The sequence below is a fragment of the Gemmobacter lanyuensis genome (assembly GCF_014652355.1).
GTDB classification, from domain to species: domain Bacteria; phylum Pseudomonadota; class Alphaproteobacteria; order Rhodobacterales; family Rhodobacteraceae; genus Gemmobacter; species Gemmobacter lanyuensis.
This window is the reverse complement of sequence record NZ_BMYQ01000001.1, coordinates 624,636-735,265: the sequence shown is the minus strand read 5'-3', so window position 1 is coordinate 735,265 and position 110,630 is coordinate 624,636. Positions and strand designations below refer to the sequence as shown.

Below are 110,630 nucleotides of genomic sequence, written 5' to 3'. Positions count from 1 at the left end.
TCTCTTGCGCCGCGAGAAGGAAGAGGGCCTGACGCCCGAGCAATCGGGCATGGCGCTGCTGGAACGGTTGCGGGCGCTGGGATGGCGCAACTATGCCTGTTTCGAGGCCGATTGCATCGCCGCTGAATATCAGTCGCGCCGCGCGGGGCTTGGCGAGGGCCCTGATGCCGATATCGAGGATCTGACGGGGGTTCTGAAAAATGCCCGCAGCCTGCGGTCCGAGGTCAGCGACCTGAACGCCCGATTTGCCGGGGCCAATCTGCTTACGATCAACATGCAGGTGATTGCGACCAAGCTGCGCGAAGGGCGTCGCACCATCAGCGAGATCGCCAAGAACTATGGTCTGATGGTCAGCGAAATCCAGACCAGCCTGGCCGCCTTCAATTCCGTGGTGCAGGACGAAGATCCTTTTGCCGCGTCGCCCGAGGCGCGGGCTGTCTTTCGCATGACGACCGCCCGGCTGATGGCCGAGGCCGCAGCGCGGTTCCGGGCGGAACACTGCGACCTGCGGGGCGTCTGCCGTGACACGGAAATGGCGCTGCTGGATTCGCGCGCAACCTGGGCTGCCACGCAATCAAACCGCGCGCTCGACGAGGTGATGCAGACCGTGTCCGACATGCGGCGCAATGTCGATCAGCTGCGCCGCCTGATCATCGGCCTGTCGATCGTCCGGATCGCCTGCCGGGTGGAAAGCGGCATGCTGGCCGTGCGGTCCCAGGGGCTTGAGACCATCGTGGCGCGTCTGGACGGGCTGCAAGAGGAAATCGGCCGTATCCTGGATGAGATCGACGGATCGGGGCAGCACGCGATGGACCATCTCAAGCGCTACCGCCTGCGGTCTGATCCGTTGTCGCATCTCTATTGACTGCGGCCGCGCGACACGGATTGGTGACGGAACGGTGTGTCGTGGAACGTTGAGGGTATGTTGACACTCGTGTGGCAGACCCCCAGATATGGGAGCAGAGGGGGAGGCCGGAGCTGCCGACGGTCGGGGCCAGGGTCTTCCTGCCAGAAAGGAAACGCGCATGAGCGATCTCATTTCACAAAGCCATCCGGTGCTGCCGCTGCGCGACATCGTGGTGTTTCCGCATATGATCGTTCCGCTCTTTGTCGGGCGGGAAAAATCGGTGCGTGCGCTTGAGGAAGTGATGGCCGAGGATCGTCAGATCCTGTTGTCGAGCCAGATTGACCCCACGGTGGATGAGCCCACGGCGGATGGCATCTACCGCACCGGGGTTCTGGCCAATGTGCTGCAACTGCTGAAGCTGCCCGATGGCACCGTGAAGGTGCTGGTGGAAGGCAAATCGCGGGTCAAGATTGCCCGCTTCATCGACAATGACGCCTTCTTCGAGGCCGAAGTCCTGCCGCTGGAGGAAAGCCCCGGTGACCAGTCGGTCGTCGAGGCGTTGCTGCGCGGCGTGGCTGAAGAATTTGAGCGCTACGCGAAGATCAAGAAGAACATCCCCGAAGAGGCGCTGGCCGCCGTGTCGGATACCCGCGATCCGGCCCGTCTGGCCGATCTGGTCGCCGGTCATCTGGGGATTCAGGTCGCCCAGAAGCAAGAACTTCTGGAAACGCTCGACGTGGCCGAACGGCTGGAGAAGGTCTATGGCCACATGCAGGGCGAAATGTCCGTGCTGCAGGTGGAAAAGAAGATCAAATCCCGCGTGAAAAGCCAGATGGAGCGCACGCAGCGCGAGTACTATCTGAATGAGCAGATGAAGGCCATTCAGAAGGAGCTGGGTGACGGCGAGGACGGGCAATCCGAACTGGCCGAGTTGGAAGAGCGCATCAAGAAGACCGCCTTGTCGAAAGAGGCGCGCGAAAAGGCCGAGGGCGAGCTGAAGAAGCTCAAGTCCATGTCACCCATGAGCGCCGAGGCGACCGTGGTCCGCAACTACCTCGACTGGCTGCTCGGCGTGCCGTGGGGCGTGAAAAGCCGCGTGAAGAAGGATCTGGTCGCCGCGCAGAAGGTGCTGGATGCCGATCATCACGGGCTGGAAAAGGTCAAGGAGCGCATCGTCGAATATCTTGCGGTGCAGGCGCGTTCGGCCAAGCTCAAGGGGCCGATCCTCTGCCTCGTCGGTCCTCCGGGGGTCGGCAAGACCTCGCTCGGGCGCAGCGTGGCCAAGGCCACGGGGCGCGAATTCATCCGCATCAGCCTTGGCGGCGTGCGCGACGAATCCGAAATCCGGGGCCACCGCCGCACCTATATCGGGTCGATGCCGGGCAAGATCATCCAGGCGCTGAAGAAGGCCAAGACCAACAATCCGCTCATCCTGCTCGATGAAATCGACAAGATGGGGCAGGATTTCCGGGGCGACCCGGCCAGCGCCATGCTGGAGGTACTGGACCCGGAACAGAATGCGACCTTCGTCGATCACTATCTGGAAGTGGAATATGACCTTTCCAACGTCATGTTCCTGACCACGGCCAACAGCTACAACATGCCGGGGCCGCTGCTTGACCGGATGGAGATCATCAGCCTCGCGGGTTATACCGAGGATGAGAAGCGCGAAATCGCCAAGGGCCACCTGATCCCGAAACAGATCGAAGCCAACGGTCTGAAGAAGGACGAATTCGCGGTGACCGATGCGGCGCTGAACGATGTGATCCGCTACTATACCCGCGAGGCGGGCGTGCGGAACCTGGAGCGCGAGATTGCGAAACTGGCCCGCAAGGCGGTGACGGAAATCCTGCGCGACAAGGCCAAGCGCATCGAGGTGACGCCCGAGAAGGCCGCCGATTATCTGGGCGTGCAGCGCTACCGCTATGGTTTGGCCGAAGAGGCCGATCAGGTGGGCGTGGTCACGGGGCTGGCCTGGACCAGCGTGGGCGGCGATCTGTTGCAGATCGAGGCGCTCAAGCTGCCGGGCAAGGGCCGGATGAAGACGACCGGGAAACTGGGCGATGTGATGAAGGAATCGATCGAGGCTGCGTCGAGCTATGTGCGCTCGATCAGCCCGGAGATCGGGGTGAAACCCCCGAAATTCGAAACGATCGACATTCACGTCCACGTCCCCGAAGGCGCTACGCCGAAGGACGGCCCCTCGGCCGGTCTGGCGATGGTGACCTCGATCGTCTCGGTGCTGACGGGCATTGCGGTCCGCAAGGACGTGGCAATGACGGGCGAGGTGACGCTGCGCGGCAATGCGCTGGCCATCGGTGGGCTGAAGGAAAAGCTGCTGGCCGCGCTGCGCGGGGGGATCAAGACGGTGCTGATTCCGCAGGACAACGCCAAGGATCTGGCCGAGATCCCGGAAAACGTGAAGCAGGGGCTGGAAATCATCCCCGTGACCCACGTGCGCGAGGTCCTGAAACACGCCCTTGTGCGGACGCCCGAGCCGGTCGAATGGGATGAGGCTGCCGAGGAGGCGGCTGCCGCTGCGCGAAAGGCAGCGACTGAGCCTCAGGCCGGGCAATTGGCCCATTGATCAGAAAAAGGGCGCGGGCGACCGCGCCCTTTTTCTTTTGCTGCTTCCGGACCCGCCATTTGTTGCGGATCGGCCAAACTTAGGTATTGTCGTTTCATCATAAGAAACAATGGGGAAGACCATGGCCACCAAAGTGTCGGACGCCAAGACGACCGCGCCGAAAACGACCAAACCGCGCAGCACCTCGGCGACGACGCGCCGCAGCACGACTGCGGCCAAACCTGCCACCGAGCCGTCGGTCGAGGCGGCGCTGCCCGAGGTGACGGTCAAGGCCGCGAGCGAGGTTCTCAAGCTCAAGGCTCTTGTCGAGGAAGTCGCCAAGACCACCGGCGGCAAGAAAAAGCAGATCAAGGAAACGGTCGAGGCCACGCTGGCCGTGATCAGTGCTGCGCTGGCAAAGGGCCATGACCTGAACCTTCCGCCGCTGGGCAAGGCGCGCGTCGGCCGCAAGGCCGGTGGTGCCGAAGGCGGGACCCTGACGCTCAAGCTCAAGCCCGCAAACGCGCGCGACGGCGAAAAGAAATCGCGCAAAAAAGATATGCCGGAGGGGGTTGCAGCCGCCGAAGAGTGAGGGTAAACACCCCTCCATCGGGCGATTAGCTCAGCGGTAGAGCGCTTCGTTCACATCGAAGATGTCAGGGGTTCAAATCCCTTATCGCCCACCATTATTCCAGTAAAAGCCGTGACTTAGCGTCACGGCTTTTGCGTTTCTGCCCGGCCGGGCCTGACCCGCCGCCCGATTTCCCTGCGCAAAATCGTTAACAGGGCCTACCGCACCGTCCGGTCGGGTAGGGCGGTCTTTGCACTTTGCATGCGAGGTCACGATGGACGCGGTGACAGTCAACCTGTCGCCGCCCGATCATGCCCCGCCCCGTGCCGGGCTTCTTCGACATGAAGGAGACGCGAAGTGGAAGACCAGTTTCAGCTCCATGCGCAGGGACTCGAAAGCCCCGCAACGCAGCATTTTGGTATCGTGCCCAGCGATACGGCCTTTCTGGCCACAATCCCGCGGGCGCTTTACGCCAATACCTCGGGCACGGCGACGCTTGAGGACCGAGCCGGGGCGGTCATCACCTATAACCTGATCGCCGGGCAGATCCTGCCGTTCCGTGCCGTGCGCGTGCGCGCCACCGGCACATCGGCGGCGCTGATCGGGTGGGCCTGAGATGCTGTCGCTGGGCCTGTCGCTTGTCCCCCCCAGATCAGCCCCCGATCCGCAGCGGCGCCTGGCCGAACTTGCCACCTGGTTCTGTGCCGGCGAGCGATTCAATGCCGCGGGATCGCATCAAGACGCGATTCTCTTGAACCAGCCCTGGTTTCTGTCCGCCGGGATCTTTGATCCGATCGGCGCGCACAGTGACGCTGCAGCCTGGGTGTAATCATGCCGAAAATCACAACCGATTTTTCCGGAACTGAAACGACGGCGGTGATGGTGTCGCGCCTGCGCGCCATTTCCAGCTATTGGTTCGGATCGACGGCTACCGCCGCTGTCACCACCTGGGGGGCGCTGCGCAGCCTGATGAACGGGGCCAGTACCCCCGCGATGACGGTTGCGGCCACCGAACTGGGCGCCTCGTTTCTGATCAAGCGCAGCTGGCTGAACGACCCCGATCAGGTGATTCCGGCCACGATCTTTGCCGGCCGTCAGGGTATATGGCTTGATCCTTCGGATTTCGGGTCGATGTTTCAGGATGTGGCGGGCGCGGTTCCCGTCACTGCTGTGGGCCAATCCGTCGCGCTGATCCGCGACAAGAGCGGCCGGGGCAATCACGCCACGCAGGCCACCGCCTCCAGACGCCCGGTGCTGACCCGGCGCCCGAAAACGGGTCAGCGAAACATCCTGCCGCGCAATCAATGGGATGCTGTCCCCATTGGCGTCTTGGCCGCGGATTACAGGGACCGTGGACAATACTTGGGCGGACCACTTCCCGCATCGGGGATTGCAGCGGAACTTGTCGGCAAGGGTGTCACCGATGGCATTTCATGGGTCGATATTCGCTACTCAGGCACCAACACTGCCGGATCGCCACAATTCCGCAATATTGGCTCTGACTTGGCGCAGAAAGTTCCGGTGGGTGCCACCAGGGTTTCATATTCGCATTGGGTTCAGGTGGTTGGTGGTAGTCTTTCCAGCGGGGTGAGCACTTACCAATTCTTGAATGGTCGCGATGCTTCTCTGGCCCCTGTTCTCGGAGCAGGTGCACTATTTACACCGACAGCAACATGGCAGCGGTATTCTGCGGCTGATCTTGCCGTGCCTGCCAATATGGCCGAGGCGACTGCCTATGGTATGTATGTTCGCTTCAGTGCGGGCGCCACATTTGATGTGACCCTTCGCATTGGCGGCGGGCAGGTGGAATATGGATCGACGGTTACGGCGCTGCAAAACGCGGCTTCGATCTACGACCTGACCGAACCCGGCGTGCAGGACTGTTATGGCCTGATGTTCGACGGGGTGGATGACGTCCTGCAAACCGGGAATATCGCCTGGGGCACCGATGAAGTAACGGTCACGGCGGGTCTGCGGAAGCTGTCGGACGCGGCACGGGGCATGGTTGCAGAACTTGGGCCCCTTGCGAACCAGCGAAACTTCCAGCTGAATGCTCCTTCTTCGGGCCTGAACGATTACGGCTTCCTCTCGTCCGGATCGGCAACGGCAGTTTCCACAACTGCGGTGGCTGCGCCCAATACCTCGGTCGTGACCGGGCAAGCGAAGATCACCACCGACACCCTGATCTTGCGGCGGAACGCTGCGCAAACCGGGACTTCGGCGGCAGATCAGGGCGCGGGTTCGGCTTATGACACCAACCCGCTCTATATCGGGATGCGGGCAGGCACGTCCTTGCCCTTCAGCGGCATCCTCTTCGGCCTGACTGCGGTGAATGCGCTGCTTGGTGGGCCTCAGCTTGCCATGATGGAACATGCGACAAATGCAAATACGGGGGGATTCTGATGCCACGGGTGACAATCGCCTGTCCTGCTGCCCTGCGCGCTGATGCGAACCAGCTTGCACGCTGTATCGGCCTTGGCCCTGACGATGATCAGACCTATGGCGCTGCCGCCTGGCGCGATGCTGCGGGGAACGCCTATGCCGTTGCCTCGGCCCTTGTCGGGGAAGGGTTCGTATCTGTGGCGACCGCCAGTCTCGGGGCGCCCGCATGGGGTTGCGATCTGGCTGCGGCGCGGCGCGCGCAGGGCTGCATCCGCCTTGGCGGGGCGGCGGATCCGACAGCACTGGTCGCGGTGCTCTCAGATGCGCCAGATGCCGCACTTGCGGAACTGGGGGTCACGCTGCCGCCCGGGGATGCAGACCTCTGACGCCCCGATGTTCAGCCCCGCCGCAAGGCGGGGTTTTTTCTGTCCGGTCTGCACCCATGTGAATCAAGGGCTTGCGTCCCCGGCTGCAAAAATGGCCTGCCCCCCTTGCCGCCTCGATCCTGATGGGGTAGGTGGTTCGCGTGGGGCTGTTAGCTCAGTTGGTAGAGCGTCTCGTTTACACCGAGAATGTCGGCGGTTCGAGTCCGTCACGGCCCACCACCCTTTCCGCGTCAGAATGCCCGATCAGATCAGGCCGCGCGCCCGGCAAAGGGATTCAAGCGCTGCGATCGAGGCCGTATAATTGGTGCCTGACTTGGGAAAATCCAGCGGCTGCTGCCGGTAAAAGGCCAGCCACTTCGCCAGATCCTCGATCGGATAGGTATTGGACCAGGCCCCCCGCTGCAGGGTGAAATGCCGTCCATCTTCGGTTACTGTTGCTTTCATGCAGGTTTTTTCGTGCAGCCCGGCGACAGGGTCAAGCGTTCCCGTCCGCTTTGCACAGGGGTTTCGCGTTTGCGCCAGATGCCGGCGGGGCATTTGCCGCCTATCTTTCCCACCAGAACACCAGTCCCGAGGAGACCGCCATGAGCTGGAACCCCGCACTCGACCCCGACATCCCGCTTGGCGATGCGGTGGATGCCATTGAAACCGTGGTCGTTGCCCGCGCGCGCGATCTGGGCGGGTTCGAGGTGCGCCGCGCCTTGCCCTCGGTCCAGCGCCAGATGGTGGGCCCCTTCATCTTCTTCGATCAGATGGGCCCGGCCGAGTTCCTGACAGGGCAGGGCATCGATGTGCGCCCGCACCCGCATATTGGGCTTTCGACCGTGACCTATCTGCTGAACGGCAAGATGCACCACCGCGACAGTCTGGGGACCGATCGCTGGATCGCGCCAGGCGAAGTGAACCTGATGACGGCCGGCCATGGGATCACCCATTCCGAACGCACCGATGGAGAGGTTCGCCGTGGCCCCCATGCGCTGTTCGGCCTGCAAAGCTGGATGGCGCTGCCCAAGGCCCAAGAGGACGCCCCCGCCGCCTTCCACTACGCCCCCCGGGCAGAGCTGCCGGAGCTCGAGGGCGAGGGCAAACAGCTGCGCCTGATTCTGGGCCACGGCTGGGGCGCCCGTGCGCCGGTGCCGGTGGCGACCGAAACGCTTTATGCCGACGCAGTCCTCGCCCCCGGCGCGGCCCTGCCGCTGCCGGACGACCATGAAGACCGCGGGGTCTATATCCTCTCGGGCTCGGTTTCGCAGGGCGGGCAAAGCTTCAGCGTGGGCCAGATGCTCATCTTCCGCCCCGGCGACAGCATCGCCGTGCGCGCAGGCGCCGAGGGCGCAAGGATCATCATTCTGGGCGGTGCCACCATGGATGGGCCGCGCCATATCTGGTGGAATTTCGTGGCCTCCAGCCAGGAACGCATCGAAGCCGCCAAGGAGGCCTGGCGCGCCGGAGACTGGGCGCACGGCCGTTTCCGCCTTCCGCCAGGCGATGAAGCCGAATTCATTCCCGCCCCTGAAAAGTGACGCCATTCCAAATATTTGCGAGTTTTTCAAAAAAACGTTGCAGGGGCGCTTGACGCCGTCAGCGGGGGGCCGTAATAACCGCCTCACATCCGGGCGCTGACCCGGGCGGCAATGCGGTGGTAGCTCAGTTGGTTAGAGTACCGGCCTGTCACGCCGGGGGTCGCGGGTTCGAGCCCCGTCCACCGCGCCACCGCCCAGCCAGCCTCGGATGATGCAAAATGCGCGGTGGTAGCTCAGTTGGTTAGAGTACCGGCCTGTCACGCCGGGGGTCGCGGGTTCGAGCCCCGTCCACCGCGCCAGTTGCATCAGCAGAAAGCGCCGGGCCTTCGGGCCCGGCGTTTTGCTTTTCCGCACCGCGCTGGCTGATGCTCGCAAGGCAGGGGGCTGTCTGCCCCCTCTGAGCCTGCGGCTCATTCACCCCCGAGGATATTTTCGGACAGAAAATGATCAGGCGCCGCGCTCCCCTTCATTTTCTGTCTTGAAATATCCTCGGGGGAAGGCCCCGCAGGGGCCGTGGGGGCAGACAGCCCCCAGCGACCTTGGGCATCCCGCGACGCTCTTTGAGGATCAGAGTGTCAGGCGATAGCGCACATGCCCGTCATAGGGGGTGTAGCTGTCATAAAGGGCGCGGGCCCGGCTGTTGTCTTCATCCGTGTGCCAGTAGAGCCGGTGCCAGCCTTTGCTGCGGGCGAGGGCGATCAGGTCGTCGATCAGGGCGCGGCCGATTCCCTTGCCGCGGCCGGCCTCTGCCACGAAGAGGTCTTCGAGGTAGCAATCCTCACCTTCCACCCAAGTCGAGCAATGGGCATGGTGCAGGGCGAAACCGACCAGCCTGTCGCCTTCAAGGGCGAAGCGGCCTTGCAGGGGGGCAGTCGGGTCCATCAGGCGTGCCCAGGTTCGGTTTGTGACCTCGGGCGCGAGGGTGACTTCGTAGAAGGCGAGGTAATCGGCCCAGAGGCGGCGCCAGGCCGCTTCATCCCCCGGCTCGGCGCTGCGGATTGTGAGTCCGGTCATGCCAGTTTCCCCAGAAGCCGCGCCCAGGAGCGGATGCCTTTGTGGAAGCATTCCAGGTCATATTTTTCATTGGGGGAGTGGATCTGGTCGTCGTCGCGGCCAAAGCCCAGAAGCATGGCGTCCATGCCGAGGTAGGTCTTGAAATAGCCCGCGATCGGGATCGATCCGCCGCAGCCGACGTAAGAGGCCGCGCGGCCCCATTCTTCGCCCAGGGCGCTGCGGGCGGCCTCGAAGGCCGGATGGGTGATCTGCATCGTCCCTGCGGGCGAGGCGCCGTGATCGGCAAAGCGGACGCGGCAGTCGGCGGGGATCTGGGCCGTGACCCATGCCCGGAACGAGTCGCGCAAGATGTGCGGGTCTTGCGCGCCCACAAGACGGAAGCTCACCTTGGCGCGGGCCTCGGCGGGCAGGACGGTCTTGAACCCGTCACCCGCATAGCCGCCGGTGATTCCGTTCACCTCGGCCGTGGGGCGGGACCAGATCATCTCGAGCGGGGTGCGGTCGGATTCGCCTGCGGGAATCGCAAGCCCGACGTCGCCCAGGAATTTTGCATGATCAAAGGCGAGGTTCTGCCATTGCGCGCGGATTTCTTCGGGAAGCTCGGTCACGCCGTCATAGAAGCCCGGCACCTGCACCCGGCCTTGATCGTCATGCAGATTGGCAAGGATGCGGGTCAGCACATGGATCGGGTTGCGCGCAAGCCCGCCGAACATGCCGGAATGCAGGTCCTTTGTGGCGGCCTCGACGATGATTTCTTCGCCCAGCAAGCCGCGCAGCATGGTCACGATCGCGGGGGCGGTATCCTGAAAGAGACCGGTGTCGCAGATCATTGCGATATCGGCCTTCAGCAGGTCGCCATGCGCCTTGAGAAAGGGGATCAGCGAGGGGGAGCCTGATTCTTCTTCCCCCTCGAGGAAGATCGTCAGGCGGCAGGGCAGCGTGCCGTGGACGGCCTTCCAGGCGCGCAGTGCCTCGAGGAAGGTCATCAGCTGGCCCTTGTCATCGGACGCGCCGCGCGCGCGGATCACCTTGCCCTTGGGCGTGTCCTGCACTTCAGGGTCAAAGGGCGGCCGATCCCAGAGCGCCAGCGGATCGACCGGCTGCACGTCGTAATGGCCGTAGAACAGAAGATGCGGCCCACCTTCGCCGCCCTGCGCCACCACCATCGGGTGACCGGGCGTCGCATGGGCCTGCGCTTCGAACCCCAGCGTCCTCAGATCTTCGACCAGCCAATCGGCGGCGCGGGCGCAATCCTGCTTGTAGGCCGGGTCGGTCGAGATCGAGGGGATGCGCAAGAGATCCATCAGCCGGTCAAGTGCGGCGGGCAGGGTGGCGTCGATCTGGGCCAGAACCGGGTCGATCATCCCGGGGTTCGTGGACATGGCAGTCTCCTTTTCGTGACTTTGATCAAACCCTAGCAGCCCCGTTCCCCCTGTCCAGACCGGGGGAAGGGCGTTAGAAGGGCGCACGAAGGACTCGACGCTGTTCAAGGATGCGCCCCATGTCTGCCCGCACCCCGAAATCTGCCCTTGTGGCGCTGGTTGCCCTGCTGGCACCTGCCGCCGGTTTCGCCCAGTCTGCCCCGGTCAGCGGCGCGGTCGCACAAGAGATGGTCTTTGCGCCCGAGCCGGTGCAGGTCGAGATGGTCGAGGGGCATGGCCTGTCGGAGGCTGACGCCTCGGCGCTGCAGATGGTGGGGTCGGGTCAGCCCTATTACGGCGCCATCGCCATTTCCCCCGATGAGGGGTTGATGGTCGAGGCGACGGTGGCGGCCGTCAACCACCACACTGCCGCCGCGGCAGAAGCTGCGGCCATCGCGGGCTGTGAGGCCAAGCGCAAGGGCAAGGCCGCCTGCATGGTGGTGGCACGCATCCTGCCGGAAGGGTGGACCGCGCGGGATCTGACCCTGTCGCGCGATGCCACGGTCGCTTTGGGAAAGGATTACAAAACGCCCGGCGCGCTGGCCGTTTCGCCCGCGACGGGGAACTTCGCGCTGGCCGGCTCTGCCGAGGCCGCCCTTGCCGCCTGTGCGGAAAAGGCCAAAACCGACGACTGCGTGGTTGCGGTTCAGGACTGAACCGACCAAAGAGGGGGCGTCAAATTGCCCCGTTTGAGATATAGAATTTGACCAATATCAAGGCGCCCATCATATGGGGCGCCTAAGACAGGCCCAGCAAGGCACCTCGCCGCGAGCCAGGAGACGGAAGATGGACTACGACAAGGCACTCGATACCGCCCTTCAGCGCCTTCATGACGAAGGCCGGTATCGCACCTTCATCGACATCGAGCGTCGCAAGGGGCAATTCCCCCATGCCGTCTGGCGCAAGCCCGACGGGTCGGAGAAGGACATCACCGTCTGGTGCGGCAACGACTATCTGGGCATGGGCCAGCATCCGGTGGTGCTGGCTGCCATGCATGAGGCGCTGGATGCCACGGGCGCGGGTTCGGGCGGCACGCGCAACATTTCCGGCACCACGGTCTATCACAAGCGCCTTGAGGCCGAGCTGGCCGATCTGCACGGGAAAGAGGCTGCGCTGGTCTTCAGCAGCGCATATGTCGCCAATGACGCGACGCTGTCGACGCTGCCCAAGCTTTTCCCCGGCCTGATCATCTATTCCGATGAGTTGAACCACGCCTCGATGATCGAGGGCATCCGCCGCAATGGCGGGGCCAAGCGCGTGTTCCGCCACAATGACGTGGCCCATCTACGCGAGCTGATCGCGGCGGATGATCCGGCCGCGCCCAAGCTGATTGCCTTCGAATCGATCTATTCGATGGATGGCGACTTCGGCCCCATCGCAGAGATCTGTGATCTGGCCGAAGAGGTGGGCGCGCTCACCTATCTCGATGAAGTGCATGCCGTGGGGATGTATGGTCCGCGCGGTGCCGGTGTGGCCGAACGCGATGGTCAGATGGCGCGGGTGGACATCATCAACGCCACGCTGGGCAAGGCTTTCGGTGTGTTTGGCGGCTATATTGCTGCAAGTGCGAAGATGGTGGATGCCATCCGGTCCTATGCGCCGGGCTTCATCTTCACCACCTCGCTGCCGCCGACCGTGGCGGCGGGTGCTGCCGCTTCGGTGGCCTTCCTCAAGACCGAGGAGGGACAGAAGCTGCGTGACGCCCAGCAGTTGCATGCCCGCATCCTGAAGATGCGCCTGCGCGGTCTGGGTCTGCCGATCATCGACAATGGCAGCCATATTGTGCCTGTCCACGTCGGGAACCCCGTCCATTGTAAGATGCTGTCCGACATGCTGCTCGAACACTTCGGCATCTATGTGCAGCCGATCAATTTCCCGACCGTGCCGCGCGGCACCGAAAGGCTGCGCTTCACGCCCTCGCCGGTGCATGACTCGCGGCAGATCGACGCGGTGGTCAAGGCGATGGACCAGCTCTGGGGCCATTGTGCGCTGAATCGTGCCGAAGCGTCGGCCTGATCTGTTCTGCGGGTGCAAATGACGCTTGCCCTGTGTTAGCGTTGGCGCAATTAGGAAGGCGATGAGTCGCCGCGCAGGCGACTCGGGGAACGCCAAGCAGCAAAACGGGGCAGGTGGGCATGATCTGGCGGAAGGCGAAGCCGTCGTCGGCAGAGGCCGATAAACCCAAAGGGTTTGATGACTTCGAACTGCGTCTCGGCGACGTGATGCGCGGGGAACGTGCAACGCTGGGCAAGTCCCTGCTGGATGTGCAGCGCGAACTGAAGATCAAGGCCACCTATATCGCCGCGATTGAGAACTGCGATGTTTCGGCCTTCGAGACGCAGGGTTTTGTCGCAGGCTACGTGCGGTCCTATGCACGCTATCTGGGTCTTGACCCCGACTGGGCCTTCAAACGCTTTTGCGCCGAGGCGAATTTCGAGGTTGCCCACGGCATGTCCGCCGCTGCGACCCCGGCGACCATCACGGCGGCCCGTGCGCGCACCTCGGCTGCCGAATATGCCGATCCGCTGGCCAATCCGAACGCCCTGTTCCTGCCGCGCAGCGAAAGCTGGTTCTCGCGGGTAGAGCCCGGCGCCGTCGGGTCGGTTCTGGTGCTGGTCGCCCTGATCGGCGCGCTGGGGTATGGCGGCTGGTCTGTCCTGCGCGAAGTGCAGCGCGTGCAGCTTGCCCCGGTGGACGAGGCGCCGACCGTGGTGGCCGATGTGGACCCGCTGGCCGCCGTTGCGCCCGTGACGCCGGTGGAGCGTGTCGCCCCCGCTGCTGTCGATCCGGGCGAAGAGGCCGTGGCCGATGCTGCCACCACCCCCGAGCTTCTGAACCGTCTGTACCGTCCCGAGGCCCTGGATGTTCCGGTCCTTGTGTCCCGCGATGGCCCGATTGCGGCCATTGACCCCAAGCAAAGCGGCGCGCTTGCCGGTCTTGTCGCAGAAGCCGACGCCGCGACGGCTGTCCAGCCGGGCGTTGCCCCTGTCGCGGATGACGTGCAGGTTGTGGCCGAAGCCAAGCCCGGCGTTGAAGTGCTGGCCGTGCGCCCGTCCTGGGTGCGGGTGTCCGCGGCCGATGGCACGGTGCTGTTTGAAAAGATCCTCGATGCCGGCGAACGCTACGCCGTGCCTGCGCTGGAAGAGCCCGCAACCCTGCGGTCGGGCAATTCCGGGTCGGTCTATTTCGTCGTGAACGGCCAGACCTATGGCCCCGCTGCCCCCGGTCCGCAGGTGGTGAAGAACGTGGCCCTCTCGCAAGAGGCTCTGACCCAGAAATATGCGGTGGCCGATCTGTCGGATGACGCCGATCTTGCGCGGATCGTCAATGTGGCCGAGGTCACGGAAACCGCGCCGAACCCCTGAGCGGATCGGCAAGACGTGATGCAGAACGGCCCCGGCGGCATTGCCCCGGGGCCGTTCCGCTTTTATGTATCGGCCAGCAAATGCGAAAGGCCCTGACATGTCGCACAATCCCGTTCGCCCCTGGCGCAATATCGAACGTCGCAAATCGCGGCAGATCCGTGTGGGCAAGGTGCTGGTGGGGGGGGATGCGCCGATTTCGGTGCAGACCATGACCAATACCATCACCTCGGACGTGAAGGCGACGCTGGAACAGGTGCAGCGCTGCGCCGTGGCCGGGGCCGATATCGTCCGCATCTCGACCCCGGATGAGGAGAGCACGCGCGCCCTGCGTGAAATCGTGGCCGAAAGCCCGGTGCCGATCGTCGCGGATATCCATTTCCACTACAAACGCGCCATAGAGGCGGCCGAGGCGGGCGCCGCCTGCCTGCGGATCAACCCCGGCAATATCGGCGATGCCTCGCGCGTGCGCGAGGTGATCAAGGCGGCCAAGGATCACGGCTGTTCGATCCGCATCGGCGTCAATGCCGGCAGCCTTGAGAAGCACCTGCTCGACAAATATGGCGAACCTTGCCCGGATGCGATGGTGGAAAGCGGGCTCGACCATATCAAGATCCTGCAGGACAACGATTTCCACGAATACAAGATCAGCGTGAAGGCCAGCGACGTGTTTCTTGCCGCCGCCGCCTATCAGCAGCTGGCGGAAGCGACCGATGCCCCCATCCATCTGGGCATTACCGAGGCCGGGGGCCTTGTGTCCGGCACGGTCAAATCGGCCATCGGGCTGGGCAACCTCTTGTGGATGGGCATTGGCGATACGATCCGTGTCTCGCTTTCGGCCGATCCGGTGGAAGAGGTGAAGGTCGGGTTCGAGATCCTGAAATCGCTGGGCCTGCGGCACCGGGGCGTGACGATCATTTCCTGCCCCTCTTGCGCGCGGCAGGGGTTTGACGTGATCAAGACGGTGTCCGCGCTGGAGGAACGTCTGGCGCATGTCACCACCTCGATGAGCCTGTCGATCATCGGCTGCGTGGTGAATGGTCCGGGTGAGGCGCTGATGACCGACATCGGCTTTACCGGCGGCGGGGCAGGGTCGGGGATGGTCTATCTGGCGGGCAAGCAAAGCCACAAGCTGGGCAATGATCAGATGATCGACCACATCGTCGAACTGGTGGAAAAGAAGGCCGCCGCGCTGGAAGCCGCCAAGGAAGACTGACGCGCGGGTCAGCCGGGCGGCTCCATCGCCTGCACCTCGGTGCTGAGAAAGTCGATGAAGCACCGCAGCCGCGCCGTCATCGAATGGGCCGAGGGGTAAACGAAGTAAAGCCCCCGGCGCGGGCTGGTCCATTCCGGCAGCACCGGCACCAGTGTGCCGGACCGGAAAGCCGCCTGCGCCAGCAGCCAAGGCAAAAGTGCAACCCCCGCGCCCGCCGCAGCCGCATCGCGCACCGCAAGGAATGACCCGAGCAAGAGGTCCGCGCGCATTGGCACGCGCACCTCTTCATTGCCGCGCACCAGAGGCCAAGGTCCGGCCCAGCTGGCTGCAATGCCAACCTGGGGCAGGCGGGGCAGGTCTTCGGGGTGGTGCAGATCGGCGAGGCCCGGCAGGTCGGGTGCCGCCGCCAGCACAGCATGGCCATGCACGATCAGCCGCGCGATCTGGGACGAATCCTCCAGCGGGCCGAAACAGATCGCACCATCAAAGCCCTCTTCCAGCAGATCGGGCGTCCGATCGAGGAAATGCGCCTCAAGCGTCACCTCGGGGTGGGCGGCCCGAAAGCGCGCGCCGATGCCGCCCATCATCACATGGCCCATCACCGGCGGCACCGCAATTCTGAGATGCCCCTTCGGCATACCTCCTGCTTCGCCCAAGGCGCGGCGGATGTCGTCGGCCTCGCTCAGCAGGCGTTCGGCGCGGGGCAACAGCATCTCGCCCTCTTGCGTGATCCGCAGATGCCGGGTGCTGCGTTCGATCAGCCGCACGCCAAGCCGCGTCTCCAGATCGGCTACCCGTTTTGACAGGGTGGATTTCGGCACCCGCAACAAAAGCGCCGCCGCCGAGAACGAGCCTTCCCGCACCACCGCCCGAAAGGCCCGCAGGGCCGAGAGATCCAGATCACTGTCCATTTTTGTGGATATTCATTCCCATATTCGCTGACTTGTTCAGATTACTGGTTATGGGGCATTTTGTCGCGTAGAAACCGCGAAAGATGAACTCCCATGACCGACCAGACGCAGCCTGGCCGGTGGCTGACCATTTCGGTCTTGCTGCTGGCTGCCATGACCATCATGGCCAATGCCACGATTGCCCCCTCGCTTCCGGGGCTGAAGGCCCATTTCGCGGATGTGAGCGGCATCGACACGCTGGCGGGGCTGATCGTCACGCTGCCATCGCTGGCGATCATGCTGACGGCGGGGCTGATCGGGGCGATGGCCGACCGGGTGGACCGGCAGAAGCTGCTTCTGGCCTCGGCGCTGGCCTATGCGGTGGGGGGAACCACGGGCCTCTGGGCCGGGGATCTGTCGATGATTCTGGCGGGGCGGGTGCTGCTGGGCCTGGGCGTTGCGGGGACCATGACGCTCAGCATGGCTTGGGCGGCCGATCTTTGGCAGGGTCCGGCGCGCGCGCGCTTTCTGGGCCTGCAGGGTGCCGCCATGTCGGGTGGCGGCATCGTGGTGATGCTGGGCGGCGGGGCGCTGGCCACGCTGCACTGGCGCGGTGCCTTTGCGGTTTATGCGCTGGTGCTGCCGATTGCGATCTTTGCCTATCTGATGCTGGCCCCGCATGCCCGCGCCCGTGCCGCGAAGCAGGCCGCGGGGCGCGGGACCGCCGCCACCCGTGGCCCGACCGAGGCCTTTCCCTGGCGCGCCTATGCACTGGTCGGACCGCTGGCCTTTGTTTTCATGGCAAGCTTTTACGTCATGCCGACCCGCCTGCCTTTCCTGCTGTCCGACCTTGGGGTGCATAATGCGGCGCTGACCGGGGCGATCATGGCGTCCACCACGCTGGCCTCGATGCCGGGGGCGCTGCTTTACGGGCAGGTGCGGCGGTTCCTGTCGCCGATCGCGGTCTTTGCGCTGTCCTATCTGCTGATGGGGGCGGGCTTGATTGCGGTGTCGCAGGCGCAGGGCATCGGGATGGTGATTTTCGGCTCGCTGCTGGCGGGGCTGGGGATGGGGCCGTCGATGCCCAATTACACCACCTATTTCATGGGCTTCGTGCCACCGTCGCAGCGCGGCCGGGCCTCGGGTCTGCTGACCACGGCCTTCTTCGTGGGGCAGTTCATGTCGCCCTTGGTATCGGCGCCGCTGGTGGCGCAGTTCGGTCTGGGGGGCGCATTCGCGGCCATGGGCACCGCCCTGATGGCCCTTGGCGCGCTGATCGCCGGGATCAATGCCTTGCGCGCGGGCGGGATGCTTGCACAGGGTGCGCGCTAAGGGCGCGATGGGCTGGCCTGTGGGGGCCAGCCCGTTTTCGGTTCAGCCGTCGCTCCGGGCGGTGCTGACGATGTCGCGCATGCCGTCAAGCGGCACATAGCCGCGCACCATCGTATCCTGCACCACAAAGGTGGGCGTGCCGCTGATCTGCAGTGCAGTGCCCAGCTGGTGGTTCGCATCGATGATCGCCGCCACCTCGGGCGTCTCCATCTTGGCAAGGATCGCTGCACGGTCGAGGCCCAGCTCATCCGCCAGCGCACCCAGAGTTTCCGCCGTCGCATCGCCGCGCAGGCTGATCAGCGCATCATGGGCGCGCTTGTAGGCCTCATCCCCCGCAACCATGCGCGTTGCGATGGCGAATTTTGAAGAGATGAGCGATTCCTCACCCAGAATCGGAAACTCCTTGACGATAAAGCGGATATTGCCGTCGGTCTTCACCAGTGTCTCGATCTCTTCATAGGCCTTGCGGCAATAGCCGCACCGATAATCGAGGAATTCGACCACGGTCACATCCCCTTCGGGATTGCCGCCGACCCAGGAATTCGCATCGTTGAAGATGGCATCATGGTTGGCTTGCACCTGGGCCACTTCGTCCTTGGCGGCCTGTTCCTGCTGGCGGCTTTCCAGCACCTGCACCGCCTCCATGATCACTTCGGGGTTTTCGAGCAGATAGGCCCGGACCTCATCGCGGAAGGCGGCGCGTTCATCCTCGGTCAGGTTGGACAGATCGAAGGCCTGAGCCGGCAGGGCAAAGCCGAGCGCGAGCGCCGTGGCAGCGAGGAAGGTCTTGGTCATGCGTCTCTCCGGTTGGGCGGGCGGGAAACGCCGAAAAGACCGGGGTCGACGACCGGCCCCCGGCTTGACGCGCGCGCCCCGCCGGGCCAGTGTCGCCGCGACTTTACGGGGGCTTACATGCAGGTTTCAAGACGGGCGCTGGTCGATCCCTTCATTGTGATGGACGTGATGGAAAAAGCCCGCGCGCTTGAGGCGTCGGGGCGCAGCATCATCCATATGGAAGTGGGCCAGCCCGGCACACCCGCCCCGAAGGGCGCGCTTTCGGGGCTGACGGCGGCGATGCAGGCGGGGCCGCTGGGCTATACCGTGGCCCTGGGTCTGCCCGAGCTGCGGGCGGGGATCGCTGCCCTTTACAAGCGCTGGTATGGGGTCGATCTGAACCCCGACCGGGTGGTGGTCACGGCGGGGTCTTCGGCGGCCTTCCTGCTGGCGTTCACCGCGCTTTTCGATGCGGGGGACCGCGTCGCGCTGGGGGAGCCGGGATACCCCTCGTATCGCCAGATCCTGAAGGCGCTGAGCCTGACGGCCGTGGGCATCCCCGCATCAGAGGAAAACCGCCTGCAACCCGTCCCCGCCGATCTGGAGGGGGTGGAGATGCAGGGCCTGATCGTGGCCAGCCCCGGCAACCCGTCGGGGACCATGTTGTCGCATCGGGCGCTGTCGGACCTGATCGCCCATTGCGATCAGCGTGGCATCAAATTCGTCTCGGACGAGATCTATCACGGCCTGCATTATGGCGACCGCGCGGTCAGTGCGCTGGAAATCACCGACAATGCCTATGTGATCAACAGCTTCTCGAAATACTTCAGCATGACCGGCTGGCGCATCGGCTGGATGGTCGTGCCCGAGGATCATATCCGTGTGGTGGAACGGCTGGCGCAGAACATGTTCATCTGCCCGCCCCATGCAAGTCAGGTTGCCGCGCTCCATGCGCTCGATTGCATCGATGAGCTGGAGGCGAACCGCGCCGTCTATGCCGAAAACCGCCGTCTGATGCTGGAGGGCCTGCCCAAGGCAGGGTTCACCCGTCTGGCGCCGCCGGATGGGGCCTTCTACATCTATGCCGATGTATCCGACCTGACGGAAAATTCGCTCGACTTCGCGGCGGAACTGCTGGAACAGGCGGGGGTGGCGGTGACGCCGGGGCTGGATTTCGATCCGGTCCGGGGCGCCCGGCGGCTGCGGTTCTCCTATGCCCGCGCCACGGCCGATATCGAGGAAGGATTGCGCCGCTTGCAGGCCTATATGGCCATGCGCGGCACCAAGGGCTGAGGGGCGGCTATGTGGGCGCGGATCGTTCTGGTTCTGGCACTGATCTGGGGGGGGCTTGCTGCGGTGGCGCAAGACCTGACGGCGCTGGCGCGGCTGGTGCCCGAGGAATCGTCGATCCGGGACAGCCGTGGCGGGATCGAGGTCAGGCTTTCGCTCTCGCAGCCGGTGCCGTGGCGGGTTCGGCTTCTGGCCGATCCGCCGCGCCTTGTGATGGATTTCCGCGAGGTGGACTGGCAGGGTATCGGGCAGGTGCCGCGTGATGGCGTGGTCGATCTGCGCGCAGGCGTCTTCCGTCCCGGCTGGTCGCGGCTGGTAGCCGAACTGCCGGGGCCGATGGTCGTGGAAAGCGCGGGCATGACCACTGGCACCACCCCCCGGGTCGAAGTCACCCTGCGGCAGGCCAGTGCCGAGGAATTCGCCGCCAAGGCCCAGGCGCCCGAGCCGCCGGGCTGGGCGCTGCCCAAACCCGCCGATGTGCCCAAGGCCGAGGCGCGCCATGACGAAACCTTTGTCGTGGTGCTGGACCCCGGTCACGGAGGCATCGATCCGGGTGCCGAACGCGACGGGGTGAAAGAGGCCGATCTGGTGCTGGCCTTTGCGCGCGAGCTGAAAGAGCTGCTGCTGCGCGACGGCAATACCATCGCCGTTCTCACGCGTGAGGAAGACGTCTTTGTCCCGCTGGAAACCCGTATTTCCATCAGCCGCGCGGCGGGGGCGGATGTTTTCCTCTCGCTCCATGCCGATGCGCTGGCGGAAGGCGAGGCCGTGGGCGCCACGGTCTATACCCTGTCCGACGATGCCTCGGATCAGGCGGGCAAGGCGCTCGCCGAACGCCATGACCGCGCGGACCTGCTGGCGGGCGTCGATCTGACGGAACAGGATGACATGGTGGCCAAGGTGCTGATGGATATGGCCCGCACCGAAACCACCCCGCGCGTGGACCGGCTGGCCGATGCCTTGGTGGCCGCCATTCAGGCGCAGAACCTGCGGATGCACCGCCACCCGCGGCAAGAGGCCGGGTTTTCGGTGCTGAAATCGCCTGACATCCCTTCGGCGCTGCTCGAACTCGGGTTTCTGTCGTCGGAAAAAGACCTCGTGCGGCTGCAAGACCCGGCATGGCGCGCGAAAATGGCGGCGGCGGTGCGGGATGGGCTGCAGGCTTGGGCCAAGGACGAGGCCGCGCGCGCGGGCGTGCAGTAGGCGTGCAGTAACTGCAGATCAACTCAGCGGGAAAGCGCCCGGTTGCGGGCGCTTCGGTTTTGACCTGAGGCCGTGTTGCGCCTATATGGGGGCACGGCCGTATCGGGGGTATTCTGCGTGCTACGCTTCATCGGGTCCTTCTTCGGGGCCATCTTCACTTTGGTGACGCTTGGAATCCTGTTCGCCGCGCTGACGGTGGGCGGCGTGTTCTGGATGTATTCCCGGGATCTGCCCAGCCACGAAAGCCTCGCGCAATACAAGCCCCCGACCATCAGCCGCATCTATGACGGCGAAGGTCGCATGATCGACGAATTCGCCGAAGAACGCCGCCTGTTTACCCAGATCGAGGATGTGCCGGATCTGGTGAAACAGGCCTTCATTTCGGCCGAGGACAAGAATTTCTACACCCATCAGGGCTTTGACATCATGGGCATGGCCTCGGCCGCGCTGGATGCGGCGCGGGGTGGGCGGCTGCGGGGGGCATCGACCATTCCGCAGCAGGTGGCCAAGAACATGTTGCTGTCGGGCGACCGCACCGCCGAACGCAAGATCAAGGAACTGATCCTGTCCACCCGGCTGGTGCAGGCGCTGCCCAAGGACAAGATCCTCGAACTTTATCTGAACGAGATATATCTGGGCGCCAATTCCTATGGCGTGGTGGCGGCCGCCCAGACCTATTTCAACAAGTCGCTGGCGCAGCTGACGCCGGGCGAGGCCGCCTATCTGGCCGCCCTGCCCAAGAAACCCGCCGACCTGCACCCCGTCCGCCAATATGACGAGGCGGTGAATCGCCGGAACTATGTGCTGCGCGAGATGTGGCAAAACGGCTATCTCGACGAGGCGACCTATGAGGCGGAAAGCCGGCAAGAGCTGAAAAGTGTGCAGCGTGGTGATTACCCCGCCTTCCGCGCCACTCTGCCGCCGCGCAACTACTTCACCGATGAAATCCGCCGCCAGCTGTCCAACAGCTTTGGTGAAAAGGAATTCTTCTCGGGCGGTCTGGCGATCCGCGCGACCGTCGACCCGGACCTGCAGGCCGCCGCCGCCAAAGCGCTGCGCGCGGGGCTTGAGAAATACGACCGCGGTCAGGGCGTCTGGCGCGGCACCCGCAAGACGATTCCCGCCGACCAACTGGGCACCGAGGCCGACTGGCGCAAGGCGCTGTCCGACGTGGCCGTCCCGCGCGATATCGAAGGCTGGCATCCGGCTGTGGTGTTGGCCATGGGGGAAGAATCGGCGCGCATCGGCATCGAAGGCGTGGAGGAGGATGCAGACGGCCATTTCATTCCGGCCGAGGATGTGACCTGGGCGCGCAAGCGGCTTGCCAATGGCGAACTGGGCCGCAAGGCGCGCGTCGCCTCGGATCTGCTTGAGGTGGGGGATGTGGTGCTGGTGCGGGCCATCACCTCGGATGAGGATGGCAGCTTCCAGCGCTGGTCGCTGCGTCAGGTCCCCGAGGTGCAGGGCGCCTTCATGGCGATGGATGTCTTTTCGGGTCGCGTTCTCGCCATGCAGGGCGGCTTTTCCTATCAGGAAAGCGAACTGAACCGCGCGAGCCAGGCGATGCGCCAGCCGGGGTCGAGCTTCAAGCCCTTCGTCTATGCCGCGGCGCTGGATTCGGGCTTTACCCCCGCCACCATCGTGGTGGACGCCCCCATTGAGCTGAACACGCCGCAGGGTCTGTGGCGGCCGAAGAACGCCTCGAACAAATTCTACGGCCCGACCCCCCTGCGGACCGGGATCGAACAGTCGCGGAACCTGATGACGGTGCGGATCGCGCAGGAAATCGGGATGGATACGGTCGCGGGCTATGCCGAACGGTTCGGCGTCTACGACCGGCTGCAACCCTTCCTATCGAATGCGCTGGGGTCGCAGGAAACCACGCTGTTCCGCATGGTCGCCGCCTATTCGATGCTGGCCAATGGCGGCGAGCGGGTGGAGCCGACGCTGGTGGACCGCGTGCAGGACCGCTACGGCAAATCGGTCTATCGCCATGACCTGCGCGATTGCGTGGAATGCGCGGCGCCGTCTCTCGCACCGGGGCAGGCGCCCAAGATCACCTCAAGCCGCGAGCGCGTGATCGATCCGATCACCGCCTATCAGATCACCTCGATGATGGAAGGCGTGGTGCTGCGCGGCACCGCCCAGGGCATCAACCTGCCGGTGCCAGTGGCGGGCAAGACCGGGACGACGAATGACGCGAAAGACGTCTGGTTCATCGGCTTCACCTCGAACATCGCGGCGGGCTGCTATATCGGCTATGACAATCCGCGCACGCTGGGCGGCAAGGCCACAGGCGGCGGACTTTGTGGCCCGGTGTTTGAAAGCTTCATGCGGACCGCGATCAAGAAATATGGTGGCGCTGAATTCAAGGTGCCGCCGGGCGGCTATTTCGCCAAGATCGACCGGTTCACCGGCGCGCGCCTGCCCGAAGACGCTTCAGGCCCGAATGTGATTTCGGAATATTTCCGCGAAGGTCAGGATTCGGCCTTTGACGGCATGATGGTCGATGGCGGCTTTGCCATGGGGGAAAACCTGCCGCTCTTTGCCGCCGGGGAAACCGATGGCGGGGCGCAGGTGACCACGGCCGATGGCGAAACCAAGGTCATCCCCAAGAAGGCCGATTTCGGCACCCTGTCCTCGGGCGGCCTCTACTGACCAAGCCTGCGCCGCCGGTCTTGCCCGGCGGCCCTTCAGCGGGTATCACCCGCGCCAACCCTATTGTTCCGACGGAAAGACGAGCCCGATGCGCGCCGAGACCCAGAACCAAGCTGATGCCATCCGCAAGTCGCTGGCGCTGTTGGCGCAGCGCATGGATTATGAAACCGCGCCGCACCGGCTCGAAGAATTCAACGCCATGATCGAGGATCCGAACCTCTGGAACGATCCCGCCAAGGCACAAAAGCTGATGCGTGAGCGTCAGATGCTCATGGATGCGGTCGGCACCTACAAGATGATCGACAGCGGGTTGCGCGACAACCTGGAACTGATCGAGCTGGGTGAGGCCGAGGGCGATGCCGAGATCGTGGCCGAGGCCGAGGGCGCGATCAAGGCGCTGGTCGAAACCGCGCGTGAAAAGGAACTTGAGGCGCTGCTCGATGGCGAGGCCGACGGCAACGATACCTTCCTTGAAATCAACGCGGGTGCCGGTGGCACCGAAAGCTGCGACTGGGCCAGCATGCTGGCGCGGATGTATACCCGCTGGGCCGAAAAGAAGGGCTACAAGGTCGAGCTGCAGTCGATTTCCGAAGGGGAAGAGGCGGGCATCAAATCGGTCGCCTACAAGATCAGCGGGCCGAATGCCTATGGCTGGCTCAAGTCGGAATCGGGTGTGCATCGTCTGGTCCGCATTTCGCCTTATGACAGCGCGGCGCGGCGGCATACCTCGTTCAGCTCGGTCTGGGTTTACCCGGTTGTGGACGACAATATCGAGATCGAAGTCCTGCCGCATGAAATCCGGATTGATACCTACCGCTCATCCGGTGCCGGTGGGCAGCACGTGAACACCACCGACTCGGCCGTGCGGATCACCCACCTTGCCACCGGCATCGTGGTGACCAGTTCGGAAAAGTCGCAGCACCAGAACCGCGATATCGCCATGAAGGCGCTGAAATCGCGGCTGTACCAAATGGAGCTGGACAAGCGGAATGCCGCGATCAACGCCGCCCATGAAGCCAAGGGCGATGCGGGCTGGGGCAACCAGATCCGGTCCTATGTGTTGCAGCCCTATCAGATGGTGAAGGATCTGCGGACCGGGGTTGAAACCTCGGATACCGACGGGGTGCTGAATGGCGATCTGGACCGCTTCATGCAGGCGACGCTGGCGATGGATGTAGCGGGCAAATCCCGCGCCGAGGCAATGGCCGACGATTGATCGGGCCGGTCCCTGGTTTGCAGGGCCGCCCATCGGGCGGCTTTTGCTTTTGTGAATGATCCCGGCAAAGATACATCTTTGTTCCTGCAATTTCCTGCGCTTAACCTGTCCGAAAGAGGGAGGACAGAATGTCGCAGATCGAGACCGCGCCGCCCGCGGTCCCCGAAATCAATACCGTCCGCTTTTCCGACCTGACCGCCAGCCTGCGGGCCGGCTGGCATGACCTGCGCCGCGCGCCGCTATACGGCTTTGGCTTTTCGCTGGTCTATGTGTTGGGCGGGCTGCTGATCGTCTGGGCGCTGACGGCCAAGGGGCAGCTCTGGTGGACGCTGCCCGCGAGCGCGGGCTTTCCCATTCTGGGGCCGTTCATTGCCTGCGGGTTTTACGAAATCTCGCGCCGCCTGGCCGCGGGCGAGGGGCTGGATTGGCGCGGCATCGCGGGTGTGATCTTCCGGCAGAAGGACCGGCAGATCCCGTCGATGGCTGCGGTGATCGTGATTTTCTTCCTGTTCTGGAATTTCCTCGCGCATATGATCTTTGCGCTGTTCCTTGGCACGGCGACGCTGACCAATGTGACCTCCTCGCTCGAAACCTTCACCACGGGGTCAGGGGCGATGATGCTTCTGGTGGGCAGCGGGGTGGGGGCGGTCTTTGCGACGCTGCTCTTTTCCCTGACGGTCGTCAGCCTGCCGCTGCTTCTGGACCGGGAGGTGGATTTTGTGACTGCGATGCTGACCAGCTTTGCGCTGGTGCAGGCCAATCCGGTGGTGATGCTGGCTTGGGGGGTGCTGATTGCCGTGGCGCTGTTTGCGGCGATGCTGCCCTGGTTTCTGGGCCTTTTCATCGTGCTGCCGCTGTTTGGCCATGCCACCTGGCATCTCTATCGCCGGGCGCTGTCATAATGAAAAAGGGCGCCCGAGAGGGCGCCCTGCATTGGGTATGGGCGGATCAGCCGATCATTCGGCCTTGGGCGCCGCCAGTGCCTTGACGCCATTCAGCGGATCGTCCTGACGCTGGACCGAGCCTTCGAAATGTGCGCCGCTTTCGATGGCAATGGTCTTGTGGATGATGTCGCCCTCCACCCGCGCGGTCGAGGTGAGACGCACCTTCAGGCCACGCACGCGGCCGATGACACGGCCATTGACCACGATATCGTCGGCCACGATCTCGCCGCGGATGGTGGCGGTTTCACCGACGGTCAGCAGATGGGCGCGGATATCGCCTTCGACCGTGCCTTCGACCTGGATGTCGCCGGTGGTCTTGAGATTGCCGACCACCGTCAGATCCGACGACAGGACCGAAGCATTCGGCTTGGCCTTGACGGCAGAGGCGGCAAAATCCATCGCGGGTTTCGTGGCAGGAAGTTCCGGGGCCTTCAGCTTGTCCGCATCAACTTGCTTCGGGCCGGGTTCATTGATTCTGCTTTTAGAAAACATCGCTTGCTGCCTTGATAAAGGTCATCGGGTTGACCGGGCGGCCACCGACATGAACCTCATAGTGAAGGTGGGTGCCGGTAGACCGGCCTGAATTGCCCATATCACCGATCCGGTCGCCACGCGATACTTTTTGACCGACCGAGACATGGATTTCGGAAAGGTGACCATACAAAGTGCTGACCCCAAAGTCATGGCGGATCTTCACCATGCGGCCATAACCATTGGCCCAGCCTGCCTCGATGACGGTGCCGTCAGCGGTTGCTTCGATGGGGGTTCCGTAAGCGCCGGCGAAATCCAGCCCCTCATGCATGCGGCGGCCGCGGCCCGTGGGGTCGTCGCGGGTGCCGAAGCCCGAGGTGAACCGATAGCGACCCGAGGGAATCGGGTTGGCAAAAGGTGTTTTCACGGCGGCCAGACGATACATGTTCATCCGGTCGAGGCCCTGAAGAATGGTATTCGCGCGGGCTTCATCGGGGGTCAGGATGCCACCCTTGGTCGAAATGATCGGTGTCATCGGGCCACCTTGTCCCGAATAGCCGCGCCGCACCTGATCCAGCAGATCGTCGGGTGACAGACCAGCTGCACGGAACATGCGGTCCAGCGGCTCCATCGAGACGGTGACGGCTTCTTCGAGGCGGGCGAAAATCGCGTCGTTGCGCAGCTGCAATTCCTGCTTGGCGCGCAGCGTATTTGCGGCTTCGTTGCGGGCCGCATCGGCCATCTTCACCATTTCGTCGCGCTCACGTGCCGTGGCCCCAAGGGCGCCGGACATGATTTCCAGCGTGGCCACGGCGTCCCGCGCGCGGCCAAGTTCGGTGCTGGGGGCGCCGGCCTGCGCGGTCAGCGCAAGGGTCGCCCGGTCGGCAGCGGCGCGGGCCTCATCGCGTTCGCGGATGGTGCGGCGCAGGGTGTTCTGGATCACGTCGATGCCGGTTTCCAGTTCCTTGCGGCGATCTTCGGATTCCAGCAGCCGGGCCTGCATCTTGCTGACCTCGGCCAGCGCAAGGTTGAAGCGTTCCTGCGCGCGCGAGGCTTCTTCCGCCCGCAGGTCACGGTCGTTCGACAGGCCGGTCAGGCGTTCCTCGAACAGGGCTTGCTGAACGCCCGCCTGATCTTCGTCAGACCCGGCCGAGATGCTGTCCATGACCACGATCGACGAGGCGAAGATCGTCCAGACCAGCATGCCCGCGCCCACCACCAGCACAAGCGCCTGCGTGCCGGGCCGCAGCCGGATGAACCGTGTCGCCGAATCCGACTTCAGAAACAGCCGCTGCTCGGGCAGCACGGTTTCAAGCTTGGCATGGATCCGGTAGGCAAGGCGCGTCAGCACGTGTCGATTTTCCCTTTTGCCGGGAACCGCCCCAAGGTCGGAGGCGTTCCCGCTTTTTCAGAGGGTGGGCAGTCGTCCATCTTCCGGGCAAGTGCTTAAAGGTCAGCCGGGGGTGGCCGCAACTGTTTTGGTTTGGCACGGGCAGAGAGTCGCACAACGCCAGATTGATTCGGCAAGTTCCTGCCGATCAATCGCCCGTGTCCCCATCGGCAAGGGGCCAATAGAAATCGGGCGGCAGCCCTGCTTCGGCCCGCTTTTCTTCGTTGAACGGGGGTTTCAGGGCGCCGTGGAAATAGCGGCGGACAAGGTCATGGAACACCTCTTTCGGGTCCAGCCCGTCACGTCCGCAAAGCCAGTTGAACCATTTCGACCCATAGGCGACATGGCCCACCTCTTCGGCATAGATCACCTCCAGCGCGGCCAGGGCCTGCGCCTCATTGGCCTTGCGGAACAGGTCGATCATGCCCGGGGTGACATCCAGCCCCCGCGCCTCAAGCACCATGGGCACCACGGCAAGGCGGCCAAACAGGTCATCGACCGTATCCTCTGCCGCGCGCCACATACCGGCATGGGCGGGCAGGGCGCCATAGTGGCTGCCCATCGCCTCAAGACAGTCACTGATCAGGGTGAAGTGGTTCGATTCCTCGGCCGCGGCCTTGACCCAGTCGTCATAGAACCCCAGCGGCATCGGCACATGGCCAAAGCGGGCGATGATGTCCCAATGCAGGTCGACGGCGTTCAGTTCGATATGCGCCACCGCATGCAAAAGCGCGATGCGCCCCTGCGGCGATCCGGGCCTGCGGCGCGGTACGTCGCGGGGGTGCAGCAGTTCGGGGCGGGCCGGGCGCGCGGGGTGCAGGGGCGGTGCGGCCGTGCCAACGGCCAGCGGCGTGCCCGCCGCGCGGGCGGCAAACCAGGCTTCGGCGTGCCGTTTCGACACCGCGCATTTCGCGCGCCCGTCGGCGGTCGTCAAAACCTCGACCGCCATCTCCGCCAGTGTTGTCATAGCGCCTTCGCTGCCTCCAGAACCTCTTGGGCATGGTTCGCCACCGAAACCTTGCGCCATTCGCGTGCGACCTTGCCGTCGGCATTGATCAGGAAAGTGGAGCGTTCGATGCCCATGTAGGTCTTGCCATACATGCTTTTCTCGACCCAGGTACCGAAATCCTCGCAGGCGGTGCCAGTCTCATCCGACACAAGCGCGATGCCGAGGCTGTGCTTCTTGACGAATTTGTCGTGCTTCTTGACCGGGTCTTTCGAAATGCCGATGACCACGGCGCCTGCGGCGGCAAAATCAGCGGCGCGGGCGGTGAAATCCAGCGCCTCGGTGGTGCAGCCGGGGGTGTCATCCTTGGGGTAGAAATACAGCACCACCTTCTGACCCCGCAGGGCAGAAAGCGTGATTTCGCCGCCGCCGTCGCGGGGCAGCGTGAAATCGGGGGCGGGGTGTCCTTGCAGCGCGGTCATTGGCGGCTCCTTGCCAAAATGGTGAAGGTGCTTGGGGTTTTAGTTGCCTTCAGGCAAAGATAAAGGCAAGCCCGCGCGAAAAGACGCGGTGCAGTGCGGTGGATCGGTCGGCCAGACCGGCCCCGGCGCGGATAGGCAGTGGTTGATGGACGAGCGGCAGAGCGAGACGGAACGGGCAGGGCGGCCGAGACGCCGCCTGCGGCGCACCGCGCGCGTTTCGCTTTGGTTGATCGCGTCACTTGTCTTTCTGGCTCTGGTGGCGGGGTTCGGTGTTCTGGCGCTGAGCGGCAAGCCCCTGCGTCTGCCGGTCTGGGCTGTGGCCGAGGCCGAGGCGCGGCTGAACGCCCGGATGCCGCTGCGCGACCTGTCGGTCGCAATCGAGACGGTCGAGGTCATGGTGGACAGCGGCTGGGTGCCGCGGCTGCGGCTCGAAAATCTCTCGATCAACCGCAAGACCGGCGGTGCGCTGCTGCGCCTGCCCGAAGCGCGGGTGGCCTTTGATGCGGCCAGCCTGTTGCGGGGGGCGGTGCGTCCATCATCGGTGGTGATCGCGGGGGCCTCGGTCCGGCTGCGGCGCGACGCGCAAGGGCGGTTCGATCTGGATCTGGGCGGCGGGGCACCGCTGCGCGATCTGGGGGCCTTCCCCGATCTTCTGGACCGGGTGGATGCCGTCTTTGCCCGGCCCGAGCTTGCCACGCTTCAAGAGGTGACGGTCGAGGCGCTGTCGCTGACGCTGGACGATCAGCGCGCCGGGCGCGTCTGGCAGATTGGTGATGGCCGCCTTGCACTGATCAACACCACGGATGAGGTGAAGGCCCAGCTCGGCTTCATGCTGGACAGCGAAGGTCGTGATCCGGCGCAGGCGCTTTTGTCGGTGGCGACCCGGAAGGATTCGTCCGGGGCGCGGCTGCGCGTCACGGTGGACGGGGTCGAGGCGCGTGACATCGCGGCCCAGGCGCCGGTGCTGGGTTTTCTGGCCGCGCTGGATGCGCCGATTTCCGGCAAGCTGATCACGGGTCTTGCCCCGGATGGTCATGTGGCCATGGTCGAGGGGGCCTTGGCGGTCGGGGCCGGGGCGGTGCAGCCCAACCCCGAAGCCCGCCCGATTCCCTTTGAAGGCGCCCAGATCGCGCTGGATTTCGATCCTGTGACGGAACGCATCGCCCTGACCGCGCTTGAGGTTCAGAGCCGCTCGCTCCGGCTCCGGGCCACGGGGCATGTTGATGTGCCGGGGGTCAATGTTGTGCGCCCCGAGGCCTTCCTGGGCCAGATCGCCTTTTCCGAGGTCATGGTGGACCCGGAGGGCTTGTTCACCGAACCGGTCCGGTTCGGGCAAGGGGCCCTGGACATGCGGCTCCGGCTTGATCCCTTCCGGATCGAGGTGGGCCAGTTCACCCTGCAAGAGGACGGCCGCCGGATCGAGGCCCGCGGCACTGCCGAGGCGGATGCCCGCGGATGGCGGCTTGCGGTGGATCTGGCGCTGAACGAGATCGCCCATGACCGGCTGCTTGCGCTTTGGCCCGTGTCGGCGGTGCCCAAGACCCGCAGCTGGTTGGCTGAAAATGTGCAAGAGGGGCTGCTGCGCGACGTCAAGGCGGCGCTGCGTCTGGAACAGGGGGGCGAGCCGCGCTTTTCGCTGGGATATGATTTCAGCGATGCCGATGTTCGCTTCATCAAGACCCTTCCGCCGATCCGCAATGGATCGGGCTATGCCACGATCGAAGGGCAAAGCTATACGATGGTGCTGGACGCAGGCCAGATCACCCCGCCCAAGGGGGGCAGCATCGACATGGCAGGGTCGGTCTTTTCGGTGCTGGATATTCTGCAGAAACCCGCGCAGGCCGAAATCCGGCTGAAGACGAAATCGACCCTGACGGCCGCGCTGTCGCTGCTGGATGAAAAGCCCTTCAACTTTCTGACCAAGGCCGGGCGTCCGGTCGAGCTGGGCGAGGGCCGGGCCGAGGTGTCGGCGGTGCTGCGGCTGCCGCTGGTGAAGAAGGTGCTGCCGCAGGATGTGTCCTACCGGGTCGAGGGCGTGCTGCAGGACGTGCGGTCGGATGTGCTGGTGCCGGGGCGGGTGCTGACCGCGGCGCAGCTGTCGCTGCTGGCCACGCCCGCGGGGCTGGAGATTTCCGGCCCCGGAGCCATCGGCGCGGTGCCTTTCGAGGCGATCTACCGGCTGCCCTTTGGCAAAGCGGCGCAGGGCCGTTCCGCGGTGTCCGGCACGGTCGAACTTTCACCCCGCGCGATTGATGAATTCCGCATCGCCCTGCCCAAGGGCGCGGTGAAGGGCGCGGGCAAGGGGCAGTTCACGCTGGACCTGCCCAAGGGGGCGCCGGCCGTGCTGACCCTGACCTCGGACCTGTCGGGGCTGGAGCTTGCGGTGCCGCAGATCCTTTGGCGCAAGGGGGCGGGCACACGCGGGACGCTGGATCTGACGGCGCGTCTGGGCAAACCCGTGGCGGTGGAGCGGCTGCGCCTTGCCGCGCCCGGTCTGACGGCCGAGGGGCGTGTCACCCTGCGCGAGGATGGCCAGCTTGAGCGCATCAGCCTGACGCGGGCCGAGGTGGCCGACTGGTTCAAGGGGCCGATTGATCTGATCGGACGCGGCAAGGGCCGTGCCGTGGGGCTTGAGGTGCGGGGCGGCACGCTGGATCTGCGGCGGATACCCGATGCCATGGGCGGCGCCACGACCGGGGCCGAGGATGACGGCCCCATCACCGCCCGGCTGGACCGGGTGCAGATCACCGAGAGCATCGCCCTGACCGGCCTGAACGGCAGTTTCGCCACCCGCGGTGGCTTCAACGGCAGTTTCGAGGCCACGCTGAACGGGCAGGCGCCGCTGCGGGGCACGCTGGTGCCCTCCAAGGCGGGGACGGCGGCGCGCATCACCTCGGGTGATGCCGGGGGGGTGCTGGCGGCGGCGGGCATCTTCAGCAAGGCACGCGGCGGCATTCTGGACCTGCAACTTCTGCCGTTGGGGCCGCGCGGCCATTACCGTGGCACCGCCCGGGCCGAGGCCTTCCGTGTACGCAACGCGCCGGTCTTGGCCGAGCTTCTCTCTGCCATTTCTGTGGTGGGGATTCTTGAACAGATGAACGGCAGCGGGCTGGTCTTTACCGAGGGTGACGCCCAATTCACCCTTTCGCCCGCGGGGGTCGAGATTCACCGCGGGGCGGCGGTGGGCCTGTCGATGGGCGTCTCGATGGCGGGCACCTATGATGCGCGCAACAAGCGGCTGAACCTACAGGGCGTGATCTCGCCCATCTACCTTCTGAACGGCATCGGCGCGGCGCTGACACGGCGGGGCGAGGGGTTGTTCGGCTTCAACTACACCATTGGCGGCACCTCGGACCGGCCGGATGTCGGGGTGAACCCCCTGTCGATCCTGACGCCCGGGATGTTCCGTGAAATCTTCCGCCGCCCGGTGCCCAGTCTGCAGGAGCAGGGATGAAACTTTCCGATTTCGATTTCCATCTGCCGGAAGAGCTGATCGCAACCCGGCCCGCCAAGCCCCGGTCCTCGGCCCGGCTTCTGGTGGCCGAAGGCGATGTGATCCGGGATCGCCATGTCTTTGATCTGGTGAATGAATTTCAGCCCGGTGACCGGCTGGTGCTGAACAATACGAAGGTCATTCCCGCGCGGCTGAACGGCCAGCGCTGGCGCGACAGCGCGCAGGGCCGGGTGGTCGCCAAGGTCGAGGTCACGCTTCTTGAGCCGACCGCCGCGGGGGGCTGGCGCGCGCTGGCCAAGCCGCTGCGGAAGGTGCTGCCGGGCGAGATCATCGTCTTTTCCGACCAGCTTTCGGCCGAGGTCAGCCACAAATCCGAAACCGAGCTGGAGCTGCAGTTCAACCTGACCGGCCCCGATTTCGATGCCGCCCTGGCCGAGGCCGGGGATATGCCCCTGCCGCCCTACATTGCCGCCAAACGCGCCCCCGATGCGCAGGACCGCGACGATTACCAGACCGTCTTTGCCCGCCATTCCGGCGCGGTGGCCGCGCCTACGGCCAGCCTGCATTTCGATGCCGAGCTGCTTCAGGCGCTGCGCGCGCGCGGCGTGCAGTTCACCGAGGTGACGCTGCATGTGGGCGCGGGCACCTTCCTGCCGGTGAAGGTCGATGACGTGACGACCCACCGCATGCACGCCGAATGGGGCGAGGTCACGCCCGAGGCCGCCGCCGCCATCAACGCGACCAAGGCCGCGGGCGGGCGGGTAATCCCGGTCGGCACCACGGCGCTGCGGCTGATTGAAAGTGCGGCGCGGGACGGGCAGCTGCATGGCTGGCGCAGCACGACCGACATCTTCATCTATCCGGGATTCCAGTTCCAGATCACCGATGCGCTGATGACCAATTTCCACCTGCCCAAATCGACGCTCCTCATGCTTGTCTCGGCGCTGATGGGGCGCGACCGGATGCTGCGGGTCTATGACCATGCGGTGCAATCGGGCTATCGCTTCTTCAGCTATGGCGACGCCTCGCTGCTGATCCCGTAAGGGCATCGTTCGCGACGCGGGTCTTGTCGTTTATATCCTTTGGGGCAGGCGCGGCTCTGATAGACTGACGTCAGAAATATTCGGAGATTCCAATGCTCAAGGTCATCGCCATGTCCTGGCCGCTGCTGCTGGGTGTCATGATGCTCATGGTCGGGAACGGCATGCAGGGGTCCCTGCTGGGCATTCGTGGCACGCTGGAGGGGTTCGCCACCTTCGAGCTGTCGGTGGTGATGTCGGCCTATTTCGCGGGCTTCCTGTTCGGGTCGCTGACGGTGCCTGCGATGATCCGCAGGGTTGGACATGTGCGGGTCTTTGCGGCACTGGGGTCACTGATTTCGGCGGTGCTGGTCGTCTATCCCGTGGCACCGGACTGGCTTGTCTGGTCGGCGCTGCGGATGCTGAGCGGGTTCTGCTTCTGCGGGGTTTATATCACCGCCGAAAGCTGGCTGAACAACACCGCCACCAACGAAACCCGCGGGCAGGCGCTGTCGGCCTATATGATCGTGCAGATGATCGGCATCATCAGCAGCCAAGTGTTGCTCAACGTCGATGAACCGACAAGCTTCACGCTGTTCGTGATCCCTTCGGTTCTGGTGAGTCTGGCCTTCATGCCGCTGCTTTTGGCCGACACCCCGGCGCCGACCTTTGAGACGATCCGGCGGCTGAGCTTTCCGGCCCTCTGGCGCATTTCGCCCTTGGGCTGCATGGGCATGCTGCTGACCGGTGCGATCTTTGCCGCGATGTTCGGCATGTCATCGGTCTGGGGGGCGATGGCGGGGCTGACGGTGGCGCAGATCTCGACCTTCGTGGGGGCGATGTATGTGGGCGGGCTGGTGTTGCAATATCCGATCGGCTGGCTGTCTGACCGGCGCGACCGGCGCGGGCTGATCCTGTGGCTTTCAGTGGCAGCGGCGGTGGTCATGCTGGTTGCAGCCGTTCTCCCGCTGCCCTTCGTGCTGCTGCTGCCGGTGGCCATGGTGCTGGGCGGGATCACCAACCCGCTCTATTCGCTGCTCATTGCCTATACCAATGACTTCCTGAAGAAAGAGGAGATGGCCGGCGCCTCTTCGGGCCTTTTGTTCCTGAACGGTCTGGGCGCGATCTTCGGGCCGCTGGCGACCGGCTGGGTGATGGAACGGATCGGGCCGCGCGGGTTTTTCCTGTTCATCGCCGTGAACTTTGTGGCCCTGGCCGCCTATGCAGCCTGGCGGATGACGCGGCGCGCCGCGCCCGGTGTCAGCGGCACCTTCGCCACCGTGTCGCCCTCTGCCTCGGCGCTGGCGGTGGGGATGGTGATGGAGGAGGCGGATGAAGGACCGCCCCAAGGCCGCGACTGAGCCCATGCAAAAGGCCGGTGCATACACCGGCCTTTTTGATTTCAGCTGCCCCTTGGGATCAGAAATCGATGCGGCGATAGAAGGGGGTGACCTCGGTCACCGTGTCGCCAAAGACCTGACGGGCGCGCTGGGTCGGCACGTCGCGGCGCACGAGCAATGCATCGCCTTCGTGCCAATCGGACGGGATGCAGACATCGCGCACATCATTCAGCGTTTGCAAGGCCTCGATCACGCGGATGGTTTCCGAGATCGACCGGCCCACGAAGCGCGGGTATTCAAAGACCAGGCGCACCCGCAGCTGCGGGTCGATGATGTAGGATTTGCGCATCACCTCGCCGCCCGGATCCTTGGCGCTTTGCCAGCCGCAATAGCGGGCCAGCTCGCCACCCTGATCCTCGATCATCGGCAGGTCGAACGACACTTCGAAGGCGCGTTCCAGCTCGCGTTTCCACATGTGCAGATCGATCCGCGGCATGGGCGAGATGGCGATGTTGCGCACATCCAGCGCGTCGAAATCAAGCGCGTGGTGGGCGATGCCCAGAACCTCGGAGGTGCCGACCGGACCGAAGGCATCGGGCATCGAGAACAGATGCACCCAATGGCCCTTGGCCCAGTCATGGAATTGAAGCTGCCCCTGGGTCGAGGGCGCGATGAAATCAGGGAAAACATCGCCCACGCCCGGCGGCCGATGGGTTTCGGGCCGTTCGTTCACATCGAACCAGAATTCGTCCAGCGGCGTGAGATGCGGCTGCAGATCGTCGTCGGGGACGAAAGAGCGCCCGGTCCGGGCTATGCGCAGACGTGAGAACATCTTGCCACCTTTGAATAAGTTGGAAGCGCGAAGCCCCTGTGCCCTGAGTGTAGGCTTTGGGCACGCGCGGCGGTATGTTCTTAAAGTCGATTTTCCCACCGATCTTGGTATCTGGCCCATCCGAAATGCGGTGTAACATTTTGCAAAAGATGCCATGCATGGGATGCAAGGGGGCAGGGCGTCGCTGCGCTGCCACAAGACTTGCCCGGTGGAAACGGGTAGTTTAATATCAAACTATTTTCCAGAGGGAGGAAATGATGGCCGCCAAGAGTTTTGATGTGATCGTGATCGGCGCAGGCCCCGGGGGCTATGTGGCCGCCATCCGCGCCGCACAGCTGGGCAAGAGCGTCGCGATCGTGGAGCGTGAGCATCTGGGCGGGATCTGCCTCAACTGGGGCTGCATTCCGACGAAGGCTCTGCTGCGCTCGGCCGAGGTGTTCCATCTCATGCATCGCGCCAAGGAATTCGGTCTGGCCGCGACGGGGATTTCCTATGACCTGAACGCCGTCGTGGCGCGATCGCGCGGCGTGGCCAAACAGCTGTCGGGCGGCATCGGCCATCTGATGAAGAAGAACAAGGTCACCGTTTTCATGGGCGCGGCGACGCTGCCCGCCAAGGGCAAGGTCACCGTCACCTCTGAAAAGGGTGTCGAGGAGCTGACGGCGCCTGCGATCATTCTGGCGACCGGGGCGCGGGCGCGCGAGCTGCCGGGGCTTGAGGCCGATGGCGATCTGGTCTGGACCTACAAGCACGCGCTGCAGCCCAAGCGGATGCCGAAGAAGCTGCTCGTGATCGGGTCGGGCGCGATCGGGATCGAATTTGCCAGCTTCTTCAACACGCTAGGCGCCGACGTCACCGTCTGCGAGGTGATGGACCGCGTGCTGCCGGTGGAAGATGCCGAGATCAGCGCCTTTGCCAAGAAGGCCTTCGTCAAGCAGGGGATGAAGATCCTCGAAAAGACCACGGTCAAGAAACTGGACCGCAAGCCCGGCGTCGGCGTGACGGCGCATCTCGAATCGAACGGCAAGACCGAGACGGCCGAATTCGACACCGTGATTTCCGCGGTGGGGATCGTGGGCAATGTCGAAAACCTGGGGCTTGAGGCGCTTGGCGTCAAGATCGACCGCACCCATGTGGTGACGGATGAATATTGCCGCACCGGGGTTGAGGGGCTTTATGCGATCGGCGATATCGCGGGTGCCCCCTGGCTTGCCCACAAGGCCAGCCATGAAGGTGTCATGGTGGCCGAGCTGATCGGCGGTCTGCACCCCCATGCCATCAAGCCCAATTCGATTGCGGGCTGCACCTATTGCCATCCGCAGGTCGCCTCGGTCGGGCTGACCGAGCAGAAGGCCAAGGATGCAGGCTATACCGTCAAGGTCGGCCGCTTCCCCTTCATCGGCAATGGCAAGGCCATCGCGCTGGGGGAATCGGAAGGCATGATCAAGACCGTCTTCGATGCCAAGACCGGCGAATTGCTGGGCGCGCATATGGTGGGCGCCGAAGTGACCGAGCTGATCCAGGGCTATGTCGTGGGGCGCAGCCTTGAGACGACCGAAGAAGACCTGATGAACACCGTCTTCCCGCATCCGACGCTGAGCGAGATGATGCATGAGGCGGTGCTGGATGCCTATGGGCGCGCCCTGCATATCTGAGGCAAGGGAGGGGGCTGTCTGCCCCCTCTGAGCCTGCGGCTCATTCACCCCCGAGGATATTTTCAGACAGAAAATCGGGGGTGAATGCGACAGCATCTGTCGGGAATGGCGCGGCGCGGGCGAGTTGTTCGGGATAAGTCGGGGGAATGCGGCAGGTTTCCCCCCTTTGGATCGTGCTGGCGCTTTGGGCCGCGGGTCTGGGCGCTGCGGCGCAATTCGGCAAGGCTTCGCTGAGCTTTGATCTCCTCGCACCGGCGTGGCCGGGGGCGGGGCCGACGGCTTTGGGGCTGTTCGTGTCGATTGTTGGGGTGCCGGGGCTGATACTGGGCACGACCGCGGGGATTTTCGTGCAGGCGGCGGGCTATCGGCGGGTTCTGGTAGGGGCGCTGGCGATGGGGGCGGTGCTCTCCGCTTTGCAGGCGCTGGTGCCGCCGCTGGCCGTCATGCTGGTTTTGCGGGTGATCGAGGGGCTCAGCCATCTGGCGGTGGTGGTGGCGGCGCCGGTGCTGATTGCGCAGGTGACGCCGGTCGCGCGGCAGGGGCTGGCCATGTCGCTTTGGTCGAGTTTCTTCGGGGTGACCTATACGCTGCTGGCGATCTTTGGCCGGCCCTTGGCCGAGGCAGCAGGGCCGGGGGCGCTGTTTCTGGCCCATGCCGGCTATATGGCGGTTCTGGCGCTGGTCTTGTGGCAGGTCTTGCCGCGTGGGATCGGTGGGGCTGCGGAGGCCCTGCCGCGGTGGGGCGCGGTGCTACGGCAGCATCGTCGCATCTATGCCTCGGCCCGTGTGGCGGCGCCCGCCTTTGGGTTTTTTTGCTACACGATCACCTATGTCGCGGTGTTGACCCTGCTGCCGCCGTTTCTGGGCGGGGCTTTGCAGGTGCAATTGGCGCTGTGGATGCCGCTGGTGTCGATCATCGTCTCGTTGACGCTGGGGGTTTGGCTGCTGGGGCGGCTGGCTGCGGTGCGGGTGGTGATGCTTGGCTTTTTCTGGGCTGCGGGGATGGCGCTGGGGCTTTGGTTCGTCTGGGGGCAGGCGATCTGGGTGCTGGGTCTGAGTCTCGGTCTCGCCGGGGCGCTGGGGTTGGTACAGGGGGCGAGCTTTGCGGCCATTCCGCAGCTGAATGCGGCACCGGGGGACCGGGCGCAGGCGGCGGGGGCGGTGGCGCAGCTGGGCAATCTGGGCACCACCACCGGGACGCCGCTGTTGGCCCTGATCCTGGCGGATCAGGGCGAGGCGGGGCTGGTGGGATTTGTCATCGGCTTTGCGCTGTTGGGCATTGTCCTGCATCTGTGGCAGGGATGGCGGCGCGGTCAGATGCGTTCGACCTGACCGCCGCCCGAGACCCAGGCGCCAAAGCCGCCGAGGTTGTAGACCTCGGCATAGCCGAAGGCGAGCAGGGCCTCGGCCGCCATGGCAGAGCGCCCGCCCGCCGCGCAGTAGAGGCAGACCGGCCGGTCCGGGGCGAGGCCCGCCGGCAGTTCCCCCGCCTTCGGGTTCAGACGGGTTTGCACGGTGGCAAGCGGCACATGCAGCGCGCCTGCGGCCTTGCCGCTCGATTTCAGTTCCGAGATGTCGCGCACGTCGATCAGGGTCAGCTCCCCCCTGGCGGCGCGGGCGATGGCATCCGCCGGGGCGATGGGCTGCACGCGCGGGCCCGAGGATTTGAGGAAGTTGAACATGGCAGCACCTCTGTGATGGATATGCATTCATATAATTGAATGTATTTGGATTGCAAGATCGGGGTTCTTGGCCGCAAAGATTTGCGCGGAAATCCGTCGCCAATGACATTTGTTCATCAAATGTTCATGTATTGCGGTTGGAGACTCAGCGCAAATGCCCTAGATCTGACGCGGAGAAACCCGGGGGCGGTCATGGCCGAGCAGAAGTTCATCGAGGTGCGCGGGGCGCGCGAGCACAATCTGAAAGGCGTGGACCTCGACATTCCTCGCGACAAGCTGGTGGTGATCACGGGTCTGTCGGGGTCGGGGAAATCCTCGCTTGCCTTCGACACGATCTATGCCGAGGGCCAGCGTCGTTATGTCGAAAGCCTGTCGGCCTATGCGCGGCAGTTTCTGGACATGGCGGGGAAGCCGGATGTCGATCACATCTCGGGCCTGAGCCCGGCGATTTCGATCGAGCAGAAGACCACCTCGAAAAACCCGCGTTCGACCGTGGGGACGGTGACCGAAATCTATGACTATCTGCGCCTGCTGTTCGCCCGCGTCGGCACGCCCTATAGCCCGGCCACGGGTCTGCCGATCCATGCGATGCAGGTGCAGGACATGGTTGATGCGGTGCTGGCGATGGAGGAGGGCACGCGGGCCTATCTGCTGGCCCCCATCGTGCGCGACCGGAAGGGCGAATACCGCAAAGAGTTTCTGGAGCTTCGCAAGCAGGGCTTCCAGCGTGTGAAGGTCGATGGCCAATTCTATGATCTGGATGAGCCGCCGACGCTGGACAAGAAATTCCGCCATGACATTGACGTGGTGGTGGATCGGATCGTCGTGCGCGGCGATATCGCGACCCGGCTGGCCGACAGCTTCCGCACCGCGCTCGACCTCGCCGAGGGGATCGCGATTCTGGAAACCGCGCCCAGCGAGGGAGAGCCCGAGCGTCGCACTTTCAGCGAGAAATTCGCCTGTCCGGTGTCGGGCTTCACCATTCCGGAAATCGAGCCGCGGCTCTTTTCCTTCAACGCGCCGCTGGGCGCCTGCCCGGTTTGTGATGGGCTGGGGTCCGAGCTCTTCTTTGACGAACGGCTGGTGGTGCCGGATCAGAACCTGACGCTGGCGCAGGGGGCGATTGCGCCTTGGGCGAAATCGAAATCGCCCTATTTCCTGCAGACCATCGAGGCGCTGGCCAAGCACTATGGCTTTGACAAGAAGAAGAAATGGAAGGATCTGCCCGATGCGGTGAAGGCGGTCTTCCTGCGCGGTTCGGGCGGGGAAGAGATCGAATTCCGCTATGATGAGGGCGGGCGCGTCTATCAGGTGAGCCGCGTGTTTGAGGGCGTCATCCCGAATATGGAGCGGCGGTATCGCGAAACCGACAGCGCCTGGTCGCGCGAAGAGATGGAGCGCTATCAGAACAACCGCCCCTGCCATGCCTGCGGGGGCCACCGGCTGAAGCCCGAGGCACTGGCCGTTAAGATCGCCGGTCAACATATTGGCGAGATTGTCAAACTTTCGATCCGCGAGGCCTATGACGCCATCGAGCGCGTGCCGCCGACGCTGGGCAAGCAGAAGAACGAAATCGCGGGTCCGATTCTGAAGGAAATCCGTGAACGTCTTGGATTCCTTGTGAATGTCGGGCTCGACTACCTGACGCTGTCGCGCAATGCCGGCACGCTGTCTGGTGGGGAAAGCCAGCGCATCCGTCTGGCAAGCCAGATCGGTTCGGGGCTGACAGGGGTGCTTTATGTGCTGGATGAGCCGTCCATCGGCCTGCACCAGCGCGATAACGACCGCTTGCTGACGACGCTGAAGGGGCTGCGGGATCAGGGCAATTCAGTCCTCGTGGTGGAGCATGACGAGGATGCGATCCGCGAGGCGGACTATGTCTTTGACATTGGCCCCGGCGCCGGGGTGCATGGCGGGCGCGTGGTCGCCCATGGTACGCCGGAGCAGATCGCAACCGATCCGGCCAGCCTGACCGGGCAATATCTGAGCGGCGCGCGTGAGATCAGCGTGCCAAAGCAGCGCCGGGTCGGAAACGGGAAAACCCTTTCTGTCGTCGGGGCTTCTGGGAACAACCTCAAGAATGTTTCGGCCGATTTTCCGCTGGGCAAGTTTGTCTGTGTCACAGGCGTGTCAGGGGGCGGCAAATCCACCCTGACCATCGAGACGCTGTTCAAGACGGCGGCCATGCGCCTGAACGGCGCGCATGAAACGCCCGCACCCTGCGAGACGATCAAGGGGTTCGAACATCTCGACAAGGTCATCGACATCGACCAACGCCCTATCGGGCGTACGCCGCGGTCAAACCCGGCGACCTACACCGGCGCTTTCACCCCGATCCGGGACTGGTTCTCGGGCCTGCCCGAAGCGAAGGCGCGCGGCTATAACGCCGGGCGGTTCAGCTTCAACGTCAAGGGCGGGCGTTGCGAGGCCTGTCAGGGCGATGGCGTCATCAAGATCGAGATGCACTTCCTGCCGGATGTTTACGTCACCTGTGAGACCTGCAAGGGGCAGCGATACAATCGTGAGACGCTGGAAATAAAATTCAAGAACAAGAGCATAGCCGACGTTCTTGATATGACGTGTGAAGATGCGCGCGAGTTTTTCTCGGCTGTGCCTTCGATCCGCGACAAGATGGAGGCCCTGTGTCAGGTGGGCCTTGGCTATATCAAGGTCGGCCAACAGGCGACCACGCTGTCGGGCGGTGAGGCGCAGCGGGTGAAGCTGTCGAAAGAGCTGAGCCGCCGGGCGACGGGCCGTACGCTTTACATTCTGGACGAGCCGACCACGGGCCTGCATTTCGAGGATGTGCGGAAGCTTCTCGAGGTGCTGCACGAGCTGGTCGAACAGGGCAATACGGTGGTGGTGATCGAACACAATCTCGACGTGATCAAGACTGCCGACTGGATCATCGACATTGGCCCGGAAGGCGGCGATGGCGGCGGGCAGATCGTGGCGACCGGTACGCCCGAGGATGTGGCGAAAGTCGCGGCCAGCCATACGGGCCGCTATCTTGGCCCGCTGCTGAAGCCGCGCAAGAGGGTCGCGGCGGAGTGATCCGCCGCGCCGGGGTCAGCGCAGCAGCTGATCCACCAACCCCATGATGGCCAGAACCTCAAGCGTGTCCGGATCGACGCGATAGAGGTAGCCGTCATTGGCGTAATAGGTGCCGTCCGGCATGCCGTAATCCTGCGGATTGGCGAGAAGAATGTAATCGCCGGTCATGCGTTCGCCCACGTTGTAGCTTTGCTTGGCAAGCCCGGGCGGGACGCAGGCGGGGTTCTTTTTCGCCAGACCGGGCGGGCAGGATTGCACATGGCGCGGGCCGCCATCCGCAGGTCCGTTGCCGCGGCTGTGGCCGTTGCCTTTGCCGTTCCCCTCGGCCCAGGCCGGGCCAAGGGCCAGGCACAGGGCCGCAAGGGCGAGAATGGGTGTGCTGCGGTGGGTCATGGTCACGCTCCGAGGTTTCGCAAAAGTCTTAGACAGGCGCAACGCGCGGCGACAGCCTTGGGTTGCGCCTTTCTCCTCGGGGTGGCGATCCGTTGCCGACGGTGGGTCAGGCCTGACGCGGACAGCTGCTCAGCCCAAGGATCGTGTAGAGCGGACAGCTTGACAAAATCCCGGTCAGCAGCGGGACGATTCCGATGAGCTTGGCCCAGTGCCAGAAGCCGCTGCCCTGATCGACGAAGAACCACAGGATCAGCGCCGCGCCGATGACGATTCGCAGGATGCGGTCGATGCCGCCGACATTCTTGGTCATGATCTTTCCCTTTCCCATTGCGCCCGTCAGACGGGCGGGCAGGAACAGGCTAACATCCGTGGGATGCGCTGTCTGTGATCAGGTCACATCCGCAGTGGCAATGCGCGAAAGCCCCTCGGGGTCAATCAGATGGACGCAGCCGCGTTCGGTGGTGATCAGGCCCCGACGCGCCAGACCCTCAAGCTTGCGCGACACCACCTCACGCGCCGAACCGATCTGGGTGGCAAGCTCGCCCTGCGTGGCGCGCACCACGCGGTCCTGCGCCAGATGCAGCAGCGCGGCCGCAAGGCGGCTTTCGACACGCACAAAGGCCACCTGTTCCAGCAGACGGGTCATATCGGCCATGCGATTGCCAAAGGCCTGAAAGACAAGGCTGCGGAACTGGGCCGAAGCCTCCATCAGCCGCAGGAAAGCCGCGCGGGGCACCATCACCGCGCGGCAGTCGGTCGCCGTGACCGCCGCGCCGGAATAGGTGCCGGGGCCGAGAAGACCGAGCGTCGTCTGCACGCAAGTTTCGCCGGGCTCGACGGCATAGAGCAGGATCTCGCGCCCGCTTGGCCCGGTCAGGAACACCTCGACCCGGCCTTGCAGCAGGATCAGGAAGCCCTCGGCCCGGTCGCCGGGGTGGAACAGCGGTTGGCCCGCGGGCAGCTGCCGCACAGGCAGGCGCTGAAGCTCGGCCCGGTGATCGGGGGCAAGCCGGTGGAAGTCTGTCTCTGCGGTCCAGTCCATGCGGGCAGGAAACAGGGGTGGGCGGGGGCAGGTCAAGCCCCCCGCCGCCCTCGGGCCATCTCAGCCGCGATTGCGGGCGACAAAGCGGGGCAGCATGGCTGAAAAATCCATCCCGCGGCCGTCTTCCTCTTCCACGAAGCGGCGATACAGCTCGGCCGCAAGCGCGCCCATCGGGGTATCGGCATCGGCGCCCTCGGCCGCCTGTTGCGACAGCCGCAGGTCTTTCAGCATCAGATCGGCGGCAAAGCCGGGTTTGTAGCCATTGTCGGCGGGCGAGGCCGGGCCGACGCCCGGTGCCGGGCAATAGGCATTCATCGACCAGCTCGACCCGGACGAGGTCGAGACGACATCGAACATTTTCTGCCGGTCAAGGCCCAGCTTGTCAGCCAAGGCAAAGGCTTCGCAGGTGGCGATCATGGTCACGCCGAGGATCATGTTGTTGCAGATCTTCGCCGCCTGACCCGCGCCCGAGGCGCCGCAATGCACCGTCTTGCGCCCCATCACATCCAGCAGCGGGGTGATGCGGGCGAAGGCGCCGTCGCTGCCGCCCACCATAAAGGTCAGCGTTCCGGCCTGCGCGCCGCCGATCCCGCCCGACACCGGGGCATCCATCGCCTCAAGCCCTGCTGCACGTGCCTGTGCATCCACCGCGCGCGCGCTTTCGACATCGACGGTCGAACAATCACACAGCAACGCGCCGGGGGCCATCGCGGGGATGACCTCGGCCGCGACGGCGCGCAGGATCGCGCCATTGGGCAGCATGGTGATCACCACCTCGGCGCCGCGTGCGGCTTCGGCCGCCGAGGGCGCTGCCACCACCCCTTCGGGCATGGGGGCCTGCGGGTCATGGCCGCGCACCTGATGCCCCGCCTTGGCGAGGTTGGCGGCCATCGGCCCGCCCATATTGCCCAATCCGATGAAGGCGATCTGCATGGCTTACTCCGAAAATGTCAGGGCGTCGGGGCCGAGGGGTGCAAGCAGTTGCGCCACCTCGTCCGGGGTTACGTCTTCGGCGCGGGCATGGCGCCAGCGCGGCTTGCGGTCCTTGTCGATGATCATCGCGCGGATGCCTTCAAGGAAATCCGACTGGGCCTGCGCGCGATGGGTGAAATTGTATTCCTCGGACAGCGCGTGGCGCAGGTCGGGAGTGGGGCCAAGGCGGCGCAGATGTTCCAGCGTGCAGGCGGCGGCCAGGGGCGAGACGCGGGCCAGCGCCTTCAGGGCCTCGCGCGCAAATTCGCTGTCCTGCTGATCCAGCCCAGCGACCAGCGCGGCCAGCGTGGGGGCATCAAAGAGCCTGTCAATCTCGGCCCGCAGGGCGGGAAGACGGCTGGGGGCCGGGGGCGGCAGATCAGGGATCAGGCCCATGTCACCGGTGGCGCAGAGCGCGCTGATCAGCCGTGGCCAGTCGGCCTCAGGGACGAAGCGGTCGGCAAAGCCTGCGTGAATTGCATCGGCAGGGCCAAGCCGCGCGCCGGTCAGGCCCGCCCAAGTGCCGATCTTGCCGGGCGCGCGGGCCAGAATGGCCGATCCGCCCACATCCGGCACAAGGCCGATGCCACATTCCGGCATGGCGATCTGTGCGCTTTCCCCCACGATCCGCAGGCGGGCATGGCAGGCCACCCCCACGCCACCGCCCATGCAGAACCCCTGAATGAAGCTGATCACGGGCTTGCCATATTCGGCGATGCGGGCATTCATGCGGTATTCATCGCGCCAGAATTCCTGCCCATAGGCAAAGTTCCCGCGCGTGCCTTCGGCGTAAAGTTCGGCAATGTCGCCGCCCGCGCAAAAGGCGCGGTCGCCCGTGGCATCCAGGATCACAAGGGTCACGGCCGGGTCCGTGGCCCAGTCGCGCAGCGCGGCATCCAGCGCCTTGCACATGGCATAGGACAGCGCATTGAGCGCCTGCGGCCGGTTCAGCGTGATGCGCCCGGCCTGGCCTTCGCGGCGGATCAGGATATCGGTCATGGCTTTGCCCCGTTCACGCCTGCGCCGCCTGCAAATCGCGGGCGATGATCAGACGCATGATTTCATTGGTGCCTTCCAGAATTTGATGCACCCGCAGATCACGCACAATCTTTTCGATGCCGTAATCGGCCAGATAGCCATAGCCGCCATGCAGCTGGAGGCACTGGTTGGCAACTTCGAAGGCGGCATCGGTCACGTAAAGCTTGGCCATGGCGCAGAACTTCGTGGCATCGGGCGCGGCCTGATCCAGCTTCCAGGCCGCTTGGCGCAGGAAGATGCGGGCGCTTTGAAGCTGCACCTCCAGATCCGCCAGACGGAATTGCAGCGCCTGAAATTGATCGAGGCTTTGGCCAAAGGCGCGGCGTTCGGCCATGTAGCGGCGCGTCGCGTCAAAGGCCGCTTGCGCGCCACCGAGGGCACAGGCCGCGATGTTCAGCCGCCCGCCATCCAGCCCCGCCATGGCATAGGAAAATCCGCGCCCTTCGGCCCCGATCAGGTGATCGGCTGGCACGGGGCAGGCATCGAGCTGCACCTGCCGCGTCGGCTGCGCGCGCCAGCCCATCTTGTGCTCCAGCCCCCCGAACGAAAGGCCGGGGCTGCCTGCCATCACCGCCAGCGCCGAAATGCCGCGCGCGCCATCGCCCCCGGTGCGGGCCATGACGATATAACCGTCGGAATATCCCCCGCCCGAGATGAAGGCCTTGGTCCCTGTGACCGACCAGCCGGCCTCGGTCGCCGTGGCCCGGCAGCGCAGCGCCGCCGCATCCGACCCCGACCCCGGTTCCGTCAGGCAATAGGACCAGACCGTCTTCATGCGGCACAGATCGGGCAGCAGTTGCGCCTTCAGATCGGGGCTGGCGTAGCGGTCGATCATGCCGCCGCACATATTGTGGATCGACAGGAAGGCCGCGACCGAAGGGCAGGCCATCGACAGCGCCTCGAACACCAGGGTCGCATCCAGCCGCGAAAGGCCCGAGCCGCCGAAATCTTCCGACACATAAATCCCGCCCAGGCCCAGTTCGGCCAGCTTGGGCCAAAGCGCGCGGGGGATGGTGCCATCCTCTTCCCAGCTGCGGGCGAAGGGGGCGATGTGGTCCTGCCCGAAGGCATGGGCCATGTCGAAGATGGCCTCTTGTTCCTCTGTCAGGGCGAAGTCCATGCCTGCCTCCGGAATTAATTGAACATTTGTTTATTTCTGGCGTGAGGGACCGGATTCGGCAAGCAGAAAATGCAGCAATTGCCGATGTTTGCGCCAACAGCCGCGCGCAATGGAAAAAGGGGCGAGGCATTGCTGCCTCGCCCCCCCAAGATGCGGGTCGATGTGACCTCGGATCAGTCCAGCGCCTTGAAGTTCAGCGCCGCACCTTCCTTGATGCCCGAGAACCAGCGCGCGGTCACGGTCTTGGTCTTGGTGTAGAAGCGGAAGGCATCGGGGCCATACTGGTTCAGGTCGCCGAAGGCCGATTTCTTCCAGCCGCCGAAGCTGTAGTAGGACAGCGGCACCGGGATCGGGAAGTTGATGCCGACCATGCCGACATTCACGCGGCTGGCGAAATCGCGGGCGGTATCGCCATCGGCGGTGAAGATCGCCGTGCCGTTGCCGTATTCATTGTCCATGATCAGCTGCAGCGCATCTTCATAGGTTTCGGCACGGACGGTCGACAGCACCGGCCCGAAGATCTCTTGCTTGTAGATCTCCATGTCGCGGGTCACGTTGTCAAACAGCGAGGCGCCGACGAAGAAGCCGTTTTCATAGCCCTGGATCTTCAGGTTGCGGCCATCGACCACCAGCTTCGCGCCCTGTTCCACGCCCGAGTTGATCAGGCCAAGGATCCGCTCCTGCGAGGCTTTGGTGATGACCGGCCCGAAGTCCACGTCATTGCCAGCGGTATAGGGGCCGACTTTCAGCTTTTCGATGCGCGGCACCAGCTTTTCGATCAGCGCATCGGCGGTTTTCTGACCCACCGGCACCGCGACCGAGATCGCCATGCAGCGTTCGCCCGCCGCGCCATAGCCCGCACCGATCAGCGCGTCGGCAGCCTTGTCGAGGTCGGCGTCCGGCATGATGATCATGTGGTTCTTCGCGCCGCCGAAGCACTGGGCGCGCTTGCCGTTGGTGGCGGCACGACCATAGATGTATTGCGCGATCGGGGTCGAACCCACAAAGCCCACGGCCTGGATGGTCGGGTGGTCGAGCAGGCCGTCCACGACGCCCTTGTCACCGTTCACCACCTGCAGCACGCCATCGGGCAGGCCCGCTTCCTGGGCCAGCTGCGCCAGTAGCAGCGAGGTCGAGGGGCAACGCTCGGACGGTTTCAGGATCATGGCGTTCCCGGCCGAAAGCGCGGGGCCCATTTTCCACAGCGGGATCATGGCGGGGAAGTTGAAGGGGGTGATGCCCGCAACCACGCCCAGCGGCTGGCGCATGGCGTAAAGGTCGATGCCCGGACCGGCGCTGTCGGTGTATTCACCTTTCAGCTGCGCGGCGAGACCCATGCAAACCTCGATCACTTCCAGACCGCGCTGCACGTCGCCGCGGGCGTCGGGCAGGGTCTTGCCGTGTTCGACCGACACCAGCTCGGCCAGCTTGTCCATGTTCTGGTTGATAAGGGCGCCGAAGGCCATCATTACGCGCGCACGGCGCTGCGGGTTGGTGGCTGCCCATTTCACCTGCGCCTTTTCGGCATCGGCAATGGCCTGGTTCAGCTCGGCTTCGCTGGCCAGCGCGACACGCGCCTGCACTTCGCCGGTGGCCGGGTTATAGACATCGGCGAAGCGGCCCGAGGTGCCCGCAACCAGCTTGCCGTTGATCCAGTGTCCGATCTCTTTCATGGGGTCCTCCCGAATTCATCTGGCGGCACAATAGCCTTGCAAATTCGCTTGAAGAAGGGGCAAGATTTCAAAAGGGTTTTGCATTTCTGCAAAGGTGATGTTGTTGGACTGGGATGACCTGAAGCTGTTTCTGGCGGTCGCGCGCGCGGAAAGCCTGTCGGGGGCGGGCAAGGTCTTGCGGGTGGACCCGGCGACCGTGGGCCGGCGGGTCGCGCGGCTGGAAGAGGCCTTGGGCGCGCGGCTGTTCGTGAAAAGTCCGCAGGGCTATGCCCTGACCGAAGAAGGCGCGCGCATCCTGACCCATGCCGAGCGCGCCGAACAGGCCGTGCTGGGCGCAACCGAGGAATTGCGCGGCACCCAGGGCCTGACCGGGCAAATTCGCATCGGGGCGCCGGATGGTTGTGCAAATTACCTGCTGCCGCAGGTTCTTGCCGCGATCTGCGACGAAAACCCGGGGCTCGAGGTGCAGATCGTGGCGCTGCCGCGCGTCTTCAACCTGTCCAAGCGGGAAGCGGATATGGCGATTGCGGTGTCGCGTCCGTCCACCGGGCGGCTGACGGTGCAGAAGCTTGCGGATTATCGGCTGACGCTTGCGGCCTCGCGCGGGTATCTGGACAGCCACCCGGCCATTACCCGGCTTGAGGATCTGCGCCATCATCGCATCGTCGGCTATATCCCCGACATGATCTTCGACAAGGAACTCGATTACCTCAGCCATCTGGGGCTGGATCATGTGCCGCTCGCCTCGAACTCCGTCTCGGTGCAGCTGAACTGGCTGCGGCACGGGGCGGGGGTTGGGGTCGTGCATGATTTCGCGCGTCCCGCCGCGCCAGAGCTGGGCCGATTGTTGCCGGAGGTGCGGTTGATCCGGTCTTTCTGGTTGATCCGCCATGCCGATGACGTGCGTGTGGAGCGATTGAATCGCTTTGCCGATCTTCTCGCAGCGGGAGTCCGCAAAGAAGTGTTGCGCCTGGAAGCTTCGACTTGACATAAAATTTCGTAAGGGCGAGGCTTTCCTTATGAGGAGAAGGAGAAGCCCATGCACGTCTCGCAGATTCTGAAAACCAAGTCGGATGATGGTGTTGTGACCGTTACCCCCGGGACCAGCGTGGCCGAGGTGGCGCATGTGCTTTCCATGCGCCGGATCGGGGCGGTGATCGTTTCGCCCGATGGCAAGCGCGTGGTGGGGATTGTTTCGGAACGCGACATCGTCCGCGAACTGGGCCGCCGCGGCCCCACCTGCCTTGGCGATGCCGTCGATACGCTGATGACGGCGAAAATCGTCAGCTGCGCGCGCGATGACACCACCAATACCGTGCTGCAGAAGATGACCGACGGCCGCTTCCGCCACATGCCGGTAATGGAGGACGAAGAGATGGTCGGCCTGATTTCCATCGGGGATGTGGTGAAAGCCCGCCTGACCGAGCTTGCCGCCGAGAAAGATGCGCTGGAGGGGATGATCAAGGGGTTCTGACCCGCTGCTGCGGCGCGGCGCTTTCGCTCTTGCAAAGCGCCGCGCAATATTGTTGCGTGTGGTCAGGCACTTGAGGGGGGAGCCCATGCGCATCGGTCTTTATCCGGGAACCTTTGACCCGATCACGCTGGGCCATGTCGATATCATCCAGCGCGCTGTGCCGCTGGTGGATCGGCTGGTGATCGGTGTTGCGATCAACCGCGACAAGGGGCCACTGTTCAGCCTGGAAGAACGCGTGGCCATGGTCGAGGCCGAATGCGCCAAGGTCACCGCGCAAATCGGCGGCGAAATAGTGGTCCATCCGTTTGAAAACCTGCTCATCGACTGCGCGCGCGATGTGAACGCCTCGGTCATCGTGCGGGGGCTGCGGGCAGTGGCGGATTTCGAATATGAATTCCAGATGGTGGGGATGAACCGCGCGCTCGACAGCAGTATCGAGACGGTGTTCCTCATGGCGGATGCGCGGCGGCAGGCGATTGCCTCGAAGCTGGTAAAGGAAATCGCCCGGTTGGGGGGCGATGTATCAAAATTCGTGACTCCGGCCGTGCAAACGGCGCTGCGCGCCCGGTTCGACTGATCCGCCGGGCAGGGGCCGCGCCTCAGGCGCGGCCGTAGACGGCCTCATGGGCGATGCGGTCCGCGTCGCCGGGGTAGATATTCAGATCCAGCGCCACATCCAGCGGCAGGCGGGCGATTTCGTCGCGCGTGCGGATGAAGCGGGCGCGGCGTTCGGCAGCGGCTTTCAGCGCGTCAATCAGGGTCAGCATCGGGTGTTCCTTTCCACGGTCCGTGGGCATCGCCGGGGGCCGGATGCCCCTGACCCTTTCAAGATGGGGTGGGCGCAGCAGTCCAGCAACCCGCCCCAAGGCAATGCTGCGTTGCAGCAGCCGCATGGCGTGACCAAGCAAAAAGGGCGCCCGAAGGCGCCCTGTTCCACAGAATCTCCGAAGGATCAGATCAGCTTGCCCATTGCGACAGCGGTATCCGCCATGCGGTTCGAGAAGCCCCATTCATTGTCATACCAGGACAGGATCGACACGAAGGTGCCATCCATCACCTTGGTCTGGTCCATGTGGAAGACCGAGGAGTGGGGGTCATGGTTGAAGTCCGAGGACACGTTCTTGTAGTTCGTGTAGCCCAGAATGCCCTTCAGCGGGCCTTCGGCGGCGGCTTTGATGGCCTCGTTGATCTCGGCCACGCTGGTTTCGCGCTTGGCGATGAATTTCAGATCCACGACCGAGACATTCGGCGTCGGCACGCGGATGGCAAAGCCGTCCAGCTTGCCCTTCAGCTCGGGCAGGACCAGACCCACGGCCTTGGCGGCCCCGGTCGAGGTCGGGATCATCGACAGCGCCGCGGCGCGTGCGCGGTAAAGATCCTTGTGCATCGTATCCAGCGTCGGCTGGTCGCCGGTGTAGCTGTGGATCGTGGTCATCATGCCTTTTTCGATGCCGACCACATCATGCAGCACCTTCGCCACCGGCGAGAGGCAGTTGGTCGTGCAGGAGGCGTTCGACACGATCAGGTCATCCTTGGTCAGCGTGTCATGGTTCACGCCATAGACGATGGTCTTGTCCGCGCCGTCGCCGGGGGCCGAAATCAGCACGCGCTTGGCGCCATTTTCCAGATGCGCCAGGCATTTTTCCTTGCTGGTGAAGATGCCGGTGCATTCCATCACCACATCGACATCGCCCCAGGGCAGGTCGGCGGGGTTGCGAAGCGCCGTCACGCGCATGGGGCCGCGGCCCACGTCGATCGTGTCTTCGGTGGTGGTCACTTGGGCCGGGAAGCGGCCATGGACCGAATCAAAACGCAGCAGATGCGCGTTGGTTTCGACCGGGCCGAGATCGTTGATCGCGACCACCTCGATGTCGGTCCGCCCCGATTCGATGATGCCCCGCAGCACGTTGCGCCCGATGCGCCCGAACCCGTTGATTGCGACTTTGACCGTCATGTCTGCCTCCTGAGCCATGCCATTTCATGCCCCGCGACTCGCAGGGGTCGTTGCTAGCGCTAACATGGTCGGAACGGCACAGGATGCAACTGAATTCCGCACCATCAGCGCCAGAATATCAGATATTCGGTCAGATCGAGAATCTTGCGTGCCAGAAACAGAACAACCTCTCCGCCATTGACGAAGAGGTCGAGCGCGATCAATGCCGCGATGAGAAGCCCGAGGACGAGCGCAAAACGGTCGGTCACGACCCCTCCGTTACTGGAGGAGCCGCCCCATCGCCCCGGCCACATCGGCCATCCGGCAGGAGAAGCCCCATTCATTGTCATACCAAGCCAGCACGCGGACGGTGCGGCCACCCACGACCTTGGTCTGGTCAGGGGCAAAGATAGACGATTGCGGGGTGTGGTTGAAGTCGATCGAAACCTTCGGTTCCGGATCATAGGCCAGAACCATGCCCATGTAGCCGGCGGCGGCTTCGCGGACGATCTCGTTCACGTCATGGACGGTGACGTCCTTGCTGGCGACGAAGGTCAGGTCCACGGCGCTGACGTTCGGGGTGGGGACGCGGATGGCAGAGCCGTCGAGCTTGCCCTTCAGTTCCGGCAGCACCTCACCGATGGCCTTGGCGGCGCCGGTCGAGGTCGGGATCATCGCCATGGCCGCGGCGCGGGCGCGGTAAAGATCCTTGTGGCGACGGTCCAGCGTGGGCTGGTCGCCGGTGTAGCTGTGGATCGTGGTCATGATGCCCGATTCAATGCCGATGGCATCGTTCAGCACCTTGGCCAGCGGCGCCAGGCAGTTGGTGGTGCAAGAGCCATTCGACACCACGAGGTGATCCAGGCTCAGCTGGCGGTGGTTCACGCCGTAAACAACCGTCTTGTCGGCGTTTTTCGCGGGGGCCGACACCAGAACGCGCTTGGCGCCACGGCCGAGGTGGACGGCGGCCTTGTCACGGTCGTTGAATTTGCCGGTGCATTCCAGCACGACATCGACGCCTTCCCAATCCAGCTCATCCGGGTTGTAGGTCGACATCACGCGGATCGGGCCGCGGCCCAGGTCCATCGTATTGCCTTCCACCTTGACGGTGCCGGGGAAGCGGCCATGAACGCTGTCATACTTCAGCAGATGGGCATTGGTTTCGATCGGGCCGGTTGCGTTGATCGCGACGACCTGCACGTCGTTGCGCCCCGATTCCGCGATATGCGCCAGCGTGCAGCGCCCGATGCGGCCAAAGCCATTGATGCCGATGGTGATGGTCATGTCTCGCGTCTCCGTTTGGTCAGCCCCGCTGCATTGGGCTGGCTATAACTTGGAGTGCTGCAGTCGCAAAGTAAAAAAGCGACTGTTTTTCAGTATGTTAGCGCAAACTTTGGCTGTTTTCGCTAACATGGCCCTGTGGAAGGCATCTTTCCGCCGGGACAATGCGTTGGTAGTCTGACCGGGAATGCGCGCGGGGAGATGACGGATGAGTGGTTTGCTGGCCTTGCTGGATGATGTGGCGGCCATCGCGAAAGTGGCGGCTGCGTCCGTCGATGATGTAGCGGCGGCGGCGGCCAAGGCCGGGTCCAAGGCAGCGGGGGTCGTGATTGACGATGCGGCGGTGACGCCGAAATATGTCCATGGCTTTTCTGCGGATCGTGAATTGCCGATCATCTGGCGGATTTCCTTGGGCAGTCTGCGCAACAAGCTGATCATTCTCTTGCCGGGGCTTCTGCTGCTCAGTGCGGTGGCGCCTTGGGTGATCACGCCGCTTCTGATGCTGGGCGGGGCTTATCTTTGCTTCGAGGGGGCCGAAAAGGTGGCCCATGCGCTGTTCCCCCATGCCGATGCGGAGGTGGAGGCCGATTTCGACACGCATGATCCCGCCCATCTGGAAGAGGAAAAGGTTGCAGGGGCGATCAAGACCGATTTCATCCTGTCGGCGGAAATCATGACCATCGCGCTGGCCGCGATTCCCGATGGCACGCTGTGGATCGAGGCGTTGACGCTGGCGCTGGTGGGGGTGCTGATCACGGCTGCGGTGTACGGGGCGGTCGCGCTGATCGTGAAGATGGACGACATCGGCCTGCATATGGTGGGCCGGTCCCGTACCGCGCTGGGGCGGGGGCTGGGCCGGGGGTTGGTGGTGGCGATGCCGCAACTGATGGCGATCCTGTCCACGGTCGGGACGCTTGCGATGCTGTGGGTCGGCGGCAATATCCTGATCCATGGCCTGCACGACCTGGGCCAGCACGAACCCTATGAGACGATCCATCATCTTGCGGAAATCGTCGCACATGATGCGCCTGCTGCCCTTGTGGGGGTAACGAAATGGTTCATTACGGCGCTGTGCGACGGGGTGCTGGGTCTGGCCCTCGGGATGCTGCTGATCCCGGTTGCGACGCGCGTCATCGGGCCGGTGATGGCCCGGCTCACAGGGCGCAAACCTGCTGCCCACTGAACCCCGACACGGGTATGAAAAAGGCCGCGCAATCTGCGCGGCCTTTCTGTTTCAATGCCTTGACGGCAGGCGCTGCACTCAGAGCAGCGCCTTGGCCTTCGCGACAGTGGCCTCGGCGGTGATGCCGAATTCCTTGTAAAGGCGGTCGGCCGGGGCCGAGGCGCCGAACGAGGCCATGCCGACGAAATCGGCCTTGGCTTCGCGCCCGCGCTCACCCAGCAGCCAGCGATCCCAGCCTTGGCGCACGCCGGCCTCGATGGCGATCCGGGCCGGACCCGCCGGAAGAACCTTCTTGCGATAGGCTTCGTCCTGGGCCGCAAACAGCTCCATGCAGGGCATGGAAACGACGCGGGTGCCGATGCCTTCGGCTTCAAGCATCTCGCGCGCCTGCATGGCGATCTCGACCTCGGACCCGGTGGCGATCAGGATGACCTGACGCTTGCCGGTCGCCTCGGCCAGAACATAGGCGCCCTTGGCCGACAGGTTCTGGTTGGTGTGCTTGGTACGGACCGGGGTCACGTTCTGACGCGACAGGGCCAGAACCGAGGGCGTGGTCTGCGTCGAGAGCGCCAGTTCCCAGGCCTCGGCCACTTCGACCAGATCGGCCGGGCGGAAGACCCAGGTGTTCGGCGTGGCGCGGCTGATCGCCAGATGCTCGACCGGCTGGTGGGTCGGGCCATCTTCGCCCAGACCGATGCTGTCATGCGTCATCACATAGACGACCGGCACCTGCATCAGCGCCGACAGACGCATCGACGGGCGGGCGTAATCGGTGAAGCACATGAAGGTGCCGCTATAGGGGCGCACGCCGCCATGCAGGGCCATGCCGTTCATCGCGGCGGCCATGCCATGTTCGCGGATGCCCCAATAGACGTAGCGGCCCTTGCGGTTCAGCGGGTCGAACACGCCCAGATCCGCGGTCTTGGTGTTGTTCGATCCGGTCAGGTCTGCCGAACCGCCGATGGTTTCGGGGGCGACGGGGTTCACGGCGGCCAGCACGACCTCCGAGGCCGAACGGGTGGCCATCTTCTTGGGCGCTTCGGCGGCGGCCTTCTTCACGCTGCGGATCGCGGCGCCAAGTTTGGGCGAAGCCTCGCCCGTGAACAGGCGGTTGAATTCGGCCTGTTTGCCGGCGGGCAGGGTGGCCAGACGGCTTTCCCATTCGCGACGGGTGGCCTGACCGCGGGCGCCGATGGCCTCCCACGCGGCTTTTACATCGGCCGGGATCTCGAAGGGGCCGTGGTCCCAGCCATAGGCGGCGCGGGTATCGGCGATCAGCTGCTTGTCGGTCAGCGCGCCGTGGCCTTTCGAGGTATCCTGCGCGCTCGACCCCAGGGCGATATGCGTCTTGCAGGCGATCATCGCCGGGCGCGGCGATTTCTTGGCGGCGGTGATGGCCTCATCAATGGCGACCGGATCATGGCCGTCACATTCGAACACATCCCAGCCCGAGGCGGCGAAACGCGCCTTCTGGTCGGTCACGTCCGACAGCTCGACCTTGCCGTCGATGGTGATGCCATTGTCATCCCACAGCACGATCAGGCGCGACAGCTGATGCTTGCCCGCGATGCCGATGGCCTCTTGGCTGACACCTTCCATCAGGCAGCCATCGCCCGCGATGACATAGGTGTAATGGTCCATCACTTTGGCGCCATAGCGCGCGCGCAGCGATTCTTCGGCCATGGCAAAGCCCACGGCGTTGGAAATGCCCTGACCCAGCGGGCCGGTGGTGGTTTCCACACCGTCCAGATGGCCATATTCCGGATGGCCCGCCGTGCGTGCGCCCCACTGGCGGAAGTTCTTCAGCTGATCGAGGCTGGCCTGCGCGTAGCCCGTCAGATGCAGCAGGCTGTAGATCAGCATCGAACCATGGCCCGCCGACAGGATGAACCGGTCACGGTTGGGCCATTTCGGCGCGGTAGGATCAAAACTCAGGTGCTTCTCGAACAGCACGGTGGCGACATCGGCCATGCCCATCGGCATGCCGGAATGGCCGGAATTGGCCGCGGCGACGGCATCCAGCGTCAGGACGCGGATGGCGCAGGCTTTCTTCCAGTGGTCGGGGTGCTGGGCGCGCAGGCTGGCGATATCCAAGGCGGAAATCCTCAAGAAGTGACGGGCTCTCGCCCCGGTCCATAACAGTCCAAGCGCCAAGATCAAGCGCGGCGGGCCGCCCCGGTGGCGAAAATCCCCGTTTGGGGGGGTAATCCCCCGGTTCTTTACGCTAAGATCGGGAAAAACACGCGTGGCGCGATTCGTCCGCGGCCTTCGGGCGGCGGTGATGCGCTTGCGCAAATCGAAGAAGGCACAGAGCATGACTGAACTGCCAGAGCTGGAAAGACGCATCTCCGCCGCGCTGAGGCGCATTGGCGATGGGCTGGACCGGCTGCCTGCGGCGGAACCTGCCGCTCCCGCGGATGATGCGGCGCTGCGTATTGCGGCGCAGGAAATTGCCCGGCTGAAGGCCGAACTTGCGGCCGCACAGGCGGCGGCAGCCATTCCCGCCGCCGCCCCCGATCCCGAGGCTGCAGGCCTGCGCGCGCGGGTTGAGGAACTGACCCGCCAGCTGGATGATCAGGGGCTGGAGCTGAGCCGGATGCGGCAGACCACCATCCAGCTGCGCGAAACGCTGCGTGCAATGCGGGAACAACAGCAGGGGCAGGTCGAGGCGCATCTGCTGAACAAGGCGATGCTGGCCGAGCTGGAGGCGCTGCGTGCCGTCCGCGCCTCTGAGGTGATCGAGCTGGAACAGCTGATCTCTGAACTGGTCCCCATCCTTGAGGCCAATGCAGACCAGACACCGCCCCTTGCCGAGGAGACGACAGATGCCTGAGGTCGAAATCATCATCGGTGGCCGCAGCTTTGCCGTGGCCTGCCAAGAGGGCGAGGAACATTTCCTGCAATCCGCCGCAGCGCTTCTGGATGCCGAAGCCACGCCGCTGGTGCAGCAGATGGGGCGCATCCCGGAAGGGCGCATGTTGCTGATGGCGGGGCTGATGCTGGCCGATCGCATGGCCGGGGCCGAGGATGAGCTGCGCCTCTTGCGCGACCGCGTGGCAGAGCTTGAGGCCCAGCCCGCCCCGGAACCGGTCGAGATCGAAGTGCCGGTCATCCCGCCCCAGGTGGCCCAGACCATGGCTGCACTGGCCGAACAGGCCGAGGCGCTGGCCAACCGTCTGGAAGAAAAACTGGCCTGACAGCAAAAAGCCCGCCAATCGGCGGGCTTTTCCTTGGGTCTGGGGGCCGGATCAGGCGTTGGCCGCGCGGATCTTTTCGGCGGCATCCTTGTCATAGGCGATGCCGTTCGTTTCAAACAGCGCATCCAGTTCACCCGAAAGGGTCATTTCGGTGACGATGTCGCAGCCGCCGACGAATTCGCCCTTGACGTAAAGCTGCGGGATGGTCGGCCAATCTGAGAAGTCCTTGATGCCTTGGCGGATTTCCGCATCGGCCAGCACGTTCACATCGGCGAAGTCCACGCCCATGTAATTCAGCACCCCCGCCACGCGCGAGGAGAAGCCGCATTGCGGCATCATCTTGGTGCCCTTCATGAACAGCACCACGTCATTCTTCTGGATCGTCTCGCGGATCTGGTCCTGAGCGCTCATGTCCTATCGTCCTTGATCTGGCCGAACCCCGGTGAAAGCGGGTGGCACGGGTTTGTCTTTCACCAAGGGCGCCCCGGTGCGGGGTGCCCGGCTGCGGTCCCGGTGGTTATTCCGGGGCCTTGGTCGTCAGCGCGAGGGCGTGAAGTTCGCCGTGCGCGCCATCCATCTTGCCCTTCAGGCTGGCATAGACCGCGCGCTGTTGCTGCACGCGGTTCATACCCTTGAAACTTTCGTCGATCACCTCGGCCGCCCAGTGATTGCCGTCTCCGGCGAGGTCGGTGATGGTGATCTTCGCATTCGGGAAGCTTTCCCGGATCAGCGCTTCGATATCCTTGCCTTCCATGGGCATGTGGTCGTCTCCTGTCCTTCCCCTTCAATCTAGGGCGCGCGGGCAGGGGCCGCAAGGCACGGCGTCAGCTCAGCGCCTGCCATTCCTGTCGCAGCATGCCGTAAAGCATCAGGTCCACGGTCCGCCCCATTGCCGGGCGGAACCAATGATCGCGCAACCGCCCCTCCAGCGTGAAACCGGCGCGCACATAGGCCCGCTGCGCGCGCAGGTTTTCGCCCGAAGCATCCAGCCAAAGCCGTTCGGCCCCCAGCGTGGCAAAGGCGTAATCGACCAATGCGCGCAGGAAGGCCGCGCCTTCACCCTGACCCGCACGGGCCAGCGCAAGGCGTCGCAGCTCAACCCGGCCCGAGGGATCGCCGATTTCACAGAAAAGGCCCAGCCCGGCAGGACCAGCCTGATCCTCCCAGATCAGCAGGCGGCACCCCGGATCGGCCAGATAGGCGGCCAGCCGGTCATCGGGTTCATCGGTGATGTAAGGCGCATAATCCGGGCGCTGCGCCAGCGCCCGGATGAAGGGGAAATCGGCCGGCGTTGCAGGCCGAAGCGTCATTCGATCGCGGAGGCGAAGGCCGAACGATACAGCGACGACAGCTCTGCCAGCGGGGCGGCATCAGCACCAAAGGCCACCTGATCGCCGCCGAACTGACCGACCAGCGCCAGCGGCACACCCGCCGCCGAAGCCGCCGCCTGCAGCGCCTGCAGATCGGATTGGGCCACGGCCACCAGATAGCGGGCCTGATCCTCGCCAAAGAGGAAGGCGGTTTCCGCGCTGTCCACGCGCAGGCCAAGACCCGCACCTTCGGCCATTTCAAAGGCCGCCAGCGCCAGACCACCGTCGCCGAGGTCGGTCGCGGCGCGCACCAGCTTGCGGTTGGCGCGCAGGAATTCGCCATTGCGCTTTTCTGCCGCCAGATCAACGGCCGGGGCATCGCCCGCTTCGATCCCGAAGGCTTCGGCCAGCAGGGCGGATTGGCCCAGATGGCCCGCGGTCGCGCCAATCACAACCGCCAGATCGCCATCGACCGGCTGACCCGCGATCAGATCGTCAAGCGAGGAGAGCAGACCCACGGCACCGATCGTGGGCGTGGGCAGAATGGCCGAGCCGTCGGTTTCGTTATAGAGCGAGACGTTGCCCGACACGATCGGCATGTCCAGCGCCGCAACGGCCGCGCCGATCCCTTTGATGGCACCGACGAACTGGCCCATGATCTCGGGCTTTTCGGGGTTGCCGAAGTTCAGGTTGTCGGTCGTGGCCAGGGGCAGGGCGCCCACGGCGGTCAGGTTGCGATAGGCCTCGGCCACGGCCTGCTTGCCGCCCTCGAAGGGATTGGCCTTGACGTAGCGCGGGGTCACGTCGCTGGTGAAGGCCAGCGCCTTGCCCGTGCCATGCACGCGCACCACACCTGCGGCCATGCCGGGGCGGACCACGGTATCGGCACCCACCTGGCAATCATACTGTTCCCAGACCCAGGCCTTGTGGGCATAGCTCGGGCTGCCGATCAGGGCGCGCAGACCGGCGATGGCGCCGATGGCCGGAACCTCGCCCAGGGGCGCAGCCGCCGGGGTTTCCACCCAGGGGCGGTCATATTCGGGCGCATTCGACGACAGTTTCGACAGTGGCAGATCGGCCTTCACTTCATTGCCGTGCAGGATGAGGAAGCGGTCCTCGGGGATCGTTTCGCCCACGATGGCGAAGTCGAGATCCCATTTTTCAAAGATCGCGCGGGCCTCGGCCTCTTTCTCGGGCTTCAGCACCATGAGCATCCGCTCCTGGCTTTCCGACAGCATCATCTCATAGGCGGTCATCGCGGCTTCGCGCTGCGGCACGGCGTCGAGGTTCAGCTTGATGCCAAGCCCGCCCTTGTCGCCCATTTCCACGGCCGAGCAGGTCAGGCCCGCGGCGCCCATGTCCTGGATCGAGATCACGGCACCCGAACCCATCAGCTCGAGGCTGGCTTCCAGCAGGCGCTTTTCGGTGAAGGGGTCGCCGACCTGCACGGTCGGGCGTTTCTCTTCGATCGACTCATCGAATTCAGCCGAGGCCATGGTCGCCCCGCCCACGCCGTCGCGGCCGGTCTTGGCGCCCAGATAGACGACGGGCATGCCCACGCCCGAGGCGATCGAATAGAAGATCTTGTCACTGTCGGCGATGCCCGCGGCAAAGGCGTTCACAAGGCAGTTGCCGTTATAGGCGCGATGGAAGCGGACCTCGCCGCCCACGGTCGGAACGCCGAAGGCATTGCCATAAGCGCCGATGCCTTCCACGACACCTTTGACCAGATGGCTGGTCTTGGGGTGGGCAGGCACGCCGAAGGACAGCGCGTTCATCGCGGCAATCGGGCGGGCGCCCATGGTGAAGACGTCGCGCAGGATGCCGCCCACGCCGGTCGCGGCGCCCTGATGCGGTTCGATGTACGAGGGGTGGTTATGGCTTTCCATCTTGAAGATGACAGCCTGACCATCGCCGATATCCACCACGCCCGCGTTTTCGCCGGGGCCGCAGATGACCTGCGGGCCGGTGGTCGGCAGGGTCCGCAGCCATTTCTTCGACGATTTGTAGGAACAATGTTCGTTCCACATGGCCGAGAAGATGCCCAGCTCGGTGAAGGTCGGCTCGCGGCCGATGATGTCAAGGATGCGCTGATATTCGTCGGGCTTCAGGCCATGCGAAGCGATCAGCTCGGGGGTGATTGCGGGTTCGTTCATGGCCTTCCCTCATCCTTTGATGCCTTGCGCGGCCTCTTAGGGCAAAGGCGCCGCAAGGGAAAGGGCCAAGGCAGTGGGGCATGGCATTTTTGCCGCGTGGCAGGCGGCAATGCCCGCCGAGTCGCAGCTTTGCGGGATCGCGCCCCTTCCGGTGTCGCCCGCTTTCCCGGCAAGGGCCATGCTGCGCTGCCGCATCGCTGGGCGATTTCAGAAAACACCCCGGAAAATAAAAAAAAGGCCGAGCAGAAGCTCGGCCCTAGTCCAACAGGGAGGTATGAAGGCTGTGAGAGAGAAACTCGATCACCGCCTTCGAGGTTGGATTTAGGCTTGCCGGCGGTTCCGTGCAAGGGCGAACATGCTGCGGGTGCGGCATGGCCGCCATGCACTATCTGCATGGCTTGCCCTGTGGTTGTATTTACGCCGGGTGCTGCTTGCGAAAGGCGAAGATTTCTTCGGTCACGAAATCACGGAAGGCGCCCACACGTTTGGAATGGCGCAGCTCCTCGGGATAGGCGAGGAAGACCGGCACTTCATTCGACTCTGTATCCGGCAGCACGCGCACCAGATGCGGGAAATCGTCGGTGACGTAATCGGGCAGCACGCCGATGCCCACATTGTTCAGCACGCCCTGCAGCACGCCGAAATAGTTGTTCACCGTCAGGGTGGACGGGATGTCGTTGCTCATCAGCTGGGCGACGAGCAGCGCGCCCGCGGCCACCTGTGCGGTGCCGGCGTGCTGGCAGATCAGCCGGTGCTGGTTGAAATCCACCATCGACGTGGGCGTGCCATGTTCCGCCAGATATTCCGGCGAGGCGTAAAGCCGCATGCGGATGTTCATCAGCCGCCGCCGGATCAGGTCGGCCTGGCTCGGCTCCTTCATGCGGATGGCAACATCGGCCTCACGCATGGGCAGGTCGAGCACGCGTTCCTCCAGCATGAGGTCGATCTTCAGCGCCGGATATTTCTTGTAAAGCTTCGCCAGGCGCGGCGCGAGCCAGAGCGTGCCAAAGCCCGTGGTCGTGGTCACGCGCAATTCGCCAAAGACCTCATCCTCGCTGTCGCGGATGCGGGCGGCGGTGGCTTCCAGCCGTTTCACCATCGCCTGCGTGGCTTCGAACAGCAGTTCGCCCTGTTCCGTCAGGATCAGGCCGCGCGCATGGCGGTGGAAGAGGGTGACGTTCAGGCTTTCTTCAAGCGCGCGGATCTGGCGGCTGACGGCGGACTGGCTGAGGTGCAGGGTATCGCCCGCATGGGTCAGGCTGCCCGCATCCGCTACCGCGTGAAAAATTCTCAGCTTGTCCCAGTCCATCGCCTTATCCGGTTCATTTTGCTCGACGCTAACATTGCGGTCCTACTTAGTCACGGAAATGTGCCTGTAAATGGAAGAACGGATGAATTTCCCGAAGATAAGACGGGATTTGCCGGATTTGGCGTGAAATCGCCGCCCGGGTGCGCGCATCGGCCGCGAAAAGCGAATTTGGCGCGCGTTGCGGCCCGCGGTCGGGGCGCTGCGGCCACGGCTGTGGTGGATTTCCCCCGTCTTGCTCCTTAAGACCTTTCGTCAGGGTCGCCCGAATCCTATGATGGCGGCCAAAGCGTTGCGACGCATCAGATAACCCGGTCGCGGGAGGGCAGTCATGGCAGTAGGCGTATTCGATTCAGGTCTTGGGGGGCTGACGGTTCTGGACGCGGTATCGCGGCGTCTGCCCGATGTGCCCTTCGTCTATTTCGGGGACAATGCCCATGCACCCTATGGTGTGCGGACCCATGACGACATCTTCAACCTGACCTGTGCCGCGACGGAACGCCTGTGGGAAGAAGGCTGCGATCTGGTCATTCTGGCCTGCAACACCGCCTCGGCTGCCGCTTTGAAACGGATGCAGGAAACCTGGCTGCCCAAGAACAAGCGGGTGCTGGGGGTGTTTGTCCCGCTGATCGAGGCGCTGACCGAACGCCAATGGGGCGACAACAGCCCGCCGCGCGAAGTGGCGGTCAAGCATGTGGCGCTGTTCGCCACCCCCGCCACCGTCGCCAGCCGCGCCTTCCAGCGGGAACTGGCGTTCCGTGCCATCGGTGTGGACGTCGAGGCGCAGCCCTGCGGCGGCGTGGTCGATGCGATCGAACAGGGGGATGAGATCCTGGCCGAGGCGCTGGTCCGCAGCCATGTCGAGGCGCTGAAACGCCGGATGCCGCGCCCCGAAGCCGCCATTCTGGGTTGCACCCATTACCCGCTGATGCAACGGGCCTTCCAGGATGCGCTTGGGGCCGATGTGAAGGTCTATAGCCAGGCCAATCTGGTGGCCGAAAGCCTTGCCGATTATCTGGTGCGGCGGCCGGAATTCATCGGGGCAGGGACGCAGTCGAAATTCCTGACGACGGGCGATCCGGCCTATGTTTCCTCCAAGGCGACGCAATTCCTGCGCCGTCAGATCACGTTCGAGGCCGCCTGAGATGTGGGATGCCGCCGGTTGGGAGCAGTGGAAAGCGGATCGTCTGGCGGCGCTGACCGCCGCGGATGGCTGGCTGAACCTGACCGACCGCCTGCCGATGGAGCCGGGCCGCTGGACCGTTGGCCGCGCGGCGGAAAATGATCTGGTCCTGTCGGTGGGGCCGGATCATCTGGGCGTGCTGGAGCTGCGCGCCGATCTGGGGGCCAGCCTTTCTGATCCGACGGGGGTGCAGGATTTTGCGCCCGAACCCGATACCCCGGCGCGGCTTCGCGTCGCAGGGCTGCTGCTTGAAATCCATATTGTCGAAGGCGCGGCCGCGCTGCGGGTGCGGCTGATCGATCATCCCGCGCGGTGCGGCTTTCCGGGCCTGACGCTTTACCCGTTCGATCCGGCCTGGGTGATCCGTGCCGATTGGGTCGCGCTGGAAACCCCGGTGTCGCGGGCGGTTGAAATGGTACGCGGTGCGACCGATACCGTGACGCAAACCCATGTCGCGCGCTTTTCCCATGCGGGGCATGATCTTGCACTGGTCCCGACCCATGTGAAGGCGGGCAAACCCATGTTCGTGATCCGCGATCTGACCAGCGGGTCGGAAACCTATGGCGCCTCGCGGTTTCTGATCGGGGTGGTTGAGGGGGATCAGGTCATTCTGGATTTCAACCGCGCCCATAATCCGCCTTGCGCCTTTACCGAACATGCCATCTGCCCGCTGCCGCCGCCCGAAAACCGGCTGCCGTTTGCCCTGCGCGTCGGAGAGTTGAAACCCGCCGCGCACTAAGCGCTTGCATCAGCGCCCCATGCGCCGCAAACAGGGCGCGATTTTCCCATTCTGTCAGGGGCAGGCCATGAAGAAGCGCATCGCAATCCTCGGGGCATCCGGTTACACGGGGGCGGAGCTTGTCCGCCTGATCGCCACCCATCCGCGTCTGGACATCGTCGCGCTGTCGGGTGATCGCAAGGCGGGGATGGAGATGGCCTCGGTCTTTCCCTTCCTGCGCCATCTGAACCTGCCCAAGCTCTGCAAGATCGAAGAGATCGATTTTGCCAAGGTCGATCTGGCCTTCTGCGCGCTGCCGCATGCGACCTCGCAGGCGGTGATCGCCAAACTGCCGCGCGATCTGCGGATCGTGGACCTTTCGGCCGATTTCCGGCTGCGGGATGTGGCGGAATATGAAAAATGGTATGGTCAGCCCCATGCCGCGCCCGATCTGCAGGCCGAGGCGGTGTATGGCCTGACCGAATTCTACCGCGAGGACATTCGCGCCGCGCGGCTGGTGGCCGGTACGGGCTGCAATGCCGCGACCGGGCAATATGCCCTGCGCCCGCTGATCGAGGCGGGGTGCATCGATCTGGATGACATCCTGATCGACCTCAAGGCCGGTGTTTCGGGGGCGGGGCGCAGCCTGAAGGAAAACCTGCTGCATGCCGAGCTGTCGGAGGGCACCCACAGCTATTCTGCCGGTGGCAAGCACCGCCATCTGGGGGAATTCGATCAGGAATTCAGCAAGATCGCGGGCCGCCCGGTGCTGGTGCAGTTCACCCCGCACCTGTCGCCCATGAACCGCGGCATCCTGGCCAGCGTCTATGTGAAGGGCGACCCGCAGACCGTCTGGTCGACGCTGGAATCCCGCTATGCGCTGGAACCCTTCATCGAGGTGCTACCTTTCGGCGCACTCCCCTCGACACGCGACATCCGCGGGTCCAATTTCTGTCACATCGGCGTGGTCGGGGATCGGATTCCCGGCCGGACGCTGGTGGTGGCGGTGCTGGACAATCTGACCAAGGGCAGCTCGGGTCAGGCACTTCAGAACGCCAACCTGATGTTGGGGCTTGAGGAGACCGAGGGGCTGATGCTGGCCCCCGTCTTCCCGTGAGGGGACCATGAAGGGACTGAAGAAGACGCGCCGGATCCAGATCATCGCGCTGGCCTTCGTGGCGCTGGCGGGATCGACGGCGCTGATCGGCTATGCGATGCGCGACGGGATCAACTTTTTCCGCGCGCCCGCGCAGGTCGTGAGCGACCCGCCCGAGGCGGGTGAGGTGTTCCGTCTGGGCGGGCTGGTCGAAAAGGGCAGCCTTGTCCGCGGGCAGGGCGAAACCGTGACCTTCCGCGTGACGGACGGGGCCGAGGTCGTGCCGGTCGCCTTTACCGGCGTGCTGCCCGACCTTTTCACCGAAGGGCAGGGCATGATCGGCACGGGCGAGATGGTGGATGGCGTCTTTCAGGCGACCGAAATCCTCGCCAAGCATGATGAAACCTATATGCCCAAAGAGGTCATAGACGCACTGAAAGAGCAGGGCGTCTATGAGGACCCCGCCAAGGGCGGCAGCTGACGCGCGCTGCCCTAACGGCTTTTTGGTAATCCTGCCGCAGCCTGTCCCCCGTGCAGCATGGGGGCAGGCCGATGCAGGAAATCCGACAACTCGCGCAAGAGATCGTGGCCCGGGAAGGGGGCTTCGTGAATGATCCCGCTGATCCCGGCGGGGCAACGAAATACGGCGTGACGCTGGCCACGTTGCAGGGTCTGCGCCGCGATCTGACTGGGGATGGGCGGGTCACGCTGGCCGACCTGCGCGCCTTGACCCGGGATCAGGCGGCCGAGATCTTCATTCAGCACTATTTCCATGCGCCCCGACTGGGGGATTTGCCGGTCTGTCTGCAGCCTGCGGTCTTTGACATGCAGGTCAATGCCGGGCGTCAGGCCATCCGCATCTTGCAGCGCCTGCTGACCCAGCTGGGCTGGCCGCTGGTCGCGGATGGGCAGGTGGGGCCCCGCACCGCCGCTGCGGCGCAGGCCGCCGCGCAGGCGATGCCCGAGGGGCTGGCCGATGCCTATGGGGCCGCGCGACGCGATTACTACTATGCCCTGGGCGATCAGCGGCCGGCCAGCCGCAAGTATTGTCTGCGCCGCGATGGCGGCAAGGGCGGCTGGATCCTGCGGGCCGAGGCCTTCATGTCGCCCGCAACTCATCTGACCGCGGCAGAGCATCAGGCGCGGGTGGCGGCATGGCGCTAGGCTGGGCCGGGGTGAAGCCCCTTCTGACGCGCCTGACCCCCCGCGCGATCCCCGGTCCGGCGCAATTGCCGGGCGTGGTGGGATGGTTTCTGGTGGCGGCAGCCTTTGCCGATCCACCCGGCTATTCCGCCGCGATGGCAGCCCTGCGCGCCACGCCCGCACCGCTTTGGGCCGCGGTTCTGGTGACAATCGCGGCGCAAACCCTGGGTGCGATGCGCCGAAAGCGGCGCTGAACTTGACCCGCCTTCCGCCCTCTGGCATGTGCCAAAGGGAATGGAAGGACGTGAGAGATGAACCTGTTCACCGAACTGCGCAGCCTCGTGATCGCCGAACTGGGCGCAATGACCGAAGCGGGCCTGCTGCCCGCCGGTCTGGATTTCGCCGCCGTCGCGGTCGAGCCGCCGCGTGATCCGGCGCATGGCGACATGGCCACCAATGCCGCAATGGTGCTGGCCAAGCCCGCAGGACAACCGCCCCGCGCCATCGCCGAGGCGCTGGCCGCCCGTCTGGCCGCCGATCCCCGCATCGCGCTGGCCGAGGTTGCAGGCCCGGGCTTTCTGAACCTGCGTCTGAAACCCGCCGTCTGGCAGAGCCTTGTGAAGACCGTGCTGGAAACCGGCACCGACTACGGCCGCTCGGACATCGGGCAGGGGCAAAAGGTCAATGTCGAATTCGTCTCGGCCAACCCGACCGGTCCGATGCATGTGGGCCATGTGCGCGGCGCCGTGGTGGGGGATGCGCTGTCGAACCTGCTCGCCTTTGCGGGCTGGAACGTGACGCGCGAATATTACATCAACGATGGCGGGGCGCAGGTCGATGTGCTGGCGCGGTCGGCCTATGAACGCTACCGCGAGGCCCATGGTCTTGAGCCCGAGATCCGCGAAGGGCTTTACCCGGGGGATTACCTCATCCCGGCGGGCGAGGCGCTGAAGGAAAAATACGGCGACAGCCTGCTGAACAAGCCGGAATCCGAATGGCTGGTCGAGGTGCGCGACTTTGCCACTGGCATGATGATGCAGATGATCCGCGAGGATCTGGCCGCGCTTGGCGTTCGCATGGATGTCTATTCCAGCGAGAAGGCGCTTTACGGCACCGGCGAGATCGAGGCCGCGATTGAAACCCTGCGCGGCATGGGCCTGATCTACGAAGGCGTGCTGGAACCCCCGAAGGGCAAGACGCCCGAGGATTGGGAACCCCGCGAACAGACCCTGTTCCGCTCGACCGCGCATGGCGATGACGTGGACCGCCCCGTCAAGAAGTCGGATGGCAGCTGGACCTATTTCGCCCCCGATATCGCCTATCACCACAACAAGGTCCGCCGTGGCTTTGATCAGCTGATCGACATTTTCGGCGCCGACCATGGCGGCTATGTCAAGCGCATGAAGGCGGCGGTCTCCGCGCTCTCGAATGGCAAGGTACCGCTGGACATCAAGCTGATCCAGCTGGTGAAGCTGTTCAAGAACGGCGAACCCTTCAAGATGTCCAAACGCGCGGGCACCTTTGTCACGCTGCGCGACGTGGTCGAGATGGTGGGCGCCGATGTGACGCGCTTTGTCATGCTGACCCGCAAGAACGACATGGCGCTGGATTTCGACTTCGACAAGGTGTTGGAGCAGTCGAAGGACAACCCGGTCTTCTACGTGCAATATGCCAATGCCCGCATCAATTCGGTGCTGCGCAAGGCGCGCGAGGCGGGCGTTGCGGTGGATGATGCCACCCTTGCGGGCGCCGACCTGTCGCTTCTGTCGCATCCTGCCGAACTGGCGCTGATGGGCAAGATCGCCGAATGGCCGCGTCTGGTGGATATCGCCGCCAAGGGGAACGAACCCCATCGCGTGGCCTTCTACCTGTACGAGCTGGCCTCTGACCTGCACGGCTTCTGGAACCGTGGCAATGACGAACCCTCGCTGCGCTTCGTGCAAGAGGACGTGGGCGTCACGCAGGCGAAAATCGCCCTCGCACGGGCCGTGGCCGTTGTGATTTGCGCGGGCCTTGCTATCTTGGGTGTGACCCCGGTCGAGGAAATGCGCTGAACCATGGTGCCCCGCCGGGAGATACAGGCAAACCGGGCGGGGTATCATACCCCCGATACCTTGGGGCAGCAGGACATGGCAGAGGTGGATTACGATCCTCACACCCATGGCTATGATCCGGTTTATGGCGCAGCACCTGCGCCGCACAGCCGGAAATGGGTGAATGTGGCGGGGGCGCTTGTCTCGGTGGCGATGCTGCTTGGGGCGGGCGTCTGGGGCTATCGCATCGCTGTGCGGGATGTCATGGGCATTCCGGTCATCAAGGCGATGGAAGGGCCCATGCGCGTCGCCCCCGAAAATCCGGGTGGTACGGTCACGGCGCATCAGGGCCTGTCGGTCAATGATGTTGCGGCTGTGGGCGTTGCCACCCCCTTGCCCGAAGAGATCGTCCTTGCGCCCCGGCCGCTTGATCTGAGCGATGAGGATGTTGCGGGCCTTGCCCCCGAACCGCCCCCCGAACTTGTGGCGCCCGTGGCACCTGCGGCGCAGCCGCCGGTACAGCCGCTTTTGGCCACCCCCTCGGCCGAGGACGCAGGCCAGATGGACCCTTTGACCTCGGTGGCTCCGTTGGCCGAGGCAGACCCCCCGGCGGAAGGTGAGGCGCTGGTTCTGGCCGAACCGGTGACGGTGCCTGATGCCGCCGCGGCGCCAGAATTCACCCCGCCGCCGGTCGTTCCGGGCGGGGTCGGGGCATCGCTGCGCCCGATGCCACGCCCTGCGACCATCGCCCCCCCGGCACCCAGCCCCGATGCCATTGCCACTGCCATCGCGGCTGCGACCAAGGAGATCGATGCCTCGACCCTGCCGTCGGGCACCCGTCTGGTGCAGTTTGGCGCCTATGACAGTGCCGATCAGGCCCGCACCGAATGGGACAAGATCGTTGGCCGCTATGGTGAGCTGTTCGCCGACAAGGGCCGGGTGATCCAATCTGCCGAAAGCGGGGGGCGGACCTTCTATCGCCTGCGGGCGCAGGGCTTCAGCGATGAGGCCGACGCCCGCCGTTTCTGCGCCGCCATCACCGCCGAGGGGGCCGAGTGCATTCCCGTGACCCTGCGATGACCGTCGGAACCGGCGCCGCGATCTTCGGCTGCGAAGGCACCGTCCTGTCGCGCGATGAGGCCGCGTTTTTCCGCGATGCCGATCCGTTCGGCTTTATCCTGTTCGCGCGTAATGTCGAAACGCCTGATCAACTGCGGCGCCTGACCGCCGCGCTGCGCGAGGCCGTGGGGCGCGACGCGCCGGTCTTCATCGATCAGGAAGGCGGCCGCGTACAGCGCCTGCGCGCCCCCCATTGGGCCGAATGGCTGCCCCCGCGCGATGCCGTCCAGATGGCCGGCGCGGGTGCCGCGCGGATGATGTGGCTGCGCGCCCGGCTGATCGCGGCAGAACTGCGCGCCGTGGGCATCGACGGCAACTGCGCCCCGTGCCTTGATATCGCGACCGAGGTGACACATCCCTTCCTGAAAAACCGCTGCTATGGCGATGATCTGGCGACCGTGGTCGCCATGGGCCGCGCCACGGCAGAGGGGCATCTGGCGGGGGGCGTCTTGCCGGTGATCAAGCATATGCCCGGCCATGGTCGCGCCAATGCCGATACCCATCTGCATCTTCCCACTGTGACCGACAACCGTGACACGCTGGAGGCCGTTGATTTTGCGGCCTTCCGCGCGCTGGCGGATGTGCCGCTGGCCATGACAGCCCATATCGTCTTTTCCGCCTATGACGACCGGCCCGCGACCTGTTCGCCGGTGATGATGCAGGTCATGCGGGATCAGATCGGCTATCACGGCCTGATCATGACCGATGACCTGAACATGGAGGCGCTGACCGGAACCGCCCCCGAACGCGCCGCCCGCGCGATGGCTGCGGGCTGTGATCTTGCGCTTTACTGCAAGGGCAGCGTGGCGGAAATGCAGGCGGTCGCTGCCGCGGCCGGTGCCATGGGGCCTGACACGCTGGCCCGCGCGCAGGCGGCCCTTTCGGCGCGCCGCACCCCGGAAGAGGCAGATCTGGCCGCGCTGCGGGCCGAGCATGATGGCTTGCTCGGGGCGGGGCATGTCTGACCGGGACTGGGTCGCCGAGCAGCAGGATCAGAGCGTCAGCGAACGCCTCGCCGCCGAGGCGCTGATCGTCGATGTCGATGGCTATGAAGGCCCGCTTGACCTTCTCTTGTCGCTGTCGCGCACGCAGAAGGTGGACCTGCGCCGCATTTCCGTTCTGCAACTGGCCGAGCAATATCTTGGCTTTGTCAACAAGGCCAAGGCCTTGCGGATCGAGCTTGCTGCCGACTATCTGGTGATGGCAGCCTGGCTTGCGTATCTGAAATCACGCCTGCTGCTGCCGCCCGACCCCAGCGAGGAAGGTCCCTCGGCCGAGGATCTGGCCGCGCACCTTGCCTTTCAGCTCGAACGCCTGCAGGCCATGCGTGAGGCCGCGGCCCGCCTGATGGCCCGCGATCAGCGCGGCCGCGATTTCTTTGTGCGCGGCCACCCCGAAGAGGTCACGCGCGCACGGACCGTGCGCTACACCGCCAGCCTGATCGATCTGATGCGCGCCTATGCGCGCCTGCGGACCAAGGACGAATTCCGCCCCTTCGTGATGGATCGTGACCATGTGTTCACGATGGAACAGGCGCTTGAACGGCTGCGCGGCCTGATCGGCTATGCCGCCAGCTGGTCCGATCTGGAAAGCTGGCTGCCCGAAGGGTGGGACAGCAATCCCATGCGGCGGCGGTCTTCGGTGGCGGCGCATTTCGCGGCGGTGCTGGAGATGGCCAAGCGCGGGCAGATCGAGCTGCGGCAGGGTGACACCTTTGCGCCGATCGAGATTCGCCGGAAGGAAAGTGAATGACCGATCAGGAACGCAGTCTCTTTGACGCCCCCCCGATCGCCGAACAGGAACGCATGGTCGAGGCGATCCTTTTTGCCGCGACCGAACCGGTCACCGTGGCGGATCTGAAACGGCGCATGCCGCATGGTTGCGACCCGGCCGAGGCGCTGGCCTATCTGCGCCGTCGGTATGAGGGGCGGGGCGTGCGTCTGGTGCGGGTGGGCGATGCCTGGGCCTTTCGCACCGCGCCCGATCTGGGCCATCTGATGCAGAAAGAGGTGGTCGAACAGCGCAAGCTGAGCCGCGCCGCCATCGAGACGCTGGCGATCATCGCCTATCACCAGCCCGTTACCCGCGCCGAGATCGAAGAGATCCGCGGTGTTGCCGTATCGCGTGGCACCATCGACCAGCTGCTGGAAATGGAATGGATCCGCTTCGGCCGCCGCCGCATGACGCCGGGCCGCCCTGTCACCTTCGTGGTGACGGAAACCTTTCTCGATCACTTCGGGCTCGAATCAGCGCGGGATTTGCCGGGGCTCAAGGATCTGCGGGCCGCGGGGCTTTTGGACAATCGCCCGCTGCCAGGGTCGATGCAGCGCCCCGAGGACGAGGAGGAAGACCTCAGCGGCCAGACCGAGCTGTTCGAGGACTGATCCCCGCGCCGGGATCAGCCGCGGAAATGCTTGGCGAGCTTCAGCCCCTGACCCTGATAGTTGGAGGCGATCCCCGCGCCGTAAAGAGTCTCGGGCCGGGCCGACATGCGTTCATAGACCAGCCGCCCCACGACCTGCCCATGTTCCAGGACGAAGGGCGCCTCGTGGCAGCGCACCTCGAGCACCCCGCGCGACCCTGCGCCGCCCGCCTCGGAATGACCAAAGCCGGGGTCGAAGAAGCCCGCATAATGCACGCGGAATTCCCCCACCATCGCCAGATAGGGGGCCATTTCGGCGGCGTAATCGGGGGGGATGGTCACGGCCTCGCGGCTGACCAAAATGTAGAAGGCGCCGGGGTCGAGGATGATGCGCCCGTCGCGGGTGCGGATTTCTTCCCAGAATTCGGCGGCGGGGTAATGGCCGATGCGGTCCAGATCGATCACCCCGGTATGCGGCTTGGCCCGATAGCCCACCAGATCGCCCTCGGCCGGCTGAAGATCGACGGAAAAGCCCAGGCCCTCGGAAATCACCGCTGGCCCGTCGACAAGCCGCTCCCGCGCGTGCAGCGCGGCCAGATCGGCATCGGACAGCACGGCCTGCCCCTGACGGAAGCGGATCTGGTTCAGGCGTTGCCCACTGCGCGCCAGCACCGAAAAGCTGCGCGGGCAGACTTCGGCATAAAGCGGGCCGTGATAGCCTTCTGGAATGCGGTCGAATTCGACCCCGCCGTCGGTGATGGTCCGTGTGAGGAGATCCAGCCGCCCGGTCGAGCTTTTGGCATTGGCCACCGCCGTCACGCCTTTGGGCAGGGCCAGTCGTTCCATCAGCGGAATGAGATAGACACAGCCCTTTTCCAGTACGGCGCCCGCGGTCAGGTCGACGCGGTGCATCTCAAACTCGGAAATCCGCTCGGCCACGCTGCGGCCTTGCCCGGCCAAGAACGAGGCGCGCACGCGGTAGGCCACAGTCCCCAACCGGAGATCGAGGCTGGCCGGTTGGATCTGCCCTTCGGTGATGGCCGGATCGGCGCAAATCACGCCCTGGTCGATCAGCTGGCGCAGGGCCTGTGCAGGCAGAACTCCGGTCATGCAATCAGGCTCCTGTTGGCTGATATGAAAAACTCCGCAACTTGTTTCCAAGTGCGGAGTTTTTTCGATGGTCGGGCCGGTGAGATTCGAACTCACGACCTTCCGCCCCCCAGACGGACGCGCTAACCAGGCTGCGCCACGGCCCGACACTGCGCGGATACATAACGATAATTCCGGCGGGGGCAAGCGACAAAACGCAGTTTCCGAAATTATCCGCGCCGCGGCGGCTGCGCGGGCCCGCGGGCATCCAGCAAAGCCTGCGCGCGCGGCAGGAACGGCCGCAGCGCAGCAGCGCGACTGGCGCGGTCTTCGGCGGTCAGGGCGCGCAAGAGATGGGGCACCCAGGGGCGTTCAGCGGGCAGGGGCGATTCGACCGGCAGGCTTGACGCGGGTGTGGAGGCAGGATTGGTTTCCTCAGCCTCAGCCTCAGCCTCAGCCTCAGCCTCAGCCTCAGCCTCAGCCTCAGCCTCAGCCTCAGCCTCAGCCTCAGCCTCAGCCTCAGCCTCAGCCTCAGCCTCAGCCTCAGCAACGCTTGGCTGTGCCAAAGCCGGTGCGTCGGCTCCTTCGGCGGCGGTGAGGAAGGCTGGCGTAGCCGGGTCTGATTCGATCACCTCGGGGGCGGCATCAGCGGGAAGCGGGGTAGGGCCGTCATCATCAAAGAAGGACCGTTGACGAGGCGGCGCCCCTGTCTCCGCCGGAACCGGCGGCGCCTCGACCGCCGGGCGGTCTGTCGACGGAATCCACTCCGTCAACGTGACCACATTGCTGACCGGGACGGGCGCGGCCACATCCTCGAAGGGCATCGTTTCTTCAAACCCCTCGGCTGCATCCACAATGTCATGCAACGCCTCATCCGGCGCAGACCCGCTGAGTGCGGCGACATATCGAACCCCGTGGTCCCGCAGGATTTTCTGGACGCCGCGGATGGTCATCCCTTCATCGTGCAAAAGCTTGCGGATGCCCGCCAGCAGCGCAACATCGCTGGGGCGATAATAGCGCCGCCCGCCCGCCCGTTTGACCGGTTTGATCTGCGGAAACCGGCTTTCCCAGAACCGCAGGACATGCGCCGGGGTCTCCAGCAGGTCAGCGACCTCGCTGATCGTGCGGAAGGCTTCGGGCGATTTGTCCATGGGCGGTGGTCCGCTCAGCGTTTCTTGCCGTTGGCCACGCGCTCTTTCATGAGGTGCGAGGGGCGGAAGGTCAGCACGCGGCGCGGGCTGATCGGCACTTCATCGCCGGTTTTCGGGTTGCGACCGACCCGGGCAGATTTGTCCCGAACCGAGAAGGTGCCGAAAGATGAAATCTTCACCGTCTCGCCCGCGACCAGCGCGTCCGAGACATGCAGCAGCACGGCCTCGACCAAATCGGCAGATTCGTTGCGCGACAGGCCAACCTCGCGGAAAACCGCCTCGCTCAGGTCCATGCGCGTCAGGGTCTTTTCGCTCATCATTCCCCCCGGGGTTTTCATTAGATTGGGGGCAATGGGTTTTCGAGTCAATATCAACCACTTGCGCGGTGATGTTAAAGACCGCCCCGCGGCCAGTCCGGACGCGGGGGCGGCATCTGCCCAAAAACGGGATCTGTTACCAGCGCAGGACGACCGCGCCCCAGGCAAGGCCGCCACCGATGGCCTCGGTCACCACCAGATCGCCCGGCTTGATTTGACCGCGCTGCACGCCGACCGAAAGCGCCAGCGGGATCGACGCGGCCGAGGTATTGCCATGGTCCTGCACCGTCACGACGACGCGGTCCATCGGCACCTGCATCCGCTTGGCGGTGCCTTCGATGATGCGGATATTGGCCTGATGTGGCACGATCCAATCAACATCGGCGCCCGACAGGCCAACCTTGTCCAGTGCGGCATGGGCGGTTTCGGCAAGCTTCTCGACAGCGTGGCGGAAAACCTCTTTCCCCTGCATCCGCAGATGGCCCGTCGTTCCCGTCGAGACACCGCCATCGACATAGAGGATGTCCTTGTGGCGCCCGTCCGAATGCAGGTCCGTCGCCAGAATGCCCCGGTCATCGGTCGTGCCGCTGCCGGTTTCACCTTCGAGGATCACCGCCCCTGCGCCATCGCCGAACAGCACGCAAGTCCCGCGATCCGTCCAGTCCATCAGACGCGAGAAGGTTTCCGCCCCGATCACCAGAACCCGCTTCGCCTGGCCCGATACGATCAGCGCATTGGCATTCGACAGCGCAAAGACAAACCCCGCACAGACCGCCTGCACGTCAAAAGCAAAGCCCCGTGTCATGCCGAGTCGCGCCTGCACCATGGTTGCGGCGGAAGGGAAGGTCAGATCGGCGGTCGAGGTGGCAAGCACGATGGCATCAATGTCATCCGCCGTCAGGCCGGCATGGGCCAGCGCGGCCTCTGCCGCACGGGTCGCCAGATCCGAGGTGGTCTGTCCCTCGGCCACGAAATGCCGCCGTTCGATCCCCGAACGGGTGCGAATCCATTCATCCGAGGTTTCGATCGTCTGTTCGAATTCCGAATTGGGGACGATCCGTTCGGGCAGGTAATGCCCCACACCCTTGACGACGGCGCGTATTGTCATTTTTCTTGCCCGTTTTCCTGCACGGCAGCATCCTGCCCCGCCGCGACCGCCGATGCAAGCCGTGCGGCAAGCCGGTCGTTGAACCCCGACCGCGCGAGTTGGGCCGCAAGGCGGATGGCGGCGGCGACCCCGGTCGAATCGGCCGAACCGTGGCTTTTCACCACCGTGCCGTTCAGGCCGAGGAAGACCCCGCCGTTCACCCGGCGCGGATCAATCCGCTTTTGCAGGCGTTTCAGTGAATTGAGCGCAAGAAGGGCTGCGAATTTCGACAGAAGTCCCGCCCCGAAGGCCTCTTTCAGCAGATCCGAGATCAGCTTGGCTGTGCCTTCCCCGGTCTTGAGCGCGATATTCCCCGTGAAGCCGTCGGTCACGATCACATCGACGCGATCCGAGGGGATATCCCCGCCTTCGACAAACCCCACGAAGTCAAAGCCCGCAGCCTCTTGCGCGGCCATCATATGGTCATGCGCGACCTTCAGCTCGGCCCGGCCCTTGTGTTCTTCGGTGCCCACGTTCAGCAGGCCCACGCGGGGACGCTTGAGGTTCATGCCATTGCGGGCATAGGCCGCGCCCATGGTGGCGTATTGCACCAGGTCCTCGGCCTCGGCCTTGATATCGGCGCCCACGTCCAGCATGACGTTGAACCCGCCCGGATTGCGTGATGGCCAGAGGCAGGCAATTGCAGGGCGGTTGACGCCGGGCAGTTTCCGCAGGCGGATCATACTGACGGCCATCAGCGCGCCGGTATTGCCGCAGCTGACGGCAACGCGCGCCTCGCCTTGTTTCACGCAGTCGATGGTGGACCACATCGAGGTGCCCTCGCCATGGCGCATGACCTGGCTGGGCTTGTCATGCATCGTGACGGTGCGCGGCGCATGACGGATTTCAACCCGGTCCGCGATCATCGGATGCCGGGCCAGCAGCGGACGAAGGATGCCCTCGTCGCCATGAAGGATGAAGTGGAGCGCAGAATCGGCTTGGGCAGAATCAACAAGACCGGCAACAACCGCTGCCGGTCCTCGATCCCCGCCCATTGCATCCAAAGAGATGACGGTGCGCGCTGCGCCCTGCTCCGGAAGTTTCGTTCCGTTCGACATCGGTCGGCGTCAGGGCGGGGAAGCGGCTTACGCCGCGTCCTCGTCCACGTCGACTTCTTTGGTCAGCGCCACGACTTCACGCGAGTCGTAGTGGCCGCAGGCGCCGCAAACGTGGTGCGGGCGCTTCAGCTCGCCACAGTTCGGGCATTCAGCCGGGTTACCGGCAACAAGGGCGTCATGCGAACGACGCATATTGCGGCGCGAACGGGTGACTCGGTTCTGAGGGACAGCCATGTCTCAACCTCGGGTTAGTGAGGGGACAAGCCCCTGATTTTCCTAAGAGAAACAGCGTGTTCCACCTTGAGGGGCGGCCCTGTTTCCACAGTGTTTGCGAGGCGCGGAACATAGCCGGATTCTGGTCAGGTGCAAGTCTTTTCTGCGCCTGACCTTCCGGCCCGAGTCCCGCGGGATCTCAGTGGTCGTCCTTCTGCCCGGTTCCGAGCTTTTGTGCAAGGCTTGCCAGACCGGCAAAGGGACGAAGATCCTCATCTTTCAACGGCGCAACGCCGGGCGCGGCAAAAACCGCCTCGCCGAGGGCCGCATCATCGGCGCGGGGATACATGGGCAGGGCAAGCGCCAGCGCCTCGGTGGCGACGATGCCGGGATCGATCACATCGGGCAGGGCTTCCTGGGTGTCATCCTCGGGCGCCTCGACCTCATCCCCCTCGGGTTCCGGCATTTCGGCCAGGTAGCGGCGGCGCACGGGTTCCGAGATTTCGGTGATCACCGGCGCCAGCGTGACCGAGCAGGGCTGTTCCACCTTCGCGGTCAGCTGGCCGCTCAGATCCCAGTCGCTGCGCCCGCGCGGCTGCAATTCACCCTTGAAGCGCAGCTCATGCACCGCGGTGATTTCAAGCTCGGCCGCAAGGGCTGCGCGCGTCGCGTCATCGGGTTTCAGGTCGAAGCGCGTGGGTTTGCGCGCGGCAAGGGCGGCCACCCGCAGCGGATGGCTCAGTGCGGCGGCGGGCGGCATCGGTTCGCTGGTCATGGCTTTGATCTCCTTTGACAGAGTGGCGGTTTTCCGCGCCTCTGCGTTCCTTTCTTGAACAGTGGCCCGACCTTCTGTAAGCCGGAGCCTGTGCCCCCCGCCATCACGGCGGGACAGGGCTGCATCAGCTTACCGGGATAGGGTCCGCTTGCCGCGATGGCAAGGCCCGCCCCGGCCGGAAACGGGAGAGATCATGGCGGCTGGACGTTCGGCGCGGCGGGGGCGGCAGATTCTGACCGTGATCGCAGGGTGCCTTTTGGCCTTCGGGCTTGCGGCCTGTGCGGCGATCTACCGTGATCACGGCTATGTGCCCGAAGAGGTCGAACTGGCCACGATCGAGGTGGGCAAGGACACGCGCGAGAGCGTGGCCGAAAAGATTGGCCGGCCGTCTGCGGCGGGTCTGCTCAATGACCTCGGCTGGTATTACGTCCGCAGCCGGTGGGAGCATAAGGGCGCCCGTGCCCCGAAAGAGATCGACCGTCAGGTCGTGGCGGTCTCCTTTACCGAAGAGGGCGTGGTGTCGAACGTCGAACGCTTCGGCTTGGAACGCGGCAAGGTTGTTGTCCTGTCTCGGCGCGTCACGGATTCGAACGTCAAGGGCATGGGCCTGATCCGCCAGTTGATGGGCAACCTCGGCCGCATGCGTGCCACGGATATCGTCGACTGACGCAAGGTCCGCTGTCATATCCCGGTTGCAGCGCCGTGATCTGCGTCGCGGCAGTTGCCCTTTCGGCAGGAGACCGGCATGGAGCCATTGCAAAAAGGTCGTCTGCGCGCCCGTCTGGCCCGAACGCCCGAGGATGTGGATCGGGCGCAGGCCCTGCGTCATCTGTGTTTCAAGGGCGGGCCGGGCCGCGATCACGACGCATTCGATGATCAATGTGACCATGTTCTGATCGAAGATCATGGGTCGGACCGCCTGCTTGCCTGCTACCGTGTGCTCGCGCTGCCTGACGGCGCGCAGATCGGAAACAGCTATTCCGCGCAATTCTATGATCTTGCGCGCCTGACGCGCTTTGAGGGGCCCGTGGTCGAGATGGGGCGCTTTTGCGTGGCCCCCGATCAGCGCGATCCGGATATCTTGCGGCTGGCCTGGGGGGCGATGACGCGGCTTGTCGACGCTCTCGGGGCGGGCCTTCTGTTCGGCTGTGCGTCCTTTACCGGCACAGATGCGGCGCCGCATCATCCGGCCTTTGCCCTGCTGGGCCAGGCCTATCTGGCGCCGGCCCGGTGGCGGCCGCAGGTGAAGGCGCCGCGGGTCTTTCCCTTTGGCCGGCTGCTTGCGCAGGAAACACCCGATCCGCGCCGGGGGATGATGGCGATGCCGCCGCTGCTGCGGACCTATCTGGGGATGGGGGGCTGGGTGTCGGATCATGCCGTGGTGGATCTGGCGATGAACACGCTGCATGTGTTTACCGGGGTGGAAATCCGCGCGATTCCCGCGGCGCGGGCGCGGGCGCTGCGCCTTGTTGCAGGGGGCTGAGGGCCACCGCGCTTGACCTTGGGGGGCTGCATCGCTACCTCGGCCCCATCATGGCACGCGCACCCCTTCTTCAGCTTTCCGGCATCTCGCTCACCTTTGGTGGTAATCCCTTGTTCGAAGGCCTGGACCTGACGGTCCAGCCCGGTGATCGCGTGGCGCTTGTGGGGCGCAACGGATCGGGCAAATCGACCCTGATGAAGATCATGGCCGGTCTGGTCGAGGCCGATGCCGGCGCCCGTGTGGTGCCGCCCGGCGTGACCGTGGGCTATATGGAGCAGGACCCGGACCTGTCGGGGTTCGAGACGCTGGGCGATTACGCCGCCAGCGCCCTGCCGCCCGAAGAGTCCTACAAGGTCGAAGTGGTGGCCGAAGGACTGAAATTCCGCCCCGACACGCCTGTCGTCTCGGCTTCGGGCGGGGAACGCCGCCGCGCGGCGCTGGCCAAGCTGATGGCCGAGGCGCCCGAGCTGATGCTTCTGGACGAACCGACGAATCACCTTGATATTCAGGCGATCCAGTGGCTCGAACAGGAGCTGTCGGGCACCCGCACCGCCTTTGTCCTGATCAGCCACGACCGTGCTTTCCTGCGCGCCCTGACGCGCGCCACGCTCTGGGTGGATCGGGGCGAGGTGCGCCGCCGCGAATCCGGCTTTGACGGGTTCGAGGAATGGCGCGAAACCGTCTGGGCCGAAGAGGATGACGCCCGCCACAAGCTGGAACGCAAGATCAAGCACGAGGCGAAATGGGCGGTCGAAGGCATCAGCGCCCGGCGCAAGCGCAATATGGGGCGGGTGCGGGCGTTGCAGGATCTGCGCGCCCAACGCGCCTCGATGATCCGCCGTCAGGGCACTGCCGCGCTGGAATTCGACAGCGGCCCGACTTCGGGGAAAAAGGTGATCGAGGCCGTGGGCCTGTCCAAGGCCTATGGCGACAAGCCGATCATCCGCGATTTCGACCTGCGGATCCTGCGGGGTGACCGGGTGGCCTTTGTCGGGCCGAACGGCATTGGCAAGACTACGCTGCTGAAGATGCTGATCGGGCAGGAAGCCCCCGATGCGGGCAGCGTGACGCTGGGCACCAATCTGCAGATCGCGGTCTTTGACCAGACCCGCGCGCAGCTTGATGCCGAGGCAAGCCTTTGGGAAAACCTGACGGGCGATCCGTTGATGGCGGTCTCTGGCGCCTCGGATCAGGTCATGGTGCGCGGCACGCCAAAACATGTGGTGGCCTATCTCAAGGATTTCCTCTTCAACGAATTGCAGGCGCGCGCGCCGGTCAAATCGTTGTCGGGGGGCGAAAAGGCGCGGCTTCTGCTGGCCAAGCTGATGGCGCAGGAATCGAACCTGCTGATCCTCGACGAACCGACCAACGATCTGGATGTCGAAACGCTCGACCTCTTGCAGGATCTGCTGGGCGAATATGACGGAACGGTGCTTCTTGTCAGCCACGACCGGGATTTCATCGACCGCGTGGCCACCACCACCATCGCGCTGGAAGGGGGCGGCATCGCCACCGTCTATGCCGGGGGATGGAGCGATTACCTCGCGCAGCGCCCCGCGCCGGTCGAGGCAGCCCCCGCAGCCAAGACCCAATCCGCCGCGCCCAAACCCGCCGCTGCCGCGCCGCGCAAGGCCGATGGCCTGTCCTTTACCGAACGGAAACGTCTGGCCGAGCTGCCTGACGTGATCGCGAAACTGGAGCGCGAGATCGGCAAGTTGGGCGAGCTGCTCGAGACGCCCGACCTCTTCACCAAGGAACCCGTAAAGTTCCGGAAAGCCTCGGAAATGTTGGCGGAACGCCAGGCCACCCTGGCCGCCGCGGAAGAGGAATGGCTGGTGCTTGAAGAAAAAGCCGGGGGCTAGACACCTTATCACGGGTGATCACTGTGTCGTCATTTCATCTTGTGATTGCGTTCTGCAAGGCAGACATCTAGGTGCCACGAGGCTGCCTTGTCGGCCTCGGCAAGCTCAAGGAGATCGAGATGAAAACCTATGCCGCAGCTCTGTTCGGTGCCGTAGTAATTGGTGCGCCCGCCTTCGCCGGCGGTCCTGTGACCGCGGTTGTCGAACCGGTGATCGAGCCGGCGCCGGTCGTCACTGTCGTGACCGGGGGAGATTGGGGCGGTGCCTATGCGGGTGCCCACCTTGGCTATGCCGACGTGAATGTCGGGACCGATGGCAATGGCGCCATCGGCGGTCTGCAAGCCGGCTATCGCTGGGATCTGGGCACGGCCGTGCTGGGCGCTGAAATCGACGCCAGCGCCTCGGACGTGTCCTTTGACGGCAGCGATGATACCATTGATTCGATTGCACGTCTGAAACTGCAAGCGGGCTATGACATGGGCCGCACGCTCGTTTATCTGACCGGGGGCGCCGCCTATGCCAAGGCTGATATCGGCGGCACGTCCTATAGCGACACCGGCTATTTCGGCGGGATCGGCATGGACTATGCCCTGAACGAAAGCTGGACGGTGGGTGGCGAAATCCTGCAGCACAAGTTCAGCGATTTTGACGGGACCGGGCTGGACCCCGATGCCACCACCGCGGCAGTCCGCGTGAATTATCGCTTCTGATCCGCGACACCTGCGCGCACCGGCCCCGTTTGGGGCCGGTTTCACGAAGCGCCAGCCCCCCGGCTGGCGCTTCTGTGTTTTCATCCGGGGCCGAAACCGCTAATCCCGTCGGATCGGATGGAAGAAGGGTGGCCCCATGACCACGATCAGGCTCTACAACACCAAATCGCGCCGCGAAGAGGATCTGCAGCCGCTGATCCCCGGCAAGGTGCGGATGTATGTCTGTGGTCCCACCGTCTATGACCGCGCCCATATCGGCAATGCCCGCCCGGTGGTGGTGTTTGACACGCTGTTCCGTCTGCTGCGCCATGTCTATGGCGCAGATGCGGTGACCTATGTCCGCAACTTCACCGACGTGGATGACAAGATCAACGCCAAGGCGGCCGAGACGGGCCGCCCGATCCGTGACATCACCGATGAAACCATCGGCTGGTATCACGCCGATATGGACGCGCTTGGCGCGCTGCGCCCCACCCATGAACCCCGCGCGACCGAATATATCACCCCGATGATCCGCATGATCGAAGGGCTGATCGCGCGCGGCCATGCCTATGCCGCCGAAGGTCATGTGCTGTTCGATGTCCGCAGCTTCCCGGGCTATGGCGCGCTGTCGGGGCGGTCTGTCGATGACATGATCGCGGGCGCGCGGGTTGAAGTGGCGCCCTACAAGCGCGATCCGATGGATTTTGTGCTGTGGAAACCCTCGGGCGATGATCTGCCGGGCTGGCCGTCCCCTTGGGGCCGCGGGCGTCCGGGCTGGCATATCGAATGTTCCGCCATGAGCCGCGAATTGCTGGGCGAGGCTTTTGATATTCACGGCGGCGGGATCGATCTGCAATTCCCCCATCATGAAAACGAAATCGCGCAAAGCTGCTGCGCCAACCCCTCGGGGCAATTCGCGAAGATCTGGATGCATAACGAGATGCTGCAGGTTGAGGGCAAGAAGATGTCCAAATCGCTGGGCAATTTCTTTACCGTGCGCGATCTGCTGGATCAGGGCTTCCCGGGTGAGGTGATCCGCTTCGTCTATCTCGGCACGCATTATTCCAAGCCGATGGACTGGACCGCCGACAAGGCCGCCCAGGCCGAGGCGACGCTGCGGAAGTGGCGCGCGCTGACCCGCGATGGGCAGCCGGGGCAGGTGGCAGATACGGTCGTGGCGGCGCTTGCGGGCGATGTGAACACAGCCGGTGCGCTGGCCGAGTTGCACAAGCTTGCCAATGCGGGCGATGCGGCGGGGCTTCTGGCCTCGGCGCAGCTGCTGGGCCTGCTGTTGCCCGAGATGGGCGCCTGGGCCGAGGTGACGGTGGATCTGTCCACCCATGCTGACCGTCTCGCCGCGCTGCGGGCCGAGGCGATGGCCAGCAAGGATTTCGCAGCGGTGGATGCGATGAAAGCCGCGCTGATGGCGGCGGGGGTTGAAGTGCGCATGTCCAAGGCCGGGGTTGAGCTGCTGCCCGGCGCGGGCTTTGACGCGGCGAAGTTGCCGGTGCTGTGATGGCCGCGCGCGTCTATCTGGACTGGAACGCTACCACCCCCCTGCGCCCCGAGGCGCGGGCCGCGATGATCGCGGCGATGGATGTGGTGGGCAATCCCTCTTCGGTCCATGCCGAGGGGCGGGCGGCGAAAAGCCTGATGGAGAAGGCGCGTGGGCAAATCGCTGCGGCGCTGGGGGCCGATGGGGCGGATATCGTCTTCACCTCAGGGGCGACCGAGGGCGCGGCGCTCGCCTGTGCGGGCCGAGGCCTGCACTGTGCCGATGTGGAACATGAGGCCGTCAGCGCCTGGTGTGCCGCCGATCTGGCGGTGGATGCGGCGGGGCAGGTGGCGGTGACCGACCCGCGCCAGACCGCGCTGCAAATGGCCAATTCCGAAACCGGCATCCTTCTGACCCTGCCCGAAGGTCTGGCGGTGAGTGATCTGACCCAGGCCTTCGGCAAGGTTCCTTTCGCCTTCAACTGGCTGGGCTGCGACATGGGCCTTGTTTCGGCGCACAAGCTGGGGGGGCCAAAGGGAATCGGGGCGCTGGTGCTGCGGCGGGGGCTGGATGTTTCGGCCCAGCTGAAGGGCGGCGGGCAAGAGATGGGCCGCCGTGCAGGCACCGAAAACCTGATCGGAATTGCAGGTTTCGCCGCCGCGGCCGAGGCCGCCGCGCGTGATCTGGCCGATGGGGTTTGGGAAAAGGTCGCTGAAATTAGAAATATTCTAGACTCAGCATTGTGCGCCGCGGCAAATGACACTATTTCAGTCGGAAAAGGCGCGTCGCGGCTTCCGAACACGCTTTGCCTCGTCACCCCCGGCTGGAAGGGAGAGACGCAGGTGATGCAGATGGATCTGGCGGGTTTTGCCGTTTCGGCAGGATCGGCCTGTTCCTCGGGCAAGGTTCGGGCCAGCCGCGTGCTGCGGGCGATGGGGTTTGACGATACGGCGGCCGCCTCGGCGCTGCGGGTGTCGATCGGGCCGGAGACGAAGGAAGAACAGGTGCTGCGTTTTGCAGATGCGTGGATCGCACAGTATCGCAAAGCGCGCGCGCGGATGTGAGAGGGGATAGGGCCATGTCGGCACTGGAAGAGATCGAGGTCCGCGACGGCGTGGATCGGGAAACCATCGAGACCGTGCAGGCCATGGCCGGCAAGTACAAGCACGGTTGGGAAACCGATATCGAGATGGAATATGCCCCCAAGGGCCTGTCCGAAGATATCGTCCGCCTGATCAGCGAAAAGAATGGCGAACCGGAATGGATGCTGGAATGGCGCCTGGCCGCCTACCGCCGCTGGCTGCAGATGGAAGAGCCGCGTTGGGCCATGCTCAACTACCCCGAGATCGACTATCAGGACCAGTATTACTACGCCAAACCCAAAAGCATGGCGGCCAAGCCCAAATCGCTGGACGAGGTCGATCCCAAGCTGCTGGCCACCTATGAAAAACTGGGCATCCCGCTGAAAGAGCAGATGCTGCTGGCCGGCGTCGAGGGGTCGGACGAGCCGCGCAGGGTGGCCGTGGATGCGGTGTTCGATTCGGTTTCGGTCGGCACCACCTTCAAGGAAGAGCTGAAGAAGGCCGGGGTCATCTTCTGTTCCATCTCGGAAGCGATCAAGGAACACCCGGAACTGGTGAAGAAATACCTCGGCTCGGTCGTGCCGCAGTCTGACAACTTCTTTGCCACGCTGAACAGCGCCGTCTTCTCGGACGGGTCGTTCGTCTATATCCCCGAAGGCACCCGCTGCCCGATGGAGCTGTCGACCTATTTCCGCATCAATGCGGAGAACACCGGGCAGTTTGAACGCACGCTGATCATCGCCGACAAGGGCGCCTATGTCAGCTATCTGGAAGGCTGCACCGCGCCCAAGCGCGACACCCACCAGCTTCATGCCGCCGTGGTCGAGATCGTCATTCTGGACGATGCCGAGGTGAAATATTCCACCGTTCAGAACTGGTATCCCGGGGATGAAGAGGGCAAGGGCGGTATCTACAACTTCGTGACCAAGCGGGCCGATTGCCGGGGCGCACGGTCCAAGGTGATGTGGACGCAGGTCGAAACCGGCTCGGCGATCACCTGGAAATACCCCTCGTGCATCTTGCGCGGGGATGACAGCCAGGGCGAATTCTATTCGATCGCCATCGCCAACAACGCCCAGCAGGCCGATACCGGCACCAAGATGATCCATCTGGGCAAGAACACCAAATCGCGCATCGTCTCGAAAGGGATCAGCGCGGGGCGGGCGCAGAATACCTATCGCGGTCTGGTGACCATGCATCCCAAGGCCACCAACAGCCGCAACTATACCCAGTGCGACAGCCTGCTGATCGGCGACAAATGCGGGGCGCATACCGTGCCCTATATCGAGGTGAAGAATAACTCTTCGCGGGTCGAGCATGAGGCGACCACCTCGAAGGTGGATGACGATCAGCTGTTCTACTGCCGGTCGCGCGGGATGGATGAGGAAGAGGCCGTGGCGCTGGTCGTCAACGGGTTCTGCAAGGAAGTGCTGCAGGCACTGCCGATGGAATTTGCAATGGAGGCCCAGAGCCTCGTCGCGATCAGCCTCGAAGGCTCGGTCGGTTAAGGTTCATGCCCTGAGCGGGCAAAGGGTATGAAGGACGGAAAAATGCTGGAAATCAAAAACCTGCACGTCAAACTTGAAGACGATGAGAAAGTGATCCTCAAGGGGCTGAACCTGACCGTGGAAACGGGCAAGGTCCATGCGATCATGGGGCCGAACGGGTCGGGGAAATCCACGCTCTCCTATGTGCTGTCGGGCCGCGACGGCTATGAGGTGACCGATGGGTCCGCCACGCTCGATGGTGTGGAACTCCTTGAGATGGAGCCGGAAGAGCGCGCCGCGGCGGGCCTGTTTCTGGCCTTCCAATACCCGGTCGAAATTCCGGGCGTGGGCAACATGACCTTCCTGCGGACCGCGGTGAATGCACAGCGCAAGGCCCGCGGCGAAGAGGAAATGTCGGCGGGCGAATTCCTCAAGGTCGTGCGCGAAAAGGCCAAGTCGCTGAAAATCGACGCCGAGATGATGAAACGTCCGGTCAACGTGGGCTTCTCGGGCGGTGAGAAGAAGCGCAACGAAATCCTCCAGATGGCGATGCTGGAGCCGAAGATGTGCATCCTCGACGAGACCGACTCGGGCCTTGATGTCGATGCGATGAAGCTGGTGGCCGAGGGCGTGAACGCGCTGCGGAACGAGGGGCGTTCGTTCCTCGTGATCACCCACTATCAGCGCCTGCTGGACCATATCAAACCCGATGTCGTACACATCATGGCCGATGGCCGCATCGTCAAGACCGGCGGGCCGGAACTGGCGCTTGAGGTCGAGAACAACGGATATGCCGACATTCTGGCCGAGGTGCTGTGATGGCGGTGACTCAGGCGAAACTTGACGCGGCCTCAGCCCGTCTGGCGGCGCTGGATGTGCCGGCGGGCGGCTGGATGGCGGCGGCCCGCAAGGATGCGGTGGCGCGTCTGCAGGCCATGGGTCTGCCCGGCAAGCGTGACGAATACTGGCGCTACACCGATCCGACCGCGCTGACGCAGGTTGCAGCCACTCCGGCAGCCCTGTTTGACGCCAGCGACGAAGCCCCGGTCTTCGACGGAATCGACCGCGTGCGGCTGGTCTTTGTCGACGGCGTTTTCGATCCGGCGCAGTCGGATGATCCGGCGGCGGCGGGGGTCGAACTCCTCAGCCGTCAAGGCGCCGAGATCCACTGGGCGCAAGGTCTTTACGGCGTGCTGGAAACCCGCGGGCAGACCCCGGTCGCCCGCCCGCTGGCCGCGCTGAACACGGCAGCGGCAACCGAAGGCGTGCTGATCCGCGTGACGGAGAAGGCCGCAAAGCCGATCAACCTGATTTATCTTCATAAATCAGAGACTTCGGACGCGATCCTTCATCATTGCGTGAAGTTGGAGGCGGGCGCCGAACTGACATTGCTGGAAAACGGCCCGGCGGCTGCGCGCTTCAACAAGGTGCTGGAGGTCGAGGTTGCCGATGGCGCGCGCTTCCACCACATCCGCGCCCAGGGCCGCGATCATCAGCGCCGTGCCGTGACGCATATCTTCGCGCGTCTCGGCGCGGAATCGCTGTTCAAAAGCTTCACGCTCACCGCCAATGGCGTGCTGACCCGCAATGAAGCCGTGCTGGAACTGACCGGTGATGATGCTGTCGCCCATGTGGCCGGGGCAGCCGTCGGTGATGGCGATTTCCTGCATGACGACACCGTTTTCGTCACCCATGCCGCCGAACGTTGCGAAAGCCGCCAGGTGTTCAAGAAGGTGCTGAAGAACGGCGCGGTCGGCGTCTTCCAGGGCAAGATTCTGGTCAAGCCCGGCGCCCAAAAGACCGATGGCTACCAGATCAGCCAGAGCCTGCTGCTGGATGAGGCGTCGCAGTTCCTCGCCAAGCCCGAGCTGGAAATCTATGCGGATGACGTGAAATGTTCGCATGGCTCGACCTCGGGTGCGATCGACGAAACGGCGCTTTACTACCTGCGCTCGCGCGGGGTGCCGTTGCGTCAGGCGCAGTCGCTGCTGGTGCTGGCTTTCCTTGCCGAGGCGATTGCCGAGATCGAGGACGAAACCATCGCAGAGGATGTGCGCGCCCGTCTCGAAGCCTGGCTTGCACGGCACGAAGGCTGATGCCCGTCGCGCCGGATATCCTTGAAAGCTATCGCCGCCCCAAGGCGGTGATGGCGCGCAAGCTTGCCGATGGCGTGCGCGAGGATCGCGCGCTTGCGACCGTGATGGGGGCAAGCCTCATCAATTTCGTGGCGCAATGGCCCGCCATGGCGCGGGCCGCGCATTTCGACCCGGCCACGCCGCTGGATGCCCGTCTGGGCGGTGCGCTGCTGGCCACGGTCTTCATGCTGCCGCTCTTTGCCTATCTGCTGGCGGCGGTGTCGCAGCTGGTCATGCGGCTGATCCGCCGGCCGATCACGGGCTTTGCCGCGCGGATGGCGCTGTTCTGGGCGATGCTGGCGAATGCGCCGCTCTTGTTGCTGAATGGTCTGGTCGCGGGCTTTCTGGGCGCGGGACCGGCACAATGGACGGTCGGCACGCTGACGCTGGCCGGGTTTCTCTATCTCTGGATCATGAACCTGCGCGCGGCGTCGGTCTGATCCCTTCCCTTGGGGGTGCTGATGTTCGACGTGGCAAAGGTGCGGGCCGATTTTCCGATCCTGTCGCGGCAGGTGAATGGCAAGCCGCTGGTCTATCTGGACAACGGCGCCTCGGCGCAAAAGCCGCAATGCGTGATCGATGCGGTTACGCAGGCCTATTCGCAGGAATATGCCAATGTGCACAGGGGCTTGCACTACCTTTCGAACCTTGCGACCGAAAAGTATGAGGCCGTTCGCGGCACTGTCGCCCGGTTTCTGAACGCGGATGAGCATGAGATCGCCTTCACCTCGGGCGCGACCGAGGGGATCAACCTTGTCTCTTACGCCTGGGCCGCACCGCGCCTTCAGGCCGGGGATGAGATCGTGCTGTCGATCATGGAGCATCACGCCAATATCGTCCCCTGGCATTTCCTGCGCGAACGGCAGGGGGTGGTGCTGAAATGGGTCGAATGTGACGCGAATGGGGATCTGGATCCGCAGGCGGTGCTGGATGCCATCGGGCCGAAGACCCGGCTGGTGGCGATCACCCAGATGTCGAACGTGCTGGGCACCGTCGTCGATGTGGCCGCAATCTGCCGGGGCGCCCGCGAAAAAGGGGTGCCGGTGCTGGTCGACGGTAGCCAGGGCGCCGTTCATATGCCTGTCGATGTGAAGGCGCTGGGGTGTGATTTCTATGCCCTGACTGGGCACAAGCTCTATGGCCCCTCGGGGTCAGGGGCGATCTTCATCCGCAAGGAACGCATGGCCGAGATGCGGCCCTTCCTGGGCGGCGGTGACATGATCCGCGAGGTGACGCGCGAGGCCGTAACCTACAACGACCCGCCCATGAAGTTCGAGGCCGGAACCCCCGGCATCGTGCAGCAGATCGGGCTGGGCGTGGCGCTGGAATACCTCATGTCGCTGGGGATGCAGAATGTGGCGGCGCATGAACGGGCGCTGCGCGACTATGCCCGGCAGCGTCTGGCGGGGCTCAACTGGTTGCAGGTGCAGGGCAATTCGGCGGGCAAGGGGGCGATCTTCTCTTTCACGCTGGAAGGGCCGGCCCATGCCCATGACATTTCGACCGTGCTGGACAAGAAGGGCGTCGCCGTGCGCGCGGGCACCCATTGCGCCATGCCGCTGATGCAGCACATGGGCGTGGGGGCGACCTGCCGGGCCTCTTTCGCGATGTATAACACGCTGGAGGAGGTGGACAAATTGATCGAGGCGCTGGAGCTTTGCCACGATCTTTTTGCCTGATTTCCGGTTGCAGGTCCCGCGTTCCTGGTCTATGCAGTCACCAACGCACCCATAGCTCAGCTGGATAGAGCGTTGCCCTCCGAAGGCAAAGGTCGCACGTTCGAATCGTGCTGGGTGCGCCAAAATTTCCGTTATCCTGACAAAGACGCGCCGCTTGTCGGCGCGTTTGTCGTTTTCTGACCTGCGGGCAGGGCGGCCAATTGCGGCCGCCCGGGACGTGGTCACACCCGCAGCGGGTTTGCCTTGGCCAGACGGTCGAAGGCCATCAGGCTGTCGATCACCGCGGGCATCTGATCCAGCGGGATCATGTTCGGCCCGTCCGAAGGCGCGGTATCGGGGGCCTCATGTGTTTCGATGAACACGCCCGCGATCCCGATGGACACCGCACAGCGGGCCATGACGGGCGCGAATTCGCGCTGCCCGCCCGAGCTTCCGCCCTGACCGCCCGGCTGCTGCACCGAATGGGTCGCGTCCATGATCACCGGCCAGCCGGTGCGCGCCATGGTCGGCAGGCTGCGCATATCGGCCACCAGGGTGTTGTAGCCGAAACTGACGCCGCGTTCCGTCAGCAGGATCTTTTCGTTCCCTGTCGAGGCGACCTTGTCGGCGACATTGGCCATGTCCCAGGGCGCAAGGAACTGCCCTTTCTTGATATTGACCACGGCCCCGGTCTGGCCGGCTGCCAGCAGAAGATCGGTTTGCCGGCAGAGAAAGGCGGGGATCTGGATCACATCCACCACATGGGCGGCCTCGCGCGCCTGACCTTCGTCATGGATGTCGGTCAGAACGGGCATGCCCATGGCGCGGACGGCCTCAAGCACCTTGAGGCCTGCCTCCATCCCCAGCCCGCGCCGCCCCTTGAGAGAGGTCCGGTTCGCCTTGTCGTAGCTTGCCTTGAACACATACTGCGCCCCGGAAGCCGCGCAGGCCTCGGCCATGCGGCCCGCAATCATTTGGGCGTGGTCAAGGCTTTCCAACTGGCACGGCCCGGCGATCACCAGCAGCGGCTGGTCATTGCTGACGGTCAAGCCGCCGATCTGGACATCTTTCATCGGTCGTCTCTCCTTATGCCGAGACCTGTTCGCGCAGGATGGCGACGGTCATCGAGATCATCAGGTAGATACCGCCAAAGATCAGAAGCGCAACCAGACTATATTCAAATGCGCGCGGGTAGCTGGGTTGATCGGGGGCAACGGGCGCCACCGAAACCGAGAGATAGCGCACCTGACGGTTGGCCTCGATCCGCGATGCCTCCATCGCCTGAAGCGCCTGGGCCAGCAGCAGACGGCGCGTTTCGACATCCGCCTGTGCGATCAGCAGCGCACCTTGCACGACGGCAATGCTTTCCTGCCCGTTGCCTTCCTCGGTCAGTTTGCTGCGCAGGGCGGCGATCTCTGATTCCAGCGCCGCGATCCGACGTTTCAGCGGATCCATCCGGGCCTTGTTCGGGCTTGCGTTGCTTTCCATCTGTTGCAGCGACAGCCGATCCGCCGTGAGCTGGTTTTCCAGATTGCCGATCTGCGAGGAAATCAGCTGAACCTCGACCTCCGAGCTCAGGACCTTGTATTTCTCCTGCAGCTCGACCACGCGGCGCTGCGCGTCGATCAGCTCTTGCTCGGCGGTCTTGTAGCTTTCGCGGGCGCCTTTCATCTGGTCTTCGCGCACGCGCTGCGTCAGGTGATCGACCTTTTCTTCGGCATAGCCGACCAGCGCCTGCGCGAATTCGACCGCCTTATCGGGGTCTGCGGCGATCACCTCCATCTTGATGATCCCCTCGCTGGGGTCATAGGCGATGTGGATGTTGCGCAGATAGGTCTTGTAGCTGGATTCCAGCGTTGTCTCCGGGTCGAGCCGCTGGATCGGGTCGATGTGGTCGCTTTCAAAATGGCTGCGGAAGCCATGTTCCTGATCAAGGCGCGCCATTGCTTCGCGCGATTGCAGGTAGTCCTGAACGGCGATCGAATCCTGCGAGGTGGCAAAACCGGTGCCTTGCAGCAGGCCCGCAAGACCACCCGCCCCGCCGCCAGACGGCGCGCCGGATTGTTGGATCACGAAGGTCGACTTCACCGAATAAAGTGGGGTCGCCACGAAGAAGTAATAAAAGGCCGTCAGGATCGTCGGCAGGCCGACAAAGAAGAACAGCCGCAGCGACAGCAGCATCGACTTGCGCCGACGGCGTTTCGCCAGATCGCGCTGGATGCGCATCACCTCGGAAATATGGCCCTGTTCGGCCCGCAGTTCGGTGGACGGCACCTGGATCGGCTTGATTGTCTGGGGCAGCTTGACCCCGTCCCCCCCCGGCGTGGTCGCGATCATCGTCCCGACCTCGGCCGGTTCGTCGCCACCGCTGCCGCCTGCGCCGGGCACAAGCTCCAGCAGGGTGGTGCGCTGGAAGGGATCCAGCCCCGCCTGCCGCAACAGCCGCACGGCATCGAAATCCGATGTGGCGGGCAGGTTGTGCTTTTGCGCCAGTCGCCGGGCAAGACGCAGCTGCCGCCCCGTCAGACCTTCGCGCCGGATGGCATCAAGATCGGCGCCGGGCACGCCGGTCAGCGGCGCCGGGGCTGCGACGGCTGGCGGCGGCTCTGCGGCCTTGGGTGGCTCGGGCTCGGTCTGATCGGGCTCCGGGGGCAGGAAGCTCTGGTTGCCGAAACCGTCTTCCAGCGGGGTGAACAGCGCCCCCTCGGCGGCCGGTTCGGGCCGATTGGGGGGCAGGGGCTCCACCGGGTCGGGCCGCCGGATGCGGAACCGCTTAGCTGTGAGCTTCGTAGTCATAAAGACGTTTCGCTTCTTCGAGGGTTTCGAACATGTAAAGTTGGCCATTCTTCAGAACGGCAGCAGATCGACAAAATTTTTCCAGCGTCGCGGCCTGATGCGAAACCACGACGATCGTGGCCTTGCGCAGCCGTTCCTTCAGGATGGCCCCGGCTTTGCGGTTGAATTCGACATCCGTGGTGGCGGGCATGCCTTCATCGATCAGGTAGATGTCGAAATCGAGCGCAAGCATCAGCGCAAAGGTGAAGCGCGATTTCATACCCGCGCTATAGGTGCCCAGCGGCATGTCGAAATATTCGTCCAGCCCGCAGAGCCAGCGGCAGAAGCTTTCGACATAATCCGGGTCCAGCCCGTAAAGCCGCGCGATGTAGCGGGCGTTTTCCGTGGCGGTGTGCTTGCTGACCACCCCGCCCATGAAGCCCAGCGGGAACGAGATGCGCGAGGTGCGCAGGATCCGTCCCTCATCCGGTTTTTCCAGCCCCGCCATCATGTTGATGATCGTGGTCTTGCCGGTGCCGTTCCGGGCCAGAATACCCAGCGAATTGCCCAGTTCCACCCGAAAGGAGGCGCGATCAAGGATCACCTTGCGCTGCCGTCCGGTCCAGAAGGACTTGCTGACATTTTCGAACTCGATCATCGGCGCCTCTTCGCCCCCGGGGGGAGCGTGCTGCTCTTCCGGTTGTTTCCACCGGATAGAGCAACTTCCTTAACACAGGGTCACTGTTTCACCAACCTGCGGGATAGCGGGTCATTGGGGCATGATTATGTCAGCGTGCATGATGGCAGCAGGCACCATCAACGCGGGCGTCTCCGCAAGAGCAAGAGCGCGACCGGCCCCATGAGAAGACTGAGCGCGAGGCCCAGCCGCGCAGCCTCGGCCATGGCGCCGCCGGGCATGGCGCTGTCAAGCGCCACCACCGGCACCGTGAACCCCATCCCGATCAGAAACGCGATACGCAGCATGTCGACCCGTGTGACGCCTGCAGGCAGCGGCAGCCCAAGAAGGCGCTGCGCGAGCACCACCCCCAGCCAGAGCCCCAGCGGCTTGCCAATCCAAAGCGCGGCCAGCGTCACCAGTGTGGTGGGGGCAAAGGCGCCAAGGTCGATGCCCCCGCGCGTCAGACCAAACAGGAAGAGCACCAGGATCAGCGGCTTGACCGCCAGATGCGCCAGCCGGTTCAGCGGGTCATGCAGATATTCCTCGGCCTCGGCAAACAGGCCGAAGGCGCGGTGTGCATGCGGAATGGCCGGGATGATCGGCAAAAGCCCAAGCGCCCCCGGCAGGCCCGCAGCGGCCGTGCCGATCCAGCTGATGGCGCCTGCGACTAGATAGGGCCAAAGATGCAACGCCTCTTGCCGTTCCCGTTCGGTGGTGCCTGCCGCATGGCGGCCAAAGGCGAACCAGACGCCAAGGCTGGCCAGCAGGGGCAGCGCCAGCCACAGCAGGCGCAAGGGTGCGGCCTGTGGCGCAAGCATCAGTGCCAGAAGCCCGGTCAGATCGGCGCCGATGGCGATCAGCAGCAAAAGATGCAGGGCCGGGCTGCCACGGCCAAAGACATGGCGACCCACCACATAGCTGAGGACCACGTCGCAGCCGATGGGCACGGCCCAGCCGGTGCCAAAGCTCGCCTCTTCGGCCGTCTCGATCATCGCTGCGACCAGCACCCAGACCAGCACAGCCCCCGCGACCGCGCCCATGGTGGCCAAGAAGGGCAGTCCGCCGCGACGGCCATGCAGCGCGCCGCGTTCCAGCATGTTCGCCTCCCACAGCTCTTTGCCCAGCAGGAAGAAGAACAGCGCCATCAGGCATTCCGATGTCAGCGTCATCAGCGTGACACGCACGTGATCGGCCACCATCCAGTCGGGGAACGGCAGGGGGATCAGCCGCGTTTCCATCGCATCATAATAGCTTGCCGGGTCCAGATTGACCCAGATCGTCGCAAGCACGCTGCCCAGCAGCAGCGCGCGGGCAAAGTGGCGGATGAAGTTCGAGACGCGATACATCGGCGCACCTGTGTCAGACGGCTGGCCCCGCATAGCCTTGACCGCAGGCGGGGGCAATGGCACCCGCAGAAGCGACGCGGGAAATCGCGCAGCGCCACGAAAAGGGGAGTCCGATGGAGGATATGGCCCAGGCCATTCGCAGCTGCCGCCTGTGCGCGGAACGCTTTGCGCAAACGGCCACCGCCCATGCGCCTCGCCCGGTGCTGTGGGATGGGGCACGGGCGCGGCTTCTGATCGCGGGGCAGGCGCCGGGGATGCGGGTGCATCTGTCGGGGCAACCCTTCACCGATCCCTCCGGCGACCGGCTGCGCGATTGGCTGGGGATCCGGCCCGAGGTCTTTTATGACCGCAGCCGGATTGCGATCCTGCCCATGGCCTTTTGTTTTCCGGGGCTGGATGTGCGGGGGGCCGATCTGCCGCCGCCGCCCCTCTGTGCCCGTACCTGGCGCGCGCCGCTTCTGGCGCAGCACCGCAAGCTGCGGCTGGTCTTGGCCATCGGGGCGCCCGCGATCCGCTGGCATTTGCAGGACCGCCGCCCCGTGACCGAGGTGGTGGCCGATTGGCGCCGCCTGTCGCAGCAGGGGATATTCCCCTTGCCGCATCCGTCCTGGCGGAATACCGGATGGCTGAAGCGCAACCCATGGTTTGCGACCGATCTCTTGCCCGATTTGCGCGCCGCCGTGCGCGCGGCCCTGACACCCGATGTACTGACACCCGATCCGGAGAGCCCGCAATGACGCCGCTTGATCTTGCCTATGAAGCCATGGCCGCCGCCGCCGAGGGCGACGACGCCCCGCGCCTGCGGTTCTATGAGCGGCTGGCGGACGGCGAGATGGTGCTGCTGCTGGAAACAGAGGCTGAGGGCGAGAACCTGACCCCGCGCGTCTTTGACCTGGAGGACGGGCCGGTCGTTCTGATCTTTGACACCGAAGAGCGGCTGGGGGCCTTTACCGGCATTGCCGCGCCCTATGCGGCGCTGCCGGGGCGGGTGATCGCGCAACTGCTCGCCGGGCAGGGGATCGGCCTTGGGATCAACCTCGGGGTGGCGCCGTCCTCGATGCTGCTGCCGCCTTTCGCGGTTGATTGGCTGGCCGAGACGCTGGCCCATGGCCCGGAAGAGGCCGAGGCCCGGCCCGAGCGGTTCGATCCGCCCAGGGGCCTGCCCGAGCGTCTGGTCGAAGGGTTGGATGCAAAGCTTGCCCGCGCGGGCGGGCTTGCGGCCCATGCGCTGCTGGCTGCGGTGACTTATACCGGGGGGCGGCAGGGGCATATGCTGGCCTTCATCGACGCGGTCGAAGGGGCGCAGGCCGCGCTGGCCCGTGCTGCTGCCGAGGCGCTGACCTTTTCGGGCATCGAGGCGGGAGAGATGGATGTGACCTTCCTGTCAGGGGCCGAGCCTGCCGCTGCCGCCATGGCCCGGGTGGCGCTGCGCTTTGATCTGCCCCAGCCCGTCGCCGAGGAACCCGCCGCCCCGCAGGCGCCGGGCATGAACCCCGACAAGCCCCCCGTCCTGCGTTGATCCCGCTTGCCAAACGGAGCCGCCTGCGGCGGCACGCCTTCAAGGTCGCCGCTGGCGCGGCTCCGGGTGCCTCCGGCGGGGATATTTGGACCAAGGTGAATGGGGTATTTTAATACCTATTTTGTAACCACTTGTTTTGTATTGTTTTTAATGTGGTTTGCTGTGTTGACGCGCAGCGGGAAATGGGGGAAAAGCCCCCATCCGAGATTCAGGGGCGGTCATCGTCCCTCCAACTCCATGGGTTCCGATATGAAAACCTTTACCGCTACGCCGGCGGATATCGAGAAGAAGTGGATCCTGATCGACGCCGAAGGCGTCGTTCTGGGCCGCCTCGCCACGATCGTCGCCAATATCCTGCGCGGCAAGAACAAGCCGACGTTCACCCCCCACATGGACATGGGTGACAATGTCATCGTCATCAACGCCGACAAGGTGCAGATGACCGGCAACAAGCGCAATGACAAGCGCTACTACTGGCACACCGGCCACCCGGGCGGGATCAAGTTCCGCACCGCGCGTCAGGTGCTGGAAGGCAATCACCCCGAGCGCGTCGTGATGAAAGCGGTCGAGCGGATGATCACCCGCAACCGTCTGGGCAAGCAGCAGATGACCAATCTGCGCGTCTATGCCGGCGCCGAGCATCCGCATGAAGCCCAGCAGCCGACCGTCCTGGACGTCAAGGCTCTGAATCCCAAGAACACCCGGAGCGCCTGATCATGGCTGACATCAAATCCCTCGACGATCTGAAATCGGCCGTCTCGGGCGCTGCGGCTCCGGCTGCTGCCGAGGTTGCCGTGCGTGAGCCGAAGCGCGATTCGCTGGGCCGTTCCTATGCCACCGGCAAGCGTAAAGACGCTGTCGCCCGCGTTTGGGTGAAGCCGGGTTCGGGCAAGGTCATCGTCAACGGCAAGGAAATGGCGGTCTACTTCGCCCGTCCCGTGCTGCAGATGATCCTGAAGCAGCCGTTCCAGATCGCCAATGTCGAAGGCCAGTTCGACGTTTATGCGACCGTGGTCGGCGGTGGTCTTTCGGGCCAGGCCGGTGCGGTGAAGCACGGCATCTCGAAAGCGCTGCAGCTTTACGAACCCTCGCTGCGTGGCGCGCTGAAAGCCGCCGGCTTCCTGACCCGCGACAGCCGCGTGGTCGAGCGTAAGAAGTACGGCAAGGCCAAGGCCCGCCGCAGCTTCCAGTTCTCGAAGCGCTGATATCTTTGCCATCCGGCAGAAAAGGCCCGCGGTTTCCGCGGGCCTTTTTCGTTTGTGCGCTGCGGGGCCAGGGCGCAGGGATCGGGCAACAAAAAAGGCCGGGCAAAGGCCCGGCCAGTTGGGGTACGCGCATGTGGAGGATCAGTCCTGCCAGAAGGGTTTGCGGCATTCGACCTCGGCCGATTGGGCGGTGAGCCCGATGTCGCGCAGCAGATGCGGGTCCAGATCGCGCAGCGCCCGGCGGCCCTTGTATCGCAGATCCCAGGTGGCCCAGACCTGTGCAAGCGCGACCAGAAGGCGCGGCACGGGCGGCAGCTGAGAGAGCGGGAGGGTCGGGGCGGCCAGTTGCGACCGGGCCATGGCATCACCTTTTGTGTTGATACAATTTGGAAAATCTTGTAGGGTGATGGATACAAAATCCGGTTGATCTGCGCCAGAGGAACATTGTGACTGATACAACTTGGCAACCTGACTTGTCACAATATCCGGGGCCGAAATATCTGGCGCTGACCCGCGCCTTGCGGGAGGCCATTCGTGCGGGCGAACTGCCGCCCGGCACGCAATTGCCCACAGTACGGGATCTGGCCTGGGATCTGCATGTGACGCCGGGCACGGTAAGCCGGGCCTATCAGCTTGCGACACAGGAAGGGCTTCTGGCGGCCACCGTGGGGCGTGGCACCTTTGTGGCCGCACGCGCGCCGCGGCTGGGACCGACACAATCGCTGTTTCTGGAGCGGGATCTGAAGTCCGAGCCTTGGCTCGTGGACATGCGTTCCCCCCAATTGCCGGATGTGGGGCAGGGCGCGGCCTTTTCTGCGGCGCTGCACCGCATCGGCGACGGGCTGGATGTGGCCTGGGCGGACTACCCCTCGCAGCGGGGGGAGGCGCCCTTGCGGGCCGAGATCGTGAGCTGGCTGTCGGACCGGGTGCTGGGGCCCGTCACGGCCGAGGATGTCGCGCTGACGCATGGCGGGCAGAACGGGCTTTTGCTGGTCTTTCTCTGCTGTCTGCGGGGCGATCGCCCGGTGATCCTGACCGAGGATCTGGCCTATCCCGGCATCCGCCATGCCGCGCGGCTGGCGCGGGCCGAGGTCGTGGGGATCGAGATCGACGGCGAGGGCATGGTGCCCGATGCGCTGGAGGCGGCCTGCCGTCGGCACGGCGCGCAGATCCTTGTGCTGACGCCCGAGGCGCAGAACCCGACCGCCACGCGGATGGGTGTCGAACGGCGCGCCCGGATTGCCGAGATTGCACGGCGCTATGACCTGCAAATCATTGAAGATGATTGTTATTCCGTGGCGGAAAGCGATCTGCCCGCAATCCGTGCGATTGCGCCGGAGCGCACCTGGTATGTGGGGTCGCTGTCCAAATCGATCTCGGCCGCGCTGCGCTTTGGCTATGTCGTCTGTCCGACGGGCATGGGCGAGGCGGGGCGGCTGACGGCGCAGCACGGGTTCTTTGCATTGGCGCGGCCGGTGTCGGATCTGGTGCTGGATCTGATGCAAAGCGGGGCCGCGCAAGAGCTGCGTCGCGGCGTTGCGGCCGAATTTTCGGTGCGCCTGCAGCGGCTGGTCAACGGGCTGGGGCGGTTTGACGTGAACTGGCAGCCGGGTCTGCCCTTTATCTGGGTGCGGTTGCCCTCGGGGTGGCGGGCTTCGACCTTTGCCCGCACGGCCGAGGCTGAAGGGGTGTTGCTGCGGCAGGCGGATGAATACGCGCTGATCCACGGCAGGGCGCCCCATGCGCTGCGAATTGCGGTGGCGGGCGCGATCCCCATGCCGCGGTATGAGGCGGCGGTGGACAAAATCGCGAGTCTGCTGGCCCGGCCGCCTTCGGATATGGCGGTCTGATCTGCTGCTGCGTCCCCCGGCCGACCTCTGCGCCGGGTGGCGCTTTTCGGGGCAAGGCGCCCGATATCTGCGCTTTGCCGCCTCAGTAGCGAAAAAAATGATCAAATTTTTTGTCACATAAAATCAATAAACTGTCTGGCATCGTTCTTCATTTTCCCCCATGTTTTGCGGCCAGTTCGCCATTTCGCCCCTTTTCAGCCGCCAAGGGGTATGCCAGTAATTTTGGAAAAAGTTGTCTCAGCCCGCGGCCTGCGGGAAACAACAGGGGGCATGATGAAATCTGGGTCGTCGCCTGGTCGCTTCGGAAATCCCGAGGCTACCAACGGCTTGTTGATGGTCTCACCGACCGCGATTTACGCCACGCTGCTTCTGGCGGCGCCTTTGGTGGCTGTTGTGGTCTATTCGCTGATGGTGGACAGCAAGGTGGGGTTGTCTTCCGGCCTGACCTTCGCAAATTACATTGAGGTCTGGACCGGCCGCATCTATCAGGCGATCATGATGCGCTCGCTCACTGTCGCTTCGCTGGTGACGGCGATCACGGTGCTGCTGGCCTATCCGGTGGCTTATTTCGTGAGCTTCCACGTCCGGCCGGAACGCAAGTCGCTCTGGCTCTTCCTCATCACCATTCCGTTCTGGACCAGCTATCTGATCCGCGTGTTCCTGTGGAAGGTGATCCTGGGGTACAATGGTGTGATCAATTCGGGGCTTCTGAGCCTCGGGATCATTGATGAGCCGCTGACCGTCATCAACTACTCCGTCGGGTCGATGGTGGCGACGCTGGCCCATGCCTATGCGCCTTTCGCGATCCTGCCGATCTTCGTCAGCCTTGAAAAGATCGACCGGTCCTTCCTCGAGGCCGGGCAGGATCTGGGCGAAAGCAAGCTCATGACCTTTTGGCGCGTGACGCTGCCCCTGTCGATGCCGGGGGTGATTGCGGCGGTGCTGATCGTCTTCATCCCGACCATCGGCGACTATGTGACCCCCGACCTGATCGGCGGCGGCAAGATCCCGATGATTGCGAACATGATCGAAGGCAAGATGCTCAAGCAGAATGACAAGGCGGTGGGGGCGGCCATCGCGGTCACGGCCATGTTGATTGTATCGGTGGTGTCGATTGTCTTCCTGCTCTTGAACAAGCGGTTCCTGAGGGGGCAGAAATGAACAAGAGTCCCTCTCTGCGCGCCTATGCCATCGCCTATCTGATCTTCCTTTATGCGCCGATCGCGCTGCTGCCGCTGTTTGCCTTCAATGACAGCAAGGTCATCGCCTTCCCGCTGCAGGGCTTCACCACCAATTGGTTCGCCGAGATGTGGGCGGACCAGCAGCTGTTCAACGCTTTCGGCAATTCGCTGACGATTGCGGTTTCGGCCTCGATCCTGTCCACGACGCTGGGCATCTTCGCGGCCCGCGCCTCGACGCGCTACACCTTTCCGGGCAAGGCGGGCATTCTGGGCCTGATCATGCTGCCCATGGTGCTGCCCGAGATGATTGTGTCGATGGCGCTGCTGGTTGTGCTGATGGCGATTGGCGTGCCCTTGTCGCTTTTCACCATCATCTTGGGCCATGTGCTGATCTGCACCCCCTTCGCGGTGGCGATCCTGACTTCGGCCTTCCAGTCGCTCGACCGGTCGCTGGAAGAGGCGGCCTATGACCTGGGTGAAACCCCGGCCTCGACCTTCCGGCTGATCATCCTGCCGCTGGTCATGCCCGGCATCATCTCGTCCCTGCTGATCTGCTTCACCATCAGCCTGGATGAATTCATCATCTCTTACTTCCTTGGCGGCAATCAGACCGTGCTGTCGGTCTATATCTTCGGGCAGTTCCGCTTCCCGGCCAAGGTTCCGGCGGTCATGGCGCTTGGCTTCGTCCTCGTCTGTCTGTCGATCTGCCTGTTGACCATCGCTGAATATTTCCGTCGCCGTGGTATCGCGAGATCGGGCGGCAAGGACACCGGAGGCTTCCTGTGACGTTCTCTTCCGACAAACCGAACATGATCGAGTTCCGGGACGTTCATAAATACTACGGCGATTACCACGCGCTGCGGGGGATCAATGCCACCATCAAGGCGGGGGAGTTCTTTTCGCTGCTCGGGCCCTCGGGCTGCGGCAAGACCACGCTCTTGCGCACCATCGCGGGGTTTGAGGATATCTCCTCGGGCGCGGTGCTGATTGACAGCAAGGTCATGGACGGGGTTCCGGCCAACCAGCGCCCGACGAACATGGTGTTCCAGTCCTACGCGATCTTCCCGCATCTGAGCGTTGAGCAGAACGTGGGCTTTGGCCTGCGCCGCGATCCGCGGTCTGCCGCCGACAAGGCCAAGGCCGTGGCCGAGGCGCTGGAGATGGTCGGCCTCAAGGGCTACGGCAAGCGCGCGGCCCATGCGCTATCGGGCGGGCAACGGCAGCGCGTGGCGCTGGCACGGGCGCTGATCCTGAAACCCAAGGTGCTGCTGCTGGATGAACCGCTGTCCGCACTGGACAAGAAGATGCGCGAACAGATGCAGATGGAGCTGATCAAGCTGCAGCGTCAGGTGGGCATCACCTTCATTTTGGTCACCCATGACCAGGAAGAGGCGCTGGTCATGTCCGACCGCATCGCCGTGATGTTCGAGGGCCAGATCGCGCAGTTGGCCGATCCCGAAACGCTCTATCGCCGTCCGAACAGCCGGAAAGTGGCCGATTTCATCGGGACCATGAATTTCCTGCCCGCGCAGATCCTGTCGGAGGGCAGCAGCTGCGAGATTGAGGCCCAGGGCTTTGGCCGCATGACGATTGGCGCCGATCAGGTCATGGGCGCAACCTCGGGTGAAGGGATGAGCATCGGCTGCCGCCCCGAAACGCTGACCATCCTCTTTGACGGTCAGACTGCGACCGACCGTGAGTCGATGGCGACGGTGGAAGAGGTCGTCTATTACGGTGACATGACCTATTACGACGTGAAGCTGGATGGCGCCCAAACGGCCATGCGCCTGTCGATGCGCAACGTCCCAGGCCGCCCGGTGCTGGACATCGGCACCCGCGCCCGCGTGGGGTGGAGCCCCGGTGCCATGGTCCTCTTCCGCTGATGCGGGAGGCCCGCCCGGCGGATTGGCTGAGCCGGCCCCGGCTGGACAGCCTGCCGCCGACGCTGATCTTTCACGCCCGCGACAAGTTGGCCGCCACGCTGTGCCGTGGCGGCTTTCGTCTGCTCGACGCCTTGGCAGACCATGCCGAAGGCGTCGGCTGGGGGGTGGAGGTGGTGCCCTATAGCGCCGATGGTGCCACGCTTGCGGCGCTTCAAGGCGGGCATCTGCATGTGTTTCTGGAGGACCGCCCGCTTTACGCCCCAAATGCCTTTCACGCCGTTCCCGCCTATCTGCGCGGATTCTGGTATTTTGATGAGCTGGGCACGCGCAACAATTCCTCGCATCGCCTGCGGCGGTTTGAAGAACGGCTGGTGGCCGAGGGCTATGCCAACAAGGTGCATGGCAAACTGGCTGATCAGTTCATCGGGGCCAATGCGTCGAAATTCGCGCAGGCCGCGCGGGGCAGCCATCCCGTGCCGCAGGGCTGCCTTGCGCTTTTCGCGCAGGATTTCCTGCCACCCCGGCATCACCGCCATTACCTGACCGTGCCGCAGCTGATCGCTGCGGCGATCCGCGACAAGGGCGCGCGGGCGCTCTGCATCAAACCCCATCCCAACAACACCCCGGAAGAACGCGCGCAGCTTCAGGCCTTTCACAATCCCGACCGGGGGGTCTTTGTGACTGAGGCATCGATCCATGATCTGCTGGCGGCCTGCGATTGCGTGCTGACGCTAACCTCGGCCGTTGGGTTTGAAGCCTTCCTGCATCGCAAGCCCGTCGTGCTTGGGGGGCAGACCGATTTCGCGCAGAACGCCATCACCCTGACCGATCCGACCCGACTGGGCGCGGCCATTGCGGCGGCGCTGGCGCGGACCTGGCCGCATGAACGCTTTGTCACCTGGTTCCTGCGGCAGAACTGTGTCGAAGATCACCCCCGCGCCTTGCCCGAGGTGCTGCGCCGCATTCGCGCCAAGGGCATTCTTCTTGGCCCGGATGAGGGGTTCTTCTGACGCTTTCAGCGGTCGGGCGGCAGCAGGCCGAGGCCGCGCAGATAAATGCCGATCCCGGTTTCCAGCAGGTCTTCGGGCGGGAAGGCGCTGGTCGCGCCCCCCCGCATGTAAAGCTCCACCACGCCGTGGCTCATGGCCCAGACATGGGCCGAAACCATGCTGCCGGGCGGGCGCTTGTCTTCGGGCAGGTGCTGTGACAGGCCGCGCGCGGCGCGTTCCAGCACTGCCCGCGCCTGTGCTGCCACCGGTGCCAGATCGGGCCAGGCCTGCGGGCTGAGACCGCTTTCAAACATCGCCATATAATGACCGGGATATTTGCGCGCAAAGGCCAGATAGGCCCGCCCCGTCGCCTCAAAGGCCGCAAGGGCCGACGGCTTGCCGTCATTGAAGGCAAATTCCATCAGCGCGGCAAAGATTTCATAGCCCTGCCGGGCCACCTCGGCCAGCAGGTCGTCGCGCCCGGCGAAATGGCGGTAGACGGCGGCGGGTGTCACCTCGGCGCCCTTGGCGGCTTCGGACAGGGTAAAGCCCTGCGGCCCCTTTTCCGCAATCAGCGTCAGCGCCGCCTCGACCAATGCCTGCCGCAGATTGCCGTGATGGTAGCCGCGTTTAGTCATTCTCGCCGTCTGACCACATCTCGGGGCCGCCGCAGATCAGCGGGTCGGGCTGGCCGATCGCGGCGCGGTCCTTTCCCTTGAAATCCACACCCTGCAGGATGGTCCGGATCACCGCAAGACGCGCGCGCTTCTTGTCATCCGACCGGACCACCGTCCAGGGCGCAATGTCGGAATGGCTGCGGTCGAGCGTTTCGGCAATCGCCTCGCAATAGGGCTCCCATTTGGTCAACCCTTCGACATCGATGGGCGAGAGTTTCCACTGTTTCAGCGGATCGGATTCGCGCGCCAGCATCCGGCGCAGCTGTTCGGGGCGGCTGACATCCAGCCAGAACTTCATCAGGGTGATGCCCTCGGCCACGATCATGCGTTCAAAATCCGGCAGTTGGCGGAAGAACGCCTCTTTCTGGTTCTGGGTGCAAAAGCCGAAGACCGGCTCGACAATGCCGCGGTTATACCAGCTGCGGTCAAAGACCACGATTTCACCCGCCGCGGGGAACCAGTCGACATAGCGCTGGAAATACCATTGCGATACCTCGCGGTCCGAGGGTTTGGCCAGCGCCACCACCTGACAGCCACGGGGGTTGAGGTTCTGTGTCAGTGCCCCGATCGTGCCGCCTTTGCCCGCGGCATCGCGCCCTTCGAACACGATCATCACGCGCCGGCCGCTGGCCTTCACATCGGCCTGCATCCGCACCAGCTGAATTTGCAGCGCCTCCATCTGGGTCTCATAATCCTTTTTCGCCATCTCGTGACGATAGGGATAGCCCTTGGAGAGGATGTCGTCCTTGTCGGCCGTTTCAATGGCCTTGCGGATGGCCTTGGGCGCCTCTTCCCGGAAATAGCGGCTGATTGCGCCGTCGAAAGGCAGGTCCATCCCGTGATCCCCTTTTGCCATGACCGGCGTCAGTCTAGGCCCAGCCCGACACGGGCCGCAAGGCGCAAGACGGCGGCTTCGACTGCCTCGGGGTGGGTCTGATGCGGCATATGGCCGACACCGGGCAGCAGCGTCAGCCGCGCATCGGGCAGGGCGGTCGTGACCGGTTCGGCATGGACGTGATGGGGGACGATGCTGTCGCGGTCGCCGTGCAGCACCTCGATCGGCAGGGTCAGCTGCGGATAAAGGCGGATCATCGCGCGGATATGGCGCAGCAGGCCGTTGATCTGCCGGGAATTGATCGCCAGCACCCGCCGCCGCAGCGTCAGCGCAATGCCCGACATGCCGGTGTAATTGGGTTGGGCAGCCTGCGGGGCAAAGATGCCTGCGATGCTGCGATCAACCTGGCCCCGGGTGGCATAGGCCGAAACCAGCGGCACCAGAAGAGCGCGGAGGGCGGGGTTCGCCGTCAGTCGGTACCAGAGGCCCAGGCCCGCCTCCCACGGCATCGACACGCCCGAAAGCAGCACCAGGCCGCGCGTGCCGCCCTGCAACGCCCAGGCAAGCGCGATGGCCCCGCCATAGGAATGGCCCAGCAGCAGCGGATCGCGCAGCCCAAGCTGGGATGCCGCCCCGCGCAAGAGCCGCGCCTGCTCCGCCGGATCGTCAGTTTCGGGGGGATCGGACCACCCCATACCGGGCCGGTCCATCAGCGTCACGCGAAACCGCCGCGCCAGCCGGGGTGCAAGCCCATGGGCAAATTCGCGCATATTGGCGCTGGCACCATGGATCAGCACCAGATCCGGGCCTTCGCCCGTCTGCCAGACATGGATCATCCGCCCCTCGACCGGCAGAAGACGCCCCATGGCGGGATAGATCGCCTCGGCCCGCGCCTCGCGCTGCCGGGCACGATGAAGCGTCAGCCCCGCCGTGCCCGCCGTTGCCGCCAGCACAAGGGCGGTTTCAAGCACCGATCTCCTCCAGACGGTAGGGCGTGGTCTGGTAGATTTCGTTGATCCAGTTGCCATAGAGAAGATGGGCATGGCTGCGCCAGCGGTTCAGCGGCGGGCGCGATGGATCATCCTCGGGGTAGTAGTTCAGCGGCACATTGATCGGCGTGCCATTGGCCACGTCGCGGTCATATTCCTGCTTCAGCGTGTCACTGTCATATTCGAAGTGGTTGAAGATATAGAGCGCGCGATGCCCCGGATCTTCGATCAGACAGGGGCCGACCTCTTCGCTGCCCAGCAGGGTCCGCAGGGCGGGGGTGGCATCGACCTCGGGCTGGCGGATTTCGGTCCAGCGCGAAACGGGGATCACGAAATCATCCGAAAACCCGCGCAGATAGGGCGAGGTCGGGCAGAGGTTGCGGTGCCGGAAACAGCCAAAGGCCTTGTGATCCAGCATATGCTTCTTCACCCCGTGGAAGTGATAGATCATCGCCATGCCGCCCCAGCACACGCCGAAGGTGGAATGGACATGGGTCTGCGTCCAGTCAAAGACGCGGCGCAGTTCATCCCAATAGGTCACCTCCTCGAAGGGCAGGTGTTCGATCGGGGCGCCGGTGATGATCAGCCCGTCAAACTTCTCGCCGCTGGCCTCGACCTCCGAAAACGGGCGGTAGAAGGTTTCCATATGTTCGGCGGCGGTGTTGCGGGTCTGATGCTCGCTCATCCGGATCAGCGAGAGGTCGATCTGCAGCGGCGTCGCGCCGATCAGGCGGGCGAACTGGTTCTCCGTCTGGATCTTCTTGGGCATCAGGTTCAGCAGACCGATGCGGATCGGGCGGATGTCCTGACGCGCGGCGCGTTCCGGCGACATGACCATCACGCCTTCCCGGCTGAGGACGTCGAAGGCAGGCAGGGTTTCAGGCAGGGTAATCGGCATTTCGGATCTCCGTTCGGCGGAGGAATTAGGACTGCGCGCTGCGGGCTTCAATGGCGCGGGCGATCAGATCATCAAACCCGGCGGCGTCACGCACCTGCGCGACCTCTTCCGCCGTGACCGTCACACCCCATTCGGCCATCGCGGCATAGCGCGGCTGACGATGGGCAAGGGCCTGGGCATAGGTCCAGCGGACAAAGGCGTCCGGGTTGACCTGATCTGCATCCAGCCCCTGTTCGGCGCGGTATTGGCCCCACATTCGCTCCAGGAAATGGGGCTGATAATACATGGGCTTGGGCGCGCGGTCAAAACGGCGGATCAGTTCGGCCGTATGGGCATCCGACCCCTTGATCCAGACCAGCAGCAGATGTTGCGACAGCTCTTTCATCACCGGGTCTTCGGGGTTGGCGGGGTCCACCACTTCGCAGATTGACCCGCCGCTGTCGCAGACGAAATGGTCATAGCCATAAAGATCGCCCGCCCGGCCGATGAAGCGCGTGGTATCTAGCAGCGAGGCAATCTCCGCCTCGCGGTGCTGATCCTGCCGGCGGCGATATTCATCAAAGGTCAGCCCGCCACGCGCGGGATCGCCGGGCTTGCCAAGATAGGTGGACAGCGGCGCCAGATTGTCGAAGGTGATGTTCGAGGCGATATAGACGCTGTCGGTCATCAGCAACTCGCGCAGAAGCGGCACTTTCATCGCTTCACGCTTGAAGTTGTCAGCGATGAATTCGCCCATGTAGCGGGTGCCGATGCGGTAATCGACCGAATAGTGGAACCAGTCGCCCGTGCCGCGCAGCATGTTCGCCAGATGGGTTTTGCCCAGACCGGACATGCCGAACAGCAGCACCCGCTTGCGCGATGCATCCCGCCATGCCTGTGCCGATCCGTAGATCATCGATCGCTCCGTCTATCTTGTGCCGTGGTCCGCGCTTCCGGCGGTTCTATCAGCGTCCTAGCGCGCCTTTTCGGGGGATACACGCGAAAAATGCCGCCCGAAATGAAACGGCCCCGCAGATCGCGGGGCCGTGATCCGTGCCGGGGCGCGGGATCAGAAGGCGAAGCCCACCTTCAGACCCACCGCCACGGCGCTGTTGTCGGACATGGCCGCAACCGGGGTTCCGCCGGGGGCGGCATTGGCGTCGCCCAGTTCGATATAGCGCGCACCGAGCGAGACCTTCATGCTGTCGCGCGTATAGGCCACACCGATGCCGATGCCGCGATAGCCATTGGTCGGCGCCAGCGGCGATGCATTCTTGCTGGTGCCGGGTTCATACATGGCAAAGACCGAACCCGACCAGTTTTCGTTGAACTTGCGCCCCACGCCCAGCGTATAGGTCGTGGTATCGTTCAGATCGGTCAGCGACCGGTTCAGCGTCGGCGGGGTGATGTCGAACTCTGACCAGTCGACCCAGCGGATCGAGCCGAAGACCAGCGTGTCCTTGGCGACGCCGGTCTGGAAGTCGAGGTTCACTGCCTGCGGGGTATCGACGCTGGTCGTCTCATTCGGGAATTCGACGATCGGGAAGGCGGGGAAATCCTCGGCGGTGCCAAGCTTGTGGTTCACCTTCGAGAAATAGGTGAGCGCCACGCGAAGCCCGATTTCCGGCTTCTCGAAGGCCGCGCCAACGGCATAGCCGGTGCCCCAGGCATCATCGAATTTCACGTTATAGCCATCGACCCCTGCGGGCGCATAGGCGGGCCCCGCCAGCGTCACCTCGCCCCCGGCCTTCGAGGCCCGGATGCCCCCATGGACCGAGAAGCTTTCGTTCAGCTTGTACCGCAGCAGGCCGGTGACCCCTTCGGAGTCAAGCTGTGCGGCCGTGCCCCCCAAAAGCGCGAGGGGGCCGGTGGGATAATCGATGTCCGCGCCATAGGCGTTGTCATAGATCACCGCGACCGCCAGCTTTTCGTTCAGATCATATTTGAACGCGATGCCCGGAAGGCGGTGATCCCCCGCAACATTGCCCGACCCCGCCCCGCCGAGCAGATAGGTGCCCGACACGCTGGGCGAGATCTGCCCAAAGCTGAGTTCGGCATAATTGCCGCGTTCAAAGATGATGCCGATGGGCTGGCCGGAACGGTCCACGCCACCGGCCTGCGCCGCGCCCGCCACGGCCATCAAAACGCCGCACAAAGCGGTAAAATTCTTCATGTCTCCGTCCCCTGTCAGTTCCGGCCCTCTTGGTCCTCCGCCGGTTCGAAGAAGCCTAGGCCCGGTCTTTTCCACCGGTCAATCAATGACGCCGCGTCACGGAAATGTGACGCAACGGCGGTTGTCAAGCACCTTGCCGCCCGGACCGGATATTCATCCAGTTCGCCGCAAAAATCACACCACCCCCAAGGATAACGGCAGGATCGATGCTTTCGTTATAGAGGATCGCCGCCAAGACCGCGATCAGCGGCAGCCGCGCAAAGTCCACCGGCACCACGACCGAGGCCGGCGCCAATGTCAGCGCCTTGGTCAGGCAGAGATGGGCAAAGATCCCCGCCGCCCCGATCAACGCAAGCGAGGGCAGGGTGGCGGCAGTGGGCAGCACGATCTGCCGGTCCCAGCCCGCGGCGATCAGCCCCAATATGCCCTGAATGACGGTCAGCCAGAACAGGATCGAGACGATGCTTTCCCCCCGGGTCAGCCGCTTGGTCAGCAGGATTGATACCGCAAAGCAGATGGCCGAGGCGGCCGCGGCCAGAACCCCGGGGCTTACCCGGCCGAAATCGGGATGAGCCACGATCATGGTGCCGACAAACCCGAGCAGGGCATAGCCGATCCGCCGCGCCGTCAGCCTTTCGCCCAGCAGCAAGGGCGACAGCAGGATCACCCAGATGGGCGAGGTGAATTCCAGCGCGAAAACCTGCGCCAGAGGAATGGCGGTCAGCGACCAGAACCACAGGTTCTGTCCGGTGAAATGCACGATGTTTCGCAGGAGATGCTGGGGCAGGCGGTCGCGACGGAACGCGCCCCGCTGGCCAGTGGCGCTGGCCACCAGCAGGACAAGAAGAAACCCGACGATCGACCGCCAGAGCAGGATTTCAAAGGTGTCATGCACCCCGGACACGGACCGTCCCGCAATGGCCATGGCGGTGAAGGACAGCACCGATCCACCCATCCAGGCGGCCGCCAGCAGCGGGCGCTGGCCCTGTGTGACCGGGGGCGCCATCAATAGCCTGCCGTCAGGCCGAAATCCATCATCACTGCCGCGCCCGTGGTGGCGGCTGCGGCGGGCGACAGCAGGAAAGCCACCTGGGCTGCGACTTCGTCGACCGTGATGAACCGCGCCTCGGCGCCTTGCGGGTAATGGGCGAGCAGCCGGTCCAGATAGGCCTGCGGGTTGCCCCCGCCAAAGCGATCGGCCTGCCCCTGCAACATGGGCGACAGGATATCCGAGGGGCAGAGCGCATTGACCCGCACCCCCTTGGGCGCAAGCTCCAGCGCCAGCGCGCGGCTTGCCATGACCAGCCCGCCCTTGGCCGCGCAATAGATGGCCGCGCCCGCATTGCCCACCACCCCGGCATCCGAGGCGATATTGACAATGGCGCCGCGGCTTTCGATCAGCGCGGGAATGGCGCGGGCGGCCAGAAAGAAACAGCCCTTCAGCGTCACATCGAGACAGAGATCCCAATCCGCCTCGGTCGCGCTGGCGCTTTCGCCTTCAACCCAGATACCCGCGCAATTCACCAGCCCGTCCAGGCGGCCATAGGTTTCGACCGTCTCGGCCACCACGGCGGCGCAGTCATCCACCCGGCGCAGATCGGCAGGCAAGGGCAGGGCGTTGAGCGGCAGCGCCACAGCCCCGAGCCGCGCGGCATCCAGATCGGTCAGCGCCAGCGTGGCCCCCAGATCGGACAGAAGCCGCGCCACCGCCCCCCCGACACCACCCCCAGCGCCGGAGATTAGGATCACCTTCCCTGCAAACAGACCGGGGGCAAAGATCATGGCAACCTCCTGCAGCGGATCATCCCGCCCCCCATAAGGGCCGGATTTGCGGGCAAGTTCCAGCCCTGCCGGGCGCTTCAGTCGCCGATTTCTTCCAGACGCAGGTCGCGCAGGATGCCTCGGGTCGCGGCAAACCAGGCGCTGCCCCGGACGCGGGTCTGATGGGCGTCAAAGGTCGCGCGGTCGCGGAAGGCCTCGATCATCTCGAAGACCATCGGGTCGTCGGTGGGGGTGATGTCGCAAATCAGGCAACCGGGCGTGGCCCGCGACAGGTGCAGGTGATCGTCCAGATGGCCGATCAGGGCCGTTGCGTCTTCGGGCGCAAGGCAGATCAGATGGCCGCGCAGACGGATCATGCGCCCACCCCTGCCGGGCAGGCAAAAGCCCGGGGGAAATACCCCCCGGGCCAGGCCGCGCATGTGAAGGCGCGGGGGCCGGTCATTCCAGCTCGATCGTCCCTGGCGGCTTCGAGGTCAGGTCATAGAACACGCGGTTCACGCCCTTCACCTCATTGATGATGCGGGTCATCGTCTCGCCCAGGAATTCATTGGTGAAGGGGTAGGTATCCGCCGTCA

Annotated in this window: 111 protein-coding genes and 6 tRNA genes (2 of these 117 cut by a window edge); 66 read left to right on the top strand and 51 right to left on the bottom strand. The window is 64.4% G+C overall.

Annotated elements, in window-relative coordinates; translation table 11 throughout:
- From IE101_RS03560 to IE101_RS03520, 9 genes are all read left to right on the top strand, one after another.
- Positions 1-865 carry the 3' portion of a PAS domain-containing protein gene (locus tag IE101_RS03560; protein ID WP_189632397.1) on the top strand. 413 nt of this gene lie to the left of the window's left edge, so the window shows 865 of its 1,278 coding nt (coding positions 414-1,278); its start codon lies off the left edge, out of view; it ends in the stop codon at positions 863-865.
- A gap of 160 nt (positions 866-1,025) precedes the next feature.
- Positions 1,026-3,434, top strand: coding sequence for an endopeptidase La (lon, locus tag IE101_RS03555; protein WP_189632396.1), 2,409 nt, complete (start codon positions 1,026-1,028; stop codon positions 3,432-3,434).
- 121 nt (positions 3,435-3,555) lie between these two features.
- Entirely contained in the window at positions 3,556-4,005 is a 450-nt protein-coding gene (locus IE101_RS03550) for an HU family DNA-binding protein (protein ID WP_189632395.1), read from the top strand.
- Positions 4,006-4,024: 19 nt separating this feature from the next.
- Positions 4,025-4,099: transfer RNA gene (locus IE101_RS03545), tRNA-Val, on the top strand.
- 242 nt (positions 4,100-4,341) lie between these two features.
- Complete coding sequence (locus tag IE101_RS03540; protein ID WP_189632394.1) at positions 4,342-4,599, top strand: spike base protein, RCAP_Rcc01079 family; 258 nt, start codon at positions 4,342-4,344, stop codon at positions 4,597-4,599.
- A 1-nt stretch (position 4,600) separates the two neighbouring features.
- Positions 4,601-4,813, top strand: coding sequence for a hypothetical protein (locus IE101_RS03535; protein WP_189632393.1), 213 nt, complete (start codon positions 4,601-4,603; stop codon positions 4,811-4,813).
- Positions 4,814-4,815: 2 nt separating this feature from the next.
- The gene (locus IE101_RS03530; protein ID WP_189632392.1) at positions 4,816-6,387 is read left to right on the top strand and encodes a hypothetical protein; all 1,572 of its coding nucleotides are present in this window, start codon (positions 4,816-4,818) and stop codon (positions 6,385-6,387) included.
- A complete protein-coding gene (locus tag IE101_RS03525) occupies positions 6,387-6,752 on the top strand; it encodes a hypothetical protein (protein WP_189632391.1) in 366 nt (121 codons plus the stop codon). The genes IE101_RS03530 and IE101_RS03525 overlap by 1 nt, the downstream gene beginning before the upstream one ends.
- 143 nt (positions 6,753-6,895) lie before the next feature.
- A tRNA-Val gene (locus tag IE101_RS03520) sits at positions 6,896-6,971 on the top strand.
- A gap of 24 nt (positions 6,972-6,995) precedes the next feature.
- Here IE101_RS03520 and IE101_RS03515 read toward each other — a convergent pair.
- A complete protein-coding gene (locus IE101_RS03515) occupies positions 6,996-7,196 on the bottom strand; it encodes a hypothetical protein (protein WP_189632390.1) in 201 nt (66 codons plus the stop codon).
- 140 nt (positions 7,197-7,336) lie between these two features.
- On the opposite strand from IE101_RS03515, the gene IE101_RS03510 reads away from it, so the two are divergent.
- From IE101_RS03510 to IE101_RS03500, 3 genes are all read left to right on the top strand, one after another.
- Positions 7,337-8,275, top strand: coding sequence for a pirin family protein (locus IE101_RS03510; protein ID WP_189632389.1), 939 nt, complete (start codon positions 7,337-7,339; stop codon positions 8,273-8,275).
- A gap of 113 nt (positions 8,276-8,388) precedes the next feature.
- Positions 8,389-8,465 (top strand) — tRNA-Asp (locus IE101_RS03505).
- Between the two features lie 32 nt (positions 8,466-8,497).
- Positions 8,498-8,574: transfer RNA gene (locus IE101_RS03500), tRNA-Asp, on the top strand.
- Between the two features lie 268 nt (positions 8,575-8,842).
- Here the strand turns inward: IE101_RS03500 and IE101_RS03495 are convergent.
- The gene (locus IE101_RS03495; RefSeq protein ID WP_189632388.1) at positions 8,843-9,289 is read right to left on the bottom strand and encodes a GNAT family N-acetyltransferase; all 447 of its coding nucleotides are present in this window, start codon (positions 9,287-9,289) and stop codon (positions 8,843-8,845) included.
- Positions 9,286-10,671, bottom strand: coding sequence for a M20/M25/M40 family metallo-hydrolase (locus IE101_RS03490; RefSeq protein ID WP_229804005.1), 1,386 nt, complete (start codon positions 10,669-10,671; stop codon positions 9,286-9,288). The genes IE101_RS03495 and IE101_RS03490 overlap by 4 nt, the downstream gene beginning before the upstream one ends.
- Before the next feature lie 119 nt (positions 10,672-10,790).
- Between IE101_RS03490 and IE101_RS03485 the strand changes: the two genes are divergently transcribed.
- The 4 genes from IE101_RS03485 to ispG all read left to right on the top strand — a co-directional run bounded on the left by IE101_RS03485 (position 10,791) and on the right by ispG (position 15,288).
- The gene (locus IE101_RS03485; RefSeq protein WP_189632387.1) at positions 10,791-11,366 is read left to right on the top strand and encodes a 5-aminolevulic acid synthase; all 576 of its coding nucleotides are present in this window, start codon (positions 10,791-10,793) and stop codon (positions 11,364-11,366) included.
- Positions 11,367-11,496: 130 nt separating this feature from the next.
- Positions 11,497-12,726 (top strand): 5-aminolevulinate synthase, encoded by a 1,230-nt coding sequence (hemA, locus tag IE101_RS03480; RefSeq protein WP_189632386.1) that lies wholly within the window; start codon positions 11,497-11,499, stop codon positions 12,724-12,726.
- Between the two features lie 119 nt (positions 12,727-12,845).
- On the top strand, positions 12,846-14,075 hold the full coding sequence (locus IE101_RS03475; protein ID WP_189632385.1) for a helix-turn-helix domain-containing protein: 1,230 nt from the start codon (positions 12,846-12,848) through the stop codon (positions 14,073-14,075).
- Positions 14,076-14,172: 97 nt separating this feature from the next.
- On the top strand, positions 14,173-15,288 hold the full coding sequence (gene ispG / locus IE101_RS03470; RefSeq protein ID WP_189632384.1) for a flavodoxin-dependent (E)-4-hydroxy-3-methylbut-2-enyl-diphosphate synthase: 1,116 nt from the start codon (positions 14,173-14,175) through the stop codon (positions 15,286-15,288).
- Positions 15,289-15,296: 8 nt separating this feature from the next.
- On the opposite strand, the gene IE101_RS03465 is transcribed toward ispG, so the two are convergent.
- Entirely contained in the window at positions 15,297-16,199 is a 903-nt protein-coding gene (locus IE101_RS03465; RefSeq protein WP_189632383.1) for a LysR family transcriptional regulator, read from the bottom strand.
- A gap of 93 nt (positions 16,200-16,292) precedes the next feature.
- Between IE101_RS03465 and IE101_RS03460 the strand changes: the two genes are divergently transcribed.
- Positions 16,293-17,510, top strand: coding sequence for an MFS transporter (locus IE101_RS03460; RefSeq protein WP_189632382.1), 1,218 nt, complete (start codon positions 16,293-16,295; stop codon positions 17,508-17,510).
- 42 nt (positions 17,511-17,552) lie between these two features.
- Here the strand turns inward: IE101_RS03460 and IE101_RS03455 are convergent, their stop codons facing one another.
- On the bottom strand, positions 17,553-18,305 hold the full coding sequence (locus IE101_RS03455; RefSeq protein ID WP_189632381.1) for a DsbA family protein: 753 nt from the start codon (positions 18,303-18,305) through the stop codon (positions 17,553-17,555).
- Between the two features lie 117 nt (positions 18,306-18,422).
- On the opposite strand from IE101_RS03455, the gene IE101_RS03450 reads away from it, so the two are divergent.
- The 5 genes from IE101_RS03450 (at position 18,423) to IE101_RS03430 (ending at position 25,553) form a co-directional block, all read left to right on the top strand.
- On the top strand, positions 18,423-19,577 hold the full coding sequence (locus IE101_RS03450; RefSeq protein WP_189632380.1) for a pyridoxal phosphate-dependent aminotransferase: 1,155 nt from the start codon (positions 18,423-18,425) through the stop codon (positions 19,575-19,577).
- 9 nt (positions 19,578-19,586) lie between these two features.
- Positions 19,587-20,777: an N-acetylmuramoyl-L-alanine amidase gene (locus IE101_RS03445; RefSeq protein ID WP_189632379.1), complete on the top strand. Its 1,191-nt coding sequence runs from the start codon at positions 19,587-19,589 to the stop codon at positions 20,775-20,777.
- A gap of 117 nt (positions 20,778-20,894) precedes the next feature.
- A complete protein-coding gene (locus tag IE101_RS03440; RefSeq protein ID WP_189632378.1) occupies positions 20,895-23,435 on the top strand; it encodes a penicillin-binding protein 1A in 2,541 nt (846 codons plus the stop codon).
- 88 nt (positions 23,436-23,523) lie between these two features.
- Positions 23,524-24,651: a peptide chain release factor 2 gene (prfB, locus tag IE101_RS03435; protein ID WP_189632377.1), complete on the top strand. Its 1,128-nt coding sequence runs from the start codon at positions 23,524-23,526 to the stop codon at positions 24,649-24,651.
- Positions 24,652-24,779: 128 nt separating this feature from the next.
- Positions 24,780-25,553, top strand: coding sequence for a DUF2189 domain-containing protein (locus IE101_RS03430; protein ID WP_189632376.1), 774 nt, complete (start codon positions 24,780-24,782; stop codon positions 25,551-25,553).
- 54 nt (positions 25,554-25,607) lie between these two features.
- Here IE101_RS03430 and IE101_RS03425 read toward each other — a convergent pair whose 3' ends face one another.
- The 4 genes from IE101_RS03425 to bcp form a co-directional block, all read right to left on the bottom strand.
- On the bottom strand, positions 25,608-26,087 hold the full coding sequence (locus tag IE101_RS03425) for a bactofilin family protein (RefSeq protein WP_189632375.1): 480 nt from the start codon (positions 26,085-26,087) through the stop codon (positions 25,608-25,610).
- Entirely contained in the window at positions 26,077-27,417 is a 1,341-nt protein-coding gene (locus IE101_RS03420) for a DUF5930 domain-containing protein (RefSeq protein ID WP_189632374.1), read from the bottom strand. Before IE101_RS03420 ends, IE101_RS03425 begins: the two co-directional genes overlap by 11 nt.
- A 187-nt stretch (positions 27,418-27,604) precedes the next feature.
- Positions 27,605-28,423 (bottom strand): ferritin-like domain-containing protein, encoded by an 819-nt coding sequence (locus IE101_RS03415; RefSeq protein WP_189632373.1) that lies wholly within the window; start codon positions 28,421-28,423, stop codon positions 27,605-27,607.
- Positions 28,420-28,884 carry a thioredoxin-dependent thiol peroxidase gene (gene bcp, locus IE101_RS03410; protein WP_189632372.1) on the bottom strand — a complete coding sequence of 155 codons (465 nt, stop codon included), beginning with the start codon at positions 28,882-28,884 and terminating at the stop codon, positions 28,420-28,422. Before bcp ends, IE101_RS03415 begins: the two co-directional genes overlap by 4 nt.
- 145 nt (positions 28,885-29,029) lie before the next feature.
- On the opposite strand from bcp, the gene IE101_RS03405 reads away from it, so the two are divergent.
- The 3 genes from IE101_RS03405 (at position 29,030) to IE101_RS03395 (ending at position 34,718) form a co-directional block, all read left to right on the top strand.
- Positions 29,030-32,338 carry a YhdP family protein gene (locus tag IE101_RS03405; RefSeq protein ID WP_189632371.1) on the top strand — a complete coding sequence of 1,103 codons (3,309 nt, stop codon included), beginning with the start codon at positions 29,030-29,032 and terminating at the stop codon, positions 32,336-32,338.
- Positions 32,335-33,381 (top strand): tRNA preQ1(34) S-adenosylmethionine ribosyltransferase-isomerase QueA, encoded by a 1,047-nt coding sequence (gene queA / locus IE101_RS03400; RefSeq protein ID WP_189632370.1) that lies wholly within the window; start codon positions 32,335-32,337, stop codon positions 33,379-33,381. Before IE101_RS03405 ends, queA begins: the two co-directional genes overlap by 4 nt.
- 92 nt (positions 33,382-33,473) lie before the next feature.
- On the top strand, positions 33,474-34,718 hold the full coding sequence (locus IE101_RS03395; RefSeq protein WP_189632369.1) for an MFS transporter: 1,245 nt from the start codon (positions 33,474-33,476) through the stop codon (positions 34,716-34,718).
- A 58-nt stretch (positions 34,719-34,776) separates the two neighbouring features.
- Here IE101_RS03395 and IE101_RS03390 read toward each other — a convergent pair whose 3' ends face one another.
- On the bottom strand, positions 34,777-35,529 hold the full coding sequence (locus IE101_RS03390; protein WP_189632368.1) for a redoxin domain-containing protein: 753 nt from the start codon (positions 35,527-35,529) through the stop codon (positions 34,777-34,779).
- Between the two features lie 257 nt (positions 35,530-35,786).
- On the opposite strand from IE101_RS03390, the gene lpdA reads away from it, so the two are divergent.
- Both lpdA and IE101_RS03380 read left to right on the top strand, forming a co-directional pair.
- A complete protein-coding gene (lpdA, locus tag IE101_RS03385) occupies positions 35,787-37,184 on the top strand; it encodes a dihydrolipoyl dehydrogenase (RefSeq protein ID WP_189632367.1) in 1,398 nt (465 codons plus the stop codon).
- Positions 37,185-37,330: 146 nt separating this feature from the next.
- On the top strand, positions 37,331-38,515 hold the full coding sequence (locus IE101_RS03380; RefSeq protein ID WP_189632366.1) for an MFS transporter: 1,185 nt from the start codon (positions 37,331-37,333) through the stop codon (positions 38,513-38,515).
- Here IE101_RS03380 and IE101_RS03375 read toward each other — a convergent pair.
- Entirely contained in the window at positions 38,497-38,865 is a 369-nt protein-coding gene (locus IE101_RS03375; protein WP_189632365.1) for a rhodanese-like domain-containing protein, read from the bottom strand. The two genes, IE101_RS03380 and IE101_RS03375, sit on opposite strands and share 19 nt — an antisense overlap.
- A 192-nt stretch (positions 38,866-39,057) precedes the next feature.
- Between IE101_RS03375 and uvrA the strand changes: the two genes are divergently transcribed.
- Positions 39,058-41,919, top strand: a complete 2,862-nt coding sequence (gene uvrA, locus IE101_RS03370; protein WP_189632364.1) for an excinuclease ABC subunit UvrA — start codon at positions 39,058-39,060, stop codon at positions 41,917-41,919.
- A 15-nt stretch (positions 41,920-41,934) separates the two neighbouring features.
- On the opposite strand, the gene IE101_RS03365 is transcribed toward uvrA, so the two are convergent.
- The 7 genes from IE101_RS03365 to IE101_RS03335 all read right to left on the bottom strand — a co-directional run bounded on the left by IE101_RS03365 (position 41,935) and on the right by IE101_RS03335 (position 48,157).
- Entirely contained in the window at positions 41,935-42,312 is a 378-nt protein-coding gene (locus IE101_RS03365) for a hypothetical protein (protein WP_229804004.1), read from the bottom strand.
- A 106-nt stretch (positions 42,313-42,418) separates the two neighbouring features.
- Positions 42,419-42,622 (bottom strand): YgaP family membrane protein, encoded by a 204-nt coding sequence (locus IE101_RS03360; RefSeq protein ID WP_444542713.1) that lies wholly within the window; start codon positions 42,620-42,622, stop codon positions 42,419-42,421.
- 78 nt (positions 42,623-42,700) lie between these two features.
- Complete coding sequence (locus IE101_RS03355; RefSeq protein ID WP_189632363.1) at positions 42,701-43,354, bottom strand: Crp/Fnr family transcriptional regulator; 654 nt, start codon at positions 43,352-43,354, stop codon at positions 42,701-42,703.
- A 60-nt stretch (positions 43,355-43,414) separates the two neighbouring features.
- Positions 43,415-44,287 carry a 3-hydroxyisobutyrate dehydrogenase gene (mmsB, locus tag IE101_RS03350; RefSeq protein WP_189632362.1) on the bottom strand — a complete coding sequence of 291 codons (873 nt, stop codon included), beginning with the start codon at positions 44,285-44,287 and terminating at the stop codon, positions 43,415-43,417.
- A gap of 3 nt (positions 44,288-44,290) precedes the next feature.
- Positions 44,291-45,325, bottom strand: coding sequence for an enoyl-CoA hydratase/isomerase family protein (locus IE101_RS03345; protein ID WP_189632361.1), 1,035 nt, complete (start codon positions 45,323-45,325; stop codon positions 44,291-44,293).
- A gap of 13 nt (positions 45,326-45,338) precedes the next feature.
- Positions 45,339-46,484, bottom strand: coding sequence for an acyl-CoA dehydrogenase family protein (locus IE101_RS03340; RefSeq protein WP_189632360.1), 1,146 nt, complete (start codon positions 46,482-46,484; stop codon positions 45,339-45,341).
- Between the two features lie 173 nt (positions 46,485-46,657).
- Positions 46,658-48,157 carry a CoA-acylating methylmalonate-semialdehyde dehydrogenase gene (locus IE101_RS03335; protein ID WP_189632359.1) on the bottom strand — a complete coding sequence of 500 codons (1,500 nt, stop codon included), beginning with the start codon at positions 48,155-48,157 and terminating at the stop codon, positions 46,658-46,660.
- A 103-nt stretch (positions 48,158-48,260) separates the two neighbouring features.
- Here IE101_RS03335 and IE101_RS03330 point away from each other — a divergent pair, with 103 nt between their 5' ends.
- The 3 genes from IE101_RS03330 to coaD all read left to right on the top strand — a co-directional run bounded on the left by IE101_RS03330 (position 48,261) and on the right by coaD (position 50,208).
- Complete coding sequence (locus IE101_RS03330) at positions 48,261-49,145, top strand: LysR family transcriptional regulator (protein ID WP_189632358.1); 885 nt, start codon at positions 48,261-48,263, stop codon at positions 49,143-49,145.
- 51 nt (positions 49,146-49,196) lie between these two features.
- Positions 49,197-49,631 (top strand): CBS domain-containing protein, encoded by a 435-nt coding sequence (locus IE101_RS03325; protein WP_189632357.1) that lies wholly within the window; start codon positions 49,197-49,199, stop codon positions 49,629-49,631.
- An 85-nt stretch (positions 49,632-49,716) separates the two neighbouring features.
- On the top strand, positions 49,717-50,208 hold the full coding sequence (gene coaD / locus IE101_RS03320) for a pantetheine-phosphate adenylyltransferase (RefSeq protein WP_189632356.1): 492 nt from the start codon (positions 49,717-49,719) through the stop codon (positions 50,206-50,208).
- 22 nt (positions 50,209-50,230) lie between these two features.
- On the opposite strand, the gene IE101_RS03315 is transcribed toward coaD, so the two are convergent.
- From IE101_RS03315 to gap (IE101_RS03300), 4 genes are all read right to left on the bottom strand, one after another.
- Positions 50,231-50,398 carry a hypothetical protein gene (locus IE101_RS03315; RefSeq protein ID WP_189632355.1) on the bottom strand — a complete coding sequence of 56 codons (168 nt, stop codon included), beginning with the start codon at positions 50,396-50,398 and terminating at the stop codon, positions 50,231-50,233.
- Positions 50,399-50,583: 185 nt separating this feature from the next.
- Positions 50,584-51,585, bottom strand: coding sequence for a type I glyceraldehyde-3-phosphate dehydrogenase (gap, locus tag IE101_RS03310; protein WP_189632354.1), 1,002 nt, complete (start codon positions 51,583-51,585; stop codon positions 50,584-50,586).
- A 104-nt stretch (positions 51,586-51,689) separates the two neighbouring features.
- Entirely contained in the window at positions 51,690-51,833 is a 144-nt protein-coding gene (locus tag IE101_RS03305; protein WP_189632353.1) for a hypothetical protein, read from the bottom strand.
- Between the two features lie 10 nt (positions 51,834-51,843).
- Positions 51,844-52,848: a type I glyceraldehyde-3-phosphate dehydrogenase gene (gene gap / locus IE101_RS03300; protein WP_189632352.1), complete on the bottom strand. Its 1,005-nt coding sequence runs from the start codon at positions 52,846-52,848 to the stop codon at positions 51,844-51,846.
- 205 nt (positions 52,849-53,053) lie between these two features.
- Here gap (IE101_RS03300) and IE101_RS03295 point away from each other — a divergent pair, with 205 nt between their 5' ends.
- Positions 53,054-54,028 (top strand): DUF808 domain-containing protein, encoded by a 975-nt coding sequence (locus tag IE101_RS03295; RefSeq protein ID WP_189632351.1) that lies wholly within the window; start codon positions 53,054-53,056, stop codon positions 54,026-54,028.
- Positions 54,029-54,106: 78 nt separating this feature from the next.
- Here the strand turns inward: IE101_RS03295 and tkt are convergent, their stop codons facing one another.
- Positions 54,107-56,122 carry a transketolase gene (tkt, locus tag IE101_RS03290; RefSeq protein WP_189632350.1) on the bottom strand — a complete coding sequence of 672 codons (2,016 nt, stop codon included), beginning with the start codon at positions 56,120-56,122 and terminating at the stop codon, positions 54,107-54,109.
- Positions 56,123-56,342: 220 nt separating this feature from the next.
- Here tkt and IE101_RS03285 point away from each other — a divergent pair, with 220 nt between their 5' ends.
- Complete coding sequence (locus tag IE101_RS03285) at positions 56,343-56,861, top strand: hypothetical protein (RefSeq protein ID WP_189632349.1); 519 nt, start codon at positions 56,343-56,345, stop codon at positions 56,859-56,861.
- A complete protein-coding gene (locus IE101_RS03280) occupies positions 56,854-57,225 on the top strand; it encodes a cell division protein ZapA (RefSeq protein WP_189632348.1) in 372 nt (123 codons plus the stop codon). Before IE101_RS03285 ends, IE101_RS03280 begins: the two co-directional genes overlap by 8 nt.
- 51 nt (positions 57,226-57,276) lie before the next feature.
- Here IE101_RS03280 and grxD read toward each other — a convergent pair whose 3' ends face one another.
- From grxD to IE101_RS03255, 5 genes are all read right to left on the bottom strand, one after another.
- Positions 57,277-57,636: a Grx4 family monothiol glutaredoxin gene (gene grxD, locus IE101_RS03275; RefSeq protein WP_189632347.1), complete on the bottom strand. Its 360-nt coding sequence runs from the start codon at positions 57,634-57,636 to the stop codon at positions 57,277-57,279.
- A gap of 106 nt (positions 57,637-57,742) precedes the next feature.
- Positions 57,743-57,985: a BolA/IbaG family iron-sulfur metabolism protein gene (locus tag IE101_RS03270; RefSeq protein WP_189632346.1), complete on the bottom strand. Its 243-nt coding sequence runs from the start codon at positions 57,983-57,985 to the stop codon at positions 57,743-57,745.
- A gap of 64 nt (positions 57,986-58,049) precedes the next feature.
- Entirely contained in the window at positions 58,050-58,535 is a 486-nt protein-coding gene (locus IE101_RS03265) for a GNAT family N-acetyltransferase (RefSeq protein ID WP_189632345.1), read from the bottom strand.
- Positions 58,532-60,691 carry a phosphoribosylformylglycinamidine synthase subunit PurL gene (gene purL / locus IE101_RS03260; protein WP_189632344.1) on the bottom strand — a complete coding sequence of 720 codons (2,160 nt, stop codon included), beginning with the start codon at positions 60,689-60,691 and terminating at the stop codon, positions 58,532-58,534. Before purL ends, IE101_RS03265 begins: the two co-directional genes overlap by 4 nt.
- 415 nt (positions 60,692-61,106) lie before the next feature.
- Entirely contained in the window at positions 61,107-62,000 is an 894-nt protein-coding gene (locus tag IE101_RS03255; protein WP_189632343.1) for a LysR family transcriptional regulator, read from the bottom strand.
- A 328-nt stretch (positions 62,001-62,328) separates the two neighbouring features.
- Here IE101_RS03255 and IE101_RS03250 point away from each other — a divergent pair, with 328 nt between their 5' ends.
- The 11 genes from IE101_RS03250 to scpB all read left to right on the top strand — a co-directional run bounded on the left by IE101_RS03250 (position 62,329) and on the right by scpB (position 71,673).
- Positions 62,329-63,141 (top strand): glutamate racemase, encoded by an 813-nt coding sequence (locus tag IE101_RS03250; protein WP_189632342.1) that lies wholly within the window; start codon positions 62,329-62,331, stop codon positions 63,139-63,141.
- A gap of 1 nt (position 63,142) precedes the next feature.
- Positions 63,143-63,919 carry a DUF1684 domain-containing protein gene (locus tag IE101_RS03245; RefSeq protein ID WP_189632341.1) on the top strand — a complete coding sequence of 259 codons (777 nt, stop codon included), beginning with the start codon at positions 63,143-63,145 and terminating at the stop codon, positions 63,917-63,919.
- 67 nt (positions 63,920-63,986) lie between these two features.
- Positions 63,987-65,015: an N-acetyl-gamma-glutamyl-phosphate reductase gene (argC, locus tag IE101_RS03240; RefSeq protein WP_189632340.1), complete on the top strand. Its 1,029-nt coding sequence runs from the start codon at positions 63,987-63,989 to the stop codon at positions 65,013-65,015.
- Positions 65,016-65,022: 7 nt separating this feature from the next.
- Positions 65,023-65,475: a cytochrome c maturation protein CcmE gene (ccmE, locus tag IE101_RS03235; RefSeq protein ID WP_189632339.1), complete on the top strand. Its 453-nt coding sequence runs from the start codon at positions 65,023-65,025 to the stop codon at positions 65,473-65,475.
- A gap of 71 nt (positions 65,476-65,546) precedes the next feature.
- The gene (locus IE101_RS03230; protein ID WP_189632338.1) at positions 65,547-66,158 is read left to right on the top strand and encodes a holin-associated N-acetylmuramidase; all 612 of its coding nucleotides are present in this window, start codon (positions 65,547-65,549) and stop codon (positions 66,156-66,158) included.
- Positions 66,149-66,391: a hypothetical protein gene (locus tag IE101_RS03225; protein ID WP_189632337.1), complete on the top strand. Its 243-nt coding sequence runs from the start codon at positions 66,149-66,151 to the stop codon at positions 66,389-66,391. The genes IE101_RS03230 and IE101_RS03225 overlap by 10 nt, the downstream gene beginning before the upstream one ends.
- A 57-nt stretch (positions 66,392-66,448) precedes the next feature.
- Entirely contained in the window at positions 66,449-68,191 is a 1,743-nt protein-coding gene (gene argS, locus IE101_RS03220) for an arginine--tRNA ligase (protein ID WP_189632336.1), read from the top strand.
- Positions 68,192-68,194: 3 nt separating this feature from the next.
- Entirely contained in the window at positions 68,195-69,250 is a 1,056-nt protein-coding gene (locus IE101_RS03215) for an SPOR domain-containing protein (RefSeq protein WP_229804003.1), read from the top strand.
- On the top strand, positions 69,247-70,254 hold the full coding sequence (gene nagZ / locus IE101_RS03210) for a beta-N-acetylhexosaminidase (protein WP_189632335.1): 1,008 nt from the start codon (positions 69,247-69,249) through the stop codon (positions 70,252-70,254). Before IE101_RS03215 ends, nagZ begins: the two co-directional genes overlap by 4 nt.
- Positions 70,247-71,041 carry a segregation and condensation protein A gene (locus IE101_RS03205; protein WP_189632334.1) on the top strand — a complete coding sequence of 265 codons (795 nt, stop codon included), beginning with the start codon at positions 70,247-70,249 and terminating at the stop codon, positions 71,039-71,041. Before nagZ ends, IE101_RS03205 begins: the two co-directional genes overlap by 8 nt.
- On the top strand, positions 71,038-71,673 hold the full coding sequence (gene scpB / locus IE101_RS03200) for an SMC-Scp complex subunit ScpB (protein WP_189632333.1): 636 nt from the start codon (positions 71,038-71,040) through the stop codon (positions 71,671-71,673). Before IE101_RS03205 ends, scpB begins: the two co-directional genes overlap by 4 nt.
- 14 nt (positions 71,674-71,687) lie before the next feature.
- Here scpB and IE101_RS03195 read toward each other — a convergent pair whose 3' ends face one another.
- The 8 genes from IE101_RS03195 to IE101_RS03160 all read right to left on the bottom strand — a co-directional run bounded on the left by IE101_RS03195 (position 71,688) and on the right by IE101_RS03160 (position 77,401).
- Complete coding sequence (locus IE101_RS03195; RefSeq protein ID WP_189632332.1) at positions 71,688-72,761, bottom strand: 2'-deoxycytidine 5'-triphosphate deaminase; 1,074 nt, start codon at positions 72,759-72,761, stop codon at positions 71,688-71,690.
- A 68-nt stretch (positions 72,762-72,829) separates the two neighbouring features.
- A tRNA-Pro gene (locus tag IE101_RS03190) sits at positions 72,830-72,907 on the bottom strand.
- Positions 72,908-72,970: 63 nt separating this feature from the next.
- Positions 72,971-73,891: a MerR family transcriptional regulator gene (locus IE101_RS19730; protein WP_229804002.1), complete on the bottom strand. Its 921-nt coding sequence runs from the start codon at positions 73,889-73,891 to the stop codon at positions 72,971-72,973.
- A 14-nt stretch (positions 73,892-73,905) separates the two neighbouring features.
- Positions 73,906-74,208, bottom strand: a complete 303-nt coding sequence (ihfA, locus tag IE101_RS03180) for an integration host factor subunit alpha (protein WP_189632331.1) — start codon at positions 74,206-74,208, stop codon at positions 73,906-73,908.
- 136 nt (positions 74,209-74,344) lie between these two features.
- The gene (locus IE101_RS03175; protein ID WP_189632330.1) at positions 74,345-75,316 is read right to left on the bottom strand and encodes a beta-ketoacyl-ACP synthase III; all 972 of its coding nucleotides are present in this window, start codon (positions 75,314-75,316) and stop codon (positions 74,345-74,347) included.
- The gene (gene plsX / locus IE101_RS03170) at positions 75,313-76,413 is read right to left on the bottom strand and encodes a phosphate acyltransferase PlsX (RefSeq protein ID WP_189632329.1); all 1,101 of its coding nucleotides are present in this window, start codon (positions 76,411-76,413) and stop codon (positions 75,313-75,315) included. Before plsX ends, IE101_RS03175 begins: the two co-directional genes overlap by 4 nt.
- A gap of 27 nt (positions 76,414-76,440) precedes the next feature.
- Positions 76,441-76,647: a 50S ribosomal protein L32 gene (gene rpmF, locus IE101_RS03165; protein WP_189632328.1), complete on the bottom strand. Its 207-nt coding sequence runs from the start codon at positions 76,645-76,647 to the stop codon at positions 76,441-76,443.
- 178 nt (positions 76,648-76,825) lie between these two features.
- Positions 76,826-77,401: a YceD family protein gene (locus tag IE101_RS03160; protein WP_189632327.1), complete on the bottom strand. Its 576-nt coding sequence runs from the start codon at positions 77,399-77,401 to the stop codon at positions 76,826-76,828.
- A gap of 193 nt (positions 77,402-77,594) precedes the next feature.
- Between IE101_RS03160 and IE101_RS03155 the strand changes: the two genes are divergently transcribed.
- From IE101_RS03155 to IE101_RS03100, 12 genes are all read left to right on the top strand, one after another.
- The gene (locus IE101_RS03155) at positions 77,595-78,068 is read left to right on the top strand and encodes an outer membrane protein assembly factor BamE (protein WP_189632326.1); all 474 of its coding nucleotides are present in this window, start codon (positions 77,595-77,597) and stop codon (positions 78,066-78,068) included.
- A gap of 78 nt (positions 78,069-78,146) precedes the next feature.
- Entirely contained in the window at positions 78,147-78,884 is a 738-nt protein-coding gene (locus IE101_RS03150; RefSeq protein ID WP_189632325.1) for a GNAT family N-acetyltransferase, read from the top strand.
- Positions 78,885-78,934: 50 nt separating this feature from the next.
- Positions 78,935-80,746: an ABC-F family ATP-binding cassette domain-containing protein gene (locus IE101_RS03145; protein WP_189632324.1), complete on the top strand. Its 1,812-nt coding sequence runs from the start codon at positions 78,935-78,937 to the stop codon at positions 80,744-80,746.
- 119 nt (positions 80,747-80,865) lie between these two features.
- Positions 80,866-81,456, top strand: a complete 591-nt coding sequence (locus IE101_RS03140) for an outer membrane protein (RefSeq protein WP_189632323.1) — start codon at positions 80,866-80,868, stop codon at positions 81,454-81,456.
- A 136-nt stretch (positions 81,457-81,592) separates the two neighbouring features.
- Entirely contained in the window at positions 81,593-82,954 is a 1,362-nt protein-coding gene (gene cysS, locus IE101_RS03135; protein WP_189632322.1) for a cysteine--tRNA ligase, read from the top strand.
- The gene (locus IE101_RS03130; RefSeq protein ID WP_189632321.1) at positions 82,954-83,997 is read left to right on the top strand and encodes a cysteine desulfurase family protein; all 1,044 of its coding nucleotides are present in this window, start codon (positions 82,954-82,956) and stop codon (positions 83,995-83,997) included. Before cysS ends, IE101_RS03130 begins: the two co-directional genes overlap by 1 nt.
- Positions 83,998-84,011: 14 nt before the next feature.
- Positions 84,012-85,523, top strand: a complete 1,512-nt coding sequence (gene sufB / locus IE101_RS03125) for a Fe-S cluster assembly protein SufB (protein ID WP_189632320.1) — start codon at positions 84,012-84,014, stop codon at positions 85,521-85,523.
- 42 nt (positions 85,524-85,565) lie between these two features.
- A complete protein-coding gene (gene sufC / locus IE101_RS03120; RefSeq protein WP_189632319.1) occupies positions 85,566-86,321 on the top strand; it encodes a Fe-S cluster assembly ATPase SufC in 756 nt (251 codons plus the stop codon).
- Positions 86,321-87,598, top strand: coding sequence for a Fe-S cluster assembly protein SufD (gene sufD, locus IE101_RS03115; RefSeq protein WP_189632318.1), 1,278 nt, complete (start codon positions 86,321-86,323; stop codon positions 87,596-87,598). The genes sufC and sufD overlap by 1 nt, the downstream gene beginning before the upstream one ends.
- Positions 87,598-88,077: a YIP1 family protein gene (locus IE101_RS03110; RefSeq protein ID WP_189632317.1), complete on the top strand. Its 480-nt coding sequence runs from the start codon at positions 87,598-87,600 to the stop codon at positions 88,075-88,077. The genes sufD and IE101_RS03110 overlap by 1 nt, the downstream gene beginning before the upstream one ends.
- A 21-nt stretch (positions 88,078-88,098) precedes the next feature.
- Positions 88,099-89,316 carry a cysteine desulfurase gene (locus tag IE101_RS03105; protein WP_189632316.1) on the top strand — a complete coding sequence of 406 codons (1,218 nt, stop codon included), beginning with the start codon at positions 88,099-88,101 and terminating at the stop codon, positions 89,314-89,316.
- A 45-nt stretch (positions 89,317-89,361) separates the two neighbouring features.
- Positions 89,362-89,438 (top strand) — tRNA-Arg (locus IE101_RS03100).
- A gap of 99 nt (positions 89,439-89,537) precedes the next feature.
- Here IE101_RS03100 and kdsA read toward each other — a convergent pair.
- The 4 genes from kdsA to IE101_RS03080 all read right to left on the bottom strand — a co-directional run bounded on the left by kdsA (position 89,538) and on the right by IE101_RS03080 (position 94,095).
- The gene (kdsA, locus tag IE101_RS03095) at positions 89,538-90,368 is read right to left on the bottom strand and encodes a 3-deoxy-8-phosphooctulonate synthase (RefSeq protein ID WP_189632315.1); all 831 of its coding nucleotides are present in this window, start codon (positions 90,366-90,368) and stop codon (positions 89,538-89,540) included.
- A 13-nt stretch (positions 90,369-90,381) separates the two neighbouring features.
- Entirely contained in the window at positions 90,382-92,091 is a 1,710-nt protein-coding gene (locus IE101_RS03090; protein WP_189632314.1) for a KpsE/RkpR family capsule polysaccharide export protein, read from the bottom strand.
- Positions 92,069-92,728 carry an ABC transporter ATP-binding protein gene (locus tag IE101_RS03085; protein WP_189632313.1) on the bottom strand — a complete coding sequence of 220 codons (660 nt, stop codon included), beginning with the start codon at positions 92,726-92,728 and terminating at the stop codon, positions 92,069-92,071. Before IE101_RS03085 ends, IE101_RS03090 begins: the two co-directional genes overlap by 23 nt.
- Before the next feature lie 158 nt (positions 92,729-92,886).
- Entirely contained in the window at positions 92,887-94,095 is a 1,209-nt protein-coding gene (locus IE101_RS03080) for a Na+/H+ antiporter NhaA (RefSeq protein ID WP_189632312.1), read from the bottom strand.
- Positions 94,096-94,208: 113 nt separating this feature from the next.
- On the opposite strand from IE101_RS03080, the gene IE101_RS03075 reads away from it, so the two are divergent.
- The 4 genes from IE101_RS03075 to rpsI all read left to right on the top strand — a co-directional run bounded on the left by IE101_RS03075 (position 94,209) and on the right by rpsI (position 96,819).
- The gene (locus IE101_RS03075; RefSeq protein WP_189632726.1) at positions 94,209-94,832 is read left to right on the top strand and encodes a uracil-DNA glycosylase family protein; all 624 of its coding nucleotides are present in this window, start codon (positions 94,209-94,211) and stop codon (positions 94,830-94,832) included.
- Positions 94,829-95,614 carry an SseB family protein gene (locus IE101_RS03070; protein WP_189632311.1) on the top strand — a complete coding sequence of 262 codons (786 nt, stop codon included), beginning with the start codon at positions 94,829-94,831 and terminating at the stop codon, positions 95,612-95,614. Before IE101_RS03075 ends, IE101_RS03070 begins: the two co-directional genes overlap by 4 nt.
- 249 nt (positions 95,615-95,863) lie before the next feature.
- Positions 95,864-96,328 (top strand): 50S ribosomal protein L13, encoded by a 465-nt coding sequence (gene rplM, locus IE101_RS03065; protein ID WP_189632310.1) that lies wholly within the window; start codon positions 95,864-95,866, stop codon positions 96,326-96,328.
- A gap of 2 nt (positions 96,329-96,330) precedes the next feature.
- Positions 96,331-96,819 (top strand): 30S ribosomal protein S9, encoded by a 489-nt coding sequence (gene rpsI, locus IE101_RS03060; protein WP_189632309.1) that lies wholly within the window; start codon positions 96,331-96,333, stop codon positions 96,817-96,819.
- Positions 96,820-96,960: 141 nt separating this feature from the next.
- Here rpsI and IE101_RS03055 read toward each other — a convergent pair whose 3' ends face one another.
- Positions 96,961-97,179, bottom strand: coding sequence for a DUF1127 domain-containing protein (locus tag IE101_RS03055; RefSeq protein ID WP_189632308.1), 219 nt, complete (start codon positions 97,177-97,179; stop codon positions 96,961-96,963).
- An 86-nt stretch (positions 97,180-97,265) separates the two neighbouring features.
- On the opposite strand from IE101_RS03055, the gene IE101_RS03050 reads away from it, so the two are divergent.
- From IE101_RS03050 to IE101_RS03030, 5 genes are all read left to right on the top strand, one after another.
- Entirely contained in the window at positions 97,266-98,669 is a 1,404-nt protein-coding gene (locus IE101_RS03050) for an aminotransferase-like domain-containing protein (protein ID WP_189632307.1), read from the top strand.
- Positions 98,670-98,942: 273 nt separating this feature from the next.
- A complete protein-coding gene (locus tag IE101_RS03045) occupies positions 98,943-99,830 on the top strand; it encodes an ABC transporter permease (protein WP_189632306.1) in 888 nt (295 codons plus the stop codon).
- Positions 99,827-100,636 (top strand): ABC transporter permease, encoded by an 810-nt coding sequence (locus IE101_RS03040; protein ID WP_189632305.1) that lies wholly within the window; start codon positions 99,827-99,829, stop codon positions 100,634-100,636. Before IE101_RS03045 ends, IE101_RS03040 begins: the two co-directional genes overlap by 4 nt.
- Before the next feature lie 23 nt (positions 100,637-100,659).
- A complete protein-coding gene (locus tag IE101_RS03035) occupies positions 100,660-101,733 on the top strand; it encodes an ABC transporter ATP-binding protein (RefSeq protein WP_189632304.1) in 1,074 nt (357 codons plus the stop codon).
- Positions 101,733-102,743: a capsular polysaccharide export protein, LipB/KpsS family gene (locus IE101_RS03030; protein ID WP_189632303.1), complete on the top strand. Its 1,011-nt coding sequence runs from the start codon at positions 101,733-101,735 to the stop codon at positions 102,741-102,743. The genes IE101_RS03035 and IE101_RS03030 overlap by 1 nt, the downstream gene beginning before the upstream one ends.
- 5 nt (positions 102,744-102,748) lie before the next feature.
- On the opposite strand, the gene IE101_RS03025 is transcribed toward IE101_RS03030, so the two are convergent.
- The 10 genes from IE101_RS03025 to guaA all read right to left on the bottom strand — a co-directional run.
- A complete protein-coding gene (locus IE101_RS03025; protein WP_189632302.1) occupies positions 102,749-103,360 on the bottom strand; it encodes a TetR/AcrR family transcriptional regulator in 612 nt (203 codons plus the stop codon).
- Positions 103,353-104,234, bottom strand: coding sequence for a polyphosphate kinase 2 (ppk2, locus tag IE101_RS03020; RefSeq protein ID WP_189632301.1), 882 nt, complete (start codon positions 104,232-104,234; stop codon positions 103,353-103,355). Before ppk2 ends, IE101_RS03025 begins: the two co-directional genes overlap by 8 nt.
- A 29-nt stretch (positions 104,235-104,263) precedes the next feature.
- Complete coding sequence (locus tag IE101_RS03015) at positions 104,264-105,205, bottom strand: alpha/beta fold hydrolase (protein ID WP_229804000.1); 942 nt, start codon at positions 105,203-105,205, stop codon at positions 104,264-104,266.
- Entirely contained in the window at positions 105,198-106,121 is a 924-nt protein-coding gene (gene metA, locus IE101_RS03010; RefSeq protein ID WP_189632300.1) for a homoserine O-acetyltransferase MetA, read from the bottom strand. The genes IE101_RS03015 and metA overlap by 8 nt, the downstream gene beginning before the upstream one ends.
- A gap of 25 nt (positions 106,122-106,146) precedes the next feature.
- A complete protein-coding gene (locus tag IE101_RS03005; protein ID WP_189632299.1) occupies positions 106,147-107,016 on the bottom strand; it encodes a P-loop NTPase family protein in 870 nt (289 codons plus the stop codon).
- 153 nt (positions 107,017-107,169) lie between these two features.
- Positions 107,170-108,273 carry an OmpP1/FadL family transporter gene (locus IE101_RS03000; RefSeq protein WP_189632298.1) on the bottom strand — a complete coding sequence of 368 codons (1,104 nt, stop codon included), beginning with the start codon at positions 108,271-108,273 and terminating at the stop codon, positions 107,170-107,172.
- Between the two features lie 124 nt (positions 108,274-108,397).
- A complete protein-coding gene (locus tag IE101_RS02995; protein WP_189632297.1) occupies positions 108,398-109,279 on the bottom strand; it encodes a DMT family transporter in 882 nt (293 codons plus the stop codon).
- Complete coding sequence (locus IE101_RS02990; RefSeq protein ID WP_189632296.1) at positions 109,279-110,055, bottom strand: SDR family NAD(P)-dependent oxidoreductase; 777 nt, start codon at positions 110,053-110,055, stop codon at positions 109,279-109,281. The genes IE101_RS02995 and IE101_RS02990 overlap by 1 nt, the downstream gene beginning before the upstream one ends.
- A gap of 77 nt (positions 110,056-110,132) precedes the next feature.
- Positions 110,133-110,411: a putative quinol monooxygenase gene (locus IE101_RS02985; RefSeq protein ID WP_189632295.1), complete on the bottom strand. Its 279-nt coding sequence runs from the start codon at positions 110,409-110,411 to the stop codon at positions 110,133-110,135.
- Positions 110,412-110,493: 82 nt separating this feature from the next.
- Positions 110,494-110,630, bottom strand: the final stretch of a protein-coding gene (gene guaA / locus IE101_RS02980) for a glutamine-hydrolyzing GMP synthase (protein ID WP_189632294.1). 1,435 nt of this gene lie beyond the right edge of the window; only the last 137 of its 1,572 coding nucleotides appear in the window; its start codon lies beyond the right edge, outside the window; its stop codon occupies positions 110,494-110,496.

What these genes read in the sequence shown, in the direction of transcription:
- IE101_RS03085 (WP_189632313.1), bottom strand. Translation starts at nt 92,728, where the DNA reads ATGATCGAGTTCGAAAATGTCAGCAAGTCCTTCTGGACCGGACGGCAG.
- IE101_RS03055 (WP_189632308.1), bottom strand. Translation starts at nt 97,179, where the DNA reads ATGGCCCGGTCGCAACTGGCCGCCCCGACCCTCCCGCTCTCTCAGCTG.
- IE101_RS03215 (WP_229804003.1), top strand. Translation starts at nt 68,195, where the DNA reads ATGGTGCCCCGCCGGGAGATACAGGCAAACCGGGCGGGGTATCATACC.
- bcp (WP_189632372.1), bottom strand. Translation starts at nt 28,884, where the DNA reads ATGACCGCGCTGCAAGGACACCCCGCCCCCGATTTCACGCTGCCCCGC.
- mmsB (WP_189632362.1), bottom strand. Translation starts at nt 44,287, where the DNA reads ATGCAGATCGCCTTCATCGGATTGGGCAATATGGGCGGGCCGATGGCC.
- IE101_RS03485 (WP_189632387.1), top strand. Translation starts at nt 10,791, where the DNA reads ATGTCTGCCCGCACCCCGAAATCTGCCCTTGTGGCGCTGGTTGCCCTG.
- IE101_RS03110 (WP_189632317.1), top strand. Translation starts at nt 87,598, where the DNA reads ATGCCCGTCGCGCCGGATATCCTTGAAAGCTATCGCCGCCCCAAGGCG.
- gap (WP_189632354.1), bottom strand. Translation starts at nt 51,585, where the DNA reads ATGACGGTCAAAGTCGCAATCAACGGGTTCGGGCGCATCGGGCGCAAC.
- IE101_RS03340 (WP_189632360.1), bottom strand. Translation starts at nt 46,484, where the DNA reads ATGGACTTCGCCCTGACAGAGGAACAAGAGGCCATCTTCGACATGGCC.
- IE101_RS03175 (WP_189632330.1), bottom strand. Translation starts at nt 75,316, where the DNA reads ATGACAATACGCGCCGTCGTCAAGGGTGTGGGGCATTACCTGCCCGAA.
- lon (WP_189632396.1), top strand. Translation starts at nt 1,026, where the DNA reads ATGAGCGATCTCATTTCACAAAGCCATCCGGTGCTGCCGCTGCGCGAC.
- IE101_RS03280 (WP_189632348.1), top strand. Translation starts at nt 56,854, where the DNA reads ATGCCTGAGGTCGAAATCATCATCGGTGGCCGCAGCTTTGCCGTGGCC.
- IE101_RS03345 (WP_189632361.1), bottom strand. Translation starts at nt 45,325, where the DNA reads ATGACCGATATCCTGATCCGCCGCGAAGGCCAGGCCGGGCGCATCACG.
- IE101_RS03315 (WP_189632355.1), bottom strand. Translation starts at nt 50,398, where the DNA reads ATGCTGACCCTGATTGACGCGCTGAAAGCCGCTGCCGAACGCCGCGCC.
- sufD (WP_189632318.1), top strand. Translation starts at nt 86,321, where the DNA reads ATGGCGGTGACTCAGGCGAAACTTGACGCGGCCTCAGCCCGTCTGGCG.
- IE101_RS03000 (WP_189632298.1), bottom strand. Translation starts at nt 108,273, where the DNA reads ATGAAGAATTTTACCGCTTTGTGCGGCGTTTTGATGGCCGTGGCGGGC.
- IE101_RS03450 (WP_189632380.1), top strand. Translation starts at nt 18,423, where the DNA reads ATGCAGGTTTCAAGACGGGCGCTGGTCGATCCCTTCATTGTGATGGAC.
- IE101_RS03080 (WP_189632312.1), bottom strand. Translation starts at nt 94,095, where the DNA reads ATGTATCGCGTCTCGAACTTCATCCGCCACTTTGCCCGCGCGCTGCTG.
- uvrA (WP_189632364.1), top strand. Translation starts at nt 39,058, where the DNA reads ATGGCCGAGCAGAAGTTCATCGAGGTGCGCGGGGCGCGCGAGCACAAT.
- rpmF (WP_189632328.1), bottom strand. Translation starts at nt 76,647, where the DNA reads ATGGCTGTCCCTCAGAACCGAGTCACCCGTTCGCGCCGCAATATGCGT.
- IE101_RS03425 (WP_189632375.1), bottom strand. Translation starts at nt 26,087, where the DNA reads ATGTTTTCTAAAAGCAGAATCAATGAACCCGGCCCGAAGCAAGTTGAT.
- IE101_RS03045 (WP_189632306.1), top strand. Translation starts at nt 98,943, where the DNA reads ATGAAATCTGGGTCGTCGCCTGGTCGCTTCGGAAATCCCGAGGCTACC.
- IE101_RS03455 (WP_189632381.1), bottom strand. Translation starts at nt 18,305, where the DNA reads ATGACCAAGACCTTCCTCGCTGCCACGGCGCTCGCGCTCGGCTTTGCC.
- prfB (WP_189632377.1), top strand. Translation starts at nt 23,524, where the DNA reads ATGCGCGCCGAGACCCAGAACCAAGCTGATGCCATCCGCAAGTCGCTG.
- IE101_RS03495 (WP_189632388.1), bottom strand. Translation starts at nt 9,289, where the DNA reads ATGACCGGACTCACAATCCGCAGCGCCGAGCCGGGGGATGAAGCGGCC.
- IE101_RS03150 (WP_189632325.1), top strand. Translation starts at nt 78,147, where the DNA reads ATGGAGCCATTGCAAAAAGGTCGTCTGCGCGCCCGTCTGGCCCGAACG.
- IE101_RS03530 (WP_189632392.1), top strand. Translation starts at nt 4,816, where the DNA reads ATGCCGAAAATCACAACCGATTTTTCCGGAACTGAAACGACGGCGGTG.
- kdsA (WP_189632315.1), bottom strand. Translation starts at nt 90,368, where the DNA reads ATGAAAGATGTCCAGATCGGCGGCTTGACCGTCAGCAATGACCAGCCG.
- IE101_RS03155 (WP_189632326.1), top strand. Translation starts at nt 77,595, where the DNA reads ATGGCGGCTGGACGTTCGGCGCGGCGGGGGCGGCAGATTCTGACCGTG.
- IE101_RS03105 (WP_189632316.1), top strand. Translation starts at nt 88,099, where the DNA reads ATGTTCGACGTGGCAAAGGTGCGGGCCGATTTTCCGATCCTGTCGCGG.
- IE101_RS03075 (WP_189632726.1), top strand. Translation starts at nt 94,209, where the DNA reads ATGGAGGATATGGCCCAGGCCATTCGCAGCTGCCGCCTGTGCGCGGAA.
- IE101_RS03510 (WP_189632389.1), top strand. Translation starts at nt 7,337, where the DNA reads ATGAGCTGGAACCCCGCACTCGACCCCGACATCCCGCTTGGCGATGCG.
- IE101_RS03430 (WP_189632376.1), top strand. Translation starts at nt 24,780, where the DNA reads ATGTCGCAGATCGAGACCGCGCCGCCCGCGGTCCCCGAAATCAATACC.
- IE101_RS03390 (WP_189632368.1), bottom strand. Translation starts at nt 35,529, where the DNA reads ATGTTCTCACGTCTGCGCATAGCCCGGACCGGGCGCTCTTTCGTCCCC.
- plsX (WP_189632329.1), bottom strand. Translation starts at nt 76,413, where the DNA reads ATGTCGAACGGAACGAAACTTCCGGAGCAGGGCGCAGCGCGCACCGTC.
- IE101_RS03270 (WP_189632346.1), bottom strand. Translation starts at nt 57,985, where the DNA reads ATGCCCATGGAAGGCAAGGATATCGAAGCGCTGATCCGGGAAAGCTTC.
- IE101_RS03140 (WP_189632323.1), top strand. Translation starts at nt 80,866, where the DNA reads ATGAAAACCTATGCCGCAGCTCTGTTCGGTGCCGTAGTAATTGGTGCG.
- IE101_RS03460 (WP_189632382.1), top strand. Translation starts at nt 16,293, where the DNA reads ATGACCGACCAGACGCAGCCTGGCCGGTGGCTGACCATTTCGGTCTTG.
- IE101_RS03415 (WP_189632373.1), bottom strand. Translation starts at nt 28,423, where the DNA reads ATGACAACACTGGCGGAGATGGCGGTCGAGGTTTTGACGACCGCCGAC.
- IE101_RS03195 (WP_189632332.1), bottom strand. Translation starts at nt 72,761, where the DNA reads ATGACCGGAGTTCTGCCTGCACAGGCCCTGCGCCAGCTGATCGACCAG.
- sufB (WP_189632320.1), top strand. Translation starts at nt 84,012, where the DNA reads ATGTCGGCACTGGAAGAGATCGAGGTCCGCGACGGCGTGGATCGGGAA.
- IE101_RS03145 (WP_189632324.1), top strand. Translation starts at nt 78,935, where the DNA reads ATGGCACGCGCACCCCTTCTTCAGCTTTCCGGCATCTCGCTCACCTTT.
- IE101_RS02985 (WP_189632295.1), bottom strand. Translation starts at nt 110,411, where the DNA reads ATGATCCGTCTGCGCGGCCATCTGATCTGCCTTGCGCCCGAAGACGCA.
- ppk2 (WP_189632301.1), bottom strand. Translation starts at nt 104,234, where the DNA reads ATGGACCTGCCTTTCGACGGCGCAATCAGCCGCTATTTCCGGGAAGAG.
- ispG (WP_189632384.1), top strand. Translation starts at nt 14,173, where the DNA reads ATGTCGCACAATCCCGTTCGCCCCTGGCGCAATATCGAACGTCGCAAA.
- argC (WP_189632340.1), top strand. Translation starts at nt 63,987, where the DNA reads ATGAAGAAGCGCATCGCAATCCTCGGGGCATCCGGTTACACGGGGGCG.
- IE101_RS03380 (WP_189632366.1), top strand. Translation starts at nt 37,331, where the DNA reads ATGCGGCAGGTTTCCCCCCTTTGGATCGTGCTGGCGCTTTGGGCCGCG.
- IE101_RS03250 (WP_189632342.1), top strand. Translation starts at nt 62,329, where the DNA reads ATGGCAGTAGGCGTATTCGATTCAGGTCTTGGGGGGCTGACGGTTCTG.
- IE101_RS03550 (WP_189632395.1), top strand. Translation starts at nt 3,556, where the DNA reads ATGGCCACCAAAGTGTCGGACGCCAAGACGACCGCGCCGAAAACGACC.
- IE101_RS03365 (WP_229804004.1), bottom strand. Translation starts at nt 42,312, where the DNA reads ATGACCCACCGCAGCACACCCATTCTCGCCCTTGCGGCCCTGTGCCTG.
- ihfA (WP_189632331.1), bottom strand. Translation starts at nt 74,208, where the DNA reads ATGAGCGAAAAGACCCTGACGCGCATGGACCTGAGCGAGGCGGTTTTC.
- rplM (WP_189632310.1), top strand. Translation starts at nt 95,864, where the DNA reads ATGAAAACCTTTACCGCTACGCCGGCGGATATCGAGAAGAAGTGGATC.
- IE101_RS03490 (WP_229804005.1), bottom strand. Translation starts at nt 10,671, where the DNA reads ATGTCCACGAACCCCGGGATGATCGACCCGGTTCTGGCCCAGATCGAC.
- metA (WP_189632300.1), bottom strand. Translation starts at nt 106,121, where the DNA reads ATGCCGATTACCCTGCCTGAAACCCTGCCTGCCTTCGACGTCCTCAGC.
- IE101_RS03035 (WP_189632304.1), top strand. Translation starts at nt 100,660, where the DNA reads ATGATCGAGTTCCGGGACGTTCATAAATACTACGGCGATTACCACGCG.
- IE101_RS03005 (WP_189632299.1), bottom strand. Translation starts at nt 107,016, where the DNA reads ATGATCTACGGATCGGCACAGGCATGGCGGGATGCATCGCGCAAGCGG.
- IE101_RS03090 (WP_189632314.1), bottom strand. Translation starts at nt 92,091, where the DNA reads ATGACTACGAAGCTCACAGCTAAGCGGTTCCGCATCCGGCGGCCCGAC.
- IE101_RS03040 (WP_189632305.1), top strand. Translation starts at nt 99,827, where the DNA reads ATGAACAAGAGTCCCTCTCTGCGCGCCTATGCCATCGCCTATCTGATC.
- IE101_RS03375 (WP_189632365.1), bottom strand. Translation starts at nt 38,865, where the DNA reads ATGTTCAACTTCCTCAAATCCTCGGGCCCGCGCGTGCAGCCCATCGCC.
- IE101_RS03025 (WP_189632302.1), bottom strand. Translation starts at nt 103,360, where the DNA reads ATGACTAAACGCGGCTACCATCACGGCAATCTGCGGCAGGCATTGGTC.
- rpsI (WP_189632309.1), top strand. Translation starts at nt 96,331, where the DNA reads ATGGCTGACATCAAATCCCTCGACGATCTGAAATCGGCCGTCTCGGGC.
- lpdA (WP_189632367.1), top strand. Translation starts at nt 35,787, where the DNA reads ATGGCCGCCAAGAGTTTTGATGTGATCGTGATCGGCGCAGGCCCCGGG.
- IE101_RS19730 (WP_229804002.1), bottom strand. Translation starts at nt 73,891, where the DNA reads ATGGACAAATCGCCCGAAGCCTTCCGCACGATCAGCGAGGTCGCTGAC.
- IE101_RS03205 (WP_189632334.1), top strand. Translation starts at nt 70,247, where the DNA reads ATGTCTGACCGGGACTGGGTCGCCGAGCAGCAGGATCAGAGCGTCAGC.
- IE101_RS03360 (WP_444542713.1), bottom strand. Translation starts at nt 42,622, where the DNA reads ATGACCAAGAATGTCGGCGGCATCGACCGCATCCTGCGAATCGTCATC.
- nagZ (WP_189632335.1), top strand. Translation starts at nt 69,247, where the DNA reads ATGACCGTCGGAACCGGCGCCGCGATCTTCGGCTGCGAAGGCACCGTC.
- purL (WP_189632344.1), bottom strand. Translation starts at nt 60,691, where the DNA reads ATGAACGAACCCGCAATCACCCCCGAGCTGATCGCTTCGCATGGCCTG.
- IE101_RS03535 (WP_189632393.1), top strand. Translation starts at nt 4,601, where the DNA reads ATGCTGTCGCTGGGCCTGTCGCTTGTCCCCCCCAGATCAGCCCCCGAT.
- IE101_RS02995 (WP_189632297.1), bottom strand. Translation starts at nt 109,279, where the DNA reads ATGGCGCCCCCGGTCACACAGGGCCAGCGCCCGCTGCTGGCGGCCGCC.
- IE101_RS03070 (WP_189632311.1), top strand. Translation starts at nt 94,829, where the DNA reads ATGACGCCGCTTGATCTTGCCTATGAAGCCATGGCCGCCGCCGCCGAG.
- IE101_RS03475 (WP_189632385.1), top strand. Translation starts at nt 12,846, where the DNA reads ATGATCTGGCGGAAGGCGAAGCCGTCGTCGGCAGAGGCCGATAAACCC.
- IE101_RS03225 (WP_189632337.1), top strand. Translation starts at nt 66,149, where the DNA reads ATGGCGCTAGGCTGGGCCGGGGTGAAGCCCCTTCTGACGCGCCTGACC.
- IE101_RS03265 (WP_189632345.1), bottom strand. Translation starts at nt 58,535, where the DNA reads ATGACGCTTCGGCCTGCAACGCCGGCCGATTTCCCCTTCATCCGGGCG.
- gap (WP_189632352.1), bottom strand. Translation starts at nt 52,848, where the DNA reads ATGACCATCACCATCGGCATCAATGGCTTTGGCCGCATCGGGCGCTGC.
- IE101_RS03160 (WP_189632327.1), bottom strand. Translation starts at nt 77,401, where the DNA reads ATGACCAGCGAACCGATGCCGCCCGCCGCCGCACTGAGCCATCCGCTG.
- IE101_RS03445 (WP_189632379.1), top strand. Translation starts at nt 19,587, where the DNA reads ATGTGGGCGCGGATCGTTCTGGTTCTGGCACTGATCTGGGGGGGGCTT.
- grxD (WP_189632347.1), bottom strand. Translation starts at nt 57,636, where the DNA reads ATGAGCGCTCAGGACCAGATCCGCGAGACGATCCAGAAGAATGACGTG.
- IE101_RS03255 (WP_189632343.1), bottom strand. Translation starts at nt 62,000, where the DNA reads ATGGACTGGGACAAGCTGAGAATTTTTCACGCGGTAGCGGATGCGGGC.
- IE101_RS03515 (WP_189632390.1), bottom strand. Translation starts at nt 7,196, where the DNA reads ATGAAAGCAACAGTAACCGAAGATGGACGGCATTTCACCCTGCAGCGG.
- IE101_RS03325 (WP_189632357.1), top strand. Translation starts at nt 49,197, where the DNA reads ATGCACGTCTCGCAGATTCTGAAAACCAAGTCGGATGATGGTGTTGTG.
- IE101_RS03405 (WP_189632371.1), top strand. Translation starts at nt 29,030, where the DNA reads ATGGACGAGCGGCAGAGCGAGACGGAACGGGCAGGGCGGCCGAGACGC.
- IE101_RS03130 (WP_189632321.1), top strand. Translation starts at nt 82,954, where the DNA reads ATGGCCGCGCGCGTCTATCTGGACTGGAACGCTACCACCCCCCTGCGC.
- IE101_RS03230 (WP_189632338.1), top strand. Translation starts at nt 65,547, where the DNA reads ATGCAGGAAATCCGACAACTCGCGCAAGAGATCGTGGCCCGGGAAGGG.
- cysS (WP_189632322.1), top strand. Translation starts at nt 81,593, where the DNA reads ATGACCACGATCAGGCTCTACAACACCAAATCGCGCCGCGAAGAGGAT.
- argS (WP_189632336.1), top strand. Translation starts at nt 66,449, where the DNA reads ATGAACCTGTTCACCGAACTGCGCAGCCTCGTGATCGCCGAACTGGGC.
- IE101_RS03285 (WP_189632349.1), top strand. Translation starts at nt 56,343, where the DNA reads ATGACTGAACTGCCAGAGCTGGAAAGACGCATCTCCGCCGCGCTGAGG.
- scpB (WP_189632333.1), top strand. Translation starts at nt 71,038, where the DNA reads ATGACCGATCAGGAACGCAGTCTCTTTGACGCCCCCCCGATCGCCGAA.
- IE101_RS03335 (WP_189632359.1), bottom strand. Translation starts at nt 48,157, where the DNA reads ATGAAAGAGATCGGACACTGGATCAACGGCAAGCTGGTTGCGGGCACC.
- IE101_RS02990 (WP_189632296.1), bottom strand. Translation starts at nt 110,055, where the DNA reads ATGATCTTTGCCCCCGGTCTGTTTGCAGGGAAGGTGATCCTAATCTCC.
- IE101_RS03030 (WP_189632303.1), top strand. Translation starts at nt 101,733, where the DNA reads ATGCGGGAGGCCCGCCCGGCGGATTGGCTGAGCCGGCCCCGGCTGGAC.
- IE101_RS03245 (WP_189632341.1), top strand. Translation starts at nt 63,143, where the DNA reads ATGTGGGATGCCGCCGGTTGGGAGCAGTGGAAAGCGGATCGTCTGGCG.
- IE101_RS03355 (WP_189632363.1), bottom strand. Translation starts at nt 43,354, where the DNA reads ATGGACTGGACCGCAGAGACAGACTTCCACCGGCTTGCCCCCGATCAC.
- IE101_RS03295 (WP_189632351.1), top strand. Translation starts at nt 53,054, where the DNA reads ATGAGTGGTTTGCTGGCCTTGCTGGATGATGTGGCGGCCATCGCGAAA.
- sufC (WP_189632319.1), top strand. Translation starts at nt 85,566, where the DNA reads ATGCTGGAAATCAAAAACCTGCACGTCAAACTTGAAGACGATGAGAAA.
- queA (WP_189632370.1), top strand. Translation starts at nt 32,335, where the DNA reads ATGAAACTTTCCGATTTCGATTTCCATCTGCCGGAAGAGCTGATCGCA.
- IE101_RS03525 (WP_189632391.1), top strand. Translation starts at nt 6,387, where the DNA reads ATGCCACGGGTGACAATCGCCTGTCCTGCTGCCCTGCGCGCTGATGCG.
- IE101_RS03465 (WP_189632383.1), bottom strand. Translation starts at nt 16,199, where the DNA reads ATGGACAGTGATCTGGATCTCTCGGCCCTGCGGGCCTTTCGGGCGGTG.
- coaD (WP_189632356.1), top strand. Translation starts at nt 49,717, where the DNA reads ATGCGCATCGGTCTTTATCCGGGAACCTTTGACCCGATCACGCTGGGC.
- ccmE (WP_189632339.1), top strand. Translation starts at nt 65,023, where the DNA reads ATGAAGGGACTGAAGAAGACGCGCCGGATCCAGATCATCGCGCTGGCC.
- hemA (WP_189632386.1), top strand. Translation starts at nt 11,497, where the DNA reads ATGGACTACGACAAGGCACTCGATACCGCCCTTCAGCGCCTTCATGAC.
- IE101_RS03395 (WP_189632369.1), top strand. Translation starts at nt 33,474, where the DNA reads ATGCTCAAGGTCATCGCCATGTCCTGGCCGCTGCTGCTGGGTGTCATG.